Annotated in this window: 107 protein-coding genes (1 of these 107 running past the window's edge); 66 read left to right on the plus strand and 41 right to left on the minus strand. The window is 73.2% G+C overall.

The window, feature by feature from the left end; translation table 11 throughout:
* Positions 1-313, plus strand: a 313-nt coding sequence (locus tag ACFQ11_RS05970) for an alpha/beta fold hydrolase (RefSeq protein ID WP_378296839.1), incomplete at its 5' end; no start/stop codon positions are given.
* A 66-nt stretch (positions 314-379) separates the two neighbouring features.
* On the opposite strand, the gene ACFQ11_RS05975 is transcribed toward ACFQ11_RS05970, so the two are convergent.
* Positions 380-2,059, minus strand: coding sequence for an alkaline phosphatase D family protein (locus ACFQ11_RS05975; RefSeq protein WP_378296840.1), 1,680 nt, complete (start codon positions 2,057-2,059; stop codon positions 380-382).
* Between the two features lie 209 nt (positions 2,060-2,268).
* On the opposite strand from ACFQ11_RS05975, the gene ACFQ11_RS05980 reads away from it, so the two are divergent.
* On the plus strand, positions 2,269-4,659 hold the full coding sequence (locus ACFQ11_RS05980) for a HelD family protein (protein ID WP_378296841.1): 2,391 nt from the start codon (positions 2,269-2,271) through the stop codon (positions 4,657-4,659).
* A gap of 6 nt (positions 4,660-4,665) precedes the next feature.
* On the opposite strand, the gene ACFQ11_RS05985 is transcribed toward ACFQ11_RS05980, so the two are convergent.
* A complete protein-coding gene (locus ACFQ11_RS05985) occupies positions 4,666-5,373 on the minus strand; it encodes a FadR/GntR family transcriptional regulator (protein WP_378296843.1) in 708 nt (235 codons plus the stop codon).
* Between the two features lie 286 nt (positions 5,374-5,659).
* On the opposite strand from ACFQ11_RS05985, the gene leuA reads away from it, so the two are divergent.
* On the plus strand, positions 5,660-7,345 hold the full coding sequence (gene leuA / locus ACFQ11_RS05990) for a 2-isopropylmalate synthase (RefSeq protein WP_378296976.1): 1,686 nt from the start codon (positions 5,660-5,662) through the stop codon (positions 7,343-7,345).
* Positions 7,346-7,471: 126 nt separating this feature from the next.
* Here leuA and ACFQ11_RS05995 read toward each other — a convergent pair whose 3' ends face one another.
* Complete coding sequence (locus ACFQ11_RS05995; protein WP_378296844.1) at positions 7,472-7,660, minus strand: DUF4236 domain-containing protein; 189 nt, start codon at positions 7,658-7,660, stop codon at positions 7,472-7,474.
* A gap of 183 nt (positions 7,661-7,843) precedes the next feature.
* On the opposite strand from ACFQ11_RS05995, the gene ACFQ11_RS06000 reads away from it, so the two are divergent.
* Positions 7,844-9,808, plus strand: coding sequence for a Xaa-Pro dipeptidyl-peptidase (locus tag ACFQ11_RS06000; protein WP_378296846.1), 1,965 nt, complete (start codon positions 7,844-7,846; stop codon positions 9,806-9,808).
* Between the two features lie 61 nt (positions 9,809-9,869).
* Here ACFQ11_RS06000 and ACFQ11_RS06005 read toward each other — a convergent pair whose 3' ends face one another.
* On the minus strand, positions 9,870-10,952 hold the full coding sequence (locus tag ACFQ11_RS06005; protein ID WP_378296847.1) for a DNA polymerase domain-containing protein: 1,083 nt from the start codon (positions 10,950-10,952) through the stop codon (positions 9,870-9,872).
* 60 nt (positions 10,953-11,012) lie between these two features.
* Between ACFQ11_RS06005 and msrB the strand changes: the two genes are divergently transcribed.
* Together msrB and ACFQ11_RS06015 are read left to right on the plus strand one after the other, a co-directional pair.
* A complete protein-coding gene (msrB, locus tag ACFQ11_RS06010; protein WP_378296849.1) occupies positions 11,013-11,414 on the plus strand; it encodes a peptide-methionine (R)-S-oxide reductase MsrB in 402 nt (133 codons plus the stop codon).
* The gene (locus tag ACFQ11_RS06015; RefSeq protein WP_378296977.1) at positions 11,372-12,130 is read left to right on the plus strand and encodes a TIGR04222 domain-containing membrane protein; all 759 of its coding nucleotides are present in this window, start codon (positions 11,372-11,374) and stop codon (positions 12,128-12,130) included. The genes msrB and ACFQ11_RS06015 overlap by 43 nt, the downstream gene beginning before the upstream one ends.
* A gap of 7 nt (positions 12,131-12,137) precedes the next feature.
* On the opposite strand, the gene hemQ is transcribed toward ACFQ11_RS06015, so the two are convergent.
* Both hemQ and hemG read right to left on the minus strand, forming a co-directional pair.
* Positions 12,138-12,836 carry a hydrogen peroxide-dependent heme synthase gene (hemQ, locus tag ACFQ11_RS06020; RefSeq protein WP_378296850.1) on the minus strand — a complete coding sequence of 233 codons (699 nt, stop codon included), beginning with the start codon at positions 12,834-12,836 and terminating at the stop codon, positions 12,138-12,140.
* Positions 12,833-14,251, minus strand: coding sequence for a protoporphyrinogen oxidase (gene hemG / locus ACFQ11_RS06025; RefSeq protein ID WP_378296851.1), 1,419 nt, complete (start codon positions 14,249-14,251; stop codon positions 12,833-12,835). Before hemG ends, hemQ begins: the two co-directional genes overlap by 4 nt.
* Before the next feature lie 364 nt (positions 14,252-14,615).
* On the opposite strand from hemG, the gene ACFQ11_RS06030 reads away from it, so the two are divergent.
* The gene (locus ACFQ11_RS06030; RefSeq protein WP_378296852.1) at positions 14,616-15,635 is read left to right on the plus strand and encodes a DUF4349 domain-containing protein; all 1,020 of its coding nucleotides are present in this window, start codon (positions 14,616-14,618) and stop codon (positions 15,633-15,635) included.
* Between the two features lie 12 nt (positions 15,636-15,647).
* Here the strand turns inward: ACFQ11_RS06030 and hemE are convergent, their stop codons facing one another.
* Complete coding sequence (gene hemE, locus ACFQ11_RS06035; RefSeq protein WP_378296978.1) at positions 15,648-16,664, minus strand: uroporphyrinogen decarboxylase; 1,017 nt, start codon at positions 16,662-16,664, stop codon at positions 15,648-15,650.
* Between the two features lie 246 nt (positions 16,665-16,910).
* Between hemE and ACFQ11_RS06040 the strand changes: the two genes are divergently transcribed.
* The 3 genes from ACFQ11_RS06040 (at position 16,911) to ACFQ11_RS06050 (ending at position 19,267) form a co-directional block, all read left to right on the plus strand.
* Positions 16,911-17,105 (plus strand): hypothetical protein, encoded by a 195-nt coding sequence (locus ACFQ11_RS06040; protein ID WP_378296853.1) that lies wholly within the window; start codon positions 16,911-16,913, stop codon positions 17,103-17,105.
* Between the two features lie 136 nt (positions 17,106-17,241).
* Positions 17,242-17,808 carry a DUF3000 domain-containing protein gene (locus ACFQ11_RS06045; RefSeq protein WP_378296855.1) on the plus strand — a complete coding sequence of 189 codons (567 nt, stop codon included), beginning with the start codon at positions 17,242-17,244 and terminating at the stop codon, positions 17,806-17,808.
* 19 nt (positions 17,809-17,827) lie between these two features.
* Positions 17,828-19,267 carry a ribonuclease D gene (locus ACFQ11_RS06050; RefSeq protein ID WP_378296856.1) on the plus strand — a complete coding sequence of 480 codons (1,440 nt, stop codon included), beginning with the start codon at positions 17,828-17,830 and terminating at the stop codon, positions 19,265-19,267.
* Between the two features lie 36 nt (positions 19,268-19,303).
* Here the strand turns inward: ACFQ11_RS06050 and ACFQ11_RS06055 are convergent, their stop codons facing one another.
* The gene (locus tag ACFQ11_RS06055; RefSeq protein WP_378296857.1) at positions 19,304-19,666 is read right to left on the minus strand and encodes a hypothetical protein; all 363 of its coding nucleotides are present in this window, start codon (positions 19,664-19,666) and stop codon (positions 19,304-19,306) included.
* 202 nt (positions 19,667-19,868) lie between these two features.
* Here ACFQ11_RS06055 and ACFQ11_RS06060 point away from each other — a divergent pair, with 202 nt between their 5' ends.
* The 7 genes from ACFQ11_RS06060 (at position 19,869) to ACFQ11_RS06090 (ending at position 28,232) form a co-directional block, all read left to right on the plus strand.
* Positions 19,869-20,816, plus strand: a complete 948-nt coding sequence (locus ACFQ11_RS06060; protein WP_378296858.1) for an aminoglycoside phosphotransferase family protein — start codon at positions 19,869-19,871, stop codon at positions 20,814-20,816.
* A gap of 189 nt (positions 20,817-21,005) precedes the next feature.
* Positions 21,006-21,413, plus strand: coding sequence for a hypothetical protein (locus ACFQ11_RS06065; RefSeq protein WP_378296859.1), 408 nt, complete (start codon positions 21,006-21,008; stop codon positions 21,411-21,413).
* Between the two features lie 50 nt (positions 21,414-21,463).
* Positions 21,464-22,666, plus strand: a complete 1,203-nt coding sequence (locus tag ACFQ11_RS06070; RefSeq protein ID WP_378296860.1) for a thiolase family protein — start codon at positions 21,464-21,466, stop codon at positions 22,664-22,666.
* Positions 22,663-24,753 carry a 3-hydroxyacyl-CoA dehydrogenase NAD-binding domain-containing protein gene (locus ACFQ11_RS06075; RefSeq protein ID WP_378296861.1) on the plus strand — a complete coding sequence of 697 codons (2,091 nt, stop codon included), beginning with the start codon at positions 22,663-22,665 and terminating at the stop codon, positions 24,751-24,753. Before ACFQ11_RS06070 ends, ACFQ11_RS06075 begins: the two co-directional genes overlap by 4 nt.
* A gap of 207 nt (positions 24,754-24,960) precedes the next feature.
* On the plus strand, positions 24,961-26,448 hold the full coding sequence (locus ACFQ11_RS06080) for an amino acid permease (protein WP_378296862.1): 1,488 nt from the start codon (positions 24,961-24,963) through the stop codon (positions 26,446-26,448).
* A gap of 26 nt (positions 26,449-26,474) precedes the next feature.
* Entirely contained in the window at positions 26,475-27,830 is a 1,356-nt protein-coding gene (locus ACFQ11_RS06085; protein ID WP_378296863.1) for an FAD-dependent oxidoreductase, read from the plus strand.
* A 120-nt stretch (positions 27,831-27,950) separates the two neighbouring features.
* On the plus strand, positions 27,951-28,232 hold the full coding sequence (locus ACFQ11_RS06090) for a hypothetical protein (RefSeq protein WP_378296864.1): 282 nt from the start codon (positions 27,951-27,953) through the stop codon (positions 28,230-28,232).
* 104 nt (positions 28,233-28,336) lie between these two features.
* On the opposite strand, the gene dxs is transcribed toward ACFQ11_RS06090, so the two are convergent.
* Entirely contained in the window at positions 28,337-30,256 is a 1,920-nt protein-coding gene (gene dxs / locus ACFQ11_RS06095; protein WP_378296865.1) for a 1-deoxy-D-xylulose-5-phosphate synthase, read from the minus strand.
* A 182-nt stretch (positions 30,257-30,438) separates the two neighbouring features.
* Between dxs and idi the strand changes: the two genes are divergently transcribed.
* The 5 genes from idi to ACFQ11_RS06120 all read left to right on the plus strand — a co-directional run bounded on the left by idi (position 30,439) and on the right by ACFQ11_RS06120 (position 34,837).
* Positions 30,439-31,017 carry an isopentenyl-diphosphate Delta-isomerase gene (gene idi, locus ACFQ11_RS06100; protein WP_378296866.1) on the plus strand — a complete coding sequence of 193 codons (579 nt, stop codon included), beginning with the start codon at positions 30,439-30,441 and terminating at the stop codon, positions 31,015-31,017.
* 112 nt (positions 31,018-31,129) lie between these two features.
* A complete protein-coding gene (locus ACFQ11_RS06105) occupies positions 31,130-32,443 on the plus strand; it encodes an ABC transporter substrate-binding protein (RefSeq protein WP_378296867.1) in 1,314 nt (437 codons plus the stop codon).
* A 2-nt stretch (positions 32,444-32,445) separates the two neighbouring features.
* Positions 32,446-33,333: a carbohydrate ABC transporter permease gene (locus ACFQ11_RS06110; RefSeq protein ID WP_378296980.1), complete on the plus strand. Its 888-nt coding sequence runs from the start codon at positions 32,446-32,448 to the stop codon at positions 33,331-33,333.
* Positions 33,330-34,151: a carbohydrate ABC transporter permease gene (locus ACFQ11_RS06115; RefSeq protein ID WP_378296868.1), complete on the plus strand. Its 822-nt coding sequence runs from the start codon at positions 33,330-33,332 to the stop codon at positions 34,149-34,151. Before ACFQ11_RS06110 ends, ACFQ11_RS06115 begins: the two co-directional genes overlap by 4 nt.
* 242 nt (positions 34,152-34,393) lie before the next feature.
* Positions 34,394-34,837, plus strand: a complete 444-nt coding sequence (locus ACFQ11_RS06120; RefSeq protein ID WP_378296870.1) for an ASCH domain-containing protein — start codon at positions 34,394-34,396, stop codon at positions 34,835-34,837.
* On the opposite strand, the gene mug is transcribed toward ACFQ11_RS06120, so the two are convergent.
* From mug to ACFQ11_RS06135, 3 genes are read right to left on the minus strand one after another with little or no spacing between them, the layout of a single operon-like run.
* Positions 34,834-35,391 (minus strand): G/U mismatch-specific DNA glycosylase, encoded by a 558-nt coding sequence (gene mug, locus ACFQ11_RS06125; RefSeq protein WP_378296871.1) that lies wholly within the window; start codon positions 35,389-35,391, stop codon positions 34,834-34,836. The genes ACFQ11_RS06120 and mug overlap by 4 nt on opposite strands.
* A complete protein-coding gene (locus ACFQ11_RS06130; RefSeq protein WP_378296872.1) occupies positions 35,391-36,107 on the minus strand; it encodes a TSUP family transporter in 717 nt (238 codons plus the stop codon). Before ACFQ11_RS06130 ends, mug begins: the two co-directional genes overlap by 1 nt.
* An 18-nt stretch (positions 36,108-36,125) precedes the next feature.
* Positions 36,126-37,067, minus strand: a complete 942-nt coding sequence (locus ACFQ11_RS06135) for an aldo/keto reductase (RefSeq protein ID WP_378296874.1) — start codon at positions 37,065-37,067, stop codon at positions 36,126-36,128.
* A 66-nt stretch (positions 37,068-37,133) separates the two neighbouring features.
* Between ACFQ11_RS06135 and ACFQ11_RS06140 the strand changes: the two genes are divergently transcribed.
* Positions 37,134-37,754, plus strand: coding sequence for a LysE family translocator (locus ACFQ11_RS06140; protein ID WP_378296875.1), 621 nt, complete (start codon positions 37,134-37,136; stop codon positions 37,752-37,754).
* A gap of 36 nt (positions 37,755-37,790) precedes the next feature.
* Here the strand turns inward: ACFQ11_RS06140 and ACFQ11_RS06145 are convergent, their stop codons facing one another.
* From ACFQ11_RS06145 to acnA, 3 genes are all read right to left on the minus strand, one after another.
* Positions 37,791-38,450 (minus strand): response regulator, encoded by a 660-nt coding sequence (locus tag ACFQ11_RS06145; RefSeq protein WP_378296876.1) that lies wholly within the window; start codon positions 38,448-38,450, stop codon positions 37,791-37,793.
* Positions 38,447-39,745, minus strand: coding sequence for a sensor histidine kinase (locus ACFQ11_RS06150; protein ID WP_378296877.1), 1,299 nt, complete (start codon positions 39,743-39,745; stop codon positions 38,447-38,449). The genes ACFQ11_RS06145 and ACFQ11_RS06150 overlap by 4 nt, the downstream gene beginning before the upstream one ends.
* Before the next feature lie 335 nt (positions 39,746-40,080).
* Complete coding sequence (gene acnA / locus ACFQ11_RS06155) at positions 40,081-42,846, minus strand: aconitate hydratase AcnA (protein WP_378296878.1); 2,766 nt, start codon at positions 42,844-42,846, stop codon at positions 40,081-40,083.
* 420 nt (positions 42,847-43,266) lie between these two features.
* Here acnA and ACFQ11_RS06160 point away from each other — a divergent pair, with 420 nt between their 5' ends.
* From ACFQ11_RS06160 to ACFQ11_RS06175, 4 genes are all read left to right on the plus strand, one after another.
* On the plus strand, positions 43,267-44,862 hold the full coding sequence (locus ACFQ11_RS06160; protein ID WP_378296879.1) for an alkaline phosphatase D family protein: 1,596 nt from the start codon (positions 43,267-43,269) through the stop codon (positions 44,860-44,862).
* A gap of 4 nt (positions 44,863-44,866) precedes the next feature.
* Positions 44,867-45,709, plus strand: coding sequence for a polysaccharide lyase family protein (locus ACFQ11_RS06165; protein WP_378296880.1), 843 nt, complete (start codon positions 44,867-44,869; stop codon positions 45,707-45,709).
* Between the two features lie 127 nt (positions 45,710-45,836).
* Positions 45,837-46,157 carry a hypothetical protein gene (locus ACFQ11_RS06170; RefSeq protein WP_378296881.1) on the plus strand — a complete coding sequence of 107 codons (321 nt, stop codon included), beginning with the start codon at positions 45,837-45,839 and terminating at the stop codon, positions 46,155-46,157.
* 163 nt (positions 46,158-46,320) lie between these two features.
* The gene (locus ACFQ11_RS06175) at positions 46,321-46,893 is read left to right on the plus strand and encodes a dihydrofolate reductase family protein (RefSeq protein ID WP_378296883.1); all 573 of its coding nucleotides are present in this window, start codon (positions 46,321-46,323) and stop codon (positions 46,891-46,893) included.
* Between the two features lie 278 nt (positions 46,894-47,171).
* Here the strand turns inward: ACFQ11_RS06175 and ACFQ11_RS06180 are convergent, their stop codons facing one another.
* Both ACFQ11_RS06180 and ACFQ11_RS06185 read right to left on the minus strand, forming a co-directional pair.
* Positions 47,172-47,327 (minus strand): hypothetical protein, encoded by a 156-nt coding sequence (locus tag ACFQ11_RS06180; protein WP_378296884.1) that lies wholly within the window; start codon positions 47,325-47,327, stop codon positions 47,172-47,174.
* Positions 47,324-47,800 carry an ATP-binding protein gene (locus tag ACFQ11_RS06185; RefSeq protein WP_378296885.1) on the minus strand — a complete coding sequence of 159 codons (477 nt, stop codon included), beginning with the start codon at positions 47,798-47,800 and terminating at the stop codon, positions 47,324-47,326. Before ACFQ11_RS06185 ends, ACFQ11_RS06180 begins: the two co-directional genes overlap by 4 nt.
* 36 nt (positions 47,801-47,836) lie before the next feature.
* Here ACFQ11_RS06185 and ACFQ11_RS06190 point away from each other — a divergent pair, with 36 nt between their 5' ends.
* The 4 genes from ACFQ11_RS06190 (at position 47,837) to ACFQ11_RS06205 (ending at position 49,520) form a co-directional block, all read left to right on the plus strand.
* Positions 47,837-48,619, plus strand: coding sequence for a helix-turn-helix domain-containing protein (locus ACFQ11_RS06190; RefSeq protein WP_378296886.1), 783 nt, complete (start codon positions 47,837-47,839; stop codon positions 48,617-48,619).
* Positions 48,607-48,786, plus strand: a complete 180-nt coding sequence (locus ACFQ11_RS06195; RefSeq protein ID WP_378296887.1) for a DUF397 domain-containing protein — start codon at positions 48,607-48,609, stop codon at positions 48,784-48,786. The genes ACFQ11_RS06190 and ACFQ11_RS06195 overlap by 13 nt, the downstream gene beginning before the upstream one ends.
* Before the next feature lie 36 nt (positions 48,787-48,822).
* Entirely contained in the window at positions 48,823-49,101 is a 279-nt protein-coding gene (locus tag ACFQ11_RS06200) for a DUF397 domain-containing protein (RefSeq protein ID WP_378296981.1), read from the plus strand.
* A 62-nt stretch (positions 49,102-49,163) separates the two neighbouring features.
* Complete coding sequence (locus ACFQ11_RS06205; RefSeq protein WP_378296888.1) at positions 49,164-49,520, plus strand: VOC family protein; 357 nt, start codon at positions 49,164-49,166, stop codon at positions 49,518-49,520.
* 33 nt (positions 49,521-49,553) lie between these two features.
* Here ACFQ11_RS06205 and ACFQ11_RS06210 read toward each other — a convergent pair whose 3' ends face one another.
* Positions 49,554-50,612: a DUF2867 domain-containing protein gene (locus ACFQ11_RS06210; protein ID WP_378296889.1), complete on the minus strand. Its 1,059-nt coding sequence runs from the start codon at positions 50,610-50,612 to the stop codon at positions 49,554-49,556.
* Between the two features lie 123 nt (positions 50,613-50,735).
* On the opposite strand from ACFQ11_RS06210, the gene ACFQ11_RS06215 reads away from it, so the two are divergent.
* The 3 genes from ACFQ11_RS06215 (at position 50,736) to ACFQ11_RS06225 (ending at position 52,699) form a co-directional block, all read left to right on the plus strand.
* A complete protein-coding gene (locus ACFQ11_RS06215; protein ID WP_378296890.1) occupies positions 50,736-51,299 on the plus strand; it encodes a TetR/AcrR family transcriptional regulator in 564 nt (187 codons plus the stop codon).
* Between the two features lie 387 nt (positions 51,300-51,686).
* The gene (locus tag ACFQ11_RS06220) at positions 51,687-52,205 is read left to right on the plus strand and encodes a lytic polysaccharide monooxygenase auxiliary activity family 9 protein (RefSeq protein WP_378296891.1); all 519 of its coding nucleotides are present in this window, start codon (positions 51,687-51,689) and stop codon (positions 52,203-52,205) included.
* A gap of 119 nt (positions 52,206-52,324) precedes the next feature.
* Positions 52,325-52,699 (plus strand): VOC family protein, encoded by a 375-nt coding sequence (locus ACFQ11_RS06225; protein ID WP_378296892.1) that lies wholly within the window; start codon positions 52,325-52,327, stop codon positions 52,697-52,699.
* A 251-nt stretch (positions 52,700-52,950) separates the two neighbouring features.
* Here ACFQ11_RS06225 and ACFQ11_RS06230 read toward each other — a convergent pair whose 3' ends face one another.
* The 5 genes from ACFQ11_RS06230 to ACFQ11_RS06250 all read right to left on the minus strand — a co-directional run bounded on the left by ACFQ11_RS06230 (position 52,951) and on the right by ACFQ11_RS06250 (position 60,063).
* A complete protein-coding gene (locus ACFQ11_RS06230; RefSeq protein WP_378296893.1) occupies positions 52,951-53,400 on the minus strand; it encodes an SgcJ/EcaC family oxidoreductase in 450 nt (149 codons plus the stop codon).
* A gap of 50 nt (positions 53,401-53,450) precedes the next feature.
* Complete coding sequence (locus ACFQ11_RS06235; protein ID WP_378296894.1) at positions 53,451-53,756, minus strand: DUF6191 domain-containing protein; 306 nt, start codon at positions 53,754-53,756, stop codon at positions 53,451-53,453.
* Between the two features lie 393 nt (positions 53,757-54,149).
* Complete coding sequence (locus tag ACFQ11_RS06240) at positions 54,150-57,083, minus strand: GH92 family glycosyl hydrolase (RefSeq protein ID WP_378296895.1); 2,934 nt, start codon at positions 57,081-57,083, stop codon at positions 54,150-54,152.
* Positions 57,084-57,275: 192 nt separating this feature from the next.
* The gene (locus ACFQ11_RS06245; RefSeq protein WP_378296897.1) at positions 57,276-58,424 is read right to left on the minus strand and encodes an NDMA-dependent alcohol dehydrogenase; all 1,149 of its coding nucleotides are present in this window, start codon (positions 58,422-58,424) and stop codon (positions 57,276-57,278) included.
* A 163-nt stretch (positions 58,425-58,587) separates the two neighbouring features.
* Positions 58,588-60,063 carry a sialidase family protein gene (locus tag ACFQ11_RS06250; protein ID WP_378296898.1) on the minus strand — a complete coding sequence of 492 codons (1,476 nt, stop codon included), beginning with the start codon at positions 60,061-60,063 and terminating at the stop codon, positions 58,588-58,590.
* Between the two features lie 146 nt (positions 60,064-60,209).
* Here ACFQ11_RS06250 and ACFQ11_RS06255 point away from each other — a divergent pair, with 146 nt between their 5' ends.
* Positions 60,210-60,722 (plus strand): GNAT family N-acetyltransferase, encoded by a 513-nt coding sequence (locus ACFQ11_RS06255; RefSeq protein ID WP_378296899.1) that lies wholly within the window; start codon positions 60,210-60,212, stop codon positions 60,720-60,722.
* Positions 60,723-60,755: 33 nt separating this feature from the next.
* Here ACFQ11_RS06255 and ACFQ11_RS06260 read toward each other — a convergent pair whose 3' ends face one another.
* Complete coding sequence (locus ACFQ11_RS06260) at positions 60,756-61,220, minus strand: MFS transporter (protein ID WP_378296900.1); 465 nt, start codon at positions 61,218-61,220, stop codon at positions 60,756-60,758.
* A 155-nt stretch (positions 61,221-61,375) separates the two neighbouring features.
* Here ACFQ11_RS06260 and ACFQ11_RS06265 point away from each other — a divergent pair, with 155 nt between their 5' ends.
* Complete coding sequence (locus ACFQ11_RS06265; RefSeq protein ID WP_378296901.1) at positions 61,376-61,936, plus strand: IclR family transcriptional regulator; 561 nt, start codon at positions 61,376-61,378, stop codon at positions 61,934-61,936.
* Between the two features lie 27 nt (positions 61,937-61,963).
* On the opposite strand, the gene ACFQ11_RS06270 is transcribed toward ACFQ11_RS06265, so the two are convergent.
* Complete coding sequence (locus ACFQ11_RS06270; RefSeq protein ID WP_378296902.1) at positions 61,964-62,791, minus strand: ABC transporter permease; 828 nt, start codon at positions 62,789-62,791, stop codon at positions 61,964-61,966.
* Complete coding sequence (locus tag ACFQ11_RS06275) at positions 62,788-63,777, minus strand: ATP-binding cassette domain-containing protein (protein WP_378296903.1); 990 nt, start codon at positions 63,775-63,777, stop codon at positions 62,788-62,790. Before ACFQ11_RS06275 ends, ACFQ11_RS06270 begins: the two co-directional genes overlap by 4 nt.
* Before the next feature lie 147 nt (positions 63,778-63,924).
* Here ACFQ11_RS06275 and ACFQ11_RS06280 point away from each other — a divergent pair, with 147 nt between their 5' ends.
* Positions 63,925-64,689, plus strand: a complete 765-nt coding sequence (locus ACFQ11_RS06280; protein ID WP_378296904.1) for a TetR/AcrR family transcriptional regulator — start codon at positions 63,925-63,927, stop codon at positions 64,687-64,689.
* 42 nt (positions 64,690-64,731) lie between these two features.
* Here the strand turns inward: ACFQ11_RS06280 and ACFQ11_RS06285 are convergent, their stop codons facing one another.
* Positions 64,732-65,709, minus strand: coding sequence for a GlxA family transcriptional regulator (locus ACFQ11_RS06285; protein WP_378296905.1), 978 nt, complete (start codon positions 65,707-65,709; stop codon positions 64,732-64,734).
* 76 nt (positions 65,710-65,785) lie between these two features.
* Between ACFQ11_RS06285 and ACFQ11_RS06290 the strand changes: the two genes are divergently transcribed.
* Entirely contained in the window at positions 65,786-66,190 is a 405-nt protein-coding gene (locus ACFQ11_RS06290) for a cupin domain-containing protein (RefSeq protein WP_378296906.1), read from the plus strand.
* A 267-nt stretch (positions 66,191-66,457) separates the two neighbouring features.
* Positions 66,458-67,606 (plus strand): glycosyltransferase, encoded by a 1,149-nt coding sequence (locus ACFQ11_RS06295; RefSeq protein WP_378296907.1) that lies wholly within the window; start codon positions 66,458-66,460, stop codon positions 67,604-67,606.
* Here the strand turns inward: ACFQ11_RS06295 and ACFQ11_RS06300 are convergent.
* Positions 67,593-68,195, minus strand: coding sequence for a TetR/AcrR family transcriptional regulator (locus tag ACFQ11_RS06300; RefSeq protein WP_378296908.1), 603 nt, complete (start codon positions 68,193-68,195; stop codon positions 67,593-67,595). The genes ACFQ11_RS06295 and ACFQ11_RS06300 overlap by 14 nt on opposite strands.
* Before the next feature lie 593 nt (positions 68,196-68,788).
* On the opposite strand from ACFQ11_RS06300, the gene ACFQ11_RS06305 reads away from it, so the two are divergent.
* Positions 68,789-69,688, plus strand: coding sequence for an aminoglycoside phosphotransferase family protein (locus ACFQ11_RS06305; RefSeq protein ID WP_378296909.1), 900 nt, complete (start codon positions 68,789-68,791; stop codon positions 69,686-69,688).
* A gap of 76 nt (positions 69,689-69,764) precedes the next feature.
* Here ACFQ11_RS06305 and ACFQ11_RS06310 read toward each other — a convergent pair whose 3' ends face one another.
* On the minus strand, positions 69,765-70,748 hold the full coding sequence (locus tag ACFQ11_RS06310) for a DUF2804 domain-containing protein (RefSeq protein WP_378296910.1): 984 nt from the start codon (positions 70,746-70,748) through the stop codon (positions 69,765-69,767).
* 229 nt (positions 70,749-70,977) lie between these two features.
* Between ACFQ11_RS06310 and ACFQ11_RS06315 the strand changes: the two genes are divergently transcribed.
* The 7 genes from ACFQ11_RS06315 (at position 70,978) to hpnH (ending at position 79,393) form a co-directional block, all read left to right on the plus strand.
* The gene (locus ACFQ11_RS06315) at positions 70,978-72,132 is read left to right on the plus strand and encodes an RNA-guided endonuclease InsQ/TnpB family protein (protein ID WP_378296911.1); all 1,155 of its coding nucleotides are present in this window, start codon (positions 70,978-70,980) and stop codon (positions 72,130-72,132) included.
* Positions 72,133-72,250: 118 nt separating this feature from the next.
* Positions 72,251-73,126: a squalene synthase HpnC gene (gene hpnC / locus ACFQ11_RS06320; protein ID WP_378296912.1), complete on the plus strand. Its 876-nt coding sequence runs from the start codon at positions 72,251-72,253 to the stop codon at positions 73,124-73,126.
* Entirely contained in the window at positions 73,123-74,040 is a 918-nt protein-coding gene (gene hpnD, locus ACFQ11_RS06325; RefSeq protein WP_378296913.1) for a presqualene diphosphate synthase HpnD, read from the plus strand. Before hpnC ends, hpnD begins: the two co-directional genes overlap by 4 nt.
* Positions 74,037-75,356, plus strand: coding sequence for a hydroxysqualene dehydroxylase HpnE (gene hpnE / locus ACFQ11_RS06330; RefSeq protein WP_378296914.1), 1,320 nt, complete (start codon positions 74,037-74,039; stop codon positions 75,354-75,356). Before hpnD ends, hpnE begins: the two co-directional genes overlap by 4 nt.
* Positions 75,357-75,373: 17 nt before the next feature.
* Complete coding sequence (locus ACFQ11_RS06335) at positions 75,374-76,432, plus strand: polyprenyl synthetase family protein (RefSeq protein ID WP_378296915.1); 1,059 nt, start codon at positions 75,374-75,376, stop codon at positions 76,430-76,432.
* Positions 76,432-78,384, plus strand: a complete 1,953-nt coding sequence (gene shc / locus ACFQ11_RS06340) for a squalene--hopene cyclase (protein WP_378296916.1) — start codon at positions 76,432-76,434, stop codon at positions 78,382-78,384. Before ACFQ11_RS06335 ends, shc begins: the two co-directional genes overlap by 1 nt.
* Positions 78,385-78,394: 10 nt before the next feature.
* Positions 78,395-79,393 carry an adenosyl-hopene transferase HpnH gene (gene hpnH / locus ACFQ11_RS06345; RefSeq protein ID WP_378296917.1) on the plus strand — a complete coding sequence of 333 codons (999 nt, stop codon included), beginning with the start codon at positions 78,395-78,397 and terminating at the stop codon, positions 79,391-79,393.
* A gap of 106 nt (positions 79,394-79,499) precedes the next feature.
* On the opposite strand, the gene ACFQ11_RS06350 is transcribed toward hpnH, so the two are convergent.
* Positions 79,500-81,569, minus strand: a complete 2,070-nt coding sequence (locus ACFQ11_RS06350) for a bifunctional phosphatase PAP2/O-acyltransferase family protein (protein ID WP_378296918.1) — start codon at positions 81,567-81,569, stop codon at positions 79,500-79,502.
* Positions 81,570-81,790: 221 nt separating this feature from the next.
* Between ACFQ11_RS06350 and ACFQ11_RS06355 the strand changes: the two genes are divergently transcribed.
* Complete coding sequence (locus ACFQ11_RS06355; protein WP_378296920.1) at positions 81,791-82,435, plus strand: PadR family transcriptional regulator; 645 nt, start codon at positions 81,791-81,793, stop codon at positions 82,433-82,435.
* Positions 82,432-82,944: a DUF1707 SHOCT-like domain-containing protein gene (locus ACFQ11_RS06360; RefSeq protein ID WP_378296921.1), complete on the plus strand. Its 513-nt coding sequence runs from the start codon at positions 82,432-82,434 to the stop codon at positions 82,942-82,944. The genes ACFQ11_RS06355 and ACFQ11_RS06360 overlap by 4 nt, the downstream gene beginning before the upstream one ends.
* Positions 82,945-82,959: 15 nt before the next feature.
* On the opposite strand, the gene ACFQ11_RS06365 is transcribed toward ACFQ11_RS06360, so the two are convergent.
* Positions 82,960-83,886, minus strand: coding sequence for a LysR family transcriptional regulator (locus ACFQ11_RS06365; RefSeq protein ID WP_378296923.1), 927 nt, complete (start codon positions 83,884-83,886; stop codon positions 82,960-82,962).
* 73 nt (positions 83,887-83,959) lie between these two features.
* On the opposite strand from ACFQ11_RS06365, the gene ACFQ11_RS06370 reads away from it, so the two are divergent.
* Positions 83,960-84,133: a hypothetical protein gene (locus ACFQ11_RS06370; RefSeq protein ID WP_378296924.1), complete on the plus strand. Its 174-nt coding sequence runs from the start codon at positions 83,960-83,962 to the stop codon at positions 84,131-84,133.
* Here the strand turns inward: ACFQ11_RS06370 and eda are convergent.
* From eda to edd, 3 genes are read right to left on the minus strand one after another with little or no spacing between them, the layout of a single operon-like run.
* Positions 84,130-84,750, minus strand: a complete 621-nt coding sequence (gene eda / locus ACFQ11_RS06375) for a bifunctional 4-hydroxy-2-oxoglutarate aldolase/2-dehydro-3-deoxy-phosphogluconate aldolase (protein ID WP_378296925.1) — start codon at positions 84,748-84,750, stop codon at positions 84,130-84,132. The two genes, ACFQ11_RS06370 and eda, sit on opposite strands and share 4 nt — an antisense overlap.
* Positions 84,747-85,733: a glucokinase gene (gene glk / locus ACFQ11_RS06380; protein WP_378296926.1), complete on the minus strand. Its 987-nt coding sequence runs from the start codon at positions 85,731-85,733 to the stop codon at positions 84,747-84,749. The genes eda and glk overlap by 4 nt, the downstream gene beginning before the upstream one ends.
* Positions 85,730-87,547 carry a phosphogluconate dehydratase gene (gene edd / locus ACFQ11_RS06385; protein WP_378296927.1) on the minus strand — a complete coding sequence of 606 codons (1,818 nt, stop codon included), beginning with the start codon at positions 87,545-87,547 and terminating at the stop codon, positions 85,730-85,732. The genes glk and edd overlap by 4 nt, the downstream gene beginning before the upstream one ends.
* A 148-nt stretch (positions 87,548-87,695) precedes the next feature.
* Between edd and ACFQ11_RS06390 the strand changes: the two genes are divergently transcribed.
* From ACFQ11_RS06390 to ACFQ11_RS06400, 3 genes are all read left to right on the plus strand, one after another.
* A complete protein-coding gene (locus ACFQ11_RS06390) occupies positions 87,696-88,805 on the plus strand; it encodes an ROK family transcriptional regulator (RefSeq protein WP_378296928.1) in 1,110 nt (369 codons plus the stop codon).
* Between the two features lie 116 nt (positions 88,806-88,921).
* Positions 88,922-89,641: a hypothetical protein gene (locus ACFQ11_RS06395; protein ID WP_378296929.1), complete on the plus strand. Its 720-nt coding sequence runs from the start codon at positions 88,922-88,924 to the stop codon at positions 89,639-89,641.
* A 2-nt stretch (positions 89,642-89,643) separates the two neighbouring features.
* Positions 89,644-90,561: a J domain-containing protein gene (locus ACFQ11_RS06400; RefSeq protein WP_378296930.1), complete on the plus strand. Its 918-nt coding sequence runs from the start codon at positions 89,644-89,646 to the stop codon at positions 90,559-90,561.
* Between the two features lie 64 nt (positions 90,562-90,625).
* Here the strand turns inward: ACFQ11_RS06400 and ACFQ11_RS06405 are convergent, their stop codons facing one another.
* Complete coding sequence (locus ACFQ11_RS06405) at positions 90,626-91,030, minus strand: hypothetical protein (protein ID WP_378296932.1); 405 nt, start codon at positions 91,028-91,030, stop codon at positions 90,626-90,628.
* Positions 91,030-91,584 carry a hypothetical protein gene (locus ACFQ11_RS06410; RefSeq protein ID WP_378296933.1) on the minus strand — a complete coding sequence of 185 codons (555 nt, stop codon included), beginning with the start codon at positions 91,582-91,584 and terminating at the stop codon, positions 91,030-91,032. The genes ACFQ11_RS06405 and ACFQ11_RS06410 overlap by 1 nt, the downstream gene beginning before the upstream one ends.
* A gap of 298 nt (positions 91,585-91,882) precedes the next feature.
* Between ACFQ11_RS06410 and ACFQ11_RS06415 the strand changes: the two genes are divergently transcribed.
* Complete coding sequence (locus ACFQ11_RS06415; RefSeq protein WP_378296934.1) at positions 91,883-92,728, plus strand: glycoside hydrolase family 26 protein; 846 nt, start codon at positions 91,883-91,885, stop codon at positions 92,726-92,728.
* Between the two features lie 82 nt (positions 92,729-92,810).
* On the opposite strand, the gene ACFQ11_RS06420 is transcribed toward ACFQ11_RS06415, so the two are convergent.
* A complete protein-coding gene (locus ACFQ11_RS06420) occupies positions 92,811-94,217 on the minus strand; it encodes an endo-1,4-beta-xylanase (protein WP_378296935.1) in 1,407 nt (468 codons plus the stop codon).
* Positions 94,218-94,614: 397 nt separating this feature from the next.
* Between ACFQ11_RS06420 and ACFQ11_RS06425 the strand changes: the two genes are divergently transcribed.
* Positions 94,615-96,048 (plus strand): non-reducing end alpha-L-arabinofuranosidase family hydrolase, encoded by a 1,434-nt coding sequence (locus ACFQ11_RS06425; RefSeq protein ID WP_378296936.1) that lies wholly within the window; start codon positions 94,615-94,617, stop codon positions 96,046-96,048.
* Positions 96,049-96,154: 106 nt separating this feature from the next.
* On the opposite strand, the gene ACFQ11_RS06430 is transcribed toward ACFQ11_RS06425, so the two are convergent.
* A complete protein-coding gene (locus ACFQ11_RS06430; protein WP_378296937.1) occupies positions 96,155-97,150 on the minus strand; it encodes an oxygenase MpaB family protein in 996 nt (331 codons plus the stop codon).
* An 80-nt stretch (positions 97,151-97,230) separates the two neighbouring features.
* On the opposite strand from ACFQ11_RS06430, the gene ACFQ11_RS06435 reads away from it, so the two are divergent.
* Positions 97,231-97,839 carry a TetR/AcrR family transcriptional regulator gene (locus tag ACFQ11_RS06435; protein ID WP_378296938.1) on the plus strand — a complete coding sequence of 203 codons (609 nt, stop codon included), beginning with the start codon at positions 97,231-97,233 and terminating at the stop codon, positions 97,837-97,839.
* A gap of 2 nt (positions 97,840-97,841) precedes the next feature.
* On the opposite strand, the gene ACFQ11_RS06440 is transcribed toward ACFQ11_RS06435, so the two are convergent.
* Together ACFQ11_RS06440 and ACFQ11_RS06445 are read right to left on the minus strand one after the other, a co-directional pair.
* Positions 97,842-98,810: an alpha/beta hydrolase gene (locus ACFQ11_RS06440; RefSeq protein ID WP_378296939.1), complete on the minus strand. Its 969-nt coding sequence runs from the start codon at positions 98,808-98,810 to the stop codon at positions 97,842-97,844.
* A gap of 61 nt (positions 98,811-98,871) precedes the next feature.
* Positions 98,872-99,663: an SAM-dependent methyltransferase gene (locus ACFQ11_RS06445; protein WP_378296940.1), complete on the minus strand. Its 792-nt coding sequence runs from the start codon at positions 99,661-99,663 to the stop codon at positions 98,872-98,874.
* 194 nt (positions 99,664-99,857) lie between these two features.
* Here ACFQ11_RS06445 and ACFQ11_RS06450 point away from each other — a divergent pair, with 194 nt between their 5' ends.
* A complete protein-coding gene (locus tag ACFQ11_RS06450; RefSeq protein WP_378296941.1) occupies positions 99,858-100,253 on the plus strand; it encodes a VOC family protein in 396 nt (131 codons plus the stop codon).
* Positions 100,254-100,313: 60 nt separating this feature from the next.
* Here ACFQ11_RS06450 and ACFQ11_RS06455 read toward each other — a convergent pair whose 3' ends face one another.
* Complete coding sequence (locus ACFQ11_RS06455; RefSeq protein WP_378296942.1) at positions 100,314-101,000, minus strand: nucleotidyltransferase domain-containing protein; 687 nt, start codon at positions 100,998-101,000, stop codon at positions 100,314-100,316.
* A gap of 211 nt (positions 101,001-101,211) precedes the next feature.
* Between ACFQ11_RS06455 and ACFQ11_RS06460 the strand changes: the two genes are divergently transcribed.
* The 9 genes from ACFQ11_RS06460 to ACFQ11_RS06500 all read left to right on the plus strand — a co-directional run.
* Positions 101,212-102,516 carry an ABC transporter substrate-binding protein gene (locus ACFQ11_RS06460; RefSeq protein WP_378296943.1) on the plus strand — a complete coding sequence of 435 codons (1,305 nt, stop codon included), beginning with the start codon at positions 101,212-101,214 and terminating at the stop codon, positions 102,514-102,516.
* Positions 102,517-102,521: 5 nt separating this feature from the next.
* Positions 102,522-103,553, plus strand: coding sequence for a carbohydrate ABC transporter permease (locus ACFQ11_RS06465; protein ID WP_378296944.1), 1,032 nt, complete (start codon positions 102,522-102,524; stop codon positions 103,551-103,553).
* The gene (locus tag ACFQ11_RS06470; protein ID WP_378296945.1) at positions 103,550-104,380 is read left to right on the plus strand and encodes a carbohydrate ABC transporter permease; all 831 of its coding nucleotides are present in this window, start codon (positions 103,550-103,552) and stop codon (positions 104,378-104,380) included. The genes ACFQ11_RS06465 and ACFQ11_RS06470 overlap by 4 nt, the downstream gene beginning before the upstream one ends.
* A gap of 64 nt (positions 104,381-104,444) precedes the next feature.
* Positions 104,445-106,085 (plus strand): glycoside hydrolase family 13 protein, encoded by a 1,641-nt coding sequence (locus ACFQ11_RS06475; RefSeq protein ID WP_378296946.1) that lies wholly within the window; start codon positions 104,445-104,447, stop codon positions 106,083-106,085.
* A 10-nt stretch (positions 106,086-106,095) separates the two neighbouring features.
* Positions 106,096-107,208, plus strand: a complete 1,113-nt coding sequence (locus ACFQ11_RS06480; protein WP_378296947.1) for a LacI family DNA-binding transcriptional regulator — start codon at positions 106,096-106,098, stop codon at positions 107,206-107,208.
* A 160-nt stretch (positions 107,209-107,368) separates the two neighbouring features.
* Entirely contained in the window at positions 107,369-108,664 is a 1,296-nt protein-coding gene (locus ACFQ11_RS06485) for an ABC transporter substrate-binding protein (protein ID WP_378296948.1), read from the plus strand.
* A gap of 191 nt (positions 108,665-108,855) precedes the next feature.
* Complete coding sequence (locus ACFQ11_RS06490) at positions 108,856-109,842, plus strand: carbohydrate ABC transporter permease (RefSeq protein WP_378296949.1); 987 nt, start codon at positions 108,856-108,858, stop codon at positions 109,840-109,842.
* Entirely contained in the window at positions 109,839-110,726 is an 888-nt protein-coding gene (locus ACFQ11_RS06495) for a carbohydrate ABC transporter permease (protein WP_378296950.1), read from the plus strand. The genes ACFQ11_RS06490 and ACFQ11_RS06495 overlap by 4 nt, the downstream gene beginning before the upstream one ends.
* Positions 110,723-111,158, plus strand: partial view of a GH1 family beta-glucosidase gene (locus ACFQ11_RS06500; protein ID WP_378296951.1) — the 5' end (the start) only. 995 nt of this gene lie beyond the right edge of the window; 436 of the gene's 1,431 nt are visible here — the first part of the coding sequence; it begins with the start codon at positions 110,723-110,725; its stop codon lies beyond the right edge, outside the window. Before ACFQ11_RS06495 ends, ACFQ11_RS06500 begins: the two co-directional genes overlap by 4 nt.

The raw sequence follows: 111,158 nt of genomic DNA on the forward strand, positions 1-111,158 counted from the left end.
GGACGGCCCGGCGCGGCGGGCGCTCGAGGACGCGGCCGCGCAGCTCCGGCGCCCGGGCGTCGCACGGCGCACCGCGCGGTGGCTCGCCCGCGCGCAGCGTCCGTCCGAACGGGCCGCGCTGCGGTCGCTGGCGGCGTCCTGCCCAGTGCCGCTGCGGCTCGTCGCCGGGGAGTCCGATCCGCTCGGGGCCGGCGCGCCGGACGTCCCGGTGACGATCGTTCCCGGGGCCGGGCACCACCCGCAGCTCACCCACCCCGGCGAGGTGGCCGCCGCGATCGCGGGGGCCGCGGCGGCGGCCGTCCCGGCCCGTTGAGGACGACCGGCCGGACCCCCTGGGCGCGGTGCGCGGCGTCCAGGGGGTCCGGCGGGAGACCGGGCGTCAGCGCACGGTCTCGTTCCGGATGGTCTCCTGGATCAGGTCGTGGTCGGACTTGACGGACATCTTGGGGGCGTTGAAGGGCCGCAGATAGGTCTGCCGGACGCCCGGCACCTCGTCCTCGATGACGAACGTGGCCTTGGTGGACGCCTGCGCCTCATGGTCGCGGACGGTCGGGAGCGTCTTGAAGTCGGCCCGCATCTCGTGCTTGTCGATCTTCGTGAGCACGTAGCCGCGCTGGTTGTTGTAGAAGCGCAGGTGCGGGTTGATCTGCAGGAACGGGTGGTCGGCCGGGTTCGAGTCGCGGCCGTCGCCGCCGCTGGTGATGGACGTCGCGACGAGCTCGGAGCCGACGGTCGGCGAGTCCGGGTCGTCGTAGTCGAGCTTGAGGTCGCTCGCCCAGTGCGCGTGCACGTCGCCGGTGAGGACGACGGGGTTGCGGACCTTCCGGTCGATCCAGCCCTCGGTGATGCGCCTGCGGGACGCGACGTAGCCGTCCCAGCCGTCCATGGAGGTGATCTTCGCGGGGCCGGCGTTGTTGTCGCGCTGCGCGAAGAAGACCTGCTGGCCGATGACGTCCCAGCGGGCGCGGGACGCGTCGAAGCCGTCGAGCAGCCACTTCTCCTGCTCGTCGCCGGTGATGGAGCGCTTGGGGTCGGTGGCGGCGGGGCAGTCCTTGTAGCCGTCGCCGCAGCCCTGGTCGTCGCGGAACTGGCGGGTGTCGAGCATGTGGAAGTTGGCGAGCTTGCCCCAGCGGACGCGCCGGTAGATCTGGATGTCCGGGCCGTTCGGGATGGAGCGGCGGCGCAGCGGCATGTTCTCGTAGTACGCCTTGAACGCGGCGACGCGGCGGCGGCGGAAGTCGGCCGGGTCGGGCGTGTCGGAGCCCGCCTCGGGGACGTCGTCGGCCCAGTTGTTCTCGACCTCGTGGTCGTCGAACACGACGAGCCAGGGCGCGGCGGCGTGCGCGGCCTGCAGGTCGGGGTCGGCCTTGTACTGGGCGTGCCGCTGCCGGTAGTTCGCGAGCGTGACGGTCTCGGGGCCCTGGTGGTCGCGGACGTTCCCGCCCGGGATCGTGTAGTGGTTCGGCTTGTACTCGTACTGGTAGTCGCCGAGGTGCAGGATCAGGTCGGGGTGCTCCTCCGCGAGCCGCCGGTATGCCGTGAAGTAACCGTGCTCGTACTGGCTGCACGAGACGAACGCCATGGCGAGGGCGGGGCCGAACGAGTCGGGGCGGGGCGCGGTGACCGTCCGCCCGACCGGGGAGAAGTGGTCGCCCGCGCGGAACCGGTACCAGTAGTCGCGGCCGTGCCGCAGCCCGTTCAGCTCGACGTGGACGGAGTGGGCGTTCTCGGGACGCGCGACGGCCGTGCCGCGCCGCTCGACCTTGCGGAACCGCTCGTCCCGCGCGACCTCCCACCGGACCTCGACGTCGCGGTTCGGCATGCCGCCGAGTCCGTCCTCGGCGAGGGGGTCGAGGGCGAGCCGGGTCCACAGGACGAACCCGTCGGGCTCGGGGTCGCCGGACGCGACGCCGAGGGTGAACGGGTCGCCGGCCAGGCGGCGGGCGCGCGGCGCGGCGTGGGCGGTACCGGGGAGCGCGGAGACGGCGGCGGCGGTGCCGACCGCGAGTCCGGTGGTGACGAGGAAGGAACGCCGGTCGAGCTGGGGCGCGTCGGCCATGGAGAGCGACCTTTCGGAGGAATCCGGCATCGATCGCCGGTCAGCCTCGCGAAGGTCGGTGACGGAAGAGCACCGGGAAGGTGACGCACCGCGCAACAAAGGTGATCTTTTCGGAAGATCATCCGCAATGGGGGCGCAGAGATGCTAAGGTAATGGGTTACGTGCGGACACAGAAATCCCAACCCTACACATAGGAGTGTACCTAACACATGGGGCACCGTCAATCGAGCGTTGTCAAATCCGCCGGGACCACCGACGGGGACGCGGCGCGGCGCGAGGCCGTCCGCGCCGAGCAGGAGTACGTCACCCGCCTGTACGGCCGGCTCGACGCCGAGCGCGCCAAGGCCGAGGCCGCGCTGCGCGAGGGCCCGGCGGCGGGCGGCGGGAGCGCTTTCCAGGCGCGGGTGGAGAGCGCCGTCGCCACCGACGAGGCCGCCCGCCGGCTGGCGCGGCTGGCCGGCGTCGAGGACGCGCTGTGCTTCGGCCGGATCGACCACCGCGCCGACGGCGACGGCACCGGCGACACCTTCTACATCGGCCGGATCGGGCTGCGTGACGAGGACCACGAGCCGCTGCTGATCGACTGGCGCGCCGCCGCCGCCCGCCCGTTCTACACCGCGACGTCCGGGGCGCCCGGCACCCTCGCGCGCCGCCGCCACCTGCACCTGCGGCACCGCGAGGTCGTCCGGCTGGACGACGAGGTGTTCGACCTCGACGGGCTCGCGGAGTCGGAGCGCCGCACGCTCGTCGGGGAGGCCGCGCTGCTGGCGACGCTGCGCAAGGGCCGGACGGGCCGGATGAGCGACGTCGTCGCCACCATCCAGCAGGAGCAGGACGAGGTGATCCGCGCGGGCCTGCAGGGCGTGCTCGTCGTGCAGGGCGGGCCCGGCACCGGCAAGACCGTCGCGGCGCTGCACCGCGCCGCGTTCCTGCTCTACACCCACCGCGACGTGCTCGAACGCCGCGGCGTCCTGGTGGTCGGCCCGAACGCGACGTTCCTGCGCTACATCGAGCAGGTCCTCCCGGGACTCGGCGAGACCGACGTCGTCCTCGCCACGGTCGGCGAGCTGTTCCCGGGGACGCGCGCGACCGCGGCCGACGCGCCGGACGTCGCCGTGGTGAAGGGCGATCCCCGCATGGCCGACCTCGTCGCGGAGGCCGTCCGGGACCGCCAGCGCGCCCCGGAGGACGGCCTCGAGGTCGAGGCCGACGGCATGACGCTGAAGGTTTCCGCCGCGGACTGCGCGCGCGCCCGCGACCGTGCGCGCGCGCTGCGCGTGCCCCACAACGTGCAGCGGCGCCGGTTCGTCCACGACCTGCTGGAGGCGCTCGCGCTGAACCGGGCCGAGCAGTACGACCAGATGGTCGACGAGCCGCTGGAACAGATGGCGCGCGAGGGCGGACTGCCGAAGTGGCTCCGCGAGCTGATGGAGGAGGCCGAGGACGAGCCGCTGCTGGACGAGGCCGACCTCCGCCTGGCGAAGGAGGCGCTGTGGCTCGACCCGTCCGTCCGGTCGGCGATCGACGCGCTGTGGCCGGAGCTGACGCCCCAGCGGCTCCTGTCCGAGCTGTTCGCCGACCCGGACGGCCTCGCCCGCCTCGGCGCCCGCGCGGGCCTGCGGCCGGACGAGGCCGCGCTGCTGCACCGCCCGTCCTCCGCCGAGTGGACGGTGTCGGACGTCCCGCTGCTGGACGAGGCCGCCGAATGGCTCGGCGTCGACGACACCGCCGACCGGGCCCGCGCCCGCGCCGCCGACGCGGCCCGCGCGCAGGAGGAGCAGTACGCCCGCGAGGTCCTGCAGACGCAGAACGCCTCCGGCCTGCTGAACGCCGCCGACGTGATCGACGCCGCCGGGCTCGCCGGGCGCCACCACGACGACGGCCCGCCGCGCACCACCGCCCAGCGCGCGATGGCCGACCGCGAATGGGCGTACGGGCACGTCATCGTGGACGAGGCGCAGGAGCTGTCGGCGATGGCGTGGCGGACGATCATGCGGCGCGTCCCGACCCGCTCCCTCACCGTCGTCGGCGACATCGCGCAGACGGGCAACGCCGCCGGGGCCGCGTCGTGGGGGCAGATGCTCGACCCGTACGTGCCCGGCCGGTGGCGGGAGCAGCGCCTCATGGTGAACTACCGGACCCCGGCCTCGATCATGCGGGTCGCGGCGGAGGTCCTCGCGGCCGTCGATCCGGGGCAGACGCCGCCCGAGTCCGTGCGCGACGACGAGGCGCCGCCCCGCGCCGTCGAACTCCCGGTGCCCGAACTGCCCGGCCTGGTCGAAGGCGAACTGGACGCGATCGGCGAGGGCCGCCTCGCGGTGATCGTGTCGGACGCGCGGCACGCCGACGTCCGGGCCGTCCTCCCCGGCGCCGCAGCCGGCGCGACCCCGGAGGCCCTCGACTCCCCCGTCGTCGTGCTGACCACCGAGGAGGCGAAGGGCCTGGAGTTCGACGCGGTGGTCCTCGTCGACCCGGCGGGGATCCTCGCCGGGTCCCCGAAGGGCGGGCAAGACCTGTACGTCGCCCTCACCCGCGCGACCCGCCGCCTCACGGTCGTCCACGCGGGCGACCTCCCGCCCGTCCTGTCGTCCCTCGCGTGACCGGGGTCAGCGGCGGCGCAGGCCCGCCAGGGTCTGCTCCAGTTCGGCGGCGATGACGCGGGCGGCCGCCGCCGGGTCGCGGTCGCGCACGGCCGCGACCAGGGCGGCGTGCGCGTCCCGTCCGTGGTCGAGGTCGTGGCGGCGCACGTCCACCAGGGCGGCCAGGTCCAGCAGGCCCTCCCGGAGGACCGGGACGAACTCGGCGAACAGGTCGGCGAGGACCGGGTTGTGCGCGGCCCGGACGATCGCGGCGTGCAGCGCGATGTCGGCGTCGATGAACGCCTCGACCGCCGGGGCCGCGGCGTCCGTCCCGGGCCGGGCGGCGTCGCGCGCGGCGAGGGCCCGCTCGATGGCCTCGAGGTCGGCGTCGGTGCGGCGGAGCGCGGCCAGCTCGGTGGCGCGGCCCTCGATCATCTCCCGGACCTCGTAGACGTCGGCGACGGACGCGCGCCGCAGCCGGGCACGCCAGTCCTCGTCGGGTTCGGTGGCGAGGACGAACACGCCCGCGCCCTGCCGTGCCTGCACCAGCCCCGCGCCGGCGAGGGCGCGCAGCGCCTCCCGCACGGTCGACCGGCCCACGCCCAGCTCCCTGGCGAGCGTCGTCTCGCCGGGGAGCCGGGTGCCGACCGGCCACGTCCCGTCCGCGATCTGCCCGCGCAGCCGCTGCGCGGCCTGCTCGACGAGCGGGCTGGGACGGAGCGGGCCGAGCGGCATGCGGATCCTTCCGGGTCGGAGACCGGACCACGGTAGCGCGGCGACAACTTGTCTGAGGACCTGAGGTGTGGATAGAGTGCCCGGCATGGCGTGGCGGGCCCTTCTTCTCGGCGGCCGCGGCGGGGCCTGATCCGACCGGCACCCCGCCGCGGGGTCCGGTGCTGCCGGTCGTCCGACCGGCGACACCAGGAGACTTCCCGTGACCCACGCCTTCCCGACACTCCGGACGCCCGGCGACCCCGTGCCCGCCGGCGCGCCGTTCTGGAACCCGCAGCGCGGCGGCGCGATGCCGTCGCACCGGTACCGGTCCGTCCACGACCGCGACCCCTCGCCCGTCCCGGACGTCGAGCGCACGTGGCCGTCCCGCCGCCTCGAGGCGCCGCCCCTGTGGGTGCCGGTCGACCTGCGCGACGGCAACCAGGCCCTCGCCGAACCCATGGACCCCGGCCGCAAGGCCCGCATGTTCGACCTGTTCGTCGCCATGGGATTCAAGGAGATCGAGGTCGGCTACCCGTCCGCGAGCGCCACCGACTTCGCGTTCGTCCGCCGGCTCGCCGGGACCGGCGTCCCGGACGACGTCACGCCCGTCGTGTTCACGCCCGCGCGCCGCGACCTCATCGAGCGGACGTTCGCGTCCATCGAGGGCCTCCCCCGCGCCGTCGTCCACCTGTACACCGCGACGGGCCCCGCCTGGCGCGACGTCGTGCTGCGCGAGGACCGGGACGGCGTGCGCCGGCTGATCCTCGACGGCGCGGCGGACGTCGCGCGCCGCGCGGGCCCCGGCGTCCGGTTCGAGTTCTCCCCCGAGACGTTCAACCTCACCGAGCCCGACTTCGCCCTCGAGGTCTGCGACGCCGTCACGGACCTGTGGGACGCCGCCCCCGACCGTCCGGTCGTGCTGAACCTGCCCGCGACCGTCGAGATCGCGACCCCGAACGTGTACGCCGACCAGATCGAGTACATGCACCGGAACGTGGCGCGCCGCGACGCCGTCATCCTCTCCGTCCACCCGCACAACGACCGCGGGACCGGTGTGGCGTGCGCCGAACTGGCGATGCTCGCGGGCGCCCAGCGCGTCGAGGGCTGCCTGTTCGGCAACGGCGAGCGCACCGGCAACGTCGACCTCGTCACCCTCGCGCTGAACCTGCACGCCCAGGGCGTCGACCCCTGCCTCGACCTCTCCGACATCGACGAGATACGCCGGACCGTCGAGCACTGCAACCGCCTGCCCGTCCACGAGCGCCACCCCTACGGCGGCGACCTCGTCTACACCGCGTTCTCGGGCACGCACCAGGACGCGATCGCGAAGGGCATGGCGCACCACGCGAAGCGCGCCGCCGACCTGGGCGTCCCGCCCGAACGCGCGCCCTGGGACGTCCCGTACCTGCCGATCGACCCCGCCGACGTGGGCCGCGGCTACGAGGCCGTCATCCGGGTGAACAGCCAGTCGGGCAAGGGCGGCATCGCCTACCTGCTGCGCACCGGGTACGGCCTCGACCTGCCGCGCCGCCTGCAGATCGAGTTCTCCCGCGTGGTCCAGCGGGCCACGGACGGCAGCGGCGAGGAGGTGACCGCCGACCAGTTGTGGGACCTGTTCCGCGCCGAGTACCTCGACCGTCCGGGCCCGGTCGCCGTCACCGGCTGGCGCACCGCGCACACCGGCCCGGCCCGGCACGACTTCACCGGCACCGTCACCGTGGACGGCGTCACCGGCGAGCACACGGGCACCGGCAACGGCCCGATCGACGCGCTCACCGGCGCGCTGGCCGCCGCCGGGGTGCGGGTCGACGTCCTCCGCTTCGCCGAGCACTCGACCGGCGCGGCCGCGTCCGGCGGCGGCTCCCCCGCCGTCGCCTACGCCGAGTGCCGCGTCGACGGCGTCGTCCGCTGGGGCGCCGGCCGCGACACGTCCGTCCTGGCCGCCTCGGTCCAAGCCGTCCTGTCCGCCGTCAACCGAGCAAAGACCACATGACGCCACTCGTCCGCACTTCCAAGGAGAACGCCGCCTCGCCCCGCGGCAACGCCGTACGCTTCCGCCCCATGAAGGAAGCCCGGGGCCGTGCCGGTGCCGGGCTGATCGGCGGCGGGGCGGGGTTTGTCAGCGGCGGCGGAGGGGGCGGCGCCAGGAGAGGCCGGTTCCGGGGATGCGGACGGTCAGGTAACGGCCGCCGCGTGCGGAACGGGTGTAGCGGGCGCCGCGGGCGCCGACGCTGTGGCCGATCCCGTGTCTCGACAGGTTGAGCCGGAAGGGTCCCAGTCGGATCGATTTTCGGTAATGCAGTCCCATACCGGCTGGTTTCCCGCTTCAGGCGGGCCTGCACCTCGGCTCCCGCATCGGACGGCCGTCGCACAAGGGCAGGACATGACCAAAAACGCGGAGAGTTAGCAGAGCGCCGCCCTTTACCCCCACACCGCCCGTTCGGGAACGTGTGCTCCGGTGGAGATCATTCATTACCAACGGGAGGTCGGGTTGGCCAGGAGACCCCTGAACCGGCGGACGGCCGCGATCGCCGTGCTGGCCGGGGCGGCGCTCGTCGCGGGCGGCGGGACGGCGCTCGCCCGGACGGCGCCCGAGATCGTGGTGAAGGACGGCGTGACGCAGCCCGTCTTCTCGTACGAGGACGCCGTCCGCGAGCACGTGTACGTGCAGTCGGAGGTGGACAGCGACCGCGACGGCGAACTCGATCGCGTGAACGTCGACATCGTCCGGCCGGCGGAGACCGAGCGCGGGCTCAAGGTCCCGGTGATCATCGACGAGAGCCCGTACTACGACAACGCGGGACGCGGCAACGAGGGCGAGCGCAAGTCGTACGACGAGAACGGGAACCCGCTGAAGTTCCCGCTGTACTACGACAACTACTTCGTCCCCCGCGGGTACGCGTTCCTGGCCGTGGACATGGTCGGGACGACCCGGTCCGACGGCTGCCCGGTGAGCGGCGGGCCGTCGGACGTGCTGGGCGGCAAGGCGGTCGTCGACTGGCTGAACGGGCGCGCGAAGGCGTTCCGCGCGGACGGCACCCCGGTCGAGGCCGAGTGGACGACCGGCAGCACCGCGATGATCGGCAAGTCGTACGACGGGACCCTCGCGAACGGGGTCGCGGCGACGGGCGTCGAGGGGCTGGAGACGATCGTCCCGATCATGGCGATCAGCGGCTGGTACAACTACAGCCGGATGAACGGCGTGAAGTACTGGACGGACGAGCAGCCGTGGCTCGCGGGCTACGTCGACACCGACCCGCCGGAGAAGTGCGCCGCCGTGAACGCCGACCTCGACGAGGGCGAGGACGACGCGACCGGGAACTACAACGCGTACTGGAAGACGACCGACTACCGGCACGGGACGATCGCGCGGGCGAGCAAGGTGCGCGCGAGCGTGTTCGCGGTGCATGGCGTGAACGACCTCAATGTCAAGAGCGACCACTTCTCGCTGTGGTGGGAGGAGCTCGCGCAGCACAACGTGAAGCGGAAGGTGTGGCTCACGCAGCGCGGCCACGTCGACCCGTTCGACTTCCGCCGGGACGAGTGGGTGCGGACGCTGCACCGCTGGTTCGACCACGAGCTGCACGGGATCGACAACGGGATCATGGACGAGCCGCGCGCCGACATCGAGGTCGGGCCGGACGAGTGGGTCACGCAGGAGCACTGGCCGTCGCGGGACGCGGAGACGGTGATCCTGCGGCCCCGCGCGGACGGGACGCTCGCGCAGCAGCGGACGCCGAAGGGCGACACCGCGACGTTCACCGACGCGGCGGGCCCCCGGGGCGACGGGTACTCCGAGGGCGCGATGGTCGAGGACCCGACGGCCGACCGGCCGTACCGGGCGGCGTTCGTGTCGGGGCCGCTGCCGGACACCGGGCGGCTGTCGGGCACCCCGGACGTCCGGCTGCGCGTCAAGCTCGACGAGCCGACCGCGAACGTCACGGCGCTGCTCGTCGACTACGGGACGGCCGAGCGCGTCGACCACCTCGGTCCCGGCTCGGGCATCGAGACGCTCGGCACCGAGAGCTGCCACGGCGCGAGCACCGCGTTCGACGACGCCTGCTACCGGGAGACGCGGGTGACCACGACGACGTCGCCGGTGAACGTGATCGCGCGCGGCTGGCTGGACGTGCAGAACGACGACTCGCTGAAGAACCCCAAGCCGCTGAAGCCGGGCGAGTTCGAGGACATCCGGTGGGAGACGCTGAGCCAGGAGTACGTCCTGAAGACGGGGCACCGGCTGGGGCTGATCCTGGCCGGGACGGACGCCGACTACAACACCGAGACGCCCACGGGCGCGACGGTGACCGTGGACCTGGCGTCCAGCTCGGTCCGGTTCCCGGTGGTGGAGATGGACGAGGACGCCCCGGCGAACCTGGTCGTCCCGCGGCCGAGGTCGGCGTGGCGCGGCCCGGCCGAGGTGGACCTGCCGGTGCAGGAGCGCCGGTTCCACTGACGGACGGCCTCTTCACCGCGTAGAGCGGGGCCGCCGCTCCCCCGGCCGGGGGGCGGCGGCCTCACTTGTTGCCGGTGTCCTTGCTGGGCTGGACGCGCTTGGGCTCGCCGGGCATCTTCGGATAGTTCGGCGGGTACGGCATGTCGCCGAGGCCGTGGTCGTTCTCGTCGCGGTCGGCCATCTCGAGCAGCGGCTCCAGCGAGAACGCGGCGTCGTCGATGGCGGCGTGCAGGTCGCCGACCTTCGCGAACCGGCCGGGCATCGTCGCGATGGTGAGGTCGCGCGGGTCGACGTCGGCGAGCTCGTCCCAGGTGACGGGCGCCGAGACGGGCGCGTGCGGGGCGGGACGGACGCTGTAGGCGGAGGCGATCGTGCGGTCGCGGGCGTTCTGGTTGAAGTCGATGAAGATCTGCTCGCCGCGTTCCTCCTTCCACCAGCGGGTCGTGACCTCGGCCGGGGCGCGCCGTTCGACCTCGCGGCCGAACGCGAGCGCGGCCCGCCGCACCTCGGTGAACGTCCAGCGCGGCTCGATCCGCACGTAGATGTGCACGCCGGCCTTCCCGGACGTCTTGACGTAGCCGGTGTAGCCGAGTTCGCCGAGCAGGTCGCGGGCGGGGCCGAGCGCGACCCGCACGGCGTCGGCGAAGCCGGTGCCCGGCTGCGGGTCGAGGTCGATGCGCAGCTCGTCGGGGTGGTCGACGTCGCCCTTGCGGACGGGCCAGGGGTGGAACGTCAGCGTGCCGAGGTTGGCGGCCCAGGCGATCACGGCGACCTCGGACGGGCACACCTCGTCGGCGTACCGGCCGCTGGGGAACTTGATGCGGGCGGTGGGCACCCAGTCGGGCGCGCCCTTGGGGATGCGCTTCTGGTAGAACGCGTCGGACTTGCCCGCGCCCATGCCGGCCTGCCCGCGCGCGTAGTCCTCGCGGGTGGCCATCTTGGCGCCCTCGAACACCCCGGCGGGCCAGCGTTCCAGCGTCGTCGGCCGGTCGCGGGTGGCGCGCAGGATCCCCTCCCCCACGGCCAGGTAGTACTCCACCAGTTGCCGCTTGGTGTAGCCGTGCTCCGGGAAGTACGGCTTGTCGGGATTGGACACCTTGACGAGCCGATCCCCGACCGGGATCTCGATGAAGGGCGAGGCCATAGGTGCACGTTAACCCAGCGCTGCGACATTCCCCCGGAGGCGCCGGGTACGTTCGAGGGCATGGAGAAGATCCGCAAGAGCGAGGACGAGTGGCGGGCCGAGCTGTCGCCGGAGGAGTACCACGTGCTCCGCGAGGCGGGCACCGAGAAGCCGTTCACCGGCGAGTACACCGACACCAAGACCGTCGGCGTCTACCGCTGCCGCGCCTGCGGCACCGAGCTGTTCCGTTCGGAGACCAAGTTCGAGAGCCACTGCGGCTGGCCGTCGTTCTTCGCGCCGGCCGACTCGGACGCGGTCGTCCTGCGCGAGGACCGGTCCCTCGGCATGGTCCGGACCGAGGTGCGGTGCGCCGCGTGCGACTCGCACCTCGGGCACGTGTTCCACGGGGAGGGCTATGACACCCCGACCGACGACCGCTACTGCATCAACTCGATCTCGCTGACCCTCGAGCCCGCCGAGTAACGCCGGCGGGCGCCGCCGGGCGGGTTCCCGGCAACCTCCGGCGCGGGCCGTGCGTCCAAGAGGCGACGGCGCGCCCTGAGGGGGTTGTCATGCCCGATCCCTACGAGATCGCGTTCCTGTCCGGCGGCGCGGAGCGGGTGGTGCAGACGGCGCTGCTCGCGCTGTACGAGCGGGGGCGCGTGCGGGTGTCCCGGGTGACCCGCCGCGTGGACGCGGCCCTGGACGACTCCGACGACCCGGTGCCCGAACCGGTGCGGGCGGCGGTGCTGAAGGAGGTGCGGCCCGCCGGGACTCCGCTGGCCGACCTGCTCGTCTACGCCGCCGCGGCCGACGCGGTCTGGGACGTCTGCGACGCGCTGATCGACGGCGGGCTGCTCGGCGCGGGCGTCCTGCGCCGCCTCCGGCCGACACGCGAGGGCCGGGCCGTCCTGGACGCCGCGCGGCGGGGCGTCCTGCCCGGCTTCCCGCCCGACGGGACGTCCCCGGACGTCGCCCGGCTCGCCGCGCGGGGCCCGTCCGCGATCGCGGACGCGAAGATGCGCGAGGTCCTCCGGAATCCGGCGCCGAGGCGGGGGTGCCTCTCGCGCCGGGCGTTCCGCGCGAGAGGGTGGGGCGACGGCTCCGGCTCGGACGCGGCCGACCGGCGGTACGGCGACGGCGGCGACTTCGGCGGCGGCGACTTCGGCGGCGGCGACTTCGGCGGCGGCGGCTATTGACGGTCCCCTACGGGAGGGACGCGATCAGCTCGCCCAGGGGCTTGCGGCGGCCCGTGTAGAACGGGATCTCCTCGCGCGTGTGCAGGCGGGCCTTCGCGCCGCGCAGGTGCCGCATGAGGTCGACGATCCGGTGCAGTTCGTCGGCCTCGAAGGCGAGCATCCACTCGAAGTCGCCGAGCGCGAACGCCGACACCGTGTTCGCGCGGACGTCCGGGTAGTCGCGGGCCATCCTGCCGTGCTCGGCGAGCATCCCGCGGCGCTCCTCGTCCGGCAGCAGGTACCACTCGTAGGACCGGACGAACGGGTACACGCACACGTACGCGCGCGGCTCCTCGTCGGCGAGGAACGCGGGGATGTGGCTCTTGTTGAACTCCGCGGGGCGGTGCAGCGCCATCTGCGACCAGACGGGCTCGCTCGCGCGCCCCATGGAGGTGCGGCGGAACCGGCTGTAGACCTCCTGGAGGTCGTCGGAGCTCGGCGCGTGCCACCAGAACATGTAGTCGGCGTCGGCGCGGAGCCCGGCGACGTCGTAGAGGCCGCGGGTCGTCACGTCCTTCCGGCCGGCCTGGTCCAGGAGGTCCTGCACCTCGGCGGCGTCCTTCTCGCCGATCTCGCCCGGGCGCGCCACCCGGAAGACCGACCACATGGTGTAGCGGATCTGCTTGTTCAGGTCGCGTGCCTTCGGCTTCGCCGCGGACTCGGTCATGTCGCTGCTCCTTCTCGACTGCGCAGGTGGTCCAGGACCCGGTCGGCCGCCGCGCGCGCCGTGGCGAGGCACGCGGGGACGCCGAGGCCGTCGTAGGCCGCGCCCGCGACGGCCAGTCCCGGCTGCGCGGCGACCGCCGCGCGGACCCGGGCCACGCGGTCGGCGTGGCCGACGTTGTACTGCGGGAGGCCGCCGCCCCAGCGGGTCACCCGGGCGGCGGCGGGCACGTCGGAGGCGCCGCAGGTCGCGGCGAGCTCCGCCGTCGCCGCCGCGATCAGCTCCTCGTCGGTCCGCTGCAGGGTGTGCTCCTCGCCGAACCGGCCGAGGGAGCACCGCACGGCGACGAGGCCCGGATCGCGGTCGCGCAGATGGGGCCATTTTACGGAGCTGAACGTCACGGCCTTCACCCCGTGCGCGTTCTCCACGGCCGGGACGAGGTAGCCGCTGCCCGCCGGGAACTCGGGGAACGCGGTGACGGGGTAGGCGAGCGTGACGATGGCCATGCTCGCGTACTCGATGCCGGCGAGCGTGCTCGCGGCGGCGGGCACGTCGGGCTCCAGCAGGCGGGACGCGGGCGCGGCCGGGATCGCGACGATCACGGCGTCGGCGTCCAGCGTCTCGGGCGCCCGGGCGGGCCCGACCGTGAGGCGCCAGCCGTCCGGGCGGCGCCGCAGTTCGCGGACCATCGCGCCGGTGCGGACGGTCCCGCCGGCGGCGGCCAGGTCGTCGGCGACCAGCCCGGGCAGCGTGCCGAGGCCGCCGGGGAGGGTGGCGAAGACGGGGCCGGGGTCCTTCGGGGCGGCGTCGCGGACGCTGCGCACCGCGTCGATCAGCGACCGGTGGGAGCGGGCGGCGGCGGCGACGGCCGGCATCGTCGCCTCGAACGACAGCAGCTCGGCGCGGCCCGCGTAGACGCCGCCGAGCAGCGGCTCGACGAGCCGGTCGACGACCTCCCCGCCGACGCGGGCGCCGATGTAGCCGGCGACGGACACGTCGGTGCCGAGCGGCGTCTCGGGCAGCACGCGGTCGAGGGGCACGCGGGCCAGCCCGGCCGGGGACAGCACCTGGGCGGCGGCGAGCGCCTTCAGGTCGGAGGGGACCCCCATCACCTGGCCGGACGGGATGGGGCGGAGCGCGCCGCGGCTGCGGATGCCCGAGGACGTGGTGCCCGGGTGCACGAGGTCGTCCGCGCGGCCGAGGTCGCGGACGAGGTCGAGCCCCTCGGGGCGGCGCGCCAGCATCGACTCGGCGCCCTCGTCGACCGGGATCCCGGCGATCTCGCTGACGTGCAGCTTGCCGCCGATCCGGGGGGAGCCCTCGAGCACGGTCGTCCGGACGCCCGCGCGGGCGAGGAGGCGTGCTGCGGCGAGGCCCGCGATGCCGCCTCCGATGACGACGGCATGGGACGTGGACATGCCTCCACCTTCCCAGATGCCCCGCCGGATCGCGCACCGGGGCGCCCGCTGCGGCCCCCCTGCGGACCGATTTTGTGCCGTGGATGACAAGAACACGCGACCGCGCCAGTGAATACTGGCATCCATGGATCTTCGGCGCCCCCGGCCGGGCCTGTGGACGCCGGGGCCGGTGAGGATCGGCGGGCCGGTGGGACGGCCCGCCGGACGACAGCGGCCACGGCCGGCCCGCGCGGGGGCGCCGGCCGTGACCCGCGCGTACCCGGTTCGTGCTCGTATCGCGATTCGCCGCGCGGAACGGTGATCTGCGCCACTCCGTCCAAGCCGCATGCGGATCGCCAGAAGCGTCAGGCAAGCGACATTCGTGTTGGTCATCCTACTCCTGGCCGGGCTGCTCGCCGGCTGCTCGGCCGGGGGCGACGGGGCGGAGAGCGACGCGCCCGCCGCGGCCCGCGGCGAGGAGGCCCGGCAGGGCGGCGCCGCCCAGCGGGAGGAGCCGGGCGCCCGCAAGGGCGCGGAGGACGGCGGGCAGGGCGCACGCGGTTCGGACGCACAGGGTTCGGACGCGCGCGGTTCGGACGCGAAGCCGCCGTCCGCGTCCCGCGCCGTCATCTACACGTCCGAGCTCACGGTGCGCGCGGACGACGTGGAGAAGGCCGCGGGGCGGGCCAAGCAGCTCACCGCGGCGGCGGGCGGCTACGTCGGGCGGGAGTCGGCGACCAGCAGCCCGCCGCGCGCCGAGATCGTGCTCCGGATCCCCGCCGACCGCTACCCGGACCTGCTGGCGCGGCTCGGCTCGGAGCTGGGCGAGAAGCTGTCGCTGACGCAGGAGACGGAGGACGTCACGGCCGAGGTCGCCGACGTGGCGAGCCGCGTCCGGTCGGCGGAGGCCGCGCTCGCGTCGTTCCGCAAGCTGCTGGAGCGGGCCGAGTCCCTCGACGAGATCATGAAGCTCGAGGACGAGCTCTCCGAGCGGGAGTCGGACCTGGAGGCGCTCCAGGCCCGGCACAAGGCCCTGCAGGAGAGCATCGGCCACGCGACGCTCACCGTCACCCTCGTCGGCAAGGCGGAGCCGGTGAAGGAGCCCGAGGAGACGGGCGGCTTCCTCGGCGGCCTCCGGGACGGCTGGGACGCGTTCAGCACGTTCGCCGGCGGTGTCGCCGTCGTGGTCGGCTGGCTGCTGCCGTTCCTGGCCGCGCTCGCGGTGCTGGGCGTCCCGGTCTTCCTGCTCCGGCACCGGCTGCGCGCGCGGTTCCGGGGGTGGACGAACCCGCGCGGACGTCTCGCGCCCGCGGCGGGCGGCGCGACCGGTCCGGGCGCCCCGCCGCCGGGGCCGTCCGGGACTGCGCCGCCCGACGGCACGGGCGGCACGGGGCCGAAGCCCTGACCCGGCCGGACGTCAGGACGTGCGCTCCGCGCTCGCCTCGTGGACCAGGTCCGCGAGGCGGGCCAGCACGTCGGGGTCGGCGGACGGCGGCACGCCGTGCCCGAGGTTGAAGATGTGCCCCTCCGCCGTGCGGCCGCGGGCGAGGACGTCGAGCGCGCGCTCCTCGATCGTCTCCCACGGGGCGAACAGGATCGCGGGGTCGAGGTTGCCCTGCAGGGCCTTGCCGGGCTCGACGCGGCCGACGGCCTCGTCCAGCGGCACCCGCCAGTCGACGCCGACGACGTCCGCGCCCGCCTCGCCCATCGGGCCGAGCAGCTCGCCGGTGCCGACGCCGAAGTGGATGCGCGGGACGCCGAGCGGCTCGACCGCCGCGAAGATCCGGCGGGTGTGCGGCAGCACCGACGCGCGGTAGTCCTGCGCGGCGACCGCGCCGACCCAGGAGTCGAACAGCTGCACGGCGCCCGCGCCGGCGGCGACCTGGAGCCTCAGGAACTCGATCGTGAGGTCGGAGAGCCGCTCCATGAGCGCGGACCACAGCTCGGGCTCGCCGTACATCATGGCCTTGGTGCGCTCGTGGTTCTTGGACGGGCCGCCCTCGATCAGGTACGAGGCGAGCGTGAACGGGCCGCCCGCGAAACCGATCAGCGGCGTGCCGCCCAGCTCGCCGACGAGTCCCTCGACGGCCTCGGTCACGTACGGGACGTCGTCCGGTTCGAGCGGGCGGAGCGCGTCGAGGCCCGCCGCGTCCCGGATCGGCTCGGCGATCACGGGGCCGACGCCGGGCTTGATGTCGAGGTCGACGCCGATCGCCTTGAGCGGCACCATGATGTCGCTGAAGAAGATCGCGGCGTCCACGGCGTACCGGCGCACGGGCTGCATCGTGATCTCGACGATCATCTCCGGCCGGGTGCAGGACTCCAGCATCGGCACGCCCTCGCGCAGCCGCAGGTACTCGGGCAGCGACCGTCCCGCCTGCCGCATGAACCACACGGGCGTGTGCGGGACGGGCAGGCGGCGGCAGGCCCGCAGGAACGGGCTCTCGTTGGCAACCACGTCTGAGATGGTCCCACGAAACCCGCGCGGTCACGCACCGACCCCGCACTCCGGCGGACCGCGTAGAGTCCCGGCGCGGCGCCGCGCGCACGCCGGGCGCGCATGAAGTTCCGGACACGCCGAGCGAAGTCCCGCATTCTGTCGGCGGCTCGTGCCAACGTGACCCGTGTCATAGGTGAGGGAGGTTCCCCCTTGTACTGCTCCACCTGCGGTGATGAACGTATGTTCGAGCAGCCGCCGTGCCCCGACGGGCACGGTCCCGATTGCCCGGAGCGCGCCTGCGTCGACTGCGGCTCGGCCGTCCTGGTCGGCCCCGACCCGGCCCCCGATCCGGTGCGCGGCGCCTTCCCCTCCCGCCCGTCCGCCCGCCGCACCGCCCGCGCGTCCGGCGGCGCCTCCACGCGGGCCGTGGCCTGAACGGCCCGGCCCCCGAAACGAAACAACCTGTGCTGTGCCTGTTCCCCCTCCATCTGCGCCCGCCGCCGCACGCGGCGGCCGCCCGCCCCTGCGGCACCGGCCCGAGCCCCGCCCGCACGCCCCGGCCGGTGCGCCCATGACGCCGCCCGCATTCGAGCGGGTCCTCGACACGTTCCGCGAGATCCTCGAGGGCCCGGCCGTCCGCCCCGAACTGGACCTGGAGGACATGCCGGCCCCGCAGCGGCTCGCGCCGTACGCGGCGGCGCTGTCCGGCAGCATCTACCGCGACGACGACACCGAGGTCGCCACCGGGCGGCTGATCGTGCTGTACGACCCGGCGGGCCAGGACGGGTGGACGAACGGGTTCCGCGTCGTCGCCTACATCCGCGCCGACCTCGAGCCCGACATCGCCGCGGACGAGCTGATCGGTTCCGTCGCGTGGGACTGGCTGCTCGAGGCGCTCGAACCCGCCGGCTACGCGGGCGTGTCCGGGACGGTCACCCGTGCGGTCTCCGAGAGCTTCGGCGACAAGCGGGGCGAGCCGTCCACCACCGAACTGGAACTGCGCGCCTCGTGGTCCCCGACCGGCGAGGACGTCGCCGGTCACGTCGCCGCGTGGATCGAGGTGATGTGCACCACGGCGGGCCTGCCGCCCACCGGAGTCGCCGCGCTGCCGGGCGGGCCCGGCGGCGGACGCGGCTGAGCGACGTACGGTAGGGGGCGTGAGCACAGCGTCCGAAACCGAGGCGGCGGGGGAGAACACGGGAATCGTGGGAATGTCCGAGACGCGCGCCACCGGCCCCGAAGGGGGTTCCGGCGCGCGGGAGGCGGCCGGGAGCGTTCCAGACCCCACCGGGGGCGACCCGCCCGCCATCGACGCGTCCGCCGGAACGTCCGGTGCCGGGACGGGCGCGGGCGGCGCGTCGAACGGGACCCCCGAAGACCGGCCGGCGGCCGTCCCGCTGCTGGAGCCGCGGGAGGGCGTGCCGCCCGTCGTCGCGGACGCCGCCGCGCTGGAACGCGTCATCGCCGCGTTCGCCGCCGGGCACGGCCCGGTCGCGGTGGACGCGGAACGCGCGTCCGGCTACCGGTACGGGCAGCGCGCCTACCTGGTCCAGCTGCGGCGGGCCGGGGCGGGCACCGCACTGATCGACCCGGTCGCCTGCCCCGACCTGTCCGGGCTGGACGCGGCGCTCGCCGACGCCGAGATCGTCCTGCACGCCGCCAACCAGGACCTGCCGTGCCTCGCCGGGGTCGGGCTCGTCCCCCGGCGGCTGTTCGACACCGAGCTGGCGGGGCGCCTGCTCGGCTACCCGCGGGTCGGGCTCGGCTCGATGGTCGAGAACGTGCTCGGCTTCCAGTTGGAGAAGGGGTACTCGGCGGCCGACTGGTCCAGCCGCCCCCTCCCCGAGGACTGGCTGCGCTACGCGGCACTGGACGTCGAGCTGCTCGTCGAGCTGCGCGACGCCCTGCACGACGAGCTCGCGGCGGCCGGGAAGCTCGAGTGGGCGCTGGAGGAGTTCGAGGCGATCCTCGCGACGCCGCCGAAGCCGCCGCGCGCCGACCCGTGGCGGCGCACGTCGGGGATCCACCGGATCCGCAACCGGCGCGCGCTCGCGATCGTCCGGTCCGTGTGGGAGATGCGCGACAAGATCGCCCGGGAGCGGGACCTGTCCCCCGGCCGGGTGCTGCAGGACGCCGCCATCGTGGAGCTCGCGCAGCAGGCCCCGCAGACGCTCGCCGACCTGCAGGCCCTCCCGACGATGCGGGGCCGCGCCGCCCGGCGGCACCAGTCGGCGTGGCTGCGCGCCGTGACGCGCGCCCGGGAGCTGCCCGACCGGCGGCTGCCCGCCGCGAGCGTCCCCGGCGAGGGCCCCCCGCCCGCGCACCGCTGGGCCGACCGCGACCCCGAGGCCGCGAAGCGGCTCACCGCCGCGCGCGCCGTCGTCGCCGCGCTCGCCGAGGAGCACTCGATGCCGGCGGAGAACCTGCTGCAGCCCGACATCGTCCGGCGCCTGGCGTGGACGCCGCCGGACGAGCCGTCCGCGTCGGTGATCGGCGCGGAGCTGCGGCGGCTGGGGGCGCGCCGCTGGCAGGCGGCGCTCACCGCGCAGCCGATCGCGCGCGCGTTCCTGCGCCTGGAGACCAAAGGCGACGTGTAGGCCGGCCGGGCCCCTCCCGTCCGCCGGGAGGGGCCGCTACAGGTCGGGGAGGGGGTCGCGGGGCAGGCTGTCGCGGTCGAAGATCTCGGCGTCGGCCGCGTTGATGACGGCGATGTACTCGTCGTCGATCTCGAACTGGCCCCCGGCGAACACGAACGACGCGCCGTTGCCCGTCTCGACGGGCCCGATCCGGGTCCCGCGCGGGTAGCCGCCCCACACGCTCTTCGGCTTGGTGCGGCTCAGCGCGCCCGTGGTGATCACCGAGATGCGGTCGTCGGTGATCACGAAGATGAAACCGGCGCCGCCGCCGTAACTCTGCGCGGGGAAGATGTAGCGGATCTCCCCGTCGATTCCCAGGAAGTCGCGGCAGGTCTTGCGAAGGGGGCCTGGCACGGGCATGGCTGTCGGGACACCTCCCCCGGGGGCGGGACGTCGTCAGAGATCCAATCATGCCCCGACTCGTCACGACGTGGCCAGCACCACCGTCGCCACGCCCCCGCCGCGCCCTCGGCGCTCGTCCCGCCCGGGAGGCGCCCTTCCCGCCGAAGCGACCTGCCCAGACGGCGGCCACGTGACGACCGGAGCCGCGTAGGGTGCTCGGATGATCGAGGTACCGGACGTTTTCGCGCGGGGCACGGTCGAACGGGAGGGGCCGGTCGGGGCGGCGTGGCTCGCCGACCTGCCCGGGATCGTCGGGGAGCTGCTGGAGAGCTGGGACTGCGTGCCGGACGGCGCGGTGACGCACGGGCGCGTCGCGGTGATCGTCCCTGTGAAGCGGCCCGCGGGGACCGGGGTGCTGAAGGTGTCCTTCCCCCACCCCGGCAACGTGCACGAGCCGGACGCGCTCGCGGCGTGGGGCGGCCGGGGCGCGGTGCTACTGCGCGCACGCGACGACGGACGGTTCGCGATGCTGCTCGAACGGGCCCGGGCGTCGACGCTCGCGGAGGTCGAGGACGGCGACGAGGTCGCGGCGGTCGCGGGGCGGCTCGCGCGGCGGCTGGCCGTCCCGGCGCGGCCCGGCCTGCCGCGGCTGCGCGACCGGGCGGAGGAGTGGGCGGCCCGGCTCCGCGTGGACGCCGCGGAGCTGCCGCACACGATGCCGCGCGCGGTCGTGGACGCCGCGGTCGCGACCGTCCGGGAGCTGGCGCGCGACCAGCCGGAGACGATCGTCCACGGCGATCTGCACGCGGGGAACATCCTGCGCGCCGAGCGGGAGCCGTGGCTGGCCGTCGATCCCAAGGGCGTCGTGGGCGACCCGGCCTACGACGGCGGCACGCTGCTCAAGGCGCGCGCGCTGGCGCTGCTGGGGGCGGACGATCCCCACCGGGCCGTGCGCCGGTTCCTGGACGTCTTCGCCGAGGCCGCGGAGCTCGATCGGGATCGCGTCCGGCGCTGGGCGCAGCTCCACGCCGTCCAGGCGGCGTTCCACGGCCGCCGCCACGGCTTCGGGATCTCTCGCGGCGGCCCGTGGCTGGAGCGGCTCACGGAATACGCGGACCGCCTGGCCGAGTCGCTCACCGGCCCCGAGGCGGCGTTCCGAGGGCGCTGAGGCGGGCGGCGGATGAGCTCTTCGGCCGCCGACGGCGTCCGCGACGTGAGGGTGGGGCGGTGTTGTGGGTGGACGAGTAGGTGTGCGCACCCGTGGCCGCCCGCGTTGTCACCCCGTTGACAAACCGGGGTGGTCGGCGTGTGCGCTGGGGCGCACCGGTGGGGGCGTCCGGGTGCCGATAATCCGGGCGTGTCCATGCATACGAGTCATCCGGTGGAGGACGCGCGGCTGGTGCGGGCGCTGCGCGCGCGGCGGCCCGGGGCGGTCGGCCGCGTCTACGACCTCCACGGACCGGAGCTGATCGCGTACGCCGAGGAGCTGCTCGGCGACCACGAGCGGGCGGTCCTGGCCGTCCGGTCGGTGCTGCTGGCGCTGCGGGACGCGGCGGAGGTGCCGCCGCCGGGCGCGCTGCGGGGGTGGTTGCGGGAGCGGGTGCGGGACGAGTGTCAAGGGCTCGTCCTGCGGATACGTCTCCAGGTGATAGTGATCGGCATCGTGCTCGGGGCCGTGCTGGCGGCCGGGGTGCTGGCGGCGCTGGACGCCCGGGAGCGGGCGCCGGCGGCCCCGGCGCCGGCCACCCGGATCAGTAGTTACTGACGAGTAGCATTGGGTGCGACCACCGAGCCCAGACCAGGGAGGACGCACCCGTGCCTCGTACCGCACGCGACGTCGTGTTCGTCGACGGCGTACGCACGCCGTTCGGCAAGGCCGGCCCCAAGGGCCTGTACGCGGAGACCCGGGCGGACGACCTGGTCGTCCGCGCGATCCGCGAGCTGCTGCGCCGCAACCCGTCCCTGCCGCCGGAGCGGGTGGACGAGGTCGCGATCGCCGCCACCACCCAGACCGGCGACCAGGGCCTGACCATCGGGCGGTCCGCCGCCGTGCTGGCCGGGCTGCCCAAGAGCGTCCCGGGTTACGCCATCGACCGGATGTGCGCGGGCGCGATGACCGCCGTGACGACGTCCGGCGCGGGCATCTCGTTCGGCTCCTACGACGTCGTGATCGCGGGCGGCGTCGAGCACATGGGCCGGCACCCGATGGGCGAGGGCGTCGACCCGAACCCGCGGTTCCTCGCCGACAAGCTCGTCGACCCGTCCGCCCTGGTGATGGGCTCGACCGCGGAGAACCTGCACGACCGGTACCCGCAGATCACCAAGGAGCGCGCGGACGCCTACGCGGTGCGCAGCCAGCGGAAGGTCGCCGCGGCGTACGAGGCCGGGAAGATCCAGCCCGACCTGGTGCCGACGGCCGTCCGGTCGGCGGAGCACGGCTGGGGACTGGCGACGGCGGACGAGCCGCCGCGCCCCGGCACCACGCTGGAGAGCCTCGCCGGGCTGAAGACGCCGTTCCGCGTGCACGGCAACGTGACGGCGGGCAACGCGGCCGGGCTGAACGACGGCGCGACCGCGTGCCTGCTGGCCGCCGAGGACGTCGCCCGGGAGCTGGGCCTGACGCCGCGGATGCGGCTGGTCGACTTCTCGTTCGCGGGCGTGGAGCCCGAGGTGATGGGCGTCGGGCCCGTGCCGGCGACCGAGCGGCTGCTGGCCCGCAACTCGATGACCATGGACGACATCGGCCTCATCGAGATCAACGAGGCGTTCGCCGTGCAGGTGCTCGCGTTCCTGGAGCACTTCAAGATCGCCGACGACGACCCGCGGGTGAACCCGTGGGGCGGCGCGATCGCCCTCGGCCACCCGCTGGCGTCGTCCGGCGTCCGGCTGATGAACCAGCTCGCGCGGCTCTTCGAGGAGCGCACGGACGTCCGCTACGGGCTGACGACGATGTGCGTGGGCATGGGCATGGGCGGAACCGTCCTCTGGGAGAACGCCGGTTGGGAGGGCGCCAAGTGAGCGCGAACATCAAGGACATCTTCAAGGACGAGGTCGTCACGCACGCGCGCGTCCGCGACGTGACGCTCCCGCACGGCGCGGGCACCCTCGCGCTGATCACGCTCGACAACGGGCACGACCACACCAAGCCGAACACGTTCGGCCCGAACGGCCTCGCCGAGCTGGACGCGGCCATCGACGCGGTCGCGGCACGGGACGACATCGCGGCCGTCGGCGTCACCGGCAAGCCGTTCATCTTCGCGGTCGGCGCCGACCTCAAGGGCGTCCCGCTCATCGGGAGCCGCGAGGACGCGCTGGCGATCGGCAAGCTCGGCCACGACGTGTTCCGGCGGCTCGGCGAGCTGGACGTGCCCTCGTTCGCCTACTACAACGGCGCGGCGATGGGCGGCGGCGTCGAGATCGGCCTGCACTGCACGTACCGGACGATCTCGGCGGGCGTCCCGGCGTTCGCGCTGCCCGAGGCGTTCCTCGGCCTGGTGCCGGGCTGGGGCGGCACGTACCTGCTGCCGAACCTGATCGGCGCGGAGAACGCGCTCAAGGTCGTCATCGACAACCCGCTCGCGCAGAACCGGATGCTCAAGGCGAAGCAGGCGTTCGAGCTGGGCATCGCGGACGCGATCTTCGACTCGGCCGACTTCCTGGAGGAGTCGCTGGCCTGGACGGCCCGGGTGCTGAACGGCGACGTCGTCGTCGAGCGGCCCGCGGTCGACACGGGCAAGGCGTGGGACGACGCGATCGCGGGCGCCCGCTGGAACCTCGAGGGCAAGCTGCACGGCGCGGCCCCGTCGTTCACCCGGGCGCTCGACCTGGTCGCCGCCGCCAAGGACCGGACGCGCGACGAGGGCTTCGCCGCCGAGGACGAGGCGCTCGCCGACCTCATCATGAGCGACGAGCTGCGCGCCGGGCTGTACGCGTTCGATCTGACGCAGAAGCGCGCGAAGCGGCCCGCCGGGGCGCCGGACAAGTCGCTCGCCCGCACGGTCACGAAGGTCGGCGTGGTCGGCGCCGGGCTGATGGCCTCGCAGCTCGCGCTGCTGTTCGCGCGCCGCCTGGAGGTCCCGGTCGTGCTGACCGACCTCGACCAGGGCCGCCTGGACAAGGGCGTCGGGTACGCGCACGGGGAGATCGACAAGCTGCTCGGCAAGGGCCGCGTCTCCCCCGACAAGGCGAACCGCCTCAAGTCGCTGATCACCGGGTCGCTCACCAAGGACGCCTTCGCCGACGCCGACTTCGTCATCGAGGCGGTGTTCGAGGAGATGTCGGTCAAGCAGAAGGTGTTCGCCGAGCTGGAGGACCACGTGTCCCCCGAGTGCGTGCTCGCGACCAACACCTCGTCGCTGTCGGTGACGGAGATGGCGTCGAAGCTGAAGCACCCGGAGCGGGTCGTCGGCTTCCACTTCTTCAACCCGGTCGCCGTGCTGCCGCTGCTGGAGATCGTCCGGGGCGACCGGACGGACGACGCGGCGCTCGCCACCGCGTTCGCGACCGGCAAGCAGCTGAAGAAGTCGTGCGTGCTGGTGAAGGACGCCCCGGCGTTCGTGGTCAACCGCGTCCTGCTGCGGCTGCTCGCCGAGATCGTCCGGGCGGTGGACGAGGGCACCCCGATCGAGGTGGCCGAGCGGGCCGCCGCGCCGCTCGGGCTGCCGATGCCGCCGTTCGTCCTGATGGGGCTCGTCGGCCCGGCGATCGCGCTGCACGTCAACGAGACGCTGCACGCCGCGTTCCCGGACCGCTTCCCGCTCTCGGACAACCTCGCGAAGATGGTCGCGGCCGGCAAGTCCGGCGTGTACCGGCCGGACTTCACGCTCGACCCCGAGGTCGTGGAGATCTTCGCGGGCGGCACGTCGCCGTCCACCGAGGAGCAGGTCCTCGCGCGGGCGCTGGACGCGCTGGCCGACGAGATCCGGATCATGCTGGACGAGGGGGTCGTCGCGGCGCCCGAGGACATCGACCTGTGCATGATCCTCGGCGCGGGCTGGCCGTTCCACCTCGGCGGCATCACCCCGTACCTCGACCGCGCGGGCGTCTCCGAGCGGGTCACCGGGCGCCGGTTCCTCGAGCCGGGCGTGGCCTCGCTGCCCGGCTGACCGGGCTCCCGCGCGTCCCGTCCCGGTGGGGCCGGGGACGCGACGGATCGCGGGAAATCACGGGAAGAGGCGTCCCGAACACGTTTCGGGGCGCCTCTTCTCCGGCATTCCACCACTTCACGGACACGCTCTGGTTTCGGCTGATCATAATTCGCGTTCGAGCGGGCATAGCCCCGGGCGACGATCGGACCGCCCCGGGAGCCGAGCATGAGCCTGCTGCGCAAGAAGTCGGTCGAGCAGTCGATCCGCGACACCGAGGATCCGGAGCACCGGCTCCGGCGGGGCCTGTCGGCCCTCGACCTGGTGGTGTTCGGTGTCGGTGTCATCATCGGCACCGGCATCTTCGTCCTCACCGGCGTGGTGGCGCGCAACAACGCCGGTCCCGCGGTCGCGCTCTCCTTCATCTTCGCCGCCGTCGTGTGCGGGCTCGCCGCGCTCTGCTACGCCGAGTTCTCCTCGACCGTCCCGGTCGCCGGCTCCGCCTACACGTTCTCCTACGCCACCCTCGGCGAGTTCCCCGCGTGGATCATCGGCTGGGACCTCATCCTCGAGCTGACGCTCGCCGCCGCCGTCGTCTCGGTCGGCTGGTCCGGCTACTTCGCGTCGCTGCTGAGCGACATCGGCGTCCACGTCCCCGAGTCGATCGCCGCGCCGCCGGGCGAGGGCGGCGTCGTGAACGTCCCCGCCATCGGGCTCGTCCTCGCCGTCACCGTGCTGCTCGTCCTCGGCATCAAGGTGTCGTCGCGGGTCAACGCCGTGGTCGTCGCCATCAAGGTGACGATCGTGCTGCTGGTGATCTTCGCCGGGCTGTTCTACATCAAGGGCGACAACTACGACCCGTTCATCCCGCCGTCGCAGTCGACCCCCGAGGCGTCGGGCGTGGACGCCCCGCTGATGCAGGTGATCTTCGGCATCACCCCGGTCAACTTCGGCTGGCTCGGCATCATCTCCGCCATCGCCGTCGTCTTCTTCGCCTACATCGGGTTCGACATCGTCGCGACCACCGCCGAGGAGGCCCGCCGCCCGCAGCGGGACCTGCCGATCGGGCTCATCGGGTCCCTCGTCATCACCGCGATCCTGTACGCGGCCGTCTCCGCCGTCGTCGTCGGCATGCAGAACTACACGCAGCTGAACGTCGACGCGCCGCTCTCCCACGCGTTCGAGTACGTCGGCGCGCCCGTGTTCGCCACGATCATCAACGTCGGCGCGGTCGTCGGGCTCACGTCCGTCGTGCTCATCCTGCTGCTCGGGCAGAGCCGGGTGTTCTTCTCGATGAGCCGCGACGGGCTGCTGCCCCCGTTCCTGTCCAGCGTGCACCCGCGGTTCCAGACCCCGTACCGCTCGACGATCCTGATGGGCGGCCTCGCCGCCGCCATCGCGGGCTTCATCCCGCTCACCGAACTGGCGACCCTCGTCAACATCGGGACCCTGTTCGCGTTCGTCGTCGTCTCGCTGAGCGTCCCGATCCTGCGCCGCACGCGCCCCGACCTGCCGCGCGCGTTCCGGACGCCGCTCGTCCCGCTCGTCCCGGTCCTGTCGGTGCTCGGCTGCCTGTTCGTGATGATCAACCTGCCGCTGGAGACGTGGTACCGGTTCCTGGCGTGGATGGCGATCGGCATCGTCGTCTACTTCGTCTACGGACGCCGGCACAGCCGCCTCGCGCGCGCGAGTGACCGGACTCACGGTGTTCAATGAATGAGACGGTGTGCACAATGGCCCGCATGGCTTCTCCTGTGCGAGTCGCGGTGATCGGGTCCGGCCCTGCGGGGATCTACGCCGCCGAGGCTCTGGTGAAACAGGCCGACGGCGACGTCCGGGTCGACGTGTTCGACCGGCTGCCGACGCCCTACGGGCTCGTCCGCTACGGGGTCGCCCCCGACCACACCTCGATCAAGTCGATCGCCGGATACCTCCAGCGGGTGCTGGAGAACCCGGCCGTCCGGTTCTTCGGCTGCGTCGAGCTGGGCCGCGACATCACCCGCGCCGACCTGCTCGGCTGCTACGACGCCGTCGTCTACGCGACCGGCGCGATGGTCGACCGGCGGCTGCGGATCCCCGGCGAGGACCTGCCCGGCAGCGTCGCCGCCACCGACTTCGTCAACTGGTACTGCGGCCACCCCGACGCCGCCGACCACGAGTTCGACCTGTCCGTCGAGGAGGTCGCGGTCGTCGGCGTCGGGAACGTCGCCGTCGACGTCGTGCGCATCCTCGCCAAGACGTCGGACGAGCTGCGCTCCACCGACGTCCCCGAGCACGTGATCGAGGCCCTCTCCCGCAGCCGCGTCCGCCGCGTCCACATGATCGGCCGGCGGGGCCCCGCGCAGGCGAAGTTCACCACCAAGGAGGCCCGCGAACTCGGCGAGCTCGCCAACGCCGGCGTCCACGTCGACCCCGCCGACATGGACCTCGACCCCGCGAGCGCCGAACTCGCCGAGAGCGACCGCAAGGTCCGCGGCAACGTCAAGGTGCTCAACGCCTGGACGGCCGAGCCCCCCGAGCGGCCCCGCCGCATCGACGTCCGGTTCTGGCGGGCCCCCGTCGAGATCCTCGGCACCGACCGCGTCGAGGGCCTCAAGCTCGAGAGGACCCGCCTCGACGAGAACGGCCGCGTCACCGGGACGGGCGAGCACGAGACCCTGCCCGTCGGCATGGTGCTGCGCTCGGTCGGCTACAAGAGCGTCCCGCTGGACGGCGTCCCGTTCGACGAACGCTCCTACGTCGTCCCCAACGACGGCGGGCGGATCCTCGGCCCGGACGGCGCGCGGGTGCCCCGCGAGTACGTCACCGGCTGGATCAAGCGCGGCCCGACCGGCGTCGTCGGCACGAACAAGTCCGACGCCGCCGAGACCGTCCGCAACCTCCTCGCGGACCTGCCCGCCGACCGCGTGCCGCCCGAGCACACCGTCGAGGAGCTCCTGGAGTCCCGCGGGCTGCCCGTCGTCACGTACGCCGACTGGCTGAACCTGGACGCCGCGGAGGTCGCCCTCGCGCGTTCCCTCGACCGCGGCGATCGCGTCAAGCTCGGCCGCTGGGAGGCGATGACGTCCGCCTGCCGCAACAAACCGCCCGCCGGGTAGTGACGGGAGTGTGACGGGGACGCTACCGTGCCGCCTGTGACCGGCGGTCCAGAACTGTACGGGTTCCCCCCACCCGAGTCTGTGCCCGACCTGAGGTGGCTAGGTCCCGACTACGTGTCCGTGCTCGTGCATGACCTGACGCGGGGGCTCCTCCGCCAGGACCCCCGCACGTCCGTCATGGGCGTCCGCTGCGAGGGCGCCCCCGACCTGCGCCCGGCGGTCGACCACGCGGGCGTCATCCGCGCCCACGACGCCTGCTTCCCGCTGCAGGTCTACGTCCAGGACGGCGCCGGCCGCCTGTGGATGCTGCGCGGCCGCTGGACGTACGCGGGCCGCGAGCTGGGCACCGCGGCCGCGTCCGTCCGCCACTTCTGGCAGCTCCTGTCCGCCGAAGGCGGCTGACCGGCCCGAGAGCCCACGGGCCGGGCCCCGGGACACGCCACCGCGCGCCGGAGGGCGCGCAGGGGCGGCGGGCGGCCGGAAGCCGGCGATGCGGCGAGCCGGGGTCAGTCGGTGGTGGGGGCGTGCTCGTGGTCCTCGAGGGAGGAGATGCGGGCCACCGATTCGGTGATGTCGCGGGCGAGGGCCTGCGGGGTGAGGCCGATGTCGGCGAGGATCTCGCCGCGGGACGCGTGGTCGAGGAACTCCTGCGGGATGCCGAACGTGCGGACGGGCACGTCCACCTCGGCGTCGCGCAGGAGGCGGGCCACGGCGTCGCCGACGGCGCCGGTGCGGCCGTTGTCCTCGGCGACGGCGACGAGCGTGTGGTCGCGGGCGAGGTCGAGCAGGGCGGGGTCGAGGGGCTTGACCCACCGGGGGTCGACGACCGTGACGCCGATGCCCTGCGCGGCGATGAGGCTCGCGGCCTCCAGCGCGGGCGTGGCCATCGAGCCGACGGCGACGAGGAGGACGCGGGTGCCGTTGGAGCCGTCGTGGCGGGCGAGGACGTCCATGTCGCCGGCCTTGTCGACGGCCTCGACGTCCTCGGCGGCGGGGCCCTTCGGGTAGCGGATCGCGGTGGGGCCGTCGGAGACGGCGACGCACTCGCGGAGGAGCTCGCGGAGGCGCGCGCCGTCGCGGGGGACGGCCATGCGCAGGCCCGGGACGAGCTGGAGGATCGACATGTCCCACATGCCGTTGTGGCTGGCGCCGTCGTCACCGGTCACGCCGGACCGGTCCAGCGCGAACGTGACGGGCTGCCGGTGCAGGGCCGTGTCCATCAGGACCTGGTCGAACGCGCGGTTGAGGAACGTGGCGTACACGGCGACGACCGGGTGCATCCCGCCCATGGCGAGGCCGGTCGCGGACGTGACGGCGTGCTGCTCGGCGATCCCGACGTCGTAGACGCGGTCGGGGAACGCCTCGGCGAACGGCGCGAGGCCCGTCGGGTACAGCATCGCGGCGGTGATCGCGACGACGTCGCGGCGCTCGCGGCCGATCGCGACCATCTCCTCGCCGAACACCTTGGTCCAGGCGGTGCCGCCCTTCTTGGGCAGGAACTTGCCGGTCTCGGGGTCGAACGCCCCGCCGCCGTGCATGCAGTCCTCGGTGTCGTTCTCGGCGGGCGCGTAGCCGCGGCCCTTCGTGGTGATGCAGTGCACGATGACCGGGCGGCCGAAGCCGCGGGCGCGGCGGAGGGCCTTCTCGACGGCGTCCTCGTCGTGCCCGTCGATGGGGCCGACGTACTTCATGCCGAGGTCCTCGAACATGGCCTGCGGCTGCAGGACGTCCTTGAGGCCCTTCTTGATGCCGTGCAGGGTCTCGTAGGCCATGCTCCCGACGACGGGGGCGCGCGGCACCGTCTTCTTGATGAGGTCGAGCGCCTGCTCGTAGCCCTGCGTGACGCGCAGGTCGGCGAGGTGCCCGGCGAGGCCGCCGATGGTGGGCGAGTAGGACCGGCCGTTGTCGTTGACGACGATGATGACCGGGCGGTCGGCGGCGCCGGCGATGTTGTTGAGCGCCTCCCAGCACATGCCGCCGGTGAGGGCGCCGTCGCCGACGACGGCGACGACGGCGCGGTCGTCCTCGCCGCGGAGCTGGAACGCCTTGGCGAGCCCGTCGGCGTAGGAGAGGGCGGTGGAGGCGTGCGAGTTCTCGATGACGTCGTGCTCGGACTCGGCGGCGCTCGGGTAGCCGGAGAGGCCGCCGCGGCGGCGGAGCCTCTCGAAGTCCCGCCGGCCCGTGAGGATCTTGTGGACGTAGGCCTGGTGGCCCGTGTCGAAGAGGATCTTGTCCTTGGGCGAGTCGAAGACCCGGTGCAGCGCGATCGTCAGTTCGACGGCGCCGAGGTTCGGGCCGAGGTGACCGCCGGTCTTGGACACCGCGTGGACGAGGAACTCGCGGATCTCCTCCGCGAGCCGAGACAGCTGAGCGGCGTCCAGTCGCTTGAGGTCGTCGGGGTCCTTGATCGACTCCAGCAGGCTCACGCGATTCAACTCCTCATGGGGGACGACGGGCTCCCCTGGCTCGGGCCGTTCCGAGTCTAATCCCGGTTCGATCGGGACGTGCCGGAGGGACTCTCCCCCGCGGGTGCGAAACCGCTCACCAATGGTGAGGTCACCGGCACGAACGGCCTTTCCCCGTGAGGGGGATGGGGTAGGAAGAAGCCATGGTCGAGGAAGAGATCGTACTACTCAACGCGGACGACGAGGCCGTGGGCACGGCCCCGAAGGCCGCGAGCCACCATAGCGACACCCCCTACCACCTGGCTTTTTCATGCTATGTGGTGGACACGGACGGTCGCGTGCTGATCACTCGGCGCGCACTCGGCAAGCGGACGTTCCCGGGGGTGTGGACGGGGAGCTGCTGCGGGCACCCGGCCCCCGGCGAGAAGCTGCGGGACGCGGTACGGCGCAGGCTGCGGGACGAGCTGGGCATCGCGGGCGCGTCGCTGACGTCCGTCCTGCCGGGGTTCCGGTACCGGGCGGTCGCCGAGGACGGGACGGTCGAGCACGAGCGGTGCCCGGTGGTGCGGGCGACGGTCGCGCCGGGCGGGGCCGTCGCGCGCAACCCCGAGGAGGTCGAGGCGGCGGAGTGGTGGCCGTGGGAACGCTGCCTGGAACTGACGGGGCGTCCGGAGTCCTCGCCGTGGTACCGGCTGCAGATGGCCGAGCTGGCGCCGCTGGGCGCGCCGCTCGACTGGCCGGACGCGGGGGCGGCGCCGCTGCCGCCCGCCGTGGGCTGGTGACCCGCCGCCCGTACCGGCCGGTCTAACCGCGCGGTCACTGTTCCGTACGGGTGTTGACGGTGTTGATCACCGAGCAGACGCTTGTTTTTTCGGGCGACCGAAGGGACGGGCGATGTTCGGACGTACTCGAAGGAACGCCGCCGGCCGGGGCCGGACGACGTCGTTCGCCGCGGCCGCGCTGGCCGCCGTGCTGGCCCTCGCGGGCTGCGGCGGCGACGGCGGTTCGGACGACGGCTCGGAGGTCGAGGTCTTCTCGTGGTGGACGGGGCCCGGCGAGGCCGAGGGGCTCACCGCGCTGCAGGCCCTCTTCGAGAAGCAGAACCCGGGCACGACGTTCGTCAACGCGGCCATCGCCGGAGGGTCGGGCACGCAGGCCAAGGCGGTGCTGTCGAGCCGGCTCCAGAACCGCAAGCCGCCGGACTCGTTCCAGGGCCACGCGGGCGCCGAGCTGCTCGACTACATCAAGGCCGGGCAGATCGAGCCGCTCGACGACTTCTACGACGAGCACGGCCTGCGGGACGTCTACCCGAAGCAGCTCCTCGACCAGATCACCTACAAGGGCGGCATCTACTCGGTGCCGGTGAACGTTCACCGGTCCAACGTCCTCTGGTACAACCCGGGCGTTCTCGAGGACGCCGGGGTCGACGGGCCGCCGGAGACGATCGACGCGTTCATCGCGGCGCTGAAGGCGGTCGACGCCGAGACCGACAAGGTGCCGCTGTCGCTCGGCGCCCAGTGGACGGCCGACCACCTGCTGGAGAACGTCCTGCTCGGCTCGCTCGGCACCGAGGCGTACAACGCGCTGTGGCGGCCGGGCGCGAACTGGAACACCCCGCAGGTCGGCGCCGCCCTCGACGACTTCGCCGAGATCATGAAGTACACGACGGCGGAGGCCGCGTCGACCGACTGGCAGGGCGCCGCGAAGGCCGTCGTGGACGGGCGCGCCGCGTTCAACATCATGGGCGACTGGGCGTACGGCTACTTCGTGAACCCGGCGCCGAACGGGCTGGCGAAGAAGCAGGGCACGGACTTCGACTACGCGCCCGCGCCCGGCACCGACGGCACCTACATGTGGCTGTCGGACAGCTTCACCCTGCCCGAGAACGCGCCCCACCGCCGGGGCGCGCTCGCCTGGCTGAAGACGGTCTCCAGCAAGGAGGGCCAGGACGCGTTCAACCCGAAGAAGGGCTCGATCCCGGCGCGCACCGACGGCGACAAGTCGCTCTACAAGGGGTACCTGGAGTACGCCATCACCGAGTGGAACAAGCCGGGGATCAAGCTCGCGGGCTCGTTCTGGCACGGCGTGACGGCGAACAACAAGTGGCACACCGACATCGACACGGCCGTCGGCCTCTTCCTCCAGCACAGGGACCCGGCGAAGCTCCGGCAGGCGCTGGTGCGGGCGGCCGAGAACAGCGGCCAGTGAAGGTGCGCCGCGCCCGGCGGTGGCTGCCGGGCCTGCTGCTGGTCTCCCCGTCCATCGCGGCGATCGGCCTGTTCGTCTACGGCCTCATCTTCTGGAACACGCGGGTCGCGCTGAGCGGCAAGCACGACGAGGTGTCGCCCCTCGGGTTCGACGGCGGGAAGAACTTCGTCGAGCTGTGGGACCAGCCGAGCTGGCCGGGCGCGGTCCGCAACGCGCTGGTCTTCACGGCGGTGTTCGTGCTGGGCGCCCTGCTGCTCGGCGCGTTCCTCGCGTTCCTGATGGACAAGGGGATCCGCGGGGAGGCGTCCTTCCGCGTCGTCTACCTGTTCCCGATGGCGGTGTCGTTCATCGCCGCGGGGGTGGTGTGGCGGTGGCTGCTGAACCCGGCGCCCGCCGAGCGCGCCGTCGGCCTCAACCAGTTGTTCCACGACGCCGGGCTGGGGGCGCTGGCGAACACCTGGTGGCAGAACCCCGACTGGGGCATGGCCGCGATGGCGCTCCCGGCGATCTGGCAGATGTCCGGCTACGTCATGGCGCTGTACCTGGCCGGGTTCCGCGGCGTGCCGGAGGAGCTGCGCGAGGCGGCCCGCGTGGACGGCGCGTCCGAGTGGAAGGTGTACCGCTACGTCGTGTTCCCGCAGCTCCGCCCGGTGACGCTGTCCGCGCTGATCATCCTCGGGCACATCTCGCTGAAGGTGTTCGACCTGATCATGGCGATCGCGGGCAAGCAGATCATCACCTACGTCCCGGCCGTCGCGGCCTACGTGGAGATCTTCGACCGGCACGATCCGGCGAACGGCGCGACGATCGCCACGTACCTGCTGGTCGCGGTCGCCGTCCTCGTGGTCCCGTACCTGGTGTGGACGGTCCGGCAGGAGCGGGCCCGATGAGCCGCGCGCTCCGGTTCGGCCGCCCGGCCGTCCTGCTGCTGTTCGTCGTGCTGTTCCTGATGCCGGTCTACGTCCTGCTCGTGACCAGCTTCAAGCCGCTGCAGGAGGCCGGGCCCGCGACCGCGTGGAACCTGCCCGGCCGGTGGAGCGCGTCCGGCTGGACGGCCGCGTGGGACGAGCTGCGCCCCGGCATCGTCAACAGCTTCCAGATCGCGATCCCGGGGGCGGCGATCTCGGCCGTGCTCGGCTCGCTGAACGGCTACGTGCTGGCGAAGTGGCGCTTCCCGGGCGCCGACGCGGTGTTCACGCTGTTCCTGTTCGGGATGTTCATCCCCTACCAGGCCGTCATGATCCCGCTCGCGGGCCTGCTCACCGACATGCAGGTCGTCGGGACGATCCGGGGCCTGGTCCTCGTCCACGTCGTCTACGGCATCCCGATCTGCACGCTGATCTTCCGGAACTACTACGCGTCGATCCCGGGCGAGCTGATCGAGGCGGCGCGCGTGGACGGCGCGGGGATGCTGCGCACGTACGCGTCCGTCGTCCTGCCGCTGTCGGCGCCCGCGTTCGCCGTCACGCTGATCTGGCAGTTCACGTCGATCTGGAACGACTTCCTGTTCGCCGTCTTCCTCGGCGCCCCCGACTCGTGGCCCGTCACGGTGATGCTGAACAACACGGCGGGCTCCGGCGCGGTCGCCGTCCAGTACAACGTGCAGATGGCGTCGGCGCTGCTGGCGTCGCTGCCGACGATCCTCGTCTACCTGCTGCTCGGACGCTTCTTCATGCGCGGGCTCATGGCCGGCGCGCTGAAGGGGTGAGCGTGCGCCCGGGGACGGATCCCCCGGCTCACGTTTGTCACTCCCGTACAGTTGTCCCGTCAACCACTTTGCGTTCTCGCGCGTCACACAGATGATCGGCATGGATCGGGCATGAGCGAACCGCTCACCTCCTCCGTTGGCGCAACCGCCCCGATGCGCCTAGCCTCTCGGGCATCGCCGCTCGGCGTCCCCGCCGGAGACGAAGCCGGAGACGGAGACGGTCGAGCACTGGAGGTGACCGCGTGCAGGCGATAAGTGTTCAGCAGCCCTGGGCGTTCGCGATCGCGCGCGGCGGCAAGAGCGTCTCGAACCAGGGTGCGCCGACCGCCTACCGCGGGCCGCTGCTGATCCACGCGTCCATGCGGGTCGACCTGTCGGCGTGCGACTCGCCGCTCGTGCAGGCCGCCGGCTGGGACCCGCGGGACCCGCTCGCCGCGATCGGCGCGGCCATCGCCGTCGCCGACCTCGCCGCCGTCTGCTCCGCGACGGTGGACGGCGGGACGGACGGGTGCGCGTGCGGCCCGTGGGCGGAGCCCGGCATGCACCACTGGCACCTCGCGGACGTCCGGGCCCTCCCCCGCCCGATCGTCGCGCTCGGCCGCACCGACCTGTGGGAGCCGTCGGCGTCCCTCGTCGCGGAAGTGGAGACGATGCTCACGACGGCCGCCGCGAACCAGGCGGGCTAGCCGGCCGCGTCCGCGGCCTCGCGGAGGCGGGCGAACTCGCCCGCGATGCGGTCGAGGGACCAGCTCGCGTTGAGGCCGCTCGGGTTCGGCAGCACCCACACGCGGGCGGAGCCGAACGCGTCGTCCTGCGGGCCGATCCGGGTGCGGGGACGTCCGAACGCGGTGCGGTACGCGGTGACGCCGGCGACCGCGAGGTAGGCGGGACGGTACCGGTCGACGAGGGCCCGCAGGCGGCGGCCGCCGTCGCGGAGTTCGTCCGCGGTCAGCTCGTCGGCGCGCGCCGTGGTGCGCTGCGCCAGGTTCGTGATGCCGAGGCCGAAGGCGGGCAGCAGGTGCTGCTCGGACGGGTCCAGGACGCGGTCGGTGAACCCGGAGCGGTGCAGCGCGGGCCAGAAGCGGTTGCCGGGGCGGGCGAAGTGGTGCCCGGTCGCCCCCGAGTACAGGCCGGGGTTGATGCCGCTGAACAGGACGCGGAGCGTGCCGCCGGGGGCGGGCAGGACGTCGGGGACGACGCGGTCGCGGGCGGCCTCCAGATCGGCCTTCGTCGGGCGCATCACATCAGGTTACGGACGATCAGCGTGACCGCGGACGCGCCGACGACGATCAGCAGCGCGGTGCGGAGGCGTCCGGCGTCCAGGTAGCGGCGGAGCGGGCCCGCGGCGACGAACCCGGCCAGGACGAACGGGACGAGCGCGAGCCCGGCGGCGACCTGCTCGCCGGAGAGCCGGCCGAACGCCGCGAGGGACGCCAGCGAGATCAGGCACCCGACGACGAAGAACAGGGCGAGGGTGGCGCGGACGCGCGGGCCGCTCTCCCGCTGGTACAGCAGCGCGATCGGCGGGCCGCCGATGCCGGACGCGGTGCCGGTGGTGCCCGCGATCATCCCGGCGGCGGCCAGCGTGCGGCGGTTGCGCGGCACCTCCCGCGTCCAGGCGGTGGCGGCGAGCGCGGCCAGCACGAAGAACCCGATGACGACGCCGAGGGCGCGGGCGGGCACGGCGGCGACCAGCCAGACCCCGAGGGGCGTCCCGGCGACGCGCCCGCCGAACGCCCAGCCGAGGCCGCTCAGCTCGACGTGCCGGGCCTCGTGGGCGAGCGTCGCCAGCGGCAGGACGGTCGCGACCACGAGGATCGTGCCCGGCATCAGCGAGGGGAACGCCATCGTCACGATCGGGGTGGCGACCAGGCCGACGCCGAGGCCGACGCTGCCCTGCACGATCGCGCCGAGCAGCGCCGCCACTCCGCCGATGACCAGGAAATCGGGATTCACGCCCTGGAACGATACAAGTCAGGCGGACGCCTCGGTGAGACGGCTCAGCTGGTCGCCGGTGAGCGCGGTGCCCGGGACGTCCAGCAGCGGCGGAAGCTGCTCCATCGTGCGGGCGCTGGCGATGGGCGCGACGACGGTCGGCTGGGCGGCCAGCCAGGCGAGCGCCACGGTCGCGTGGGGCTTGCCCGACTCCTGGGCGACCTCGTCGAGGGCTTGCAGCACTTTACGTCCGCGCTCGGTTTCCAGATGCCTCGCCGCCTTACCGGCGCGCGCGCTGTCGACCTCGGTGTCCGGACGGTACTTGCCCGTGAGGAAGCCCGAGGCGAGGCCGTAGTACGGCATGCAGGCCAGCCCGTGCCGTTCGGCGATGTCGCGCCGAGGCCCCTCGTAGGTGTCGCGGGACACGAGGTTGTAGTGCGGCTGGATGCCCACGTACTTGGCCGTCCCCTCCCGCTCGCTGAACGCCAGGGACGCCTCCAGCCGCTCGAGCCCGATGTTCGACACCGCGATCTGCCGGACCTTCCCGGCCCTCACCAGCTCGTCCAGCGCCGTCATGATCTCCTCGACGGGCACGGACTCGTCGTCGAAGTGCGTGTAGTAGAGGTCGATGCGGTCGGTGCGCAGCCGCCGCAGCGAGTCCTCCGCCGCCGCCCGGATGTTCGCGGCGGATAGCCCCTCCCGTCGCGGATGCCTGCCGACCTTGGTCGCGATGACGACGTCGTCGCGGGTGCCGCGCGCCGCCGTCCACTCCCCGATGATCTCCTCCGACTCGCCGCCGACGTTGCCGGGCGCGGAGGCCATGTAGGAGTCGGCGGTGTCGATGAAGTTGCCGCCGGACGCCGCGTAGGCGTCCAGGATCTGGAACGAGGTGTCGCGGTCGGCCGTCCAGCCGAACACGTTGCCGCCGAGGCACAGCCCGGAGACGTCCAGGTCCCCGATCTTCTTCGTGGTGTCAGCCATACCTGGGATGTAACCAGCCCGGCGGGGACGATGCCCGCACGGACCGCCGCTTGACACAATGTCGGAATGCTCAGCGCATGTCTGGCCTTCGCCGCTGTCGCCGCATTGGTCACGATCACTCCCGGTCTGGACACGATGCTGGTGCTGCGCACCACCGTGGCGGGCGGCCGCCGCACGGGACTGCTCGCCGCGGCGGGCATCGCGTCCGGGCTGCTGTGCTGGGGGGCGGCGAGCGCGGCGGGGCTGACCGCGCTGCTGGCGGCGTCCCGGTTCGCGTTCGACGTGCTGCGCATCGCGGGCGCCTGCTACCTGGTGTGGCTGGGCGGGCAGGCGCTCTGGCGGGCCCGCCGGAAGGCCGGCGCGGGCGGCGACGCCCCGGAACCGGACCTGTCCGGCGCCGCCGCGTACCGCACCGGGCTCGTCACGAACCTGCTCAACCCGAAGATCGGCGTGTTCTACATGAGCCTGCTGCCGCAGTTCCTCCCGGCGGGCGCCCCGGTGTTCGGGACGAGCATGCTGTTCGCCGTCATCCACATCGCCGAGGGCCTCGCGTGGTGCGCCCTGCTCGTCTGCGCGGCGGGCGCCGCGCGCCGCACGCTCGCGCGCCCGTCCGTGAAGCGCCGCCTCCAGCAGGTCACCGGGATCGCGTTCATCGGCTTCGGCCTGCGCCTCGCCGCCGAGCACTGACCCGGGCCACCGGCTCCGGGCACGGGCTCCGGGCGGTCAGCGGGCCTCGGGGCCCGGCCGGACGAGGCCGGTCTCGTAGGCGTGGACGACCGCCTGGGTGCGGTCGCGCAGGTCGAGCTTGGCGAGGATGTTGCTGACGTGCGTCTTCACGGTCTGCTCGGCCAGCACCAGCCGCGCGGCGATCTCCGCGTTCGACAGGCCGTGCGCGACGAGCGTCAGCACCTCGGTCTCCCGCCCGGTGAGCCGTCCCAGCCGCTCGCGGCGGGGCGCGCGGGGGCCGCCGAGCCGGGTGAACTCGGCGATCAGCCGCCGGGTGACCGACGGCGCCAGCAGCGCCTCCCCGGCCGCCACGACCCGCACCGCCTCCGCCAGCGCCCCGGCGGACGCCTTCTTCAGCAGGAACCCGGCGGCGCCCGCGCGCAGCGCCCCGTACACGTACTCGTCCAGGTCGAACGTCGTGAGGACGATGACCCTCGTCGTCGCGGAGATCCGCCGGGTCGCCTCCAGCCCGTCCATGCCGGGCATGCGGACGTCCATCAGGACGACGTCGGGCGCCAGTTCGGCGACCTTCGCGACGGCCTCGTGCCCGTCGGCGGCCTCCCCGGCCACCTCGATGCCGGGCTGCGCGCCGAGCAGCACGCAGAACCCCTCGCGGACCATGTCCTGGTCGTCGGCGAGCAGCACCCTGACGGTCACCGGGGCCCCTCCTTTCCCGCCGGGAGCACGGCGGTCACCGTGAAGCCGCCGTCCGGGCGCGGGCGCGCGGCGAGCTCCCCGCCCAGCATCGCGGCCCGTTCCCGCATCCCCAGTATCCCGTGGCCGGTGCGGCCCGCCGGCGGCTCCGGCGCCCGCGCGGGCGGGCCGTTGCCGATCGTCAGCTCGACGCGGTCGGGATGGTGGGCGACGGCGACCCGGGCGGCGGCGCCCGGGGCGTGGCGCAGGACGTTGCTCAGCGCCTCCTGCACGATCCGGTACGCCGACACCTCCAGCGCGGGCGTGGTCGCGGGCCGCCGCCCCGACACCCGCAGGTCGACGGCCAGGCCGGTCGCGCGGAGGCCGTCGACGAGCCCCTCCAGGCCGTCCAGGGTGGGCTGCGGCGCCGCGTCGGCCTCCGGGCCCGACGCCGGGCCGTCCCCCTCCCGGAGCAGGCCGAGGACGCGGTGCAGTTCGTCGATCGCCTCCAGCGCGTTCTCGCGGATGACGGTGAAGCTGCGCGCGAGCTCGTCCGGCACGTCCGGCACCCGGTACGGGGCGGCCTCGGCCTGGACGGCGACGACGGACATGTGGTGCGCGACCACGTCGTGCAGTTCCCGCGCGATCCGGGCGCGCTCCTCCAGCAGCGCACGCCGCTGGCGCTCCCGCGCGAGCCCGCGCAGCGCGTCGCCCCTCCCCCGCAGCGCCGACGCCGCGAGCAGCACCGTGCCGGACACGAGCAGCACCTCGACCAGGCCCGGGAACGCGTCGCGGGCGGGCGAGGCCACCGCCGGGCCGGCGGGCCCCGGGAACGCGTCGCGGCCGGACCGCGCGACCGCCAGGCCGGTCGCGGCGACCGCGGTGAGCACCCACATCTGCGCCGCCACCCGGGCCGGCACGCGCAGCGCGACCAGGGCGAGCACCGCCAGATGCATCGACAGGCTCGGCCCCGCCCACAGCGGCCCGCCGTCCGGACGGGGGGACGCGACGGCGAGCGCGGTCACGGTCGCCAGCGACAGCGACAGCCACCAGCCGGCCATCGGCCGGAACACGCAGACCACCAGCGCGGACGCGTGGACGAGGCTCAGCGTCGCCGCCCACCCGTTCGGCGCCGCGTAGTCGGTGAGCAGGATGTGCCAGGACGATCCGGCGAGCACGGCCGCGCCCCCGACGACCAGCGCGTGCGGCAGCCAGGCCGCGAACCGGGGCCGGGACCGGACGTCCAGCGGCAGCAGCGCGGGACCGGCCGCCGGGGAGAGGTCCCGCCACACGTTCCGCACGACCGACCCGACCGTCATCGCGTCTCCCGTCCGCCCGGCCGGTGCGTCACGCGTCCCGGCGCCTCACGACGACGGTAGCCGCCGCCGGCGGCGGGGCGCCCGCCGCCGGCGGCGGCCGGTCGACGGCCGTCCGGTCCCCCGAACCGCTCGACCGGCTCGCGCACCTCGATCACGCGCGTCCCCCCTCCGCGGCCTCGTGGTCGCCGCAGAAGGAATCCTGCGTCGGGGCCGGGCCGGCCGCCTCCCTCCACGGAACCGGCCTCGCGTCTAGCTCCCGGGTACTACGCCCGGGAACACGGAACGGGCCGCCTCCCGGAGGAGACGGCCCGTTCGCGCGGAATCCGCGGATCGCGTTACTTGCGGATCAGGCTCCGCAGGACGTACTGCAGGATGCCGCCGTTGCGGTAGTAGTCCGCCTCACCGGGGGTGTCGATGCGGACGACGGCCTTGAACTCCCTGCCGTCCGCCTTCACCGTGACCTCCTCGGGGACGCCGCCCTCGTTGAGCGCGGTGACGCCGGTGATGTCGAACGTCTCGGTGCCGGTGAGCCCGAGCGACTCGGCCGACTCGCCCTCCTTGAACTGCAGCGGCAGGACGCCGAGGCCGATCAGGTTCGAGCGGTGGATCCGCTCGTAGGACTGGGCGATGACGGCGCGGACGCCGAGCAGCGCGGTGCCCTTCGCGGCCCAGTCGCGGGACGAGCCGGAGCCGTACTCCTTGCCCGCGATGACGACGAGCGGGGTGCCCTGCGCGGCGTAGCTCTGCGCGGCGTCGTAGATGAAGGACTGCGGCGCGCCCTCCTGGGTGAAGTCGCGGGTGTAGCCGCCCTCGACGCCGTCCAGGAGCTGGTTGCGCAGCCGGATGTTGGCGAACGTGCCGCGGATCATCACCTCGTGGTTGCCGCGGCGCGAGCCGTAGGAGTTGAAGTCCTTCGGCTGGACGCCGTTCTCCTGCAGGTACTGCGCGGCGGGCGTCCCGACCTTGATCGCCCCGGCCGGGGAGATGTGGTCGGTGGTGACCGAGTCGCCCAGCTTCGCCAGGACGCGCGCGCCCCGGATGTCCGAGACGGGCTCGGGCTCGGCGCTCATCCCGTCGAAGTACGGGGCCTTGCGGACGTACGTGGACGCCGGGTCCCACTCGAACAGGTCGCCGGTCGGGATCTCGAGGCCGCGCCACCGGTCGTCGCCCTTGAAGACGTCGGCGTAGCTGCTGGTGAACATCTCCTGGCCGATGGACGACTCGACGATCGCGGCGACCTCCTCGGGCGCGGGCCAGATGTCGCGCAGGTAGACCGGGCCGTCGGTGCCGTCGGCGATCGGGTCGTTGAGGATGTCGATGTCCATCGTCCCGGCGAGGGCGTAGGCGATGACCAGCGGCGGGGACGCGAGGTAGTTCATCTTCACGTCCGGGCTGATGCGGCCCTCGAAGTTCCGGTTGCCGGACAGGACGGCGGTGACCGCGAGGTCGTTGTCGTTGACCGCCTTGGAGATCTCCGGCTGCAGCGGGCCGGTGTTGCCGATGCAGGTCGTGCAGCCGTACCCGACCAGGTTGTACCCGATCTTGTCGAGGTAGGGGGTGAGGCCCGCGCGCTCGAAGTAGTCGGTGACGACCTGGGAGCCGGGGGCCAGCGAGGTCTTCACCCACGGCTTGCGGGTGAGGCCCTTCTCGACCGCGTTCTTGGCCAGCAGCGCCGCGCCGACCATGACGTAGGGGTTCGAGGTGTTGGTGCAGGAGGTGATCGCCGCGACGGCGACGTGCCCGTGGTCGAGCTCGAAGGTGGTGCCGTCCTCGAGGGTGACCTGGACGGGGTTGTGCGGGCGCCCGGAGCCGTTGGTGGCGTGCTCGCGGGGCTTGTCGCCGTTGCCGCCGTGGCTGATCGCCGGGGAGTCGGACGCGGGGAACGACTCGTTGGACGCCTCGTCGGCCGGGCCCTGGATGCTGCTGACGTAGTTCTGCACGTCGCGGCGCCAGGTCTCCTTGGCCTCCGACACGGCGATGCGGTCCTGCGGGCGCTTCGGGCCGGCCAGCGACGGGACGACCGTCGACAGGTCCAGCTCGAGGTACTCGGAGAACTCCGGCTCGACCGACGGGTCGAGCCACAGGCCCTGCTCCTTGGCGTACGCCTCGACGAGCGCGATCTGCTCCTCGCTGCGGCCGGTGAGGCGCAGGTACTTCGTCGTCTCCTGGTCGATCGGGAAGATCGCGCAGGTGGAGCCGAACTCGGGGCTCATGTTGCCGATGGTGGCGCGGTTGGCCAGCGGCAGCGCGGCGACGCCCTCGCCGTAGAACTCGACGAACTTGCCGACGACGCCGTGCTCGCGGAGCATCTCGGTGATGGTGAGCACGAGGTCGGTCGCGGTCGTCCCGGCCGGGAGCTCGCCGGTCAGCTTGAAGCCGACGACGCGCGGGATGAGCATCGAGATCGGCTGGCCGAGCATCGCGGCCTCGGCCTCGATGCCGCCGACGCCCCAGCCGAGGACGCCGATGCCGTTCTCCATCGTGGTGTGGGAGTCGGTGCCGACGCACGTGTCGGGGTAGGCGACGCCGTTGCGGTCGAACACGACGCGGGCCAGGTGCTCGATGTTCACCTGGTGGACGATGCCGGTGCCGGGCGGCACGACCTTGAACTCGTCGAACGCCGTCTGGCCCCAGCGCAGGAACTGGTAGCGCTCCTTGTTGCGCTCGTACTCGACCTTCACGTTGCGCTCGAACGCGTCCGGCGAGCCGAAGTAGTCGACGATGACGGAGTGGTCGATGACCATCTCGGCCGGCGCCAGCGGGTTGATCTTGGAGGCGTCGCCGCCGAGGTCGCGGACGGCCTCGCGCATCGTCGCCAGGTCCACCACGCAGGGCACGCCGGTGAAGTCCTGCATGATCACCCGCGCGGGGGTGAACTGGATCTCCTTGCTCGGCTGCGCCTTGGCGTCCCATCCCGCGAGCGCGCGGATGTGGTCGGCGGTGACGTTCGCGCCGTCCTCGGTGCGCAGCAGGTTCTCCAGCAGAACCTTGAGGCTGTACGGGAGACGGGCCGAGCCCTCGACGGCGTCCAGCCGGTAGATGTCGTAGGACTTTTCGCCCACCTGCAGCTTGCTAAGGCTGCCGAAGCTGTTCGCGGACACGGACTCCTCCTCCGTCGTCACCGCGCGTCCGGTCCGGGACATGAGCGCGCGGCGCTGTCTTCATCATTTCGTCGAAGTCCCGCCCCCGTGACCGGCCTGGCCCGGGCGGGACGGAAAGCGCATCTCCCCTGATCCTGCCTTAGCCCGGCCCCCGGCCGGGAACCGGGGCGGCCCAACTTCGACAAGATTTCTCTCGACGTCAAGCTATCTCCAATTTATCTCGATGTCGAGCTACTTGCACCCCGGCCGCCAGGGCCGCCGGCCGCGGCCCGGCCGCGAACGTGCCCGGGGCCGCCCGGGACGAACCCCGCCCATCATGATCGTTTTTGCTCATCGCGGGTTGAGGCGCAGGTCGACCGCCGTCCACCCGGCGGCGCGACCATGACGTCGGTCGCCCCCGCCTCCCCCTGGAGCCCGCGCATGAACCCAGCCGCCCTGCCCCCGCCCACCCGCCGGACGTTCCTCGCGATGACCGGCGTCGGCGCCGCCGCGTTCGCGCTCGGCACCGGCGAGGCCGCCGCCGCCGACGAGACCGTGGGCGGGCGGGTCCCGTCCGACCCGTTCGCGCTCGGCGTCGCGTCCGGCGACCCGCTGCCCGACGGCGTCGTCCTGTGGACCCGGCTCGCGCCCGACCCGCTCGCCCCGGACGGGCACGGCGGCATGCCGGCGCGCCCGTACAGCGTCCGGTACGAGGTGGCCGAGGACGAGTCGTTCCGCCGCGTCGTCCGGCGCGGGCAGGCCGTCGCGACGCCCGAACTGGCGCACTCCGTCCACCCGGAGGTCCGCGGCCTGCGCCCCGGCCGCGAGTACTTCTACCGGTTCCGCGCGGGCTCGGAGCTGAGCCCGGTGGGCCGCACCCGCACCGCGCCCGACCACCGGACGACGCCGCCGGAGCTGCGGTTCGCCACCGCGTCGTGCGCCGCCTGGTACCACGGGCACTTCACCGCCTACGAGCACATGGCCCGCGAAGACCTCGACCTCGTCCTGTTCCTGGGCGACTACATCTACGAGTACGGGATCACCGAAGGCAACATGCGGCGCCAGGGCGTCCCGCTGCCGGGGGCGGAGCACGCCGTCGAGACCGAGACGCTCGAGCAGTACCGGCTCCGCTACGCGCTCTTCAAGAGCGACCCGAACCTGCAGGCCGCGCACGCGAACGCGCCCTGGCTGATCACCACCGACGACCACGAGGTGCAGAACAACTACGCCGACGACTGGTCGGAGAAGGGCGTCCCGCCCGCCGACTTCCTGCGCCGCCGCGCGGTCGCCTACCGGGCCCTCTACGAGAACCAGCCGCTGCGCTCCGTGATGCGCCCCGAGGGCCCCGACCTGCCCCTCTACCGCCGCTACCGGTGGGGACGCCTCGCGCAGATCGACATGCTCGACAACCGGCAGTTCCGCGACCGCTACCCGGCGGGGCAGGTCATCGACGACTCCGCCGAGCGGCACGACCCGCGCCGCTCCCTCCTCGGCGCCCGCCAGGAGAAGTGGCTGTACGACGGCCTCCGCCGCTCCGGCGCGACCTGGAACCTGCTCGGCACCGGCGTCGTCATGGCCGAGATCGACCGCGACCCCGGCTCCGGCGAGCTGTACAGCAACGACATGTGGGACGGCTTCCCCGCCAACCGCGACCGGCTGTGGAAGGCGTTCGAGCGGTACCGGATCGCGAACCCGGTGGCGCTGTCGGGCGACATCCACCGCCACGTCGCCGCCGAGCTGAAGGCCGACTGGAAGGACCCGGACTCGCGCACCGTCGGCACCGAGCTCGTCACCGGCTCGATCGCGTCCGACGCCGACGGCGCCGAGACCGACTCCGTCGGCGAACTGTGGCTGGCGAACCCGCACGTCGAGCTGTACAACGCCCGCCGCGGCTACCTGAGCTGCACCCTCACCCCGGGCCGGCTCACCGCCCGGTTCAAGACGGTCGAGTACGTCACCCGCCCCGGCGCCCCGATCCGCACGACCGCCCGCTTCGTCACCGAGGCCGGCCGTCCCGGACTGAACCGAGAGGTCTGAACCGATGACCGCGAACCGACGGCCCCGCCCGGTGCACGCCCTGCGCGCCGAGCCCGGGATCGGCCGCATCCGCCTGTCGTGGAAGGGCGAACCGTACGAGCCGCTCGTCGACCACTACGCGATCTACGGCTCGCGCTCGTCCCGGTTCGAACTCGGGCCCGACACCCTCGTCGGCAAGACCGTCTACGGGTCGTTCGTGCACGACCGGATGGGCGGCGCGCGGCAGGACTGGCACTACCGGGTCGTCACGGTGGACGCCGCGGGCCGCCGCAGCCGCCCCTCCGCGGCGCTGCGGGCGCACAGCACCGAGTCGGTGACCGTGTCCGGCACGGCGGTCGCCACCGTCGGCGAGTTCGACCACAGGTCCCTCGAACTGGCGCTCGCGCCCAACGGTTACGCCCGGTACCGCGACCGGTTCGGCGAGGGCCCCGACTACACGTTCGGCACGAGCACCCCGGCGAACGACTGGGCCTACATCCAGCCGGGGCCCTCGGACGCGTGGGCGGGCCGCAGACCGAGCCGCGCGACGTTCCGGTTCCCGCTGGAGGCAGTGCCGTCCGGCGAGACGTGGCTCGCGATCTGGCTCATCGACACCCACGCGTCCATCCCGGGGACGATCGAGCTCGCGCTCAACGGCACGCCCGTCCGCGAGGTGCAGCTCGAGAACGGCGGCACGCGCGGCTCCCTCGAAGGCGACGCGACACGACCCGGAACCCCGCTCAAGCCGTCGTACGTCGAGCTCCCCCTGCCGTCCGCCGCGCTGCGCACGGGCGAGAACGCCCTCACGATCGACAAGCGGACCGGCTCCTGGCACGCCTACGACGCCCTCGGCGTCTTCACCCGCTGACCGCACGTGCGTGAACATAATTCTCAACCACGGAGAGGGTAGGTACCATTCGATCGGACCACCGGCCCGAGCCGCCGCCTTCCGCGCGGACGGCGTCCGGTGGGAGCCGCTCGATGGGAGAACACGCATGTCCGCGAAGTCGATCCTGCACGTCATGTCCCGGCCCGCGAGCCCGGAGGTGGCCGACGAGTACAACCGCTGGTACGAGGACGTCCACATCCCGGAGGTCCTGGCGCTCGACGGCTTCGTCTCCGCGCGCCGCTACGCCCCCACCAAGGACGGCGACCCCTACGTCGCGGTGTACGAGATCGAGGGCGACGCCAAGGCGGCCGTGAAGCGGCTGAACCGGGCCATGGGCGACGGGTCCATGAACCTGTCGGACAAGATCCAGCTCGACCCCCCGCCGCAGATGCACGTCCTCGCGCTCGTCAAGGAACTCGACGCCTGAACCGTCCCCGGCCGCCGGGCCCCGACCCGGCGGCCGGGCGCCGGCCCGCCTCGGCGCGCCCCGCTGACGACCCGACGCACGGAAATCGTCGGTGGCGGGTGGTAGCACTTCACCATCGGGCACCAAGAGGGGTGACCGGCGACACACGTGACAGGGGAGTCCCATGCGCACCTTGATCAGCACCGCGTTCGTCTCGCTCGACGGGGTCGTGGAGGCCCCCGGCGGCGAGCCCGGCTACCGCAACTCCGGCTGGACGATGAAGGACGTCGACTTCGTCGAGGAGGCCTACGAGCTCAAGGCCCGCGAGCAGGAGGAGGCGGCGGCGATGATGCTGGGGCGGGTCAGCTACGAGGCGTTCTCCGCCGTCTGGCCGTCGATGACCGCGGAGTTCCCCCGCTACAACGCCATGCCGAAGTACGTCGTCTCCACGACCCTCGCCGAGGACTCCCTCGTCGACAACTGGGGCGACATCACGATCCTGCGGTCCCTCGACGACGTGGCGGAGCTGAAGAAGACCGACGGCGGCCCGATCATCGTGCACGGGAGCGCCCGGCTCAACCGGAGCCTCGCCGACGCCGGGCTGATCGACCGCTACCACCTGCTGGTGTTCCCGCTGCTGCTCGGCGCCGGGAAGCGCCTGTTCAGCGACACCGACAAGGACACCCAGAAGCTCCGGCTCGTCGAGCACGAGGTGTACTCCAACGGCATCCAGAAGAACGTTTTCGACGTCGTGTGACCCACGCGGACAGCGCGGCCGGCGCCGTTCGGCGGCCGCCGGGATCTTCGTCGGGGCGGGCGCAGACGCGCTCTGTGTGCAGGTCACCCGGAGCACCGACCCGAACGACGCCGCGCCGCCCGCCGCACCGTCCCGTCGTCCCCGAGATCGCCCGGCCGGGCCGGCGCCCGCGCGTTCCCGTTCGGCTCGCCCGCCGCGCCCGGAAGACCGCCCAGGCGAGTTCCGGCGGCCCGGTGCACGCCGTCCGGACGTCCTCCAGGCCGGGTTCCGGAGCATAGTCAGGGATCGTCCTCGATCATCGTGATCCAGGCGAGGAGCAGTTCGAGCGACGTCGCCGCGACGAACACCTGTCCGGACGCGCGCCATTCCCCGTCCCGCACCGAGAAACCCCACGCCGGGAACGCCCGATGCAGGACGGGGATGATGTCACTCACCCGTCCTCCTCGGGCAGCAGCGCCCACACGACCTTGCCGCCGCCCGCGACCGGCTGCGCGCCCCAGTCCTTGACGAGCGCCCCGAGCATCGCGAGGCCCCGCCCGTCCTCGCTCAGGACGCCGACGTCCCGCACCTGCGGCATCGCATCGCACCCGTCGAGCACCTCCACGACGGTCCCCCGGTCCGCGAGCAGCACCCGAACCGTCGCGGTCTCGCTGGCCGTGTGCCGCACGACGTTCGTGACCAGCTCCGACACGACGACCTTCGCGATGTACGGGTCCCGCCCCCACTCCCCGAGCGTGACCCCCACCCAGTCGCGAGCGGTTTTCACGGCTCCCACGTCCGCCGGAACGACGATCGACGCCGGAATCCCCACGGTGACCACCTCCGTTTTTCGTGACTCACCGCACAGACTCCACTCCGAGGCGTAGCGTGAACAGGGAAGCCCGGGGACGCAGACGAGCCGCTTCACAGTGGTTCACAGTTACTGACGCCATTGGAGGCACTCATGGCCGCACGGAAGCCCTCCCCCGCTCTCAAGGCATTCGGCGCAGAAGTGGCACGTCAGCGGGAGGAGGCATCCATAATCCGAAGCGAGCTCGCCAAACGTATGGCGGTCAGCCGGTCCTACATCTCTCAGGTCGAGAGCGGCAACACACGCTGCCGACGTGACTTCGCGGAGCGTCTGGACAAGGCCCTGGGCACCGGCAACACGCTCACGACGCTATGGGACAAACTTCTCCCCTCGACCACCTACCCGAAGTTCTTCGCCGACTATCCACAGGCCGAGGCATCCGCCGAGCTGCTGAGGATGTACGGGGAGACCTTCGTCATCGGCTTGTTCCAGACCGTCGATTACGCCCGGGTGCTGCTCCCCAACGAGCACGATCTCGAGGCTCGGCTCAAGAGACAGGAAATCCTCAGCCTCAAGCCGGCGCCCCGCATCGTGGCAGTCCTCAGTGAGACGGTCCTCGCCCGCGAGGTTGGGAATCGCGACGTGATGCGGGCCCAATGCGAGCACCTACTGGAGGTGTCCGCACTGGACCACGTCACGCTTCAGGTAGCTCCCATCGCCCATTACAGAGGTGTCTCCGGGTCTTTCAGCATCGCCACACAGCCCACGGGCGAGGAGCTCGTCCACCTGGAAACCTCCACCGGGGGCATCACATCCGACGATTCAGGCGATATCTTGCACGTCGTCGGTGCGTTCGCAGAGATGCAAGCGCGCGCCTTGAGTGTGAGCGAATCTCGCGATTTCCTACGGAAGGCGGTGGACCGGTGGGCGATGTGACCTGGCGCAAGGCCACGCGAAGCAACGAACACGGCGGCGAATGCGTAGAACTGGCCACACTGTCGGACGGTGTGGGGGTACGCGACTCCAAGGACCCGGACGGTCCCAGGCTCGTCCTCGACCGCGCCGCCTTCCGGTCGCTCGTGACCGACCTCAAGCGACGCTGACCCCCGGCGAGCCCCCGGCCGCGTTCGGCCGGGGCTCTGGTCCGTCCAGCGCGCTCCGCCTGCGCTCAACGCACCGTCGGCGACTCGCGAGGACGGACCTGCGTGGAGTTGGCCGCCGTGCCGGACGGCGTTGCCCTGCGGGAATCCAAGGATCCGGACGGGGCGAGGTTGTTCCTCGATCGGGGTGCGTTCGGGGCGTTCGCGGACGGTCTGAAGCGGCGCCGAGCCTCCCGCCGGCCGGTACCGAACGGCGTCCTCGCCGGGGGCCGCGACCTCGGGCTTCTCGGGTTCCCTCGATTTCCGCGGTGGCGATGAGTTCTCGGTGGTCGCCCAGTCCCTATGAGCGGAAGGACGGAACGACCTGGGGAGGCTCGGCGATGGAGATCGAAAGGGTGCTGGCGGCGATCGCGGTTTCGGACCTGGGGAAGGCGAAGGAGTGGTACGAGGTGCTCTTCGGGCGCCCCGCCGACGCCGAGCCGATGGCGGGGCTGGCGGAGTGGCGCGGCGCGGGCGGCGTCGTCCAGCTGGTGGCCGACCGGCGGCGGGCGGGCGGGTCGCTGGTCACGCTCCAGGTTCCGGACGCGCGCCGCGCCCTCGACGAACTGGCCGCGCGCGGCGGGCCGTCCGTGGAGCCGGACGACACGACCTCGGACATCGTGGTGTTCACGACCCTCACGGACCCCGACGGCAACGCGATCACGGTCGTCCAGGTGCGGGAAGGCGCCGCCGTCTGACGGACGCGGGGCGTACCGGCGCGGCGCCTCCCCTCAGGTCGCTCGGAGTTTCGCCGTCGCGTCGCGGAGCAGGCCGGGGGCCAGGCGGCGGTGGACGGCGGACAGCGGGGACCAGATCGCCCGGCCCAGGAGCCGGTCGTAGCGCAGGAAGGTGCTGAGCGACACCCGCCCCTCGGCCGTCTGGACGAGGAGGTTGTCGGACATGAACCAGGATGCGGCTTCGAGCAGGATCCAGTCCTTTCCCCGCTCGGCGATGCGCCATCCGGCGACGGTGTGCGGTGACCGTCCCCGGGCGAGCCGGAGGCCGAGGAGACCGCGCCAGATGAAGCGTTCGGCGAGGGTGGGGACGTCGCCGAACATCGCCCGCGCCCACTGCTCGGGGGTCGCGTCCGCGTCCGTGGAGAGGGTGAAGCGGTCGACGTAGTCGATCGCGGGCAGGTTGCTCAGGGCGCGGACGGACTCGGGGACCTCGTGCGGGCCCACCTCGGCGGTGACGGCGCCCGGGGCGCCGGCCGTCCGGTTCCGCCAGGCGCGTTCCCACTGGCGGGTCAGCGCCGGGTAGACGACCAGGTTGCGGAACGGCGCGATGAGTGCCATGTACAGCCGCCCCAACCGGCCGTTGGGCTTGACGAGGACGGCCATCCGCAGCTCGTGCCCGCCGCTTCCGGTCGGCACCCATCCCAGGTGCATGAGGGTGTGGACGGTCTTGTTCGCGAGCTCGTTGACGGCTTCGTCGTCGAGCTTGTACACGGAATCGAACGGGGTGTCGCCGGTTTCGGAGCCGTCCACGGTGCCGCGGAGGTCGTCCGGCAGGCGGTCGCGCAGCGACCGGACCCGCTTCCCGACGCCGTCCTCGGGCGCGTCCCATCCGAACAGTGCGCCGAGTTTCCAGCGCACCGCGAACAGGAACCTGACCGCGGGCGATTGCTCGGCGAACCCGCCGCCCGTCCGCAGCGCCTCGAGCATCGCGGGGAAGTCGTCCGGCCCCGCGCCGGGGGTGCGGAAGGACCACACGTCCTCGACCCGGAAGTCGCGGGTGAACTCGTGGACCCGCCATGGCCGCTCGGTGTGCGCCGTCCGGGGAAGCCTCATGGGCGCTGCCCGCCTTTCTCCCGGGAGGTGGACTACCATCCCGATATACGCCAACGTATAAGGCGAGGCTAGACCGAATATACGGTTACGTATATCCAGTGGACGGGTGAGGTGGGACACAACGTGGGGGCTGCTCGCACACCGCGCGACAGGTGGGTGGAGGAAGGGCTGCGGGCGCTGGCCGACGGAGGCCCGGACGCCGTCCGGGTCGAGGCGCTGGCCAAGCGGCTCGGCGTCACCAAGGGCGGGTTCTACGGGTACTTCGCCGACCGGGACGCGCTGCTGGAGACGATGCTGGACACCTGGGAGCGGGAGAGCACCGACGAGGTGATCGAGCGGGTCGAACGCGAGGGCGGCGACCCGAAGACCAAGGCGCGGCGCGCGGGCATGCTCACCTTCTCCGATGGCCGGCTGCTCCCCATCGACCTCGCGGTCCGCGACTGGGCCCGGCGCGACGAGGCGGTCGCCGAGCGCCTGCGGCGGGTGGACAACCGGCGGATGGAGCTGCTGCGCGAGATGATCGGCACCTTCTGCGCCGACCCCGACGAGGTGGAGGCGCGCAGCCTGATCGCCTTCTGCGTCGCGATCGGCCACCACTCCCTCGCCGCCGACCACGAGGGCCGCTCCCGGGCCGAGGTCCTCGCCCGCGCCGCCGACCTGGTCCTCGACCGCGCCCGGGGCCGGTAGCGCGGGACGCCCGGACCGGCCGCGACACCGCGAGAGCGGGCGTACATCGCCGACCGTCCGTCCGGGCCTTCATCAGGTGTGCACAATCTCGCGGCCGCCGGCCCGCCGGTTCAGTCGCCGACCTGGACTGGTCGAACCGGGCGTCTTGCGTGGCTTCCGGCGGGCCTTGACCGCCCCGGGAGAGCGAATTAACGTCCGGTTATCGATAGGAAAGTTTCCTATCCGCTGGAGGTTCATGGCCCGTTCCCCTCCATCACCGGTGGACGCGGCGGCGCCCGGATCGGCGGGTCGCGGCCGTCACCATCGACGAGAGTCCCGCCTCGCGCCACGGCGGCTCCCAACTCCCGTGCCGCGAGGAATCCACCCCGCGAAGCAAGGACCCCCCGCATGAAGAAATCGACACGCAGGTTCACCGCCGTCGCGGCCGGCATCGGGATCGCGCCGCTCGTCGCGGTCGTCCCGGCCACGTCGGCATACGCCCACGGATACGTCTCCGCCCCCAAGAGCCGCCAGGCGCAGTGCGCGGCGGGAATCGTCGACTGCGGCCCCATCAAGTGGGAGCCGCAGAGCGTCGAGGGGCCGAAGGGGCTGCGGAGCTGCAGCGGCGGAAACGCGCGGTTCGCCGAACTCGACGACGACGGCAAGCCCTGGCAGGCCGCCGCCGTCGGCCGCAGGACGACCTTCACCTGGACGTTCACCGCCAGGCACCGCACCCTCAACTACGAGTACTACGTCGGCGGGAGGCGCGTCGCGGTGATCGACGGCCGCGGCCAGCAGCCGCCCGCCACCGTGTCCCACACCGTCGACCTCGGCGGCGTGACCGGCCGGCAGAAGGTGCTGGCGGTGTGGAACATCGCCGACACCGCCAACGCCTTCTACGCCTGCATCGACGTGAACGTCCGCTGACGGGCCGCCCCAGGCGGCGCCGGAGCCCCCGGCGGGCTCCGGCGTCCCTGGCCGGCGCCGCGGGAGCGCCTTCGACACCGGGAGTTGCGCGCGCGGGGCGGCTGGGATAGGCACGGCGCATGGCCTGCCGCATCACAGAGCTCGTGCTGGACTGCCGCGACCCCGAGGAACTCGCCAGGTTCTGGTGCGAGGTGCTGGACTACGTGGTCCTGCTCAGGGAGGACGGCGACATCGAGATCGGCCCGCCGGACGGGGACGCCGATCTTCGGCCCACGCTGGTGCTCAGCCGGACCGACGAGCCCAAGACCGCCAAGCTGCCCCTGCACTTCGACGTCAACGCCACCGACCGCGACCAGGACGCCGAACTCGAACGCCTCCTCGCCGCGGGCGCGCGGCACGCCGACGTCGGCCAGAGCGGCGACGAGTCCTGGCACGTCCTCGCCGACCCGGAGGGGAACGAGTTCTGCCTGCTCCGCCGCCGCGTCTCCGGCTAGCCCGCGCGGGCGGGCGCGTCCGCCGCGTCCCGTCCCGGAGGCGTCGGCACGTCCGGTCAGGACGAGATCACGACGAGCGTGGCGTCGGCCAGGTCGCCGGGAGGGACCCGGACGCGCAGCCGGTCGCGGCCCCCGAAACGCCGGTGCGAGGCGTTCAGGGTCACGATCCACGTTCCCGCCGGGTCCTGCTCGGCGGCGACCGTCGCGATGCGGTCGGGCCGGTGGCCCCGCGTGGCCGCCGCGCCGGCCCGTCAGCCGCCGAGCAGCTCGCGCAGCTCGGCGGTGTGCCGGTCCGCGAGGTCGGGGCGGCCGTGGTACTGCGCCGGGGTGTTCTGGAACAGCGCGATCCGCCACTCCCCCGCCCGCTTCGTGGCCACGAGCGACTGGACGGCGTTCGCCTCGGGGTGCAACCCGGTCCGGCCCGGCGGCACCATCCCGACGATGGCGCGCACGAGGACGACGCCGTCGCCGAGAGAACGGACCTCGCGCACCTTCCAGACGTACGCGGCGGTGGGGTGGTCGGCGAAGATCGGCGTCAGGTGGTCTTCGACGTCCGCGCCCGCCACCTGGCCGCCGTCGAACCCGACGAGCGCGCCGTCGGGGGCGAAGAGCGCCGCGTAGGCGGCGGCGTCGCGCCGGTTCCAGGCGGTGAGCAGCTCCTCGTAGAGGGCGCGCACCTCGTGTTCGGCCTTCTCGGTCATGCGGCCATGCTGGCAGCCGGTCCGGTCGGCCGCCAGGTTCGCCGGGGACGTCAGGGGCGCCGGACGACCGCCGTCCCGGCGTCGAGGTCGACGCGGGTGCGCGGGGGCGCGCCGTCGTTCTCCTCGTCGCGGAGCATCAGCGACGACGCGCGCTCGTCCCGCCGGTTGCGGTGCGTGCCGTGGAAGAAGACGTCCAGTTCACCCACCGCGATCGACGACACGGGACGGCCGGTCTCGTCGCGGCGCCACGGCAGGCGGAACCTGCGGTGGGCCCACAGGCCCGCGTGGTCGAGGGCGGCGAAGAGGAGCAGCCCGACGACGAGCCCGGGGATCGTGAGGAAGGCGATGACGGCCATGTCCGGTCAACGATCCTGCGCCGGTGCGGGTTGCGGTCGGCGGCGGCTCACCATCTCGTCGATCCAGACGGGCGCGAAGGGGGACGCGCAGCCCGGCGAGGTCGAGACCGTCCGGCCTCTTCCGCACGCGTTCGGTGGTCAGCGCCCACCCGGCGCTCGCGACCACGGGGTCCGGGTCGGCGAAGCGGGCCACGCGCAGCTCCTCGGCATGCGGGCTCGGCCATCACCTCGGCCGTCGTCGCCTCGGCCACCGCGGTCTCAGCCTACGGCCCGGACGCGGGACGCCGGAGGCGCGCGGCGGACCATCGCCGGCACGGCCGCCGCACCGCTCACCGCCTCGCCCGCCCCGGCCCCTGGGGGGCGGGACGGGCGGGCGTTCGTCCGGCCGGTCCGTCAGCCGGCCTTCGGTGCCGTCGCGACGTCGAAGACGTGCATGACGCCGCGGTCGGTGCCTTCGGGGAGGACGACCGCGTCGACGGCCTTGGCGGGGTCGAGCGGCACGGGGCGGGTGGCGAACACGCGGAACGTGCCGTCGCCCGCCGAGCCGTCGGCGTTGTTGCGGCCCCGCACGGTGACCAGTTCGGTGGCGCCCGCCGACGCGGACGCCGCCCAGTCGGGGAACGCGATCTCCACCCGCTGCGTCGAGCCGTCGGTGTACCGGACCGTCGCGGTGCCCGCCGAGGGCCCGTTCGTGGCCAGGCCGAGGAACGAGATGCCGGTGGACGGCCCGTCCGGCAGGTCGATCGACTGGCCGTGCGGGATCCAGTTGTCGGGCTCGCCCGGTGCGGCGTCGGGCCAGGTGAACGCGATGCCCGTGCCGTCGAGCGGGAGGCGGGCGCCCGGCCGGGCGCCCGCCGCGGCGAGGGCCTCGCGGGACAGCGACCAGTCGCTCAGGTCGAGCGAGCCGAGGTTCCCCCGGCCATCGGGCGTGGTGCCCGCGTTGTTGCGGGCGTCGGCGCCGCCGGTGTACGAGGGCGGCACGTCGCCCGCGCCGGTGCCCCAGTCGCCGGGCGTGCGGGACATCTCGAACACGAGGTTCCCGCCCGACCGGACGACCTCCGCGCCGATCCACGAGGCGGTCTGCGGGCGTCCGTTCACGCGCAGGCCGGTGGTGTAGCGCGCGCCCTCCTCGACGCCGCGCGCCTTGATCCGGATGCGCTCGCCGCCGCCCGCGGGGTCGATGACGATCCGCTCGAACATCGGCGCGGTCGCGACGAGGTCGCCCGTCCCGTGGATCGCCGAGTAGATCCCGAGGTTCGCGAACACGTACCACGCGCTGAGGGACCCCTGGTCGTCGTTGCCCGGCAGGCCCGACGGGGTGGTGTCGTACATCTCCGTGACCGCGCGGTACAGGACGTCCGTGGTCTTGTGCGGCGCCCGCAGCCAGTTGTAGACCCACGGCGTGCCGAACGCGGGCTGGTTCGACAGGTAGTTGCCGGTCTTGGTGTACGCGCCCGCGTCGAGGTCCTCCATGAGAACGTCGAGCGCCCGCGTGGACGCCTCGACGCCGCCGCGCTTCTCGATGAGCGTCGCGAGGTTGTGCGGGACGTGCCAGCCGTACTGGTACCCGGTCGACTGGTTGAACTGCCCGCGCCCGGCGGCGTCGTCGCGGACGCGCAGGTCGAAGCTCCGGTCGAAGCCGGTGCGCTCCCGCGGGCGGATGTGCCGGGTCTCGGGGTCGAAGACGTTCATCCAGTTCTGCGCGCGCGCCATGAACGTCGCGTGGGACTTGTCGTCGCCGAGGCGCTCGGCGAGCCGCGCGATCGCGAAGTCGTCGACGGCGTACTCCAGGACGCGCGAGGTCGCGAAGTCGCCCTTGCGGTTCTCGATCATCCCGGTGGCGAAGTACTGGTAGCCGTCCGTGCGCGTGGTCTTCGTCGCCGGGAGCGCCTGCGTCCCGACCATCGACCGCAGTGCGGCCTCGCGGTCGTAGCCGGTGGCGCCCATGTCGTCGAGGGTCGCCACGATCACCTGGAGGTTGTCGCCCTGCATCCGGGCCGCGCCGGGCGCCCACCCGCCCGTCTGCTCGGCCAGCAGGACGATCGACTGGTTGATGTCGTTCGCCACCTGCGGGAACGTGAGCGCGATGAGCTGCGCCTGGCTCCGGTACATGTCCCACCCGGACCCGGCGAAGTTCTTGTAGAAGTGCCGGCCCTTCTCGACCGTGTGCACCTTGCCGTCGTAGCCGAGGTACTGGCCGTTGACGTCGTCCCGGACGTTCGGGTGCAGGAACGCGTGGTAGAGCGCCGTGTAGAACTTCGTGCGCGCCTCGTCGGAGCCGCCCCGGACGTCGATCGTGCCGAGCGCGTCCTTCCAGAGGCGCCTCGCCTCGTTGCGGACCTTGCCGAAGCTCGACCGCCCGACCTCGGCGTCCCGGTTCGCGGCGGCGTTCTCCACGCTGACGAAGCTGAGCCCCGTCTTCGCCGTCACCTTCGCGCCGTCGGCGAACGTGACCCAGGCGCCGTTGTCGTGCCGGTAGTCGACGTTCGTGGCGTCGCCCGCCTTGCGGACGTGCGTCCCCCCGGCGGTCATCTCGCCGTCCTTCCACACGCCGAACGACACGAACGGCTGGTCGTACGTGGTGGAGAAGTACGCCCGGTAGTGGTTGCCGTTGTCGCAGATGTCGGCGCCGTGCATCCACCCGCTGACGGTGCGGGTCGCGGGGTCGATCGTGACCTCGCTGCCGTACGTGCGGTTGTTCGGCCCCGAGACGTCCAGGACGAGCGTCGCGTCGCCGGTCGCCGGGAAGTCGAACGTGCTCACGGACGTCCGGGCGCTCGCCGTCAGCTCGGCGGTCACCCCGTTGTCCAGGCCGACGCGGTAGTAGCCGGGCTCGGCCTTCTCGTTCGCGTGGTCGAACTTCAGGTAGTACTTCCTGATGTCGTCGGACGGGTTCGACGGGAGCGCGCCGTCGACGAGGTCGCCCGCGTAGGGGATCGTCGGGAACTCGTATCCGCCGTAACGTCCGGTGCAGCCCGAACCCGAGTACCGCGTCATGCCGAAGCCGCGGATGAGGTCGGCGGTGTACTCGTACCCGCCCTTCTCCCCGACGAGCGCGGGCCCCGGCTTGTAGGTCGTGGGGCTCGGCTGCACCATCCCGAACGGCACCGACGCGCCCGGGAACGTGTTCCCGTACGCGTCGTTGCTCTTGTTCTGGGTGGTGTCCATCTCGGTGCCGATGAACGGGTCGACCGCCTCGAACGCGTCCGGTTCGGCGGCCAGGGCGGGGGGCGGTGCCCCGAGGAGCGTCAGCGACACCGCGCCGGCCAGCGCCCCCGCCGTCAGGGCGGATCGGCGCCGCCCGCGCGCACTTCTCCACGAACGCATGCTCGTTCCCTTCTGAGGTCGACCGCGTCAGCCTGGTGCGCGAAGGCGATCGCCGCCGGACGGACGGTCGTCGCGAAGATCAACAACGGGTGACCGGGGAACGCGGGCGGGCGCGGGCGGCGCCGGAACGGCCGATCCCCCGGCCGCCGGGGAGACCGGTGGCCGGGGGATCGCCGGGACGCCCGTCCGGGATCAGTACATGATCACGCCGCGGAGGTTCTTGCCGTCGAGCATGTCCTGGTAGCCCTGGTTGATGTCGTCAAGGGTGTAGGTGTTGGTCATCAGCTCGTCGAGCTTCAGCTTCCCGTCCTCGTACAGGCGGAGCAGGCGCGTGACGTCGCGGCGCGGGTTGGAGTTGCCGAAGATGCAGCCGACCAGCTCCTTGCGCTGCATCGCCAGGTCGAACAGGTTGAGCTTGACGTCCTCCTGGACGATCGGCGCGACCGCCGTCACGACGCCGCGCCCGCCCTTGGAGACCATCCCCATCATCGGCTGGATCAGCTCGCCGGTGGCGACGCCCGTCGTGAGGATGACCTTGTCGGCGTTCGCGCCCCAGGTCATCTCCGCGAGCATCGCCGCGGCCTCCTCCATCGACGACGCGGCGTGCGTCGCGCCGAACGTCGAGACGGCCTGCTCGCCCTTCCAGGCGACGGGGTCGACGGCGATGACGTGCCGGGCGCCCGCCATCGCCGCGCCCTGCACGGCGTTCATCCCGATGCCGCCCAGGCCGATCACGACGACGGTCTCCCCCGCCTGGACGTTCGCCGCGTTGACGGCCGACCCCCAGCCGGTGGTGACGCCGCAGCCGAGGAGCGCCGCCTTGTCGAGCGGGATCCACGGGTCGATCTTGATGCAGGACGCCTCGTTCACGACGGTGTACGGGGCGAACGTGCCGGTCAGGCACATGGTCCCGAGGTCCTCGCCGGCGGCCGAGTGGTGCCGGGACGTGTTGTCGCTGATCTGCCGGCCGCCGAGCAGGATGGAACCGTAGTCGCACAGGTGCTGGCGTCCCATGGCGCACGACGGGCACCGGCCGCAGGACGGGATGAACGACAGGACGATGTGGTCGCCCTCCTGCAGGGACGTGACGCCGGGACCGACCTCGACGACCTCGCCGGCCCCCTCGTGCCCGCCGACGCACGGGAACTGGCTCCAGCCCATCAGGTCGGCGATCTCCTGGTCCAAGACCATGTCGCCGGTGCGCAGGTGCTCGTCGGAGTGGCACAGGCCCGCCGCGGTGAGCTTGACCTTGACCTCTCCCGCCTTCGGATCATCGAGCTCGATGTCCTCCACACTCCAGTCGGTGCGGGGTTCCCTCAGGATTGCCGCTCGCGTCTGCACTGGCACCTCCTCCGATCCGGGGCCCTCATACCGACGCGCCGGGCGCGGGGCCACGGCGCCCCCGGTAACTAGACGCTTATGACTTTAGCGAATTTTGCATAGAATGTCGTTCGGCCATAGAGTAGAATTGGATTATTCTCTATGGCCACCAATGACCCGGTGGTCATTCGCTCGCCCCGGGCACCTGCCGCGTCGTGCGGACGAACGCCGCCGCGCGACCCGGGGCGTCCGGCTCGGCCCACGCGCTCACGAACGCGCCGCCCGCCGCGACCAGGCCCATCCGCTCGCCGAGGAAGTACCCGCGCGGGCTCGCCTCGTCGGGGATGCGCGGGGCCTCGCGCATGTCGAAGGACGCCGCGGTCAGCCGCGTCTCCCGCCACGCCGCCGCCGGGTCCGCGCACGAGCCCGCCCGGGCGGGACGGCACGTCGCCAGCCAGCGGTCGGTGCGCAGCGGCGCCGCGGCGTCATCGTGGCGGAAGTCGGAGTAGGAGACGGCGACGGCCCCCCGGCGGCCGACCTCGACGGACACCGTGAACGCCTGCCGGTTCGGCACCGGCACGGTCGCGGGCGTCCGGTTCGCCCGGACGGGCTCCGACCAGGTGCGGCCGCCGTCGCCGGACGAGACCAGCGCGACGCCGTCGGCCGCGCCGCCGTTGAACCGCGCGTCCTGCCAGACGGCGTACAGCCGCCCGGTGCGCCGGTCGACGGCGACGTCGGACAGGATGCTCGTCGTGTGCGAGACGTCCTCGCCCGACACCGGGTCCTTGATGAGGACCGTCGTCTCCATGTCGCCCACCTTCCGCGGCGCCGACCACGTCTCGCCGCCGTCCGCCGACCGCACGACCTGCACGCTGTACTCCGTCAGCCCGGGGCCGCCGCCGAACCGGACGTGCGTGTGGAAGTCCAGCAGCGTGCCGTCGCCGAGCGCGACCAGCCGGTGCCCGGTCACCATCGACCCCTCGGCGGACGCCACGGTCACGCGGGGCGCCCCCCACGTCCGTCCGCCGTCGGCGCTGCGGGCGATCCAGCCGTCGTTGCTCGTCCGCGACTCCGCCGGGAAGCGGGCGCCGGCCACGTACAGGACGTCCGGGTCGCGGGGGTCGGCGACGGCCCCGCTGCCGTACACGCCGCCCCGCGCGGGGTCGTCCTCGTGCGCGACGAGCGCGGGGCGCGTCCACGTCCGGCCCCCGTCGTCGGAGCGGACGGACAGCGCCGCGGACTCCGCGTAGTCGTCGGTGAACACGCCGCCGGTCACGACGATCCCGCCGTCGCGGGTGAACGTCACCGCGGGATCGTCCACGTGGTCGAAGCGCCCGCCGGAGCAGCGGGTGAGGCCGGGCACGACGGACCGCGTCCAGGTGCGGCCGCCGTCGCCGGAGACGGCGAGGACCGCGCCGCGGTGGTGATCCTGGGGCCACACGGCCGCGAGGCGGCGGGGGTCCGAGGGGTCGGCCGCCAGGGCGGGCTCGACGGCCCCGGCGGCCATCTTCTCGTCGATCGCGCCCGCGGCGCACCCGGCGAACGGGCTCGGCCCGGACAGCCGTTCCGGGCCGTGCCCCCGCACGGCGGCCGCGGCCGTCCCGGACAGGGCCAGCGCCGGGACGAGGAGGGCGGCGAGGACGAGCGGTGAGGGTCGCATGGTCGACTCCTTCCGAAGGGTGCCGCCATCGTCCGAAGCCGGCACCGCCCCGGTCGTCCCCCGCCCGGCGCAACCGCCCGTACCGCGCCGGGCGCACCCGGGGCCCGCGGGCGTACGTCCCCGCCGGTCACGTATCGTTATGGAGCATGACCGAGTTGCGGGGCGCGTCCGTGGTGCTGCGCCCGACCGTCCCGGAGGACGTCCCGGCGCTGGCGGCCATCCGCGCCCGGCCGGAGGTGCGCGCCCGCTGGGGCGGCGGCGCCGACCTGGAGGCCGACGTCGCCGCCGACCTGCAGGATCCGGACGTCACGCTGTACACCGTCCGTCTGGAGGACCGGATCGTCGGCATGGTGCAGTGGTACGCCGAGGACGACCCGGAGTACCGCCACGCGGGCATCGACCTGTTCCTCGACCCCACCGTGCACGGCGGCGGCCTCGGCACCGACACCGTCCGCACGATGGCCCGGCACCTCGTCGACGACCGGGGCTTCCACCGGCTCGTCATCGACCCGGCGGCCGACAACGCCCCCGCGATCCGCTGCTACGAGAAGGTCGGCTTCCGGCCGGTCGGCGTCATGCGGCAGTACGAGCGCGGCGCCGACGGCACCTGGCACGACTGCCTCCTGATGGACCTCCTGGCGGACGAACTCGTCCGCTGAACCCGCCGGTCGCTCCGGGCGCTCCCGCGTGCGTCACCCGATCGCGGACAGGTCGCGGGTGCGGCCTTCCCGGGTGAGCAGCAGCGCGGCCCCGGCGGCGGCGAACGCGAGGATCCACACGCCCCCGAGGAGCGGCAGCCCGCCGCCGACGACCAGGGCCGCCGCGACGGCGGGCGTGAAGCCGGCGCCGAGCGTGGAGGCGGTCTGGTACGTCAGCGAGGCGCCCGTGTACCGCATGCGGGTCGGGAACAGCTCGGCGGTGAAGGCGCCGAACGGGCCGAAGATCACGCCCTGCAGCGCCTGGCCCAGCACGACGGCGCCCGCGAAGCCCCAGACCGTCCCGGTGTCGGCCAGCCACAGGATCGGGTAGGCCGCCAGCGCCGCCGCGGCCATGCCGGCGAGCATCACCGGGCGGCGGCCGACGCGGTCGCTGAGCCGGGCGCTGACGATCACGACCGGGATCATGACGGCCGCGGCGGCGGCCTTGGCGTTCAGCACGCCCGTCTTGTCCGCCCCCCGCGTCGACGGCGTGCGACACCGGCCTCGCCCCGTCGACCGCCCACCGGCTCGCCGCCGAACTCGTCGAGTGGGGCGGGCTGGAGCGCGGCGACGACCAGCGCTACCGGATCGGGCTGCGGCTGTTCGAGATCGGCATGCGGGCGCCCGGCCGCCGCGGCCTCATCGAGGCCGCCCGTCCCTTCCTCGAGGACCTCTACGAGGTCACCCACGAGAACGTGCACCTCGCCGTGCGGGACGGCCACCACGCCATCTACCTCGACAAGATCACCGGGGTGCGGGCCGTCGGCGCCCCGGCGCGTGCCGGGGACCGGCTTCCGCTGCACGCGACCGGCATGGGGAAGGCGCTGCTCGCCTTCGCCCGGCCGGAGCTCGCCGCGGAGGTCGTCCGGGCGGGGCTGACCCGCTACACCCCGCACACCCTCACCTCGCCGGAACTGCTGCGCCGCGCGCTCGCCCGGACGCGGGAGCGCGGGTTCGCCGTCGCGGTGCAGGAGTACTCGCTCGGGACCGTGTCCGTCGCCGCGCCCGTCCTGTCGGCCGACCGGCGGCACGCGCTCGCGGCGATCTCCGTCGTCGTGCACAGCTCCCGCGCGAACATCGACCGGCTCGGTCCGGCCGTCCGCACCGCCGCCACGGGCGCGGCCCGGCACTTCTCCCGCCCGCCCGGCCGGCGCCCCGGCACGCGGGGCGGGTGAGTCCCCGCCCCGTGCACCGGGCGCCTCCTAACGGCTGAGGTTCTGGTAGCGGCGAACCGCCAGCGGCAGGAAGACCGCTGTGATGACGATCGGCCAGACGATCGCCATCAGCAGGGCGTTCTGCTCGATCCAGGCGTCGCCGACCGCCGCCGGGTTGCCGAACAGCTCGCGGGACGCCGTCACCGTCGACGAGACGGGGTTCCACATCGCGATCCAGCCGAGCCAGTCCGGCATCAGGGACGGCGCGACGAAGGCGCTCGAGATCATCGCGAAGGGGAACGCCACCGCGAACAGGCTCCCCGCGGCCTCCTCGTTCGGGATCATCAGGCCCAGCAGGATGCCGATCCAGATCAGCCCGAAGCGCAGCAGCAGGAACAGGCCGAAGGCGCCGAGCGCCGGGAGGAGCCCGCCGTCCGCGCGCCACCCGATCACCAGCGCCGTCACGAACAGCACGAGCAGGTCGAGGCTCGCGCCGATCAGGTCGCCGACGCCGCGCCCGGTGACGACGGCCGACGGCGCCATCGGCATCGACCGGAACCGGTCGGTGACGCCGCGGGTGTTCTCGTACACGACGGCGTACGCGGTGTTCATGAACCCCATCGCCATCGTCATGCCGAACATGCCGGGCATCAGGAACTCGCGGTAGTCGCCCCCGCCGGGGACCGACATCGCGCTGCCGAACACGTACCCGAACAGCAGCACCGACACGATCGGGAAGCCGAGCTGCCAGGCGATGTTGCTCGGCTGCCGGACGTAGTGGGTGAGGCCCCGCAGGACGATCGTCCAGCAGTCCGCGAAGGCCCAGCGGAGCCGGGCGCCGAACGTCTCGTCGGTGGTCGTGCCCTGGACGCTCATACGCGCGCCCCTTCCTTCGTCGTCGTCCCGGTGCCGCTCTCGTCCTCGGCCGGGTGGCCCGTGAGCCGCAGGAACACCTCGTCCAGCGTGGGCCGCCGCAGCCCGATGTCGGCCACCGCGACGCCGTCGTCCTGCAGGGTGCGGGCGACCTCGGTCAGCACGGCCACCCCGTCGGTCACCGGCGCGTGCACCCGCGCCGTCGCGGGCTCGACGCCCGGCTCGGCGGCGGTGACGCGGGCGATGACGGCCGCCGCCGCGGACAGGTCCGCGGGGTCGCGCACCACCACCTCGATCCGGTCGGCGCCGACCAGCCGCTTCAGCGCGTCCGGGGTGTCGTCGGCGATGACGCGGCCCCGGTCGAGCACGGCGATGCGCCCGGCGAGCTGGTCGGCCTCGTCCAGGTACTGGGTCGTGAGCAGGACGGTCGTGCCCTGCTCGACCAGCGACCGGACCGCGTGCCAGACCTCGTTGCGGCCGCGGGGGTCGAGCCCGGTGGTCGGCTCGTCGAGGAACAGGACGTCCGGCGCGAGGATCATCGCGGCGGCGAGGTCGAGGCGGCGGCGCATCCCGCCGCTGTACTCCTTGATCCCCTTGTCGGCGGCCTCGACCAGGTCGAACCGCTCCAGCAGCTCGTCGGCCCGCTCCGCCGCGCGCCCGCGTCCCAGGTGGAACAGGCGGCCGAACATGCGCAGGTTCTGCCGTCCCGTCAGGACCTCGTCCAGCGCGGCGTGCTGCCCCGCCAGCCCGATCCGGCGCCGCACCCGCCGGGGATGCGCCGCGACGTCGATTCCGGCGACCTCGGCCCGTCCGCCGGTCGAGCGGATGAGCGTGGTCAGGATGCGCACGGCGGTGGTCTTGCCCGCCCCGTTCGGCCCCAGCAGGCCGTAGACCGTGCCCGCCGGCACCGCGAGGTCGAAGCCGTCGAGCGCGCGTTTGTCCCCGTAGTGCTTGCGGACCCCCTCGCAGAGGATCGCATTCTCCGGCATGCCTTCTCCCGCCTACTTCGCGTATTAAGTACGCTAATTCGCGTACAGCATACTCGAAGTGGTCGGGGACGCAACGGGATTACCGGCGGCCCGGGGCGGTAGCGTCGGTCTCCGGCAGCACCGCACACGGGAAGAGCAGGACGAACGATGACGACCGCCCACGGCGACCACCGCGACCCCGAGCGCAGCCTGAAGCTGCTGTGGGAGGACCGCGCCCGGCCGCCCCGCGGACGCCCGCCCGCGCTCACCCTCGACGCGATCGTCGCCGCCGCCGTCGAGACCGCCGACGAACTCTCCCGCACCGAGGGGCTCGAGGGGCTCACGATGCGCGCCATCGCCACCCGCCTCGGCGTCGGCACGATGTCGCTCTACCGGTACGTCCCGGGCAAGGGCGAACTCCTCGACCTCATGCTCGACCGCGTCATCGCCGACTACGTCCCCGAGGAGGAGGACGGCGACCGCGGCTGGCGCGAGGTGCTCGAGGCCGAGGCCCGATGCCAGTGGCGGATGTGCATGGACCACCCGTGGTACCCGTTCGTGGACCAGAGCCGTCCGATCCTCGGGCCCAACTCGATGCAGAGCCTCGACCGCATCCTCGGCCTGCTCCGGCGCGACGGCGGCGACGACCGGTCACTGATGATGATGGTCGGCGTGCAGAGCGACTACGTGATGGGCGTGGCGCGCAGCTACATCAACGAGCGCCGCGCCGTGGAGCGGACCGGCCTGAGCGGCGACGACTTCTGGGCCGCGCAGGCGCCGACCCTGGAGCAGGCGCTCCTCAGCGGCCGCTTCCCGACCATGGCCGCCCTCGCCGAGAACACCTTCGACTGGTCCTACGAGCAGCTCTTCGAGTTCGGCCTGAACCGCCTGCACGACGGCTTCGCGTCCTACTTCGAGGAGCGCACGGCCTGACCGCGGCGCATCCCCCGGGCCCGGCCCCGGAGCGTGCGCCGCTCAAGCGGGCCGCCCCCGCGGCGCCGCGGGGGCGCCCGGTTCGGCGCGGGCGTACCTGTCGCGGTACGCGGACGGGGCGAGGCCGGTGTGGCGGCGCATCTGCACGCGCAGGTTCGCGGACGTCCCGAGGCCGCTCGCGCGCGCGACCGCGTCCAGCCCCGGCTCGCCGCGCTCGATGAGGCGGCACGCGAGGGCGACGCGCTCCGCGGTGAGCCAGGCGAGCGGGGTCGTGCCCAGCTCGGCCCGGAAGCGGCGGTGCAGGGTCGCCGGGCTGACCGCCGCGCGCGCCGCCAGCCCCGCGACGGTGAGCGGCCGGTCGAGGCGCTCGCGCGCCCACGCGAGGACGGGCGCGAGCGACGCGTCCGGGACGTCCGGGAGCGCGCGCTCGACGAACTGGCGCTGGCCGCCGTCGCGGTGCCCGGCGAACACCAGCCGGCGGCTCACCGCGTTGGCGATCTCCGCGCCGTGGTCGCGGCGGACCACGTGCAGGCACAGGTCGAGGGCGGCGGCGCTGCCCGCGGACGTCAGCACGTCGCCGTCGTCGACGAACAGGACGTCCGGCTCGAGGCGCACGTCCGGGAAGCGCGCGCGGAACGCCTCGGCCCAGCGCCAGTGGGCGGTGGCGCGGCGGCCGTCGAGGACCCCCGCGGCGGCGAGGACGAACGCGCCGGTGCACAGGCCGACGAGGCGCGCGCCGCGGTCGGCGGCCCGCCGGACGGCCGCGAGCACGGCCGGCGCGGGATCGGCCCCCGGGTCGGGCCGGTTCGGGACGATCACGGTGTCCGCGCGGTCCGCGGCGTCCAGGTCCGGAACGCCGGACATCGTGAAGAACTCCTCGTGCATCACCGCCCGGCCGCCGGGGGCGCAGAGCGTGAAGTCGTACCACGGCCGGTCCAGCTCGGGACGGCGCAGGCCGAACAGCTCGGTGACCACGCCCAGCTCGAACGGGTTCGACCCGGCGTCGACGATCATCGCCACGCGATGCGAGGATCCTTGCGGCATGTGCCATTTCTAGCACTGACGCCGGCGTCCGGCCGAACGGCAGGGTGATCGCATGAACGACCGACCGATCGACCTGCACGCCGCGCTCCGCACCTTCGACGACCTGTGGAGCCCCCGCATCGTCACGCGCGTGAACGACCACGACGTCCGCATCGCCAAGGTCCACGGCGACCACGTCTGGCACGCGCACGACGACACCGACGAGTTCTTCCTCGTCCTCGACGGCGAACTCTCGATCGCCCTGCGCGAGCCGGGCGCCGAACGCACGGTGGTCCTGCCGACGGGCGCGGTGTTCGTCGTCCCGCGCGGCGTCGAGCACCGCCCGTCCGCGCCCGGCGGAGCCTCGATCCTGCTGTTCGAACCGTCCGGCACCCTCAGCGTCGGCGACCGCCACGACGACCTGCCCGACCACGTCGACGCCACCACCGGCCACGCCCTCCCCGCGTCCACGAGCTGACCCGCCCCGGACCCCCGCCCGACCGCGCTCCGCCCCGCCCGCACGGGCACGCCGACCAGGGGGGTGCGGACGCGCTCCCCGCCGGCCGCGAGTTCGTCGATCACCGCCCGGCCACCACGCGCCGACACCGCGCGCGACGCGCCCGCCGGGGCCCGTGCCACAGCGGCCGGGCGATGGGGCCGGGCGAACCCGCCCGTACCCGGCGGCCCGGGCCGCCTCCGGCGGCGGGTCCTTTGCCGGGGCGGCCCGGCGTGCGACGCTGCGGTCGTGGTGGTCCTGGACGTTCTCGCGGTCGCGGCGCTCGCCGGGTGGGTGTACCTCGCCGCAGGTCACGGCGGATTCTGGCGGACCGGGCCGGAGCCCCCGGAAGGGGACGAACCGGACGGGTGGCCGGACGTCGTGGCGGTGGTGCCCGCGCGCGACGAGGCGGCGATCCTCCCGGAGACCCTGCCGACCCTGCTCACGCAGGCGTACCCCGGCCGGTTCCGCGTGGTGCTCGTCGACGACGGGAGCGGCGACGGGACGGCGGACACGGCGCGGCGGCTCGGCGCGGGGGCGGCGGTGCGCCTGGACGTCGTCCGGGCCGCGGAACGCCCGGACGGCTGGGCGGGCAAGGTGTGGGCGATGCGGGAGGGCGTCCGCGCGGCGGGCGGACCGGAGTTCGTCCTGTTCACCGACGCCGACATCGCCTACGCGCCCGGCACCGTCGAACGGCTCGTCCGCGCCGCCGCCGGGGACGGCCGCGACCTGGTGTCGCGGATGGCGACGCTCGGCACCCGCACGCCGTGGGAGCGGGCGCTCGTCCCGGCGTTCGTGTACTTCTTCGCGCTGCTGTACCCGTTCCGCCGCGTCGGCCGTCCCGGGGCGCGGACGGCCGCCGCCGCGGGCGGCTGCATGCTGGTGCGCCGGGCGGTGCTGGAGCGCGCGGGCGGGCTCGCCGCGATCCGCGGCGCGCTCATCGACGACGTCGCCCTCGGGCGGCTGATCAAGCGGGCGGGCGGCCGGTGCCGGCTCGACCTGGACCACGACGTGGTCAGCCGGCGACGGTACCCGCGCCCGGCCGACCTGTGGGCCATGGTCGCGCGCAGCGCCTACGACCAGCTCCGCTACTCCCCCGCGCTGCTCGCGGGCACGGTGCTGGGCCTGCTGCTGCTGTTCGCGGTCCCGCCCGCCGCCGCGGCGGCCGGGGTCCTCGCGGGCGACCCGGCGGCGATCGTCCTCGGGTCCGCCGCCTGGGCGGTCATGGCGGGCACGTACGCGCCGATGCTGCGCCACCACGGGCTCTCGCCGCTGCGGGCCCCGGCCCTCCCGCTGGTGGCGCTGGCGTACGCGGCCATGACCGTCGACTCGGCGCGCCGGCACCACACCGGCCGCGGCGGCGTCTGGAAGGGACGCGTCGCCGTCAGGACGCGGTGAGCATCGCGATCGCGGTGTCGATCACGTCGCGCTGCGCGGTCAGCGGGGTGCCCGGCGGGCGGCGGACCGCGCTCCACCACAGGCCGTCGAGCAGGACGAGGATCAGTTCGGCCAGCTCGTCCGGGGGCCGGGCGGCCGGGAGCTCACCCGCCTCCTGGGCCAGCGCGATGGCGGTGCGCAGGTTCGCGCGGGCCTCGGCGTCGAGCTCGTTGAGCGCGTCGGCGAACGCGGGGCGGACGGCGGCCTCGGCGTGGAACGCCGCCCAGATCCGGGCCTCGGCGAGGCGGCCCTCGTCGGCCGGCAGGTACCCGAGCATCGCCCGGCGCAGCTCCTCCGGGAACGACCGGCCGCCCGGCGCGGCCCGGATCGCCGCCAGCCGCTCCCGCGCGGCCTCCGCCGCCTGCTCGAACGCGAACCGCAGCATCTCGTCCTTCGTCTGGAAGTAGCGCTGCACCGCGCCGAGCGAGAATCCCGCCTCGGTCGCGACCGTCCGCATGCTGACGCCGTCCAGCCCTTCCCGCGCGGCGATGCGGAACAGGGCGTCCGCGACGACGCGGCGGCGGGCCTGCTTGTCCACCGTCCTCGGCACGTCCCCATTCTGCCGCACCTAAGGAGCGGCAATTCCGGCCGCCGCGGGCGGGCCGGCGAATTCGGCCGCCGGGCGGCGGAGATCGCCGCGCGTTCGCGCCGAACGGGCAGGTCGTCCCCGTTGAAGCCGATCAACGTATGGGCGGCCCGATAATGGCCGATGGAGGTCGGGGAACGCTCCGCGCACGCCGTTGTGGGAGCCGCCCCGCCCGCGCGTCCCTTTCCGGCTCCCCGGTTCCGGGTTTTCGGATATTGCGGACCGCGCCGTTCCCGGCGGCGCCGGATTGTATGTTGACGGCCCCGACGATGGGGGTCTTTCGTGCGTGGAGCGATCGGGTCGCGGGCCGTTCTCGCGGGGACCGGCGTGCTCGTGCCGGGAGTCGGCGGGCTCTTCTTCGCGCGGGGCCTCGACGACGCGGACGAACTGGGCGGCGCGCCGGCCGCGATCGCCGGTGGCCGGGATCCTGCTGGTCACCGTCCTGCGTCACTGCACGCGTCCACCGGGGGCACTTGCGGGCGGCACCGTCCGTTTCGCAGAGCGGGCGGTGACGGCCGGACGCCGCCGCCCGACCGGTGATCAGAGGGTGGAGGAACGTGGACGAACTCGCGCGGAACGCCGTGAACACGTGGGGCGACGCCGGAAGGCGGTGGCTGGACGACCTGCCGCGGCTGGTGAAGGAGGTCGCGCGCGACTGGAGCCTGGACGTCGGGGACACGTTCGTCCTGAGCTACCACTGGGTGGCGGCCGTCCGCCGGGTGGACGGGACGGCGGCGGTGCTGAAGCTCGGGCCGACCGGTCCGGGGCACCTGGCGCACGAGGCCGCCGCGCTCGAGGCGTTCGGCGGGCGCGGCGCGGTGCGGCTGCTCGCGTACGACGCGGAGCGCGGGGCGCTGCTGCTGGAGCGGGCCGAGCCGGGGACGATGCTGCGGGACCTGGTGCCGGCGCGCGACGGCGACGCGACGGCCGCGCTCGTCGAGGTCATGCGGCGCCTGCACCGGCCCGCGCCGCCGGACTGCGGCCTCCCGGCGGTCGAGGAGGAGGGCGCCGCGTTCGCCGAGCATCTGCACCGGTACCCCGGGGACGATCCGCTGCCGCGGGACCTGGTGGAGCGGGCCGGGCGGCTGTTCGGCGAACTGTGCGCGGACTCGGACGAACGGTTCGTCCTGCACGGTGACCTGCACCACGACAACGTCCTGCGGGGCGGCCGGGAGCCGTGGCTGGCGATCGACCCGCACGGTCTGGTGGGCGACCGCGGCTACGAGATCGGGCCCGTGCTCTACAACCCCGACCCCTGGGAGCGGGACGGACGGCTGGTCGACCTCGTGCCCGCGCGGGTCGAGCGGCTCGCGGACGGGCTCGGGATGCCGCTGGACCGGGCCGTGGCGTGGGGTTTCGCGTCGTGCGTGCTGTCGGAGGTGTGGGAGGCGCAGGGCGGCGAGCCGCGCGGCCGGGCGCTGGACGTGGCGCGCCTGCTGCTGCCGCGCCTGTCCTGAACGGGAGGCGCGCCATCGTGCGGGGACGCGCGCGAGCCGGCGGCCCGGGCCGTAGGCCGCCGGGCAGGCGCCGCGGTCACCAGCGTTGGCGGGCCTCCTCCGCCCAGCCGGTGAGGCCGTCGAGGTCGATCCATGCGCCGTCGTCGGTGCGGGCGCGTCCGGTGAACGTGCCGAAGCACTGGTGGGTCTCGCCGCCGACGACGACGAGTTCGGTCTTCGAGACCCTCTCGTGGAACGGGTGGAACTCGGCCTGGACGCGCGGACCGGTGATCGTCCAGGGACGGAGCCGGTCGGTGCGGTCGCAGGTCCAGTCGAGCTCGTCGTCGATCTTGTGCAAGCGCCCGTTCACGAACAGGGCGTTCTCGGTCAGGCCGGTGCCGTCGGTCCACTGGCCGCCGAGCTGCAGGGCGAGGCCGGGCGCGGCGGCCGCCGCCCAGTTCCACGTCATCCGGTACGGCCACTTGCCGCGCCCGTGGTCGAGGACGGCGAACGCGTCGTCCGCCTTCACCTCGACGGTGCCGGACGGGAGCCGCAGCGTGCCGTGGACCGGGCGGCCCACGTCCTTCACCGTGTACTGGAACCGCTTCGCGGTCCACGGGATGACGACGCCGAGCGACTCGTGCCCGTCCGGCACCGGCACCTTCAGGTCGAGGTCGACGCCGATCGCGGGCGCGCGGGCCCGCAGGCGGGTGCCGTCCGGTTCCTCGCGGGTGCCGACCGCGACGCCGCCGCCGCGAACGGACGCGGTGCCCGCGCCGCTGCGGTCCGGGAACGACGCGCCGCGCGCGAACGGGACGACCGCGTCGCGGTTCAGCTCCTCGCCGGTCTCCCTGTCGAGGACGTACACGCCGTGGACGCCCGCGTAGTCGAGCGACGACGCGACGAGCCCGACGATGTGGCGGGGCGTGACGATCCCCCAGTACTCCCACCGCTTGGCGCGGCCCCAGCCGCGCAGGTTCGCGCGGTGCAGCGGGCGGCGCGTCCAGCCGACGGCGGCGGGGTTCAGCCGCCCGTCCGGCAGGCAGAGGTCGACGGGCCGGACGATCTCTCGCTCGCGCATCCACCGAGGATATCGGCGGTTCACCAGGCACAGCCGCCCGATCGACACGCACGCGATTCAACGGGCACTGGCGAGAAATCTCGGTCCTTCAGGCTTCACAGCGGGAAGAACCGATACTTCGTGACGAAGACAAGATGTACAGGCAGGTCGAATACAACGCTACGGCCTCGTCTGACCTCGGGGTCTGGATCCCACCTCGGTGACATGGGCAAGACGCTAGCCTGACGCCGTGAAGCTCGTGGTACAGGTGAAGCTGTGCCCGGACGAGACCGCTGCGGCGGCTCTCCGGGAGACGCTGCACACCTGCAACCGGGCCGCCAACCACGCTTCCCGGCGCGCATTCGCCACCGGCATCAAGTCGAAGACGGGCCTGCAGCGCCTGGTGTACGGGGAGCTGAAGGGCATGGGCCTGTCAGCCCAGCCGGCCATCCACGTCGCACGCAAGACCGCCGCCGCCTACGCCACCCTGAAGGAGAACCTGAAAGCCGGGAACTACGGGCCGGTGGGGTCGGGGCGGCGCAGGACGGTGGAGGGCAAACCGGTCCGGTTCCGTAAGGACGCCGCGCAGCCGTTCGACGACCGGTCGCTGTCCTGGCGGCTCGACGCCGGAACCGTCTCGATCTGGACGGTGCACGGCCGCTCGACCGGCATTCCGTTCCAGTGCTCGCCCGCACAGCTCAAGCTCCTCACCGGGTACCGCAAGGGCGAGTCCGACCTGGTGCTGCGGGGCGCGAACTGGTACCTGTACGCCACCTGCGACATCCCCGACCCCGACATCACCGACCCGGCCGGTGGTTTCCTCGGCGTAGACCTGGGGATCGTCAACATCGCCACCACCAGCGACGGCACCGTCCACGCCGGCAGACACCTCAACCAAGTCCGGCACCGCAACCGCCGCCTGCGCAGCAAACTCCAGAAGAGGGGCACCAAATCCGCCAGACGCCGCCTGCGGCACCTGGCCGGTCGCGAAGCACGATTCGCAGCCGATACCAACCATCGCATCTCCAAGCAGATCGTGGCCGAGGCTCAACGCACCTGTCGCGGCATCGCCCTGGAAGACCTGGGCGGCATCCGCGAGAGGGTCCGGCTCAAAAAGCCCCAGCGGGCCGCACTGCACACGTGGAGCTTCGCCCAGCTCGGCGCGTTCATCGCCTACAAGGCGCGCCGGGCCGGGGTGGCGGTGGTGCGCGTCGACCCCCGCAACACCTCCCGGGGATGCTCGGTGTGCGGTCATATCGACAAGAGCAACCGCCCCGACCAGGCGGCGTTCAGGTGCACGTCGTGCGGCTTCGCTGAGCACGCCGACGTGAACGCAGCCCGCAACATCGCCGCGCGCGGTGCGGCGGGCTGGGCAGTGAGTCACGCTGCCGACGACGCGGCCTGACCCACCACACCCAGTGGTGGCGAGGAGCCGCAAGCTCGGCCCGTCAAGGCCGAGCGGGTGACCAAGTCCATACCTTGATCAGAGTTTTTCTGGTGCCGCGCGCGCTCATCTCACAGTGGTGATCACTGATTCGTCCTGGAACGCCGAGGAGCACGACCGGGCGCTGGCCGGGCTCGCGGCGCGGGAGAACTTCCCGGTGGCGGCGCGGCTGCTGCCCCGGCGGCACCGGGCCGACCTGCTGGCGGTGTACGGGTTCGCCCGGCTCGTCGACGACATCGGGGACGAGGCGCCGGAGGAGCAGCGGGGCAAGCTGCTGCAACTGGTGGACGACGATCTCGACCGCGTGTACGCGGGCGTCGCGCCGGAGCTGCCGCAGCTGCGCAGGCTGGCGCGGACCGTGCACGCGCGGTCGGTCCCGCAGGACCCGTTCCGCCGGCTCGTCCAGGCGAACCGGCAGGACCAGGCCGTCCACCGGTACGAGACGTGGGACGAGCTGGTCGCGTACTGCCGGCTCTCGGCGGACCCGGTGGGGCGGATCGTCCTGCACGTGTTCGGCGCGGACGGCCGGGGGCTGGAGGAGGCGTCCGACCGGGTCTGCACGGCGCTGCAGGTCATCGAGCACTGCCAGGACGTCGGGGAGGACTTCCGGCGCGGGCGGGTGTACCTGCCCGCGGCGGATCTGCGGCGGTTCGGCTGCACGGACGACGACCTGGGGCGGGCGAGGACGCCGACACGGCTGCGGGGCGTCGTGGCGCTGGAGGCGGCGCGGGCCCGCGACCTGCTGGACCGGGGGGCGCCGCCGCTGATGGCGGGCCTGCGGGGGTGGGCGCGGTTCGCCGTGGCGGGATACGTGGCCGGGGGGCGCGCGGCGCTCACCGGGTTGGCGCGGGGCCGTTACGACGTGCTGGCGCACGCGTCGCGTCCGGGCCGGGCCGCACTGTTGGCCGGCTGGTCGGCCGGTTGGGCACGCGCATTGGAGAGGGGTGAGCGATGACGGTCTCGGAGGCGTGCGAGCGGTCCGAGCGGGTGGTGGAGGCGTATCGGCACTGCGAGCGGGTGGTGCGTGAGGAGGCCCGCAACTTCGGCTACGGGATCCGGCTGATGCCCGTCCCGAAGCGGCGGGCGATGAGCGCCGTCTACGCGTTCGCGCGGGGGGTCGACGACATCGGGGACGGGCCGGAGCCGGCGTGCGTCCGGCTCGACCTGCTGGACCGGTCGCGGGGCCGGATCGCGGCGGTGCGGGACGTCCTGCAGGGACGGGCGGACGCGACGGCGCTGGAGGGGCATCCGGTGCTGACGGCGCTCGCGGACGCGGCGGCCCGCTACCCGATCCCGCTGGAGGCGTTCGACGAGCTGATCGACGGGTGCGAGAGCGACGTGCGGGGCGCGGACTACGAGACGTTCGACGATCTGCTGCGGTACTGCCGCCAGGTGGCGGGGACGGTCGGCCGGCTGTCGCTCGCGATCTTCGGGTCGCAGGGACGGCTGCGCGCGGAGGCGCTCGCGGACTCCCTCGGCATCGCCTTACAGCTCACGAACATCCTGCGGGACCTGCGCGAGGACCGGCTCGCGGGGCGCATCTACATACCGACCGAGGACCTCAAGCGGTTCGACTGCACGCTCGATCTGGACGACTCGGGCATGTTCGTCGACCCGCCGTGGCGGCTGAACGAGCTGGTGACGTTCCAGGCGGAGCGCGCGCGGACCTGGTACGCGGAGGGGCTGCGGCTGCTTCCGCTGCTGGACCGCCGCAGCGCCGCCTGCACCGCCGCCATGGCCGGCATCTACCGGCGGCTGCTGGAGAACATCGCGGCGCGGCCCGCGATCGCGCTGAACACCAGGGCGTCCCTGCCGACGTGGCAGAAGGCGGTCGTGGCGGCGCGCGCACTGACGGGGGTGGAGCGGTGAGCGTGGTGATCGTGGGCGGCGGCCTCGCCGGCATCAGTGCCGCGATCGCGCTGCGGGAAGCGGGCGTCCCGGTGACGCTGCTGGAGGCGCGCCCGTGGCTGGGCGGCGCGACGCACTCGTTCGAGCGCGGCGAGCTGAGCGTCGACAACGGGCAGCACGTGTTCCTGCGCTGCTGCACCGCGTACCAGGGGCTCCTGCAGCGGCTCGGCGCCGACCATCTCGTGGACGTCCAGGACCGGTTCGACGTGACGGTGCTGCGGCCCGGCGCGGCCGCGGCGCGGCTGACGCGGTCGCGGCTGCCCGGCCCGCTGCATCTGCTGCCCGCGCTGGCGGGCTACTCCCATCTGACGCCCGGCGAGCGGCTGCGGGCGATGCGCGCGGCGGCGGCGCTGCGGCGGCTCGACCCGCAGGACGCGCGGCTCGACCGGATCGCGGCCGGGCCGTGGCTGGCGTCGCGGGGGCAGGATCGGTGGGCGCGCGAGGCGCTGTGGGGCCTGTTCATCACGGCGTCGCTCAACGCGGAGGTGGACGACGCCGCGCTCGGGCTGTCGGCGCTGGTGTGCCGCCGGGCGCTGTTCGGCCGCGCGGACGCCGCCGACATCGGCGTCCCGGTCGTCCCGCTGGAGGAGCTGCACGGCGGCCCGGCGCTGCGCCGCATCGCGGAGATGGGCGGCACGGTCCGGCTGAAGGCGAAGGTCGAGGCGGTCACCGCCGACCCGAAGGTGGTGGTGGACGGCGTCCCCATCGCGGCGGACGCGGTGATCGTCGCGGTGCCGCACGACGCGGCGGCGAAGGTGCTGCCGGCGGAGGCGCTGCCGGACCCGCCGCGGTGGCGGGAGCTGGACTCGAGCCCGATCGTCAACGTGCACGTCGTCTACGACCGTCCGGTCATGGGCGAGCCGTTCGCCGCGGCGGTGGGCTCGCCGGTCCAGTGGATCTTCGACCGGACGGGGGTGAGCGGGCTGCGGGACGGCCAGTACCTGGCGATCTCGCTGTCGGCCGCCGACCGCTGGATCGACCGGCCGACCGCGGAGCTGCGCGACCGGTTCGTCCCGGAGCTCGCGCGGCTGCTGCCCGCTGCCCGGGACGCCCGGGTGCGGGAGCTGTTCGTGACGCGGGAGCGGCGCGCGACGTTCCGGCAGCGTCCCGGCAGCGGGGCGGTGCGCCCGGCGGCCGCGACGAAGGCGCCGGGACTGTTCCTGGCCGGCGCGTGGACCGACACGGGCTGGCCCGACACGATGGAGGGAGCAGTGCGCAGCGGCCTGACCGCCGCTCGGCTGGTCCGCCGCCACCTGGAGGGGGTGAGGGACCGGTGACGACCGTTCCGGTCTCGATGACCGATGTCCGGGGGCTGGTCGACGGGGCGCTGCGCGCCGCGGTCGGCCGCCTCGACCCGCGCACCTACCGGGTCGCGGCGTACCACCTCGGCTGGGCCGACGCGGAGGGGCATCCGCGGGCGGCCCCGGCGGGCAAGGCGCTGCGGCCCGCGCTGGCGCTGCTGTCGGCGCGGGCGGCGGGCGCGCCGCAGGAGAGCGCGCTTCCGGGCGCGGTCGCGGTGGAGCTCACGCACGCGTTCTCGCTGCTGCACGACGACATCATGGACGGCGACCGGACCCGGCGGCACCGGCCCGCGGCGTGGGCGGTGTTCGGCGAGGCCGACGCGATCCTCGCGGGCGACGCGCTGCTGTCGCTGGCCGGGGAGGTGCTGCTGGAGGCGCCCGGGCAGGGCTCGGGACGCGCGGCGCGCTCCCTCGCGACGGCGACGCGGCGGCTCATCGGCGGGCAGGCCCGCGACCTGGAGTTCGAGTCGCGGCGCAGCATCGGCCTGGACGAGTGCGTCGCGATGGCCTCGGACAAGACGGCCGCGCTGCTGGCGTGCTCGTGCGCGATCGGCGCCGTCCTCGACGGGGCGCCGGAGCCGCTGTGCACCGCGCTCGCCGAGTTCGGCTCCGACCTCGGGGTCGCGTTCCAGCTCGTCGACGACCTGCTCGGCATCTGGGGCGACCCGAAGGTCACCGGCAAGCCCGCCCTGTCGGACCTGCGGTCGCGCAAGCTGTCGCTGCCGGTCGTGGCCGCGCTGAACGCCGGGACGGCGCACTCCGAGCGGCTCGCGGAACTGTACGCGGCGCCGCCCGGGGCCGGCGGCGCCGACGAGGACGCCGCGCGCGACGCGGCCCGGGACGTCGCCGAGGACGCCGCCGACGCGGAGCACGCCCGGCTGGAGGAGATGGCGCGGCTCGTCGAGGCGGCGGGCGGCCGGGCCTGGGCCGAGGCGGAGGCGGGCCGCCGCGTCGAGCGCGCCGGGGCGCGGATCGCGTCGGCGGGACTGCCCGCCGCGGTCCGCGAGGAGTTCCTGCACATCGCCGACTTCGTCACAGGACGGGATCACTGATGACGACGACAGAACCGACCGGGAGCACCGGAACGGCACCGAAACCGACGACGAGACCGACGACGAAGCCCCGCCCGGCGCCCGAGACGGCGCCCGAGGCCGCGGCGCGGACGCCCGCCGAGGCGCTCGCCGCGGCCCGCGAGCACCTGCTCGCCCTGCAGTCCCCCGAGGGCTGGTGGAAGGGCGAGCTCCAGACGAACGTCACGATGGACGCCGAGGACCTGCTGCTGCGCGAGTTCCTCGGCGTCCGCACCGCGGACGACACCCGGGAGGCGGCCCGCTGGATCCGCTCGCAGCAGGCGGCGGACGGCACGTGGTCGACCTTCCACGGCGGCCCGTCCGACCTGTCCACCACCGTCGAGGCGTACGTGGCGCTGCGCCTCGCTGGGGACGCCCCCGACGAGCCGCACATGGCGCGTGCGTCCGCCTATGTCAGGGCGCGGGGCGGGGTGCCCGAGACGCGGGTGTTCACGCGGTTCTGGCTGGCGATGTTCGGCGAATGGTCGTGGGGCGACCTGCCGGTGCTGCCGCCGGAGATGATGTTCCTGCCGCGCTGGTTCCCGCTGAACGTGTACGACTTCGCGTGTTGGGCGCGGCAGACGATCGTCCCGCTGACGGTCGTGGGGTCGCTGCGTCCCGTCCGGCCGCTGCCGTTCGGCCTGCCGGAGCTGCGGGCCGGACGCGCCGCGCGTCCGTCCGGGCGGCGCGGGCTGCCGGGCTGGGACGAGGCGTTCCGCGCGCTCGACCGGACGCTGCACGTGTACGAGCGGCGTCCCGTCCGGGGGCTGCGGGAGGCGGCGCTGCGCCGCGCCGCCGAGTGGATCATCGCGCGGCAGGAGGCGGACGGCTGCTGGGGCGGCATCCAGCCGCCGTGGGTGTACTCGCTGATCGCGCTGCACCTGCTCGGCTACCGCAACGACCATCCGATCATGAAGCGGGGCCTGGAGGGCCTGGAGCGGTTCACGATCCGCGATGGGAAGGGCCGCCGCCTCGAAGCGTGCCAGTCCCCCGTCTGGGACACGGTCCTGGCGATGAACGCGCTCGCCGACGCGGGCGTCCCCGGCGACGACCCGGCGCAGCGGCGCGCCGCCGCGTGGGTGCTCGGCGAGGAGATCCACGGCCCCGGCGACTGGTCGGTGCGGCGCCCGGGCCTGCCGCCCGGCGGGTGGGCGTTCGAGTTCGACAACGACGTCTACCCCGACACCGACGACACCGCCGAGGCGGTCCTCGCGCTCGACCGCGTCGGCCATCCGGACGCCGAGCCCGCGATCGAACGGGCCGTCCGCTGGATGGCCGGGATGGCGTCGAAGGACGGCGGGTTCGCCGCCTTCGACGCCGACAACACCCGCGAACTGTGCCGGCGGCTGCCGTTCTGCGACTTCGGCGAGGTCATCGACCCGCCGTCCGCCGACGTCACCGCGCACGTCGTCGAGGCCCTCGCCCGGCGCGGCATGGCCGACTCGCGCACCGCGAAGCGGGCGGTCGTGTGGCTGCTGAAGGCGCAGGAACGGGACGGCTCGTGGTTCGGCCGCTGGGGCGCCAACCACGTGTACGGGACGGGCGCGGTGGTGCCCGCGCTGATCGCGGCGGGCGTCCGGCCGGAGAAACCGGCGATCCGCCGGGCCGTCCGGTGGCTGGAGCGCCACCAGCGGGCCGACGGCGGCTGGGGCGAGGACCTGCGCTCCTACGACGACCCCGGGTGGATCGGGCGCGGCGCCTCGACGCCGTCGCAGACCGCGTGGGCGCTGCTGGCCCTGCTCGCCGCCGGCGAGCGCGGCCCGGCCGTCGACCGCGGCGTCCGCTGGCTCGTCGAGCACCAGCGGCCGGACGGCACGTGGGACGAGGACCACTTCACCGGCACCGGCTTCCCCGGCGACTTCTACATCAACTACCACCTGTACCGGCTGGTGTTCCCCGTCAGCGCGCTCGGCCGGTACGTCCTGGAGACCTGAGAACATGGGCATGCCACTGCGCCAGAGCCTGCGCGTCGGCGGATACGTCCTCAAGAACAAGCTCGCCCGGCGGGACAAGTTCCCGCTGCTGCTCGAACTGGAGCCGCTGTTCGCCTGCAACCTCGCGTGCGCCGGCTGCGGCAAGATCCAGCACCCGGCGGACGTCCTCAAGCAGCGGATGCCGGTCGAGCAGGCCCTGGCCGCCGTCCGCGAGTGCGGGGCGCCGATGGTGTCGATCGCGGGCGGCGAACCGCTCATGCACCCGAAGATCGGCGAAATGGTCGGCGAGCTGATCCGGATGCGGCGGTACGTGTTCCTGTGCACGAACGCCGCGCTCATCCCGCGGAAGATCGACCGGTTCGAGCCGTCGCCGTACTTCGCGTGGGCCGTGCACATCGACGGGCTCCGCGAGCGGCACGACGCGTCCGTCTGCAAGGAGGGCGTGTTCGACGAGGCCGTCGCCGCGATCAAGATGTGCAAGGAGCGCGGGTTCCGGGTGACGACGAACACGACCGTCTTCAACACCGACACCCCGCAGAGCGTCATCGAGGTGCTGAACTACCTCAACGACGACCTGAAGGTCGACCAGATGATGATCTCGCCCGCCTACGCGTACGAGAAGGCGCCGGACCAGGACCACTTCCTCGGCGTCCAGGAGACCCGGTCGCTGTTCAAGAAGGCGTTCGCGAACGGCAACCGGAAGCGGTGGCGGTTCAACCACTCGCCGCTGTTCCTCGACTTCCTCGAGGGGAAGGTCGACTTCCCGTGCACGGCGTGGGCGATCCCGTCGTACTCGCTCAAGGGCTGGCAGCGTCCCTGCTACCTGATGGACGACGGGTACGCCGAGACCTACCGGGAGCTGATCGAGGACACCGACTGGGACGCCTACGGCCGGGGCCGCGACCCGCGCTGCGCGAACTGCATGGCGCACTGCGGCTACGAGCCGACGTCGGTGTTCGCGACGATGGGCTCGCTGAAGGAGTCGCTGCGCGCCATGCGCGCCGTGTGACGCGCCCGAGACCCGAGCCCCGCCCGGACGGACGTCCGGGCGGGGCTCGGGCGTTCACGTGCACGGCATGGGGTCACGGCATGGGTTCGCCCCCCGGGGGCGTTGGTCACGCGGCGGGGTCCGGCCGCCCGTCCGGGGCGGGTTCCGGGGCTGGTTCGGTTTCCGGGGCGGGCGCGCCGGTGAGCGGGGCGGCGGTGCGGAGTTCGTCGATGACGGCGCCGATCGCGGCGGTGAGGGCGTCGGCGTCGTCGGCCAGGCCGGGGTCGAGCGAGACGCCGAAGCACAGCTCGCGGGAGACGCCGAGGGCGGCGACGGCGAGCGGCGCGCCGGGCGCGAGCGGGACGACCGGGTAGACGGCGGTGAGCGGGGCGCCGGCCAGGCGCAGCGGGCCGCCCGGCCCCGGCAGGCTCGACACGATGCCCTGCAGGAACCGCTCGCTGTAGGCGGCGCGGGCGAACCGGGCGTGCAGCGGCACCGGCATGAGCCGTCCGACCTGGCGCATCACGAACCACGCGGCCAGCGCGCGGGTGCCCGACCGCAGCACCTTGCAGCGGCGGGCGATGTCGGCGAGCCGCGCGGTCTCGGGCATCGCGCCGATCGGCAGATCGACCATGACGGCGCTGGTGTGGTTGCCCTCCATCGCGCCGCCGGGCGCCCGCATCATCAGCGGGACGGCGACGCGGCACGTGCCGCGCCCGTCCGCGCCGGGACGGGCGGCGCGGTGCAGGCCGCCCGCGACCGCGCACAGCACCACGTCCGTCACCCGGACGCCGTGCCGGCGGGACACGTCCCGGACGACGTCGAGCGGCACGTGCAGGGTGCCGAAGCGGCGTTCGGGGGTGCCGGCGGCGGGCAGCCGGGCGGGCGGGGCGACGTCGAGCGCGAGCTGCCCGAGGCCGACCGCGGTGCCGGCGGCCGCGGCGAGGGCCGTCCGGACCCGGCCGCGCCGGGGCCCGGCGGGCGGGGGATCCTGCGGCGGCTCCATCAGCGCGACGGCCTGCGCGACGACGCCGATGCCGTCCGCGACGACGTGGTGCATGAGGAACACGACGGCGGTGCGGCCCGGTTCGGCGCCGCGCACCAGCAGCATCCGCCACAGCGGCCGGTCGCGGGGGAACGGCTCGGCCTGGACCCGGGCGATCACCTCGCGGAGCCCGTCCATGCCGGTGACGTGGTGCTCGGCGACGTGCCAGTCCCAGTCGACGGCCGGATGGTCGCGCCAGACGGGCCGCCGCCAGCGGCCCGCGCCGTGCGGCCGCTGCCGGAACCGGGGCAGCCGGTCCATCCGCTCGGCGACGAGCCGGATCAGGTCGGCGCGGTGCAGCGGTTCCCGGGACGTGTCCAGCATGATCACGCCGCCGGTGTGCTGCGGGGCCCGCTCGGTCTCGACGGCGAGGAAGAACGCGTCCGGCGCCCGGACGCGCTCGGGCGACGGGCGCGCGAACCGTTCGGCCGCGTACACCGACACGGCCACGAGCGGGACGGCCGCGAGCGCGTCCACCAGGAAGTGGTTCGCGGTCGCCATGATGACGTACCCGGTCACGACGATGTGGACGGTGTTGATCGCCTGCACCGACCGGTGCGCCTTCACGCGCGCGAGTTCGACGCCGACCCACAGCGTCCACGCCATGTGCAGGGACGGCAGCGCGGCGAACCGGTCGGCGTGCTCGACCAGCGGCGAGCCCCACGACCCCCAGGTGCCGCCGAGCCGGACGGTGTCGACGAAGCCGAGGTCGGGCATCAGCCGGGGCGGCATCACCGGGTACAGCGCGAAGCACGCGAGCGCGATGACGTTGAGGAGGACGAACGCGGTGCGGGCCGTCCGGTACCGGTCGGGGTGGCGGACGAACAGCCAGACGAGCAGCGCGAGGGCGCTCGCGACGTAGGTGATCGCGTACTCGTAGTTGGCCAGGACCCGCAGGACGGACTGGTCGGCGAGCCATTCGTTGAGGGCGAGCTCCACGTCGAGGTGCAGCGCCCGCTCCAGCTCGTACAGCGTCTCCCCGTGTGCGCGCGCGAGCCGCGCCCGGGGCGCTTCGGGCAGCATCGCCACGAGCAGGTACAGCGCGAACAGCGCGAGTCCCAGCAGCACCTCGCCGACGGCGTGGGCGCGGGCGGCGTTCCCGTCCCGGGTCAGGACCGCGTCGCGCGCCGTCACGGCTTCGTGTGTCCCCATCGTCCCCCCACAACCCGCCTGTTACCCAGGTTTCCCGAGGTCAGACGGCCGCGCCCGGAATCGGGGATCTTGTCGGCAGACGCCCGGACGGACGTCCGCGCCCCGGTCCGACCGGAAATCTCCGGGAACATTCTGGCCGTACCGTACGTCAACGATATATCGTTGTCGTATCGCGAGAGCTCAAAGAGAGATCTCAGAAGGCGGTGAAGAACATGCGTCACATGCACGGAGGTCCGTGGGGCGGGGGCGGCGTGCCGGGCTTCGGCCCGCTGTTCGGCGGCGGACCCGGCTCCGGCCCGTGGGGCCCGCCCGGCTTCGGACCCGGCGGTCCCGGCCCGCGCCCGCCGTGGGCGCACGGCCGGCGCGGCGGCCCGTGGGGCCGCGGGCCCAAGGCCCGCAAGGGCGACGTCCGCGCGGCGATCCTCGCGCTGCTCGCCGAGGAGCCCCGCAACGGCTACCAGATCATCCAGGAGATCGCCGAGCGCAGCGAGCACGCGTGGCGGCCCAGCCCCGGCGCGGTCTACCCGGCCCTGCAGCAGCTCGCCGACGAGGGGCTGATCGCCGCCGAGGAGACCGGCGGCCGCCGCGTCCACCGGCTCACCGACGCGGGCCGCGCCCACGTCGAGGAGCACGCCGACGAACTGCGCGAGCCGTGGGCGGCGATGGCCCCGGACGTCGGCGCGGGCGTCCCCGAACTGTTCGAGCAGGCCGCGCGGACGGGAGCCGCGGTCGTGCAGATCGTCCACTCGGGGGGACCCGAGCAGCTCGACCGGGCGCGGGACGTCCTGTCGCGGGCGCGCCGCGACCTGTACCGGATCCTCGCCGACGACGCCCCGGGGCCGGACACCGCGGAGGAGGCACCGTGAACGGCGAACCGCGCACCGGCGAACCCCGCACCGGCGAACCGCGCACCGGCGAACTGCGCGTCGGCGAACTGCGCGTCGGCGACACCGAGCGGGACGCGGTCGTGGTCGCGCTGCACGACCACTTCGCCGCGGGACGGCTGGACCGCGGGGAGCTCGACGAGCGCATGGACGCCGCGCTGGCCGCGAAGACGCGCGGCGACCTGCGCGCGCTCGTCCGGGACCTGCCCCCGCCGCACGGCCTCCCCGAGGCCGCGAAGCCCCGTCCCGCGCCCGTCCCGGCGCCCGTCCCCGGGCAGGGGCCGTGGGGCCACCGCGGGCCGGTGCACGCGGGCCCGTACCGCCCGCACCGGCACGGGCCGCCGTCCCCGGCGTTCCCGCTGCTGCTCGGCGTGTTCCTCGTCCTGACGTTCACGGCCGGCGCGGGCACCGGCCTCCTCGCCGCCCTCGGCGTCGCGATGGTGGTGTGGCTCGCGCGGGCGGCCCGCGTCGCCGCGGCCCTCCGGCGCTAGCGTCCGCCTCCGGCGTCAGGCGGCCGGGAGGCGGGTGCAGGGGGCCGGGACGGCGTCGCGCAGCGCCCGCAGCCCCAGTTCGACGGTCGGGTTGCCGCGCGCGCCGCGGCGGACGCAGGTCAGCAGGCGGCGCCGCGGCACCGCGTCGCCGGCCAGCGGCACCCGGACGGCGCCGTCCCCCGGCCCGCCCACCAGCCGCGGGACGAGCGACACCCCGAGCCCCGCGGCCACCATCGCCCAGATCACCGACCAGGTGGTCGTGACGTGCTCGACGCGCGGCGCGAACCCGGCGGCGGCGCAGTAGGCGAGCAGCCGGTCGTGGTGGTCGCAGCTCTCGCGCTCGACGCTGATCCACGGTTCGGCCGCGGCGTCCTCCAGCCGCGCGGTCCCCCGGGCGGCGAGCGGATGGCCCGCCGGGACGATCAGGTCCATCGGCTCCTCGAGCAGCGGCTCCCGGTCGAAGCGGGCGTCACCGGGCGGGGGCGCGGCGGCGGACGGCTCGATGACGGCGATGTCGGTGTCGTTCGCGGCCAGCAGGGCGACCGCCTCCGCGGTGTCGCACTCGTGGATCCGGACCGGCAGGTCCGGGTGCTCGCGGCGCAGCCGTCCGGCGGCCGGGGCGATCAGCCCGCTGACGGCCGTCGTGAACCCGGACATGCGCAGCGGCCCGGCGGCGCCCGTCCGGTGCGCCTCGAGGTCGGCGACCGTCTCCTCCCAGCGGGCGAGGAGCGCGTCGGCGTGCCCGATGAGGACGAGCGCGGCCGGGGTCAGCCGGACGCGGCGGCCCTGCGGCTCCAGCAGCGGCACCTTCAGCTCGCGGCCCAGTTCGCGCAGGTGGTGGGAGACCGCGGACGGGGTCAGGTGCATCGCCTCGGCCGCGGACGTGACCGTCCCGTACTGGTGGACGAGCCGCAGCATGTGCAGGCGCCGAAGGTCGATCATGCAACCATGTTGCACGGTCGAGTGGGGAAATGTGAAATGGACGGCAACGATCGGGGGTGGGCAGACTGCGGGCATGACCCAGTGCAGCACGGAACAGCGCCCCACGATCGTCTCCCGGCACCTCACCAGCGACGGCCTCGTCGTCTGGACGCGCTGCGCATGCGGGCGCCTGCGCATGGACCTGGTGCCGGACGGGCCCGGCGGCTCGCGCCTCACCGCCGGGCCCTGCCCGCACGTCCCGTCCTAGCGGAGGGCGGCGGCTTCGGCGGCGAGCCCGCGGATCGCGTCCCAGTCGCCGGACCGGACGGCGTCGGCCGGGGTCAGCCACGTCCCGCCGACGCAGCCGACGTTCGGCAGCGCCAGGTAGTCGGCGGCGTTGCCCGGCTTCACCCCGCCGGTCGGGCAGAACCGGACCTGCGGCAGCGGCCCGTTCAGCGCCTTCAGGTACGGGATGCCGCCGGCGGGCTCGGCCGGGAAGAACTTCATCGCGGTGACGCCGGCCTCGAGCAGCGCGACCGCCTCCGACGCGGTCGCCGCGCCCGGCAGGAACGGCAGGCCGGTCGCGGCCATCGCGGTCTGGAGCCGCTCGGTGCAGCCCGGGCTGACCAGGAACCTCGCCCCGGCGGCCGCCGCACGCTCGGCGTCGTCCGGGCGGACGACCGTCCCGGCGCCGACGACCGCGTCCGGCACCTCGGCCGCGATCCGCGTGATCGCCTCGATCGCGACCGGCGTCCGCAGCGTCACCTCGATCGCCGGGAGGCCGCCCTCGACGAGCGCGCGCGCCAGCGGCACGGCGGCGTCGGCGTCGTCCAGGACGACGACGGGGACGACGGGCGCGAGGTCGAACAGGTCTTCGGCGTTCAAGCGGTCTCCAAGGGTCGTGCGGGTTCGGGGGCGGTCTGCGCGAGGCGCATGGCGGCGCCGAGCAGCCCCGGGCCGGTGTGGACGATCAGTGCCGTCGGGATCGCGCGCAGGTATCCCTCGACGGGAGGCTTCCCCTCGAACCGGGCACGGAACGCGCTGTCCCGCAGGACGTCGGCGATGCGCGGCAGGATCCCGCCGCCGAGGTAGACGCCGCCCGTCGCGCCGATCGTCAGCGCGACGTTGCCGGCGAGCGAGCCGAGCAGCTCGCAGAACATCGCGAGGGTCTGCGCGCAGCGGGCGTCCGCCTTGCGCTCCACGATCTGCGCGGGCGTGACCGGCTCGGGCCGGACCCCGTCGATGATCGCCAGGTAGCGGTGGATGCGGGCGAGCCCGTCCCCGGACAGCAGGTACTCGGCGGTCGCGGCGCCGCGCTCGGCGCGCAGCAGCCGGACGACCTCGATCTCCCGATCGGTCCCGGCGGGCGCGTCGACCTGGCCGCCCTCCCCCGGCAGCGGCAGCCAGCCGCCGCCCGGCGCCGGGACGAGCCCGCCGACGCCGAGGCCGGTGCCGGGCCCCACGACCGCGAGGGGCCCGTCCGCCGCCGGGTACCGGTCGCCGACCGGGACCAGGTCGTCGGCGGCCAGCCGGGGCAGCGACATCGCGAGGCCCGCGAAGTCGTTGACGATCTCCAGGTGCGGCAGGCCGAGGCGCTCGCGCACGTCCTCCGGGGTGCCGACGGGCCAGCCCGCGTTCGTCAGGTGGAACGTCCCGCCGGTGACGGGGCCCGCCACCGCCAGGCACGCGGCGGACGGCCGGACGCCCGGGGCGTGCCGGGACAGGTACGCCCCCGCGGCGTCGGCGAGGTCGGCGTGCTCGCGGGTCGGCAGCGCGCGGACCTCGCGGGGGACGCCGTCCGGACCGTCCACGAGCGCGAACCGCGCGTTCGTCCCGCCGATGTCGCCGACGAGCCAGGGCGCGGTCATCCGAACACCCCCGCGCCGCGCTCCGCCGGGCCGACCGCCGCGCGGAAGGCCGCGAACAGCTCGCGTCCGGTGCCCGACCACCGGCCGGGGTCGGGCACGCCCCCCTCCGGCTCCCGCGCGGCGAACTCCTCGTCGGGCACCAGCACCTCGAGCAGGCCCTTGTCGGCGTCGAGCCGGACGACGTCGCCGTCGCGGACGCGCGCGAGCGGGCCGCCGGCGGCCGCCTCGGGCGACGCGTGGATCGCCGCGGGCACGGCCCCGGACGCGCCCGACAGCCGCCCGTCCGTCACCAGCGCGACCTTGTGGCCGCGGTCCTGCAGGACGCCGAGCGGCGTGATCAGCCGGTGCAGCTCGGGCATCCCGTCGGCGCGCGGGCCCTGCAGCCGGACGACCGCGACGACGTCCCGGTCGAGCTCCCCGGCGGCGAACGCGTCCTGCAGTCCCTCCTGGGAGTCGAAGACCCGCGCGGGGGCCTCGACCGCCCGGTGCTCGGGCTTGACCGCCGACACCTTGACCACCGCGCGGCCCAGGTTGCCGCGGACCGTCCGCAGGCCGCCGTGCGTGTCGAACGGCTCCGCGACGGGACGCAGCACGGCCGGGTCGCCCGTGGCGGCCGGGCCGTCCTCCCAGACGACGCGGCCGCCGTCGAGCCTCGGCACCTTCCGGTACTCGGCGAGGGTCGCGCCGCCGACCGTCCGGGCGTCCTCGTGCAGCAGCCCGGCGTCGATCAGCTCCCCGATCAGGAACGCGGTGCCGCCCGCCGCGTGGAAGTGGTTGATGTCGGCCGTGCCGGACGGGTACAGCTGCGTGAGCATCGGCGTGACCTGCGACAGCTCGTCGAAGTCGTCCCAGGTCAGCTCGATGCCCGCGGCGGCGGCCATCGCGGGCAGGTGCAGCGTGTGGTTCGTGGACCCGCCGGTCGCGAGCAGCGCGACGATCGCGTTGGCGAACGCGCGCTCGTCCAGCATCTCGCCGACCGGGGTGTACTCGGCGGCGAGGTCGGTGATCTGCAGGACCCGGCGTCCGGCCGCGGCGGTGAGCCCCTCGCGCAGGTCCGTGCCCGGCGGGACGAAGCTCGCGCCCGGCAGGTGCAGGCCCATGACCTCCATGAGCAGCTGGTTGGAGTTCGCGGTGCCGTAGAAGGTGCAGGTGCCGGGCGAGTGGTAGGACGCGGCCTCGGCGGCGAGCAGCTCGTCGCGTCCGATCTCCCCGGCGGCGTAGCGCTTGCGGACCTTCGCCTTCTCCGCGTTCGGCAGCCCCGAGGCCATCGGCCCGGCCGGGACCAGGATCGCCGGCAGGTGCCCGAACGACAGCGCCCCGATCACCAGCCCGGGGACGATCTTGTCGCAGACCCCGAGCAGCAGCATCCCGTCGAACATGTCGTGCGAGAGCGCCACCGCCGTCGCCATCGCCACCACGTCCCGGCTGAACAGCGACAGCTCCATGCCCGCGCGGCCCTGCGTGATGCCGTCGCACATCGCCGGGACCCCGCCCGCGAACTGCGCGGTGCCGCCCGCCCGGCGGATCGCGGCCTTCAGGACGTCCGGGTAGTCCTTGAGCGGCTGGTGCGCCGACAGCATGTCGTTGTAGGACGACACGATCGCGATGTTCGGCGTGACGTTGCCGCGCAGCCACAGCTTGTCCTGGACGCCGCAGGCCGCGAAGCCGTGCGCGAGGTTCGCGCACCCCATGCCGCCGCGCGCCGGCCCCTCCGTCCGGGCGTCGCGGATGCGGCTCAGGTACTCCTCGCGGCGGTCGGCGCTCCGCTCCGCGATGCGCCGCGTCACCTCTGCCAGCACGGGATGCACAGCCATTCGATGCTCCAGACGAGGGGGGATGTCCGTTCGGCAAACTACCGAGACATATGCTGTCCGCACAACCCACTTAGGAAGTCCGACTTACAAAAGCCTCGAAGGTTTCACCAAGTGGACGCACTGAAGTCCCGCGTGCTTGACTGACCGGATGCCCGTCACCCCGGCCACGACCGGCGACGTGCTCCGCCTCATCCGCGAGCACGGCGTCGACACCCGCGCGGACCTCGCGCGCCTCACCGGCCTGTCGCGTCCCACCGTGGCGTCCCGCGTCGCCGAGCTCATCGGCCGCGGCCTCGTGGTCGAACGCGCCGACGGGCCGTCCACCGGCGGCCGTCCCCCCGCCCGCCTGCGGTTCCACGCGGCCGGCGGCGCCGTGCTGGTCGCCAACCTCGGCCAGTCCCGCGGGCAGCTCGCCGTCTGCGACCTCGCCGGGACGATCCTCGCCCGCGCCGACGGGCCCCCGGCCGACGTCTCCCCCGACGCCACCATCCCGACCCTGCTCGACCTGTGGTCCGGGCTCCTCGAGAACGCGGGCGTCCCCGCGGGCGCCGTCCGCGGCATCGGCCTCGGCGTCCCGGACGCCGTCGAGCACGTCGCGGGCCGCTGGGACGCCGTCGAGATCGGCCCCCGCGTCCGCACCCGGTTCGACGTCCCCGCCTACCTCGACAACGAGGTCAACGCGGCCGCGCTCGGCGAGCACCAGGCCCACCCGGGCGTGGACGACCTGCTGTTCGTGAAGATCTCCACCGGAATCGGCGCCGCGATCATCGCGGGCGGCGCCATCCAGCGCGGCGCCCTCGGCGCGGCCGGGGAGATCGGCCACGTGCCCGTCCCGGCCGAGACCGAGCACCCGTGCCGCTGCGGCAACGTCAACTGCGTCGAGGCGATCGCGGGCGGCGCCGCGCTGCTCGCCCGCTCGTCCGCCGCCGACCTGCCCGCCCTCGCCGCGCTCGCCCGCGCCGGCGACCCCGCCACCGTCGCCCTGCTGCGCGACGCGGGCCGCCGCATCGGCGAGGTCGTCGCCACCGCCGTCAACCTGCTGAACCCCGCGGTGGTCGTGCTCGGCGGCGACCTCGTCGGCGCGGACGAGCCGCTCATCGCGGGCCTGCGCGAGATCGTCTACCGCCGCGCCACGGCCCTGGCCACCCGCAGCCTGCGCATCGAGCCGGCCCGCCTCGGCGAGACCGCCGGCCTCACCGGCTGCGCCGCGATGGTCCTCACCAAGATCCTCTCCCCCACCGCCGTCGACACCGGTTAGGGGCGCCGCCCCGGACACCCCGGTCCCGGCCGGGAGGCTTCGCCGAGTTCGTCGACGACCGAGCTCGCAGACACTAGCCTGATCAAGACAAGTCAACACGGGGTCAGGGGCGGTGCATGAACTCGTTCTTCCCGGCGGTGCCGTCCGGTTCCGGCACCGCCGAGACACAACGCGGTGGCGAGGTCACCGGGCGCTCGGCGTCCGGCGTCCACCGACCGGGCGAGTTGTCGCTCGCCGAAGGGGCCACGCGCACGGACCACTGGGCGGCGATCGGCGTCCGCACCCGGCAGCGCCTCGCCGAACTCTCCGGCACCGCCATCGAGTGGTTCGCCAACACCGACGCCTCGAGCGGCGACGGCCGCGGCTACGCCGTCACCTTCGGGGAGGCGGGCCTTTCGATCGCCGAACCCCGGGTGAACACCGAACACCGGCCCGTCTACGCGATCTCGTCCTTCCTGTTCGCGCCGGGCTCCCTCCGGCACGTCCCGCTGGAGCACCGCCCGGCGGCCCGCGCGGCAGGGCCGTCCTCCCCCGGGGCCGCGCCCCCTGACCTGGGCCTGTCACGCCGGGCCCGCGAGGTGCTCGGCAACCTGCCCGCCCGGGCGCAGGAACTTCTCCAGGCGCCCTTCGTCACAGGCCAGTCGATCCTGCGCAACGACTGGTATTACGAGGGCTTCGAGCACCGCCTGGACGTCTTCGTCTTCTACCTCGCCGGCGCAAAGGACGTGACCGTCGCCACCGGCTCGATGATCGTCCCGGCGGGGCATTCCACCGCCACCGCGCACTGGACGCTCACCTGCTACCGGGCTTCGGTGGCACGAAGGATCGGCCGCTGACCGTGTCGACCCTGTTCGGCGAACTGGCGGGCAACGACGCCTACGAACTCCTCGGCGTGCGCCCCGACGCCTCGGACGAGGATATCCAGCGGGCCTGGCGGAGGTCGGCGAGCGCCCACCACCCCGACCGGGTCACCGACCCCGAGGCCAAGGCCGCGGCCGAGGACCGGCTCCGTCTGATCAACGCCGCCCGCGACGTCCTCACCGCCCGGCGCGCGGCCTACGACGCGGCGCGCCGCGGTCCCGTCGCGGGCGGAGCCGACGCCGAGCCGGTCCACGAGGACGCCGAGGAGGGCATCGACGACCCCTGGGACGCCGCCACCCCAGGAACGGCCGCCTCCGGCGTCCCGAACGATCCATGGGAGGGCGCGTCCGCGGGCCGCAGACCTCCGCCCCCGCCGCCGCCACCCCAGCACGTCCCGCCGCCCCGGTATGCACCGCCGCCCCCGCGCCCACAGGTTCGTCATAGTGCGGGCGCCCGCCTCGCCATCGGCTGCGCGGTCGTCTTCGCCGCGTTGTGGGTCGTCATGATGGCGGCCGCCGTCTATGACGCCTTCCTTTCTCCCGCCGACGATGCGGAGTCCCCGCCGCCGATCCCCTCCGATTTCGCCGGAACGTGGACGGGGAAGATCACGGAGAAGGACGAGCAGGAAGGCACATGGAAGGCGAAGTTCGTTCTTCCCGAGGGGGAGCGCGGCGGCAAGGTGGCCTACCTGGACGGAGAGTGCTCCGGCTCGGTCGTCCCGGTCTCCTACGAGGACGGGATCCTGACGCTGGACACCCGTTTCCCCGGCCTTCAATCCGGCTGCGATGTGGGCGACGTCCAGCTGAGACTGCGTGACGACGGCAAGCTCGAAGCCGTCTACCCCCCTGCCGGCGAGCGGAAGGCCGAGGCGGTCGGCGGGCTTCGCCGCGAGTGACCGGGTCGTTGTGCTCGGCGGCGGCCTCCTGCGGTGTCGTATCGGTGTTCACCGAGCGCGGTCGTCACGGTGGCCCGTCGTCCGGCCCGCCGGCGTCCCAGCGGTGGCCGGGGCCTGCCTCCGGCGACGGCGGACGGGGGTCCTGGGTGACGAACCATTCGGGTCGGCCGGCGTGGTCGCGTCGGACTCCGAGGGCCGTGGTGCGGTTGCGGCCTTCGGGGTCGACGGAGTCCAACTCTTCCTCGATGTGGGTCTCGATCAGGTCCAGCGGGGCGAGTCCCGCGTCGTCGGCGTCGTGCCGCAGGGCGGTGACGTACTCCGCCAGGACGTCGTCCGGGAGGAACAGGCGTGGCCGCCGGTGGAGCGGCCGCCCGGCGCGGGCGGTCACCTCGTAGACGCCGGGCGCCGTCCCGGCGACCGTGTATCCGAGGCGGCGGAGCCGGGCGACGAGACCGGCGGCCGCGTCCATCAGCAGTGCGTCCCGGTCGGGTAGCTGGTGATGATGTTGTTGCTGCTGGAGACGATCATCTTGAAGATCTGCTTGCGCACGACCTTGTTCGTGCGGATGTTCTTGAGATACAGCACCCGCGAATAGCAGGACTTTCCGCCGCTGTGCTTCCACCGGTCGGGATCGGAGGTGTTGTGGCTCATCGCGAGGTCGGCGATGTCCCGCCAGTTCTGGTACGTGCCGGCCGCCATGCGTTCGAAGTCGCCCTTGTGGCGCCAGAGGATGTGCCGGTAACCCCAGGTCGGGGAGGAGCTGTACTTCGGGCCGCCGCAGCGCAGAGCGAAGTCGACGACGCGGTTCTTGGTGAACAGCCGCACCAGCTTCTGCGGGTCGGTGCTCCGGCCGCAGGCCCCCCACGGCGGAGCCGCCTGCACCTGCACGCGGCTCACCGGCTGATGCGGGGCGGCGGCCCACGCCGACCGGTCGTCCGCTGGAGGCGCGGCGTGTGCCGTGGCCGTGCCGGTCGTGCCGATGAACGCGGCGGCGAAGGCCGCGCAGAGGAGTTTGGCTCGCATGCGCGACACCGTATCTTGCGCGCCCCATTCTGGGCAGCCCTTCTTCGCCAAATCGGTGTGACACAAGGGGCGGATGAGTATTAAACAGAAGCGATGAATCTAGAGTCCGTTTTTCTTTGGAAGGTTCTATAGAGATCCGGAAATCGAAGTCACCGGGTGACTATTTTCCGTGTGCGTCGCTATGCCCCTTTTCGCCGGACGAGCGAAAAGATCTACCACGCACCTGTTGGGCGGATGTCTGCATTGTCGTCCGGGATGGGTATTCCTTCCACCAGGCGGCTACCGAGGCGGTGCGACGATGGAAAAGCGCGACGCGATCCTGTGGGGTGCGGCGGGCGACGACCTTGCCGGCTCCGACTATCCGCGAATGGACGCACGGTACGGGCCGCTGACGATCCGCCGCGTCTACCAGCGGCCCCGCGACGGCGTTCCGAGGTCGTGGGCGGCCTCGAACGCCGGTGCCGACGTCGGGAAGCGCGCGAGCTGCTGGTCGGGGAAACCGGACATGAGGGCCGTGGCGTCCGGAAGACTGGACGAACGGATTCTCGACTTCCTGCGCAGCATCCCCAAAAGCCACGTCGCATTCGTGACGATATGGCACGAACCAGACGTGAAACTGAAGAACGGCACGTTCTCGCTGTCCACCTACCGGGCGGGGTTCCGGCGGTTCTGCCGGCTGGCCAAGCGGGTGCAGGACGACGGGTGGCCGCGGCTGTACACGGTGCAGATCGTCACGACGTGGGCCGGGACGAACCCGGCGAAGGGGCGCACGTACGCGGACATGTGGCCCGGGGACGGGCTGGTCGACTGCTACGGCGCGGACGGCTACTCCCACGTCGGCTCGAAGGGCTCGCTGTGGGGCCCGGCGGTCGCGTTCGCCCGGGCGCGCGGCGTCCCGTGGTGCGTCCCCGAGATCGGCTACGGCGACCGGGGGACGCGGCACGTGTCGTGGATGAACGATCAGATCGCGTACCTGACCTCGACCGCGGCGGGCGGGACGCACACCCGGTGCGCGTTCGCGTGCTGGTTCGACACCGCCGGCCCGATCTCGACACCCACGCCCGGCGACGAGCCCGCGTGGATCGCCGCGGCGCGGCGCGCTTCCCGCAGGTACCACTTCGACCCCGCGCGGTTCGTCCTCTGACGGCCGGCCGGCGGGGAGTCCAGGGGTTCGCCGGCGTCGCGGGCGGGGGGTGGAGCCGGGCGGACCCGGCTCCACCCCGTGGTCAGGTGCGGGTCCAGCGCTGGTTGGCGCCGCCCCAGCAGGAGTAGAGCTGGATCGGGGTGCCGTTGCCGGAGCCGGCGGCGTCCAGGCAGAGGCCGGACTGCACGCCGACGATGGACCCGTCTGAGTTGAGGCGCCACTTCTGGTTGTCGCCGCCCCAGCAGCCGTAGATCTGGACTCGGGCGGCGTTGCCGGTGCCGGCGGCGTCCAGGCACTTGTCGCCGTAGACCCTGAGCTCGCCCGCGTCGGTGAAGGTCCACTGCTGGTTGGTGCCGCCGTGGCAGTCCCAGAGCTGGAGCCCGGTGCCGTCGGTGGTACTCGCGTTGGGCACGTCCAGGCAACGGCCTGATTCGACGCCCCTGATCGTTCCCGAGCCGGGCTCGGGTCCCGGATCGGTGCCGCCGTTGAGGGCGTTGAGGACCGAGGTGTAGGCGGGCTTCTTGTTGCCGCCGCCGTCGAACAGCAGCGGAGTCTGCTCCGAGCGCCAGGAGTCGGTGTCGCGCACACCCCAGACCGTGATGCCGACGCAGCGCTCGACCGCCAGGCAGTCGTTGACCACGTTGGCGTAGGTCGTCGGCGAGGCGCCCTGGATGTCCAGCTCGGTGATGGCCACGTCGACGCCGAGGGCGGCGAAGCTCCGCAGCGTGGTGCGGAAGTTGCCGTTGTACGGGCTGCCGCTGTTGAAGTGGGACTGGAAGCCCACGCAGTCGATGGGCACGCCGCGCTGCTTGAAGTCGCGGACCATCGCGTACACGGCCTGGGTCTTGGCCCAGTTCCAGTTCTCGATGTTGTAGTCGTTGTAGCAGAGCTTGGCGGCCGGGTCGGCGGCGCGCGCGGTGCGGAAGGCGACCTCGATCCAGTCGTTGCCGGTGCGCTGGAGGTTGGAGTTGCGGCGGGCTCCCGAGTCGCCGTCCTCGAACGCCTCGTTGACGACGTCCCACTGGACGATCTTGCCCTTGTAGTGGGCCATGACGCCGTTGATGTGGTCGATCATCGCCTGGCGCAGCGCGCCGCCGCTGAGGTTCTGCATCCAGCCGGGCTGCTGGGAGTGCCAGGCCAGCGTGTGGCCGCGCACCTCCTTGCCGTTCTGGACCGCCCAGTTGTAGACGCGGTCGGCGGCGGTGAAGTCGAACCGGCCCCGCTGGGGTTCGGTGGCGTCGATCTTCATCTCGTTCTCGGCGGTCACCGAGTTGAACTCGCGGTTCGCGATCGTGGTGTACACCGGGTCGTTGAGCTTCCCCGAGGCGATGGCGGTGCCGAAGTAACGGCCGCTCTGCGCCGCCGCGGCCCCCAGCGTGCTCTCCGCGGCGGCGGCGGACGGAGCCGGTGCCGCCAGCGCGGCGGACGAGGCGAGCACCCCGAGAGCGCCGGCGACGAGGGCCCGCCTGCGGATTCCAGATCTGGGCATGGCGATACGCACGTCTGTTCCTCCATGAACGAACGACGGTTTGGAAGCACGGACACAGCCGTGCACCAGACGCCGCGCTCCGGCACGGGAACGCACTCACCACCCAGGGCGTCGCGGACTCAGTGTGTGAGCCCTCGCGGGTCCCGTCAATAGTTTCAGAAACTTTCATGGCGGACCTTGGGCTACCAGGTTTGCATGCCCGATCTAGCAGGTGGATCGCTCCCGAAACTTTTCGTAGGTTCGGGGTCCTTGACCGTGTCGCTCCACCTCGTATTTACTCCGGCCACCACCACCCTCCCGCCATCCCCAATGGAGAGAAGGTCCTCGCACGACAGGAATGTTAGCGGTAACAGTCCTATCGGACGAAAGGAAGTAGCTCATGTTGAGGACCGGTGCAGTGCTTGCATCGTTCCTGCTGTCGGTGCTCCTGTCCGTGACGAACGTACAGACCGCTCAAGCCGCGACAGTGGACGTGAACAAGTGGTACGTCCTGGTCAACCGCAACAGCGGCAAGGCCCTGGACGTCTACAACCGTGCGACCGGCGACGGCGCCCGCATCACCCAGTGGACCAGGAACGATCAGAACCAGCAGCAGTGGCAATTCGTCGATTCCGGCGGCGGGTACTACCGGATCAAGTCCCGCCACTCCGGAAAGGTCCTGGACGTCTACAACTGGTCGACCGCCAACGGCGGCTCGATCGTCCAGTGGTCCGACCTGAACGGCACCAACCAGCAGTGGCGGCTGGCCGAGAGCCCGGGAGGCCACGTCAGGTTCATCTCGCGCCACAGCGGCAAGGCCCTCGAGGTACAGGGCGGCTCCACCGCCGACAACGCGAACATCGTCCAGTACGACGACTGGGGCGGCGCCAACCAGCAGTGGCGGCTCGTCGAGGTCGGTGACGACCCCGGGGGTCCGTCGTGCGCCCTTCCGTCGACATACCGCTGGACGTCGACCGGCCCGCTGGCGCAGCCCAGGTCGGGGTGGGTGGCGCTCAAGGACTTCACCGTCGCCCCCTACAACGGCAGGCATCTCGTCTATGCGACGACGCATGACTACGGGACGAGGTGGGGGTCGATGAACTTCAACCTGTTCTCCAACTGGTCCGAGATGGCGTCCGCCGGCCAGAACGGGATGTCGAATTCCACCGTCGCGCCCACGCTGTTCTACTTCGCACCGAAGAACATATGGGTGCTCGCCTACCAGTGGGGTCGGACCGCCTTCTCCTACCGGACGTCGAACAACCCCGCCGACCCGAACGGCTGGTCATCGGAGCAGGTGCTCTTCTCCGGAAGCATCACCGGCTCCGGAACGGGCCCCATCGACCAGACGCTCATCGGTGACGACGCGAACATGTACCTTTTCTTCGCCGGCGACAACGGCAAGATCTACCGGGCCGAAATGCCGATCGGGAACTTCCCGGGCAGTTTCGGCGCGACCTCGACGGTGGTCATGAGCGATACGCCGAACAACCTGTTCGAAGGCGTGCAGGTCTACAAGCTCCAGGACCAGAACCGCTACCTCATGCTCGTCGAGGCGATCGGCTCGCAGGGTGATCGCTACTTCCGCTCGTTCACGGCCGGCAGCCTGGACGGTTCGTGGACACCGCAGGCCGCGAGCGAGGGCAACCCGTTCGCCGGCAAGGTCAACAGCGGCGCCACCTGGACCGACGACATCAGCCACGGCGAACTGATCCGCGCCGGCGCCGACCAGACCTTCACCGTCGATCCTTGCAACCTGCAACTGCTCTACCAGGGGCGCGACCCCGGCTCCGACGGCACCGACTACGGCCTCCTGCCTTACCGGCCGGGTCTGCTGACACTGCAGCGCTGACGGGGCGACACGGGTCCGGCTCCGGTGCGGACCCGGCGTGGCGGGCTCGGCAGAGGGCCGAGCCCGCCCACGTCACCATCTCGCGCGGTCCACCCCGGACGGTGTCTCACGCCATCGCCTCGACCTCCTCCCGGCTGAGGACGGGGTCCGGCGCGGTGGGGGCGGTCGACTCGACGGGCGCCCAGGCGCCCTTCGCGACGCGGGACTCGGCCTCGCGGTACTCGCGGATGGGGCCGGTGGCCTCGTGGAGGCCGTTGAGCGCGGTCCACAGGGCGGCGCGGCGCGCGCGGAGGACGAGCGGGTTCGGGGGCCGGTACAGGACGAGCTTCTGCGCCCACCCGGGGAGCATGTCGCGGGCGGCCCAGTCCATGAACGGGCTGCCCGGCTCCCACGGCTTGGCCTCGCTGTCGCGCAGGTTGGGGCCGGTGCCGAACGCCTTGATCGGGGTGACGGCGAGGCGCGGGAGGTACGACTCGAGGCATTCGGCCGTCTCGGCCTTGGTCGCGGGCAGGTCGGTGCCGCCGAGGGCCTCGCCGACGCGGACGAACTCGCGGTAGTAGCGGTCGATGTCCCGCAGGGGGCGGCGGTGGTAGCGCTCGTGGGCCGTCGCGAGGCCCCAGACGACGGTGGCGTAGTTCCACCGGAGCCACTCGGGGTCGTCGGCGTCGTAGGGAAGCCCGTCGGGGCGGGTGCCCTTGACGGTGTGGTGCATGGCGCGGACGGTGCGGGCGAGGCGTTCGGCCGTCGCGGTCGAGCCGTAGGCGGTCCCGATGAAGAACGAGACGGAGTGGCCGAGCCGGACGGTCGCGCCGTGGACGTCGACGTTCCCGGTGGGGACGCCGTGCTCGTCCCGTTCGGGGATGCGCGAGTGGTCGTAGGCCATCCACGAGATGCTCGGGTCGAGGCCCTCGATGTAGGCGGCGCCGACCAGGCCGAGGACGAGCGCGGGCAGGTGCGAGTGCACGTACCAGACGGCGCTGCCGGGACCGAACCAGCCGGGGTCCCCTTCCGGGCCGGCGAAGTCGAGGCCCTTGAAGAACTTCGCGCGGATGTCGGCGTCGAACGCCCGCTCGAACTTGGCGGCGATGGGGTTGCTCGGCATGCCGGGCTCCATTCTGGATACGACTGTAGCCAGAATAAGTGTCCGGTTACGCCCGTGTCCAGACTTGGTAACGTGCCGCCATGACGACCCGGTGGGCGGGGGTTCCCGCGTCCCGGCGCCGGGACGAGCGCCGCGACATGCTCGTGCGGGCCGCGTTCGTCCTGTTCGGGGCGGAGGGCGAGGCGGGGCTGAGCGTCCGCGCGGTGTGCCGGGAGGCCGAGCTCCACACGCGGTACTTCTACGAGAACTTCGCCGACACCGGCGAGCTGCTCGCCGCCGTCTACGACCGGCAGGCCGAGGCGCTCGGCGACGTGCTGGCGCGCGCACTGGAGGAGGCGGGGCCGGACGCGGAGGCCCGCACCCGCGCGGGCGTCCGGGACGTCCTCCGGTTCATCAGCGACGACCCGCGGCGGGGGCGCGTCCTGTTCGCCGAGGCGCCGGGCAACGACGCGCTGGCCGCGCGCCGCCGGGCGGCGGAGACCGCGCTGCTGGACGGCCTCGTGGCGATGGGCCCGCGCGACGACCCCACGGTGCTGATCGCCGCGACCATGTTCACCGGCGCGATGATCGAGCTGGCGAGGCAGTGGGCGGACGGACGGCTCGGCGACGACCTCGACACGGTCGTCGACGCGGCCGTCGAGCTGGCGACGGCCCTGCACGCGAAGGCCGCCGAGCGCCTCGCGCGCTGACGTCACGCGGCGCGGGCGGCCTGCCGGGAGGTGACGCCGCGGGCGAAGCGGCCGACCTCGGCGATGGCGGCGAGGCCCTCGCGGGAGAGGTCGGCGAAGACCTGGAAGACGTGCACCTGCCCCTCCCAGATCTGCAGCGTGCAGGGGACGCCGGCGGCGCCGAGGCGCTCGGCCATCAGTTCGGCGTCGCTGCACAGCACCTCGATGGAGCCGACCTGGATCAGGACGGGCGGCAGCTCGCGGAGGTCGGCGTGCAGCGGGCACAGCAGCGGGTCGTCGGGCGCGACGCCCGGGAAGACGGTGCGCACCAGGTCGCCCAGGCGGCGCGCGGGGATGAACGGGTCGAGCGGCTCGTTGGCGTGCGCGATCCGGGCTTCGGCGTCCAGGTCGAGGAACGGCGACAGGCCGGCGATCCCGGCCGGGCGGGGCAGCCCGTCGCGGCGGGCGTGCAGGGCGGCGGCGAACGCGAGGTGGCCGCCCGCCGAGTCGCCCGCGAGGACGATGTTGCCGGGCTCGACGCCGCGGTCGAGCAGCCACCGGTAGGCGTCCGTGCAGTCGCGGATCGTCGTCGCGATCGGGACCTTCGGGGGCATGCGGTAGGCGACCGAGAGGACCGGCATGCCGGCCGCCTGCGAGATGCGGGCGACCATCCGGCGGTGGGTGCGCAGGCCGCAGGCGACGAACCCGCCGCCGTGGAAGTACAGGATCGCGCGCCGCGGGTCGGCGGGCACGCCGCGGCCCCGGACCTCTTCGGCCGCGCAGCCGAGGCCCCGCACCGGGACGGTCCTGGTGCCGCGCGGCGCCGCCAGCAGGGCGCCCGCGAACTCGATCACGCCCGCGAGGCGGAGGGTGAACGGCGTCCAGGGCAGCCGGGCGACGAGCGGCCGCACGAACCGGCGCATCAGCGCGCCGAGCAGCCGCGCGCCGCGCCCGCAGCCGGGCCGTTCCTCCACCACCGGTGCGATCGCCATCCGAACCTCCCGCCGGTCGCCGGCGGCAGGCTATCTGCGCAAGTGCTTGGTTACAAGCGGGTCACCGGGCGGGGATCGCCAGCAGGTCGAGGTGGCGGATCTCCACGGTCAGGTCGCCGCCGGCGCAGTCTGCGAGGCGTCGGCGCAGGTAGGAGGTGGCGTCGGCGCCGAGGGACGGGCGCTGCTCGACGGCGTCGGCGACCCAGTCGCGGAGCCACCGGGCGATCAGGACGGAACGGGCGGGCCCCAGCCGCCACGGGCTGGGCCGGGTGTGGACGGCCGCGCCGCGGCGGGCGAACGCGTCGGCGGCGGTGAACACGGCGTCCGTCCCGAGGAGGCCGCCGCGGCGGCGGTGGGCGTCGGCCGCGGCGGCGAACTCGACGTCCAGGGGGTCGGCGGGGTCGAGCCGGACGCGGCCGACCGGGGTGAGGGTGAACAGCGCGGGCCGGCACGCGGCGGCGGCGAGGGCGTCGGCCTCGGCGGCGGTGAGCCGGTGCAGCAGGTGGCACGCCGCGAGGACGGACGCGCCCACGACATCGGCCGCGCGCAGATCGGCGAGCTCACCCGCGCGGGTCTCGACGGTCGCGGGAACCCCGTCGGCGGACGCGTACGCCCGTCCGGCGGCGCGGGCGAGCGCGGCGGGATCGGAGTCCTGCAGGATCCAGTGCTGCGGTCCGTGCAGGCGGGGCGCGAGCCACCGGGCGAGGGCGCCGTCCCCGCAGGACGCGTTCCACACGGTGACGGGACGGTCCGGCGGCAGTTCGGCGCGCAGGACGTCGAGCAGCGAGCCGGCCCGGGCGGCGGCGTCGGCGGGCTCGCGCAGGTCGGCCCAGGACGGGCTGGCCACGGTCATGACGGCTCCCTTCGGGGACGGCACCTCCCCGCCGCCCGCGAAGGAAGATCCCCGGCCCGGTGGTGTCGCAACCCCACTGGAAGGTTCAACTGTGGTATAGCCCCCGCCCGTGCCCGGGCGGAGTCTTCGGCGGCCGGATCGGGAGGTGCCGAATGTCCAAGACCGTGCCGCGCCCTGGTTCCACGATGAGGTGCATGGCTTCGGATATTGGATTCGCTCCTCGGCTCATCGTGGCCGACCCCGTCCGCGCTTCGGCGTTCTACCGGGACGTCCTCGGCGCCGAGGAGGTGTTCCGGGCTCCCCCGGGCGACGATGGCCGCCCCACCATGATCGATCACCGCATCGGCGACTCGTCCTTCCGGCTCTCCCCGGCCGTCTCCGCGTGGGGGTGGCTCTCGCCCGGTGATCTCGGCGGCTCCGCGGTGCTCCTCGAGATCGAGGTCGATGACCCCGATGCAATCGGCGAGCGCATGCTCGCCCGCGGCGCCGAGACGGTCGTGCCGATCGAGAACCGGCCCTACGGGAAGCGCTCGGGCCGCATCCGCGATCCGTTCGGCCACCTGTGGATCATCACCGGCGAGCTTCGCTGAGGAACGCGCGGGGGCAGGGGTGCTCGGCGGTGCAGCGGTCGAGCAGGCCGTCGAGGAGGTTCACCATTCGAGGCTCCGGCGGCGGACGGACACGAGGAGTCGTTCGACGCGGTCGCGGTCGGGGTGGTCGGGCAGCGGGCTCGCGTCGAGGGCGGTCGTCATGTGCGAGGTCAGTTCGGCGCGCCACGCGTCGATCTCGTCCCACGGCGTTTCGCCGCGTTTGACGGCGAGGAAGCGGTCGCGCAGGTCGCTGACGTCGACGAGCGGCTCGCCGGTGCGGACGAGGTGCAGGCCGCTGTGCAGGAGGCGCAGCATGTGCATCACGTGCTTCCAGTTGGGTTCGCCGTCCTTGCGCAAGCCGGCTTGCAACTTGCGGAACTGACTGTCGGCGTAGCGCAGGAAGGTGTGGTGCGCCCGGCGGGACAGGAACGCCGGGCGGACGGCCAGGAGCTCCTCGCCGATGGGGGTGACGCGCTCGACGAGCGGGGACCAGAGGCACTCCAGGACGGTCGGGTTCGCGGCCAGCGCCAGCTCGCAGAACCGTTCGAGCTCCCACGAGAACTGCTCGGGCAGGGGACCGTCCAAGTGGGTGGGCGGCTTGTCGAAACGCCAGTACAGCGGCGCGGGCGCGACGAACACGCCGCGCCGGTCGACGTCGCTGGCGCCGGTGGCGAGGCCGTAGGCGCGCGAGCCGGCCACGACGGACAGGATCGTGTGGTCGCGGACGAGCCGCAGGTCGGTGCTCACCGAACGCAGCCTGGCGCAACGGGTGCGCCGCGTCGACCGGTTTCCGGGGCCGCCTGCAAGAGGGTTACAGATCGGACACGAGCTTGCTGAAAATTTCTGCAAGCTGTTTACGACCTTGAAACCCGTTGCTAATGTCCCCGATCAACCACCCCCCATCCACGGAACGGCGGGACGGCGGCCGGCACGGCCCGTCTCGCGAATGGAGGACCCCATGCGGCGCATCCCCCGGGTCGGCGGCGCGGTCGTCGGCGCCGTCCTCGCGCTCTCGCTGGCCGGCTGCGGCGGTGACGACGGCGACGGATCGTCCGGCACGTCGGCGGACGGCCTGCAGGGCCGCGGCCCGATCACGTTCGTCACCGGCAAGGACCGCTCCGGCAACCTGCAGAAGCAGGTGGACGGCTGGAACGCCGAGCACCCGGACGAGAAGGTGCGGATCATCGAGCTGCCGGACGAGCCGAACGAGCAGCGGCAGCAGATGATCCAGAACGCGACGACGAAGTCGGACGCCTACACGGTGCTCAACCTCGACGTCGTCTGGACGGCGGAGTTCGCCGCCAACCGGTGGCTGACCGAGCTCCCCGAGGACAGGGTCGACCTGTCGAAGATGCTGCCCGCCACGATCGAGACGGCCCGGTACCGCGACCGGCTGTACGCCGTGCCGTCCACGTCCGACGCCGGGATGCTGTACTACCGCAAGGACCTGCTGGACAAGGCCGGGATCGCCGAGCCGCCGAAGACCTACCGGCAGATGTGGGACGCCTGCGAGAAGGTCAAGGACCTCGACGAGGCGAAGGACATCGACTGCTTCTTCACCGAGGTCAACAAGAGCGAGAGCATGACGATCTCGATGGTGGAGGCCATCGGCAGCGCGGGCGGCGCGATCATCGGCCCGGACGGCGAGCCGGCGGTGAACACCCCGCAGGCGAAGCAGGGCCTGGAGTTCCTGGTGAAGGCCCACGCGGACGGCCGGATGCCGAAGTCGGCGATCACGCTCGACACCGAGGGCGGGCGCCGCTACTTCCAGGACGGCAAGCTGGTGTTCCAGCGGCAGTGGCCGTACCAGTACGCGCTGGCCAACCAGGACGACGGGTCGTCGGAGGTCGCCGGGAAGTTCGCCGTCGCGCCGCTGCCCGGCCCGGACGGCCCCGGCGTCTCCAACCTCGGCGGGCACAACCTCGCGATCTCCGCGTTCGCGAAGAACAAGGCGACCGGCCTCGACTTCATCCGCTACCTCACCGGGGTGCAGGCGCAGCGCGACAACCTGCTGGCCACCTCGAAGGCCCCGACCATCGCCGCGCTCTACGACGACCCGGAACTGGTGGAGAAGCTGCCGTACCTGCCGGTGCTGAAGGCCGCGATCGAGAACGCCACGCCGCGTCCCGTCGCGGTGAAGTACGGCGACGTGACGGCCGCGATCCAGGAGGCCGGGTACTCGGCCGTCACCGGTGACGCCCCGGTCGACAAGGCCCTCGCCGACCTGCAGGGCAGGCTCGAGACCCTCACCGCCCGGCAGTGACCCGCATGGCGACGACGCACGACGAGCGGCCCGCCGCGGCGAACGCCGCGGCGGCGCCGCCGCGCACCCGCAAGGCACGCGGCGGCGGAGCCGCGCGGGGCGAGCGGCGGCTCGCCGCGCTGCTGCTGTCCCCCACCCTGCTCGTGCTGGCCCTGGTCATCGGCTACCCGGTGCTGGCCGGGTTCCGCGAGTCGCTGTACGCGCGCGGCGAGGGCCTGGACGAACAGGGGTTCGTCGTCGAGGGGACGCGGTTCGTCGGCCTCGACAACTACACCGCGGTCTTCAGCGGCGACGCGGCCGGCGCGTTCTGGAACGCGTTCGGCAACACGACGTTCTTCACGTTCACGACCGTGATCCTGGAGACCGTCATCGGCGTCGGGATGGCGCTGATCATGCACCAGGCGTTCCGCGGGCGCGCGTTGGTCCGGGCGAGCATCCTGGTGCCGTGGGCGGTCCCGACCGCGATCTCCGGCCTGCTGTGGCGGTGGATCTTCCAGGCGGACGGCGCCGCGAACGCGGTCCTGCGGCAGCAGATCCTGTGGACCGCCGACGGTCTCCCCGCCAAGCTCGCGGTGATCATCGCGGAGGTGTGGAAGACGTCGCCGTTCATCGGGCTGCTGGTGCTCGCGGGCCTGCAGATGATCCCCAAGGACGTCTACGAGGCGGCCCGCGTGGACGGCGCGAGCGCGTGGCAGCGGTTCCGGAGCATCACGCTCCCGCTGGTGAAGCCGGCGCTGCTGGTCGCGGTGCTGTTCCGGATGCTGGACGTGCTGCGCATGTTCGACCTCCCGGCCGTCCTCATCGGCGTCAACCAGGACTCGGTGGAGACGCTGACGATGATCGCCTGGTTCGAGGCGTCCAACCTGCGGTACGGCTCGGCGGCGGCGTACGCGACGATCCTGTTCGTCTACATCGCCCTGATCGCGTACCTGTTCGTGAAGCTGCTCGGCGCCGACATCATCGGCGAGGCCCGCGAGCAGGCGAAACGGGCCGGACGCCGGAAGCGGGGCCCGAAGCGGAAGGCGGTGGCCTCGTGACCGGCTCCCGGACCCGGCGGGTCCTGTCCTACCTCGGCGTCGCGGCCGTGGCCGTCTACTGCCTCGCGCCGTTCTACTGGATGACGATCTCGGCCTTCCGCCGCCCGCAGGACCAGTTCGACAACTCGGTCGTCCCGGTACGGTGGTCGCTGGAGAACTTCACCGCGGTGTTCCGCGGCGACAACGGGTTCGGCCGGGCGCTGCTCAACAGCGTCATCGTGGCCGGCTGCACCACCGTGCTCACCCTGACCGTCGGCGTGCTCACCGCGTACGCGCTGGCCCGGCTGCGTTTCCGGTTCAAGAACGCGCTGCTCGGGCTCATCATCGCGACGACGATGTTTCCAGGAATCTCCCAGCTCGTTCCGTTGCTGAAACTGTTCACCGACATCGGTTGGATCAACACCTACCAGGCGATGATCGTGCCGAGCCTCGGGTTCGCGCTGCCGCTGTCGATCTGGCTGCTGAACGCCTTCTTCCGGCAGCTCCCGTTCGAGCTGGAGCAGGCGGCCATGGTGGACGGCTGCACGCGCGGCCAGGCGTTCCGTAAGATCATCGTCCCGCTGGCGGCGCCCGGGGTGTTCACCACGGCGATCCTGACGTTCATCGCCGCGTGGAACGAATTCCTCATCGCGCTGTCGATGGTGAACGAGAAGGACATGCAGACCGCGACCGTGGCGATCTCGAAGTTCACCGGCGTGTCCGGTTTCGACCAGCCGTTCGGCACCCAGATGGCGGCGGGCGTCATCGTGACCGTCCCGCTGATCGTCGTGGTGCTGGTCTTCCAGCGCCGGATCGTCGCCGGGCTCACCGCCGGCGGCGTCAAGTGAAAACCGGCCGGACGACGGACGGCCGGGCGACGACCCGATCTCGCTCCCGACACGAAGGACGTTCATGACGCAGGACACCCTCGCCGTCCCCGCGCCCCGGGACGGCGCCGAGAACACCGCACGCTGGTGGCGGAACGCCGTCATCTACCAGGTGTACGTGCGCAGCTTCGCCGACGCGGACGGCGACGGCGTCGGCGACCTCCCGGGCGTCCGGGAACGGCTGCCCTACCTGTCCGCGCTCGGCGTGGACGCGCTGTGGCTGACCCCGTTCTACGTCTCCCCCATGGCCGACTTCGGCTACGACGTCGCCGACTACCGCGACGTCGACCCGCTGTTCGGCACCCTCGACGACGCCCGCGCGCTGATCGCCGACGCGCACGCGCACGGCCTGCGGATCATCGTCGACGTCGTGCCGAACCACACCTCCGACCGGCACGCCTGGTTCCGGGCGGCCCTCGACGCCGCGCCCGGCTCGCCCGAGCGGGACCGGTACGTCTTCCGGGACGGCCGCGGCCCGGACGGCGCCGAGCCGCCCAACGACTGGGAGTCGGTGTTCGGCGGCCCCGCGTGGACGCGGGTCCCCGACGGGCAGTGGTACCTGCACCTGTTCGCGTCCGAGCAGCCCGACCTGAACTGGGAGAACCCCGAGGTCCACGCGGAGTTCGCGGACATCCTGAAGTTCTGGCTGGACCTCGGCGTGGACGGCTTCCGCATCGACGTCGCGCACGGCATGGCGAAGGCCCCCGGGCTGCCCGACGTCGGCCACCCGAACCAGGTCGAGATGCTCGGCACGGCCGTCCTGCCGTACTTCGACCAGGACCCGGTGCACGACATCCACCGCGCGTGGCGGCGGCTGCTCGACTCCTACGACGGCGAGCGCATCGCGGTCGCCGAGGCGTGGGCCCCGACCCCCGAGCGCCTCGCCGCCTACACCCGTCCGGACGAACTCCACCAGGCGTTCAACTTCCACTACCTGACGGCCCCGTGGGACGCGGCCGCGATGCGGGAGGTCGTGGACGAGTCGCTGCGCACCGCCGGGGCCGTCGGCGCCCCCGCGACCTGGGTGCTGTCGAACCACGACGTGAAGCGGCACGTCACCCGGTACGGCGGCGGCGAGACCGGGCTCCGCCGGGCCCGGGCGGCGGCGCTGCTGACGCTCGCGCTGCCCGGCTCGGCGTACGTCTACCAGGGCGAGGAGCTGGGACTCCCCGAGGTGCTCGACCTGCCGGAGGAGTTCCTCCAGGACCCGCAGCGGCTGCGCGGCGAGGGCCAGGGCCGGGACGGCTGCCGGGTGCCGATGCCGTGGGACGGGGACGAGCCCCCGTTCGGCTTCGGCGCCGGTTCGTCCTCGTGGCTGCCGATCCCGCCGTCCTGGCGCTCCCTCACCGTCGCCGCGCAGGAGGCCGATCCGGACTCGATGCTCGCGCTCTACCGGGACGCGCTGCGCGTCCGCCGCGAGCACCCGGCGCTCGGCGACGGCCGCCTCCGCTGGCTCGACGGCCCCGCCGGCACGCTGTCGTTCGTCCGGGACGCCCCCGAGGGCGGGCGCTCGTTCGGCTGCGCGGTCAACACGTCCGGCCGCACGGTCCGCGTCCCCGTCCGGGGCACCCCGCTGCTGGCGAGCGGCCCGGTCCGGATCGGCGACGAAGGCACGGAACTGCCGCCGGACACCGCCCTGTGGTGGGACCTCGAGGAACGGCGCTAACTTGAAACCCATGACGACACGCCTGGCTGACATCGCGGCCCATGCCGGAGTGAGCGAGGCGACGGTGAGCCGGGTGCTGAACGGCAAGCCGGGCGTGTCCCCGGCCACGCGCCAGGCGGTGCTGACCGCGCTGGACGTGCTCGGCTACGAGCGCCCGGCCCGGCTGCGCCAGCACCGGGCCGGGCTGATCGGGCTGATCATCCCGGAGCTGACCAACCCGATCTTCCCGGCGTTCGCCGAGGTCATCGAGAGCGCGCTGGCCCGGCACGGGTACATGGCGGTGCTGTGCTCGCAGGCGCCGGGCGGCGTCGCCGAGGACGACTACATCGAGATGCTGCTGGAGCGCGGCGTCGCCGGGATCATCTTCGTCAACGGCCTGCACGCCAACGCCAACTCCGACCGGGCGCGGTACGCGCGGCTGCTGGAGAAGGCGCTGCCGATCGTGCTGGTGAACGGCTACCGGAGCGACATCGACGCGCCGTTCATCTCCAACGACGACGTCGCCTCGATGGAGGCGGCGGTGGGGCATCTGGCCGCGATGGGCCACCGCCGGATCGGGCTGGCGATCGGGCAGGACGTCTACGTCCCCACCCGGCGCAAGACCGAGGGGTTCCGGCGCGCGATGGCCGCGCACACGGGCCTGTCCGCGGAGGAGGTCGACGCGCTGGTCGTCAACACCATGTACACGGTGGAGGGCGGGCAGGCCGCCGCGGCCCGGCTGCTGGACGAGGGCTGCACGGCGATCTGCGGCGGCAACGACATCATGGCGCTGGGCGCGATCCGGGCCGCGCGGGCGCGCGGCCTGCGGGTGCCCGAGGACGTGTCGGTCACCGGCATGGACGACTCGCCGCTGACGGCCTACCTGGACCCGCCGCTGACCACGATCCGGCAGTCGGTGCGGGAGATGTCGATGGCGGCGGTGAGCACGGTGCTGGGCGAGATCGGCGGTGAGCGCGCGCCGCGCACCGAGCTGCTGTACCGGCCGGAGCTGGTCGTGCGCCGCTCGACGGCGCCCGCGCCCGCGGCCCGACGCGCGGCGGTTCCGGCGCCGGCGGCCGAGCCCGCGCCGGAGTCCGTCCCTCCGGGCACCGAGGCCGTTCACCGGCCCGTTCCCGAACGTTGACGCAGGTGTCGGGCCGTTGCGCGGCGCGCACGGCCCGATGACCGCCGACACGCGCCCGTAACGGTTCGGTCTCGGAGATTGACAGTGACCCGGGTCACGGTCTTTGCTTCGTGGGAGCGCTCCCACACCCGAGGTACATCACAACTGGAAGGGGTCCGCGATGAGGGCCAGCATGCGGCGCGGACTGAGCACGGCGGTGGCCGCGTTGCTCGTCGGCGGCCTCGCCGTCGCCTGCGGCGGGGACGACTCCGGCGGCGACGGCAAGATCGAGCTGACCGTCGACGTCTTCGGCGAGCCGGGTTACGAAGAGCTGTACAAGCAGTACGAGGCGTCCCACCCGAACGTCACGATCAAGCAGCGCAAGGTGTCCAGCCTGGACGACTTCAAGCCGCGCATCCAGCAGTGGATGGCGACCGGAAGCGGCGCGGGCGACGTCGTCATGCTGGAGGAGGGCATCCTGCCCCTCTACATGCAGCAGGCGAACAAGTTCGTCAACCTCTTCGACCACGGCGGCAAGGAGCTCGAGCAGAACTTCGTGTCGTGGAAGTGGCAGGCGGGCGTCTCCCCGGACGGCGAGCAGCTCGTCGGCCTCGGCACCGACGTCGGCGCGCTCGCCATGTGCTACCGCACGGACCTGTTCGAGAAGGCCGGGCTGCCGACGGAGCGCGACGAGGTCTCCGAGCTGTGGCCGACCTGGGACGACTACCTGAAGGTCGGCCAGGACTTCCAGTCGAAGGTGGACGGCAGCAAGTGGCTGGACGGCCCGACGGCCGTGTGGCGCGTGACCGTCCTGCAGGAGGCCGGCGCCGGCCCCGGCCACAGCTACTTCGACAAGCAGAACAACCTGGTCTTCGGCACCAACCCGGCGGTGAAGTCCTCGTTCGACACGGCGCTGAAGTTCGAGCAGAACAAGCTCACCGCCGACATGTCGATCTTCACGCCGCCGTGGCAGACCGCGCTGAAGCGCGACACGTTCGCCACCGTTCCGTGCCCGTCCTGGATGCTCGGGGGCATCAAGGAGTTCTCCGGTGAGTACGGCGAGGGCAAGTGGGACGTCGCCAAGGTGCCGGGCGGAAGCGGCTACTGGGGCGGCTCGTGGCTGGCCGTGCCGAAGCAGACCGACCACGCCGCGGAGGCCGCCGAGCTGGCCAAGTTCCTGACCTCGCCCGAGGGCCAGATCGGCGCGTTCAAGGCCGCGAACGTCTTCCCGTCCTCGCCGCAGGCGGCGAAGGACCCGGCGGTGGCGGACGCCAAGGACCCGTACTTCAACGACGCCCCGGTCGGCCAGATCTTCGGCGAGATGGTGGCGCAGGCCAAGCCCGTCTACCTCGGCCCGAAGAACGAGGACGTGCGGCAGGCCGTGGAGAACGTCCTGATCAGCGTCGGGCAGGGCAAGGTCCCGGCCGGCGAGGCGTGGAACAAGGCCGTCGAGGAGGCGGAGAAGTCCGCCCGGTGACCCCGGCCCGCTGACCTCCACGTCCCACCCCGGACGACCGAACCTCCGACCACACGTCCGACGACCACCCGACCCACTGGCCAGGCGGTGGCGCCGTGCCTCACCTCCCCGTGCGGCGCCACCGCCTCACTCATGTCCCGAATCTCCGTCCGGCCGCTGCCCCGGGCGGAGCCGCCCCCGAAAGGAGGCGCATGACCACCGATCTGCGCGCCGGCCGGAAACAGTCCCGGCCCGCGCCGGACGACTCCGGCCGCCGTCCACGCCCCACCTGGCGGGGCCGGCTGGCCAGGCTCGACGTGAAGGCCGCCCCCTACGCCTTCATCTCGCCGTTCTACATCGTCTTCCTGATCTTCGGCCTGTTCCCGCTCGGCTTCACGCTCTGGGTGTCGCTGCACGACTGGGGGCTCGCCTCGGGCACCCGCGAGTGGGTGGGCCTGGACAACTACGACTACCTGCTGACCGACTCGGACTTCTGGCACGCGACGGTCAACACCCTCGGTATCTTCGTGCTCGCGACGGTCCCGCAGCTCCTCATCGCCCTGTTCATCGCGAACGCGCTGAACCGGCGGATCCGGATGCCCACGCTGTTCCGGATCGGGATGGTGGCCCCGCTGGTCACCTCGACCGCCGCCGTGTCGATCGTGTTCACCCAGATGTTCGACACCGACTGGGGAATGATCAACTGGGCGCTCGGCCTGGTGGGCGTGGACCCGGTCGACTGGAGCTCCAGCCGCGGCTGGTCGTGGGTCGCGATCGCCGCGATGGTCAACTGGCGCTGGATCGGCTACAACGCGCTGATCTACCTGGCCGCCATGCAGTCCATCCCGCGCGACCTGTACGAGGCCGCCGCGATCGACGGCGCCTCCCGGCTCCGGCAGTTCTGGCAGATCACGGTGCCGATGCTGCGCCCGACGATCATCTTCACGGTGATCATCTCGACGATCGGCGGCCTGCAGCTCTTCACCGAGCCCGTGCTGTTCAGCGTCCGCACCCCGAACAACATGGACGGCGGCGCGCTGCACCAGTTCCAGACGATCACGATGTACATGTACGACAACGCCTTCGGATCGGACCGGTACGGCTACGGCGCCGCGGTCGCCTGGGCGCTCTTCATGATGATCATCGTGTTCTCCCTGATCAACTTCCTGATCGTGCGACGCACGGGAGGCACCAAGTGACGCTCCTCGCCGGCCCCGGGCAGTCCGCCAAGCACGCCCGTCCCAGCGGGCGGTTGCGCGGCCTGTGGGAGGCCAGCCCGCTCACCTACGTGGCGCTGATCGTCGCGGTGGCGCTGTCGCTGTTCCCGATCTACTGGATGATCGTCGTCGCGACGCGCAGCAACGACGTCGTCTCCGCCGTGCCGCCGCCGCTGGTGCCCGGCGGCGACGGCGGCGAGAACGTCGGGCGGCTCTTCGACAACCCCGACGCCTACTTCGCGCAGGGCCTGCTGAACTCCGCGATCGCCTCCACGGTGGTGACGGTGTCGACGGTGTTCTTCGCGTCGCTGGCCGGGTTCGCGTTCGCCAAGCTGCGCTTCAAGGGCAAGAACGCGCTGCTGCTGATCATCATCGCGACGATGATGATCCCGGTGCAGATGGGCATCATCCCGCTCTACATGATCATGGTGGAGCTGGGGTGGCAGAACCGGCTCCAGGCGGTGATCGTGCCGTTCCTGGTGACCGGGTTCGGCGTGTTCATGATGCGGCAGTACGCGTCCCAGGCCATCCCGGACGAGCTGATCGAGGCGGCGCGCGTCGACGGCTGCTCCACGTTCGGCATCTACTGGCGGGTCGTGCTGCCCGCGCTGCGCCCGGCGGCCGGGGTGCTCGGCCTGCTCACGTTCATGCAGACGTGGAACGAGTTCATGTGGCCGCTCGCGGTGCTCGCCCCGGACAACCCCACCGTGCAGTTGTCGATCAACAACCTGGCGAACGCCTACTTCGACGACTACACGCTCATGTTCGCAGGGACGACCGTGGCGGTGCTGCCGCTCCTCGTCGTGTTCATCGTGTTCGGCCGCCAGATCATCGGCGGAATCATGGAAGGTGCGGTAAAGGCGTGACCTCGCTACAGGACGACACCGGTGCGGCGGAGGCCGCGCTGTTCCCGGCCGGGTTCCGGTGGGGCGCGGCGACCGCCGCCTTCCAGATCGAGGGCGCCGCGGCCGAGGGCGGGCGCGGCCCGTCCATCTGGGACACGTTCTGCCGGACGCCGGGCAAGGTCCTGAACGGCGACACCGGCGACGTCGCCGTGGACCACTACCACCGCTTCCGCGAGGACGTCGCGCTGATGGCCGATCTCGGCCTGACCGCGTACCGGTTCTCGATCTCCTGGCCCCGCGTCCGGCCGGACGGCGCGGGCGCCGTCAACCAGGAGGGGCTCGACTTCTACCGGCGGCTCGTGGACGCGCTGCTGGAGGCGGGCGTCGAGCCGTGGCCGACGCTGTACCACTGGGACCTTCCGCAGCCGCTGGAGGACGCGGGCGGCTGGCCGG

Origin of the sequence: Actinomadura sediminis, assembly GCF_042675525.1 — a bacterium.
Taxonomy (GTDB): Bacteria; Actinomycetota; Actinomycetes; order Streptosporangiales; family Streptosporangiaceae; genus Spirillospora; species Spirillospora sediminis.

Coding starts and splice junctions, on each gene's coding strand:
- ACFQ11_RS06445 (WP_378296940.1), bottom strand. CDS start 99,663: ATGACCGTGGCCAGCCCGTCCTGGGCCGACCTGCGCGAGCCCGCCGAC.
- ACFQ11_RS06365 (WP_378296923.1), bottom strand. CDS start 83,886: ATGATCGACCTTCGGCGCCTGCACATGCTGCGGCTCGTCCACCAGTAC.
- ACFQ11_RS06055 (WP_378296857.1), bottom strand. CDS start 19,666: ATGCCCGTGCCAGGCCCCCTTCGCAAGACCTGCCGCGACTTCCTGGGA.
- ACFQ11_RS06165 (WP_378296880.1), top strand. CDS start 44,867: ATGACCGCGAACCGACGGCCCCGCCCGGTGCACGCCCTGCGCGCCGAG.
- ACFQ11_RS06135 (WP_378296874.1), bottom strand. CDS start 37,067: ATGGCTGACACCACGAAGAAGATCGGGGACCTGGACGTCTCCGGGCTG.
- ACFQ11_RS06275 (WP_378296903.1), bottom strand. CDS start 63,777: ATGCCGGAGAATGCGATCCTCTGCGAGGGGGTCCGCAAGCACTACGGG.
- glk (WP_378296926.1), bottom strand. CDS start 85,733: ATGACCGCGCCCTGGCTCGTCGGCGACATCGGCGGGACGAACGCGCGG.
- ACFQ11_RS06355 (WP_378296920.1), top strand. CDS start 81,791: ATGCACGGAGGTCCGTGGGGCGGGGGCGGCGTGCCGGGCTTCGGCCCG.
- ACFQ11_RS06160 (WP_378296879.1), top strand. CDS start 43,267: ATGAACCCAGCCGCCCTGCCCCCGCCCACCCGCCGGACGTTCCTCGCG.
- ACFQ11_RS06175 (WP_378296883.1), top strand. CDS start 46,321: ATGCGCACCTTGATCAGCACCGCGTTCGTCTCGCTCGACGGGGTCGTG.
- ACFQ11_RS06040 (WP_378296853.1), top strand. CDS start 16,911: ATGTTCGAGCAGCCGCCGTGCCCCGACGGGCACGGTCCCGATTGCCCG.
- ACFQ11_RS06465 (WP_378296944.1), top strand. CDS start 102,522: ATGGCGACGACGCACGACGAGCGGCCCGCCGCGGCGAACGCCGCGGCG.
- mug (WP_378296871.1), bottom strand. CDS start 35,391: ATGCGCCCGACGAAGGCCGATCTGGAGGCCGCCCGCGACCGCGTCGTC.
- ACFQ11_RS06270 (WP_378296902.1), bottom strand. CDS start 62,791: ATGAGCGTCCAGGGCACGACCACCGACGAGACGTTCGGCGCCCGGCTC.
- msrB (WP_378296849.1), top strand. CDS start 11,013: ATGGAGAAGATCCGCAAGAGCGAGGACGAGTGGCGGGCCGAGCTGTCG.
- ACFQ11_RS06060 (WP_378296858.1), top strand. CDS start 19,869: ATGATCGAGGTACCGGACGTTTTCGCGCGGGGCACGGTCGAACGGGAG.
- ACFQ11_RS06405 (WP_378296932.1), bottom strand. CDS start 91,030: ATGGACGCGGCCGCCGGTCTCGTCGCCCGGCTCCGCCGCCTCGGATAC.
- hpnD (WP_378296913.1), top strand. CDS start 73,123: ATGACGGTCTCGGAGGCGTGCGAGCGGTCCGAGCGGGTGGTGGAGGCG.
- ACFQ11_RS06205 (WP_378296888.1), top strand. CDS start 49,164: ATGGAGATCGAAAGGGTGCTGGCGGCGATCGCGGTTTCGGACCTGGGG.
- ACFQ11_RS06280 (WP_378296904.1), top strand. CDS start 63,925: ATGACGACCGCCCACGGCGACCACCGCGACCCCGAGCGCAGCCTGAAG.
- ACFQ11_RS06190 (WP_378296886.1), top strand. CDS start 47,837: ATGGCCGCACGGAAGCCCTCCCCCGCTCTCAAGGCATTCGGCGCAGAA.
- ACFQ11_RS06390 (WP_378296928.1), top strand. CDS start 87,696: ATGCCCGTCACCCCGGCCACGACCGGCGACGTGCTCCGCCTCATCCGC.
- ACFQ11_RS06350 (WP_378296918.1), bottom strand. CDS start 81,569: ATGGGGACACACGAAGCCGTGACGGCGCGCGACGCGGTCCTGACCCGG.
- hemG (WP_378296851.1), bottom strand. CDS start 14,251: ATGTCCACGTCCCATGCCGTCGTCATCGGAGGCGGCATCGCGGGCCTC.
- ACFQ11_RS06475 (WP_378296946.1), top strand. CDS start 104,445: ATGACGCAGGACACCCTCGCCGTCCCCGCGCCCCGGGACGGCGCCGAG.
- hpnH (WP_378296917.1), top strand. CDS start 78,395: ATGCCACTGCGCCAGAGCCTGCGCGTCGGCGGATACGTCCTCAAGAAC.
- ACFQ11_RS06450 (WP_378296941.1), top strand. CDS start 99,858: ATGGCTTCGGATATTGGATTCGCTCCTCGGCTCATCGTGGCCGACCCC.
- ACFQ11_RS06335 (WP_378296915.1), top strand. CDS start 75,374: ATGACCGATGTCCGGGGGCTGGTCGACGGGGCGCTGCGCGCCGCGGTC.
- ACFQ11_RS06115 (WP_378296868.1), top strand. CDS start 33,330: ATGAGCCGCGCGCTCCGGTTCGGCCGCCCGGCCGTCCTGCTGCTGTTC.
- ACFQ11_RS06490 (WP_378296949.1), top strand. CDS start 108,856: ATGACCACCGATCTGCGCGCCGGCCGGAAACAGTCCCGGCCCGCGCCG.
- ACFQ11_RS06080 (WP_378296862.1), top strand. CDS start 24,961: ATGAGCCTGCTGCGCAAGAAGTCGGTCGAGCAGTCGATCCGCGACACC.
- ACFQ11_RS06395 (WP_378296929.1), top strand. CDS start 88,922: ATGAACTCGTTCTTCCCGGCGGTGCCGTCCGGTTCCGGCACCGCCGAG.
- ACFQ11_RS06370 (WP_378296924.1), top strand. CDS start 83,960: ATGACCCAGTGCAGCACGGAACAGCGCCCCACGATCGTCTCCCGGCAC.
- ACFQ11_RS06230 (WP_378296893.1), bottom strand. CDS start 53,400: ATGACCGAGAAGGCCGAACACGAGGTGCGCGCCCTCTACGAGGAGCTG.
- ACFQ11_RS06210 (WP_378296889.1), bottom strand. CDS start 50,612: ATGAGGCTTCCCCGGACGGCGCACACCGAGCGGCCATGGCGGGTCCAC.
- ACFQ11_RS06105 (WP_378296867.1), top strand. CDS start 31,130: ATGTTCGGACGTACTCGAAGGAACGCCGCCGGCCGGGGCCGGACGACG.
- ACFQ11_RS06225 (WP_378296892.1), top strand. CDS start 52,325: ATGGCCTGCCGCATCACAGAGCTCGTGCTGGACTGCCGCGACCCCGAG.
- ACFQ11_RS06460 (WP_378296943.1), top strand. CDS start 101,212: ATGCGGCGCATCCCCCGGGTCGGCGGCGCGGTCGTCGGCGCCGTCCTC.
- ACFQ11_RS06435 (WP_378296938.1), top strand. CDS start 97,231: ATGACGACCCGGTGGGCGGGGGTTCCCGCGTCCCGGCGCCGGGACGAG.
- ACFQ11_RS05980 (WP_378296841.1), top strand. CDS start 2,269: ATGGGGCACCGTCAATCGAGCGTTGTCAAATCCGCCGGGACCACCGAC.
- ACFQ11_RS06485 (WP_378296948.1), top strand. CDS start 107,369: ATGAGGGCCAGCATGCGGCGCGGACTGAGCACGGCGGTGGCCGCGTTG.
- hemQ (WP_378296850.1), bottom strand. CDS start 12,836: ATGACCGAGTCCGCGGCGAAGCCGAAGGCACGCGACCTGAACAAGCAG.
- ACFQ11_RS05975 (WP_378296840.1), bottom strand. CDS start 2,059: ATGGCCGACGCGCCCCAGCTCGACCGGCGTTCCTTCCTCGTCACCACC.
- ACFQ11_RS06255 (WP_378296899.1), top strand. CDS start 60,210: ATGACCGAGTTGCGGGGCGCGTCCGTGGTGCTGCGCCCGACCGTCCCG.
- ACFQ11_RS06045 (WP_378296855.1), top strand. CDS start 17,242: ATGACGCCGCCCGCATTCGAGCGGGTCCTCGACACGTTCCGCGAGATC.
- shc (WP_378296916.1), top strand. CDS start 76,432: ATGACGACGACAGAACCGACCGGGAGCACCGGAACGGCACCGAAACCG.
- ACFQ11_RS06310 (WP_378296910.1), bottom strand. CDS start 70,748: ATGCGCGAGCGAGAGATCGTCCGGCCCGTCGACCTCTGCCTGCCGGAC.
- ACFQ11_RS06250 (WP_378296898.1), bottom strand. CDS start 60,063: ATGCGACCCTCACCGCTCGTCCTCGCCGCCCTCCTCGTCCCGGCGCTG.
- ACFQ11_RS06220 (WP_378296891.1), top strand. CDS start 51,687: ATGAAGAAATCGACACGCAGGTTCACCGCCGTCGCGGCCGGCATCGGG.
- ACFQ11_RS06415 (WP_378296934.1), top strand. CDS start 91,883: ATGGAAAAGCGCGACGCGATCCTGTGGGGTGCGGCGGGCGACGACCTT.
- ACFQ11_RS06440 (WP_378296939.1), bottom strand. CDS start 98,810: ATGGCGATCGCACCGGTGGTGGAGGAACGGCCCGGCTGCGGGCGCGGC.
- ACFQ11_RS06085 (WP_378296863.1), top strand. CDS start 26,475: ATGGCTTCTCCTGTGCGAGTCGCGGTGATCGGGTCCGGCCCTGCGGGG.
- ACFQ11_RS06290 (WP_378296906.1), top strand. CDS start 65,786: ATGAACGACCGACCGATCGACCTGCACGCCGCGCTCCGCACCTTCGAC.
- ACFQ11_RS06235 (WP_378296894.1), bottom strand. CDS start 53,756: ATGGCCGTCATCGCCTTCCTCACGATCCCCGGGCTCGTCGTCGGGCTG.
- ACFQ11_RS06140 (WP_378296875.1), top strand. CDS start 37,134: ATGCTCAGCGCATGTCTGGCCTTCGCCGCTGTCGCCGCATTGGTCACG.
- ACFQ11_RS06265 (WP_378296901.1), top strand. CDS start 61,376: ATGCGGGCGCCCGGCCGCCGCGGCCTCATCGAGGCCGCCCGTCCCTTC.
- leuA (WP_378296976.1), top strand. CDS start 5,660: ATGCCGTCGCACCGGTACCGGTCCGTCCACGACCGCGACCCCTCGCCC.
- edd (WP_378296927.1), bottom strand. CDS start 87,547: ATGGCTGTGCATCCCGTGCTGGCAGAGGTGACGCGGCGCATCGCGGAG.
- ACFQ11_RS06420 (WP_378296935.1), bottom strand. CDS start 94,217: ATGCCCAGATCTGGAATCCGCAGGCGGGCCCTCGTCGCCGGCGCTCTC.
- ACFQ11_RS06170 (WP_378296881.1), top strand. CDS start 45,837: ATGTCCGCGAAGTCGATCCTGCACGTCATGTCCCGGCCCGCGAGCCCG.
- ACFQ11_RS05995 (WP_378296844.1), bottom strand. CDS start 7,660: ATGGGACTGCATTACCGAAAATCGATCCGACTGGGACCCTTCCGGCTC.
- idi (WP_378296866.1), top strand. CDS start 30,439: ATGGTCGAGGAAGAGATCGTACTACTCAACGCGGACGACGAGGCCGTG.
- ACFQ11_RS05985 (WP_378296843.1), bottom strand. CDS start 5,373: ATGCCGCTCGGCCCGCTCCGTCCCAGCCCGCTCGTCGAGCAGGCCGCG.
- ACFQ11_RS06430 (WP_378296937.1), bottom strand. CDS start 97,150: ATGCCGAGCAACCCCATCGCCGCCAAGTTCGAGCGGGCGTTCGACGCC.
- ACFQ11_RS06005 (WP_378296847.1), bottom strand. CDS start 10,952: ATGGCCTCGCCCTTCATCGAGATCCCGGTCGGGGATCGGCTCGTCAAG.
- ACFQ11_RS06410 (WP_378296933.1), bottom strand. CDS start 91,584: ATGCGAGCCAAACTCCTCTGCGCGGCCTTCGCCGCCGCGTTCATCGGC.
- ACFQ11_RS06240 (WP_378296895.1), bottom strand. CDS start 57,083: ATGCGTTCGTGGAGAAGTGCGCGCGGGCGGCGCCGATCCGCCCTGACG.
- ACFQ11_RS06150 (WP_378296877.1), bottom strand. CDS start 39,745: ATGACGGTCGGGTCGGTCGTGCGGAACGTGTGGCGGGACCTCTCCCCG.
- ACFQ11_RS06480 (WP_378296947.1), top strand. CDS start 106,096: ATGACGACACGCCTGGCTGACATCGCGGCCCATGCCGGAGTGAGCGAG.